The following is an 88,815-nucleotide window of genomic DNA, read 5'->3' as shown; positions in this document are numbered from 1 at the left end:
CGTGCTCGCCCGTATCGCCGAGATCCCGCAGACCCGGCTGCACGAGCTCCTGCCCTGGCACTGGAAAGCCAACAGCCCGGCCGCTCAAGCGGCCTGAGCCGCGGCGCTCACCGGAGGGTTACCGAACTGCGGGCGCTGCAAGGAAACCATCCGCGGGTTTCTTTCCGCGGAGCGTGAACCTGCAGCGAACCCCAGCCCTCTGGCACCTGCACTGGTCGCCGCAGAGTAGGCGCCTTGCATCGCTTCCTCTAATGCGCCCAATGCGCTGACGACGCAGTATCGCGACACGCCGCTTGTGGTCATCAGCATTTTTTTCATCTAACCTCTTGCTCGCGCTAGCGGACCCAGCGTTGCGCCTTGCCATGGCGCGCCGTTTGGCCGAATGGAGCGCAGCCACGGCAGGAGGGTGCGATGAAAGGCGATGTGCAGGTTATCGATTACCTGAACCGGGTGCTGAAAAACGAACTGACGGCCATCAATCAGTACTTTCTCCATGCCCGGATGCTGCAGAACTGGGGCATCTCCAAGCTTGGGGACAAGATCTACGAAGAGTCGATCGACGAGATGAAGCACGCCGATCAGCTCATCGAGCGTATCCTTTTCCTGGAGGGACTGCCCAACCTGCAGGACCTGGACAAGCTGCTGATCGGCGAGGACGTCAAGGAGATCCTCGAGTGCGACCTCAAGCTGGAGCACATGGGCGTGCCCTTGTTGCGTGATGCCGTGGCTCATTGCGAGAGCGTGCGCGACTATGTCAGCCGCGATCTCTTCGTCGAAATCCTGGATGCAGAGGAAGAGCATATCGACTGGATCGAAACCCAGATCGGGCTGATCGACCAGATGGGGCTGCAGAACTTCATCCAGTTGCAAACCGAGGCCAACTCAGGCGGCGAGTGAGGGCTCGTACGACGCCCACCCGAGCGGGTGTCACTCTGCCGCCATTATGGGTGTTTCCACGCCAAAACCCTGATCCGCTTCCGGCGATGTGCGACTTCCGGAGGCCTGTCCCTTTGCGGGCAAGCGCACCGCGCCGGGTCGCCTTTCCTCTGAAGCCGCGACAAGCAGGCGTGCGATGAGTTGCAGGTCCAGTGACTGCCATGCGGGCATTTGCGCCTCCCAACGATAATGCGAATGACTCGCAGTATCGTTGGGAGCATTGCCACGCGCAAGTGGGCAAATGGAGGCGGCTCGAATCGCTTTGCCTGTCAGTCGTTTCGCGCGGCGGCCCAACCGTCCGGGTCTTCGAGAAAGCCTCTCACCTCAGCGATGCCGCCGTCATCGAGGTAGCCCTTCGCCTCGGCGGCGGCGAGTGCGTCCCACCAGGTGCAAAGCGCATGCAACTTGACGCCGGCAGCCTCCAACTGAGCGATGCCTTGGGGGAAGATGCCGTAGTGGAACACGACGAAGCTATGTGCAATCTCTGCGCCGGCGTCACGCAGTGCTTCGACGAAGCTAAGTTTGCTGCCCCCGTCCGTCGCCAGGTCCTCGACCAGAAGCACGCGGGCACCTTCCGGAAAGGTTCCCTCGATCCGGGCATTGCGCCCGAAACCCTTGGGCTTCTTGCGCACGTAGACCATGGGCAGGCCAAGCCGTTCGGCAACCCAGGCTGCGAAGGGTATGCCTGCGGTTTCGCCCCCGGCGACGGCATCGAAGGCTTCAACCCCGGCTTTGCGCGCCAGGAGCCCGCAGCCCAGATCCATCATCAGCCCGCGTGCCCGCGGGAAGGAAATGATCCGCCGACAGTCCACATAGACGGGGCTCTTGCGCCCTGAGGTGAAGATGAAGGGCTCTTGCGGGCGGAACAGCACTGCCTGGATATCGAGCAGGGTTTCGGCGGTAAGCCGCGCCGTCTCTTGGTCGGACAGGATCATGGCAGTCACTCCGGCTGGAAGGTTTTCGTGAATAGGCGGCCCGGCCCCCAGAGGCAATGCCTTCTGTATCCCGCCTGCTTCGGGTGCTTTGACATGGAGCGCGGTGAAAGCCACAGTGCCGACTGGCCTGGGGTGTCCCGCCGGGGAAGCGGGGCTGAGATGACACCCATGGAACCTGATCTGGATCATGCCAGCGCAGGGAGCCGCCGACCGGCGAGGGGCTGTGCCTCGCGCCGCGACGTCTCCCGTAACCAGCAACGGGAGGAAGTATCCTCATGTCGAAACAGTCTTTCCTAGCCGACCAGGGACCGGGCGCCACGCTTGCGGCCATCCGGGACACCGGTCCTCTGGTGCAGAACATCACCAACTTCGTGGCCATGGACCTGGCTGCCAACCTGCTCCTGTCGGTGGGCGCTTCGCCGGCTATGGCCCATGCGGGTGAGGAGGTGGAGGAGTTCGTCACCCTCGCATCCGCTCTCACCATCAACACCGGTACCTTCACCAGCGATTGGCTCGAGGCCGCCGTGGCCGCAGCGGCACAGGCGGTCGCGACGGGCACTCCCTGGGTGCTGGACCCGGTGGGCTGCGGCGCCACCAAGTTCCGGCTGGCGAATGCCTCACGCCTGGCAAAGATGCGGCCGACCATCATCCGCGGCAACGCCTCGGAGATAGCGGCACTCTCCGGCGCGAGTGCGCAGGACTCCGGCGGAAAGGGCGTCGACTCGACCCTGGCCGCCGATGCCGTGCTGGAGCAGGCGCGTCGTCTGGCCCTGAACAGCGGCGCGGTGGTCGCGGTGACCGGTGAGGTGGATTTGGTCACGGATGGCGACGCTGTCCTGCGGGTTGCAAACGGACATATGCTGCTGACCCGCGTGACCGCGGCCGGCTGTGCACTCACCGCTTTGACCGGGGCTGCGGCTGCGGTGTGTAAGGATCCGATGCGTGCGGCGCGCGATGCGCTCGTCATCATGGGCGTGGCCGGAGAGCGTGCGGCAGCGGTGGCGCGCGGGCCGGGTTCCTTCCGCGTTGCGCTGCTGGATGCACTCTACAACCTCGAATCCGCGCAATTGGATGAGGAAGCCAGGCTCCCATGACTCGCCCCACTTTCGATCTTTCAGTTTATCTCGTCATTGGCCCCGGTGACTGTGCCGGGCGGCGTATGAGCGACGTGGTGGCGCGTGCGCTGGCCGGCGGTGCCACCCTGGTCCAACTCAGGGACAAGGAGGCCAGCGACCACGATATGCTGGCGCTGGGAGAGGCGCTCATACCGCTGTGCCGAGCCGCGCGGGTGCCTCTGATCGTCAACGATCGTCTGGATGTCGCCTTGGCGCTCGGGGCGGATGGTTTGCACCTGGGCCAGGATGATGATGAGGCCGCCGCGGCGCGGGCGCGCCTGGGGGAGGATCGGATCCTGGGCGTCTCCGCGGCCAATGCTGCGGAGCTGGCCAGAGTGCCGCTCTACGCTGTCGATTATATCGGCGTTGGGCCGGTATTTGCGACTTCCAGCAAACCCGATGCGGGGGAGGCGATCGGACTGGAAGGCGTGGCAGCGATGCGACGTCTAACCGACAAGCCATTGGTGGGCATCGGAGGAATCTCAACTGATCGCGCCACAGCGGTGATCGAAGCCGGCGCCAACGGGGTGGCCGTGGTGTCGGCCATCGGGGGAGCCGAGGATCCGGCGCAGGCGGCCCGCCGGTTGCGCGATGCCGTGAAGGACGCCAGCACAGGCCAAGTGTAGTCCGGAGTCTCGTAGGTTCAGTTAGAGTGCGATCCGGTCTATGGCGTCAGGTCTGAAAGACCAGCCGCAGCAGCCGTCGTTCCCTTTGCTCCTCGATGCTGACTTTGTCGGCGAAGTGGCGCATGAGCCGCAGTTCCAGGTCCGAGGCCTCTGGCGCGAAATCGTCGATTGCATCTGCCTCAGCTCCGCCTCCTGAAGCCTTGTGATCAGGCGTGAAGACCATTCGTGCAAGGATACGGTACTCATCGTAGTGCAATTCTATGTCCACCGTGCCCAGGGCATGGCCTTGAGAAACCGCCATTTCCCCCGCTTCGGTCATGGCGTTGATCACGCGATCGATAACGTCGCGCCGCGCACCCCAGTGGGCGCCGTGCAGACGGCAGAACGCAACGATTTCGTCGATGAGGTCACCCTTGATGGGGAGCTGGAGTTCCGCCTTGCGGCTGATGCCGATGCGGAACAGCCCGTTGAGAAGCAGTGCCGTCACCACCGCGACCACCAGTGACGAGCCGGTGATCGTCATCAGCCAGTGGGGCAGCGTCTCGTAGAATTGCGGAAAGATATCGTGGCTGATGCCAAGGATCAGCGCCACGCCGACGGCGATGATTCGTCGCTCGTCGAGCATGCGCGAGACGATGATGCTCAACCCGTTGGCCAGGATGAAGGCGGACGAGAAGATGAGAATGGCGCCGGTGAGTGAATCCGGCATGCCGATCGTCAACACGACCACATGAGGAAACAGCGAAAGCAGGATGAAAAGCCCGCCGATGGCATAGCCGATCCGGCGCTGCATCATGCCCGTGGCTTGCGACAGGCCCACGGAACCGGAAAAGGTGTTGAGGCCCACCGTGCCCATTGCGCCTGCGAGCAACGTAGCTATGCCGTCGGCACGCACACCCTTCTCCAGACTTGTCATGTCCGGGCGCACCCAGTTGGGATCGGTGATCCTCTGGCAGGTCGTGATGTCTCCGATGGCCCGTAGTGCGCAGGCCAGTGCCCCCACCATGAAGGGCACCGCCAAAGCGATATCGAAGGTTGGAACCAGCAGTGGGAAGGTGGGCAGCGCAAAGAGCGTGTCATGCCCTTCCAGCAGTTCATTGTTGAGGTCGGTGCGGTCGAGCATCCAGGCGAGGGGATAGATGAGCACGACGCCGATCAGCACGGAGAAGACCTTGAAGACGCCTCTGGCCCAAACGTTCAGTCCGATGATCACGGCAAGGGCGAGGAACCCAAGCCCCAATGACAAACCGTCCGGCCCTATGCCTCGATAGGCGCCGAGGCTATCGAGGCCAAAAAGCAGCCGGAACCCAATCAGCCCCAAAATGAAGCCGATCATGACCACCGCCAGACCGGCAATTTCCACCGGCAGATAAGGGCGCAGCCGTCTGAGAAAGAAGGAGAAGAGAACCTCGCAGCAGCCGGCGAATATTGTCATGCCGAACACGAGCGGCAGGCCGCCCGTCTGTGCCGCCATCAAGGAGGCGGGCAGATAGGCGGCGGTAAACACCGCAGGGGCCAGATAACCGCTCCCTAAAGCCCGGTGCCGGGCACACAACAGGATGCTGCCAAGCCCAAGCGCCACCAGCGAAGCGCTGATGACCGCTTCCTGCAATTGGGTATCTGCCCCGGCCGCTCGAAGCACCAGGAGCGGAAACACGAGGCCGATCGGCGCAATGATTGCGATGTGCTGAAGACCATTCAGCAGCAGTGCAGGAAGCGGCACTGCCCCTTCCTGCACAGGGTTACTCTTGGATGAGGTTTTCAACGGTGCTGCGTCCAAGCCGGCCTACAACGCGAGCCGGCGCTGCCGGGCAACCAGAAATGCTTCGGTGGAAATCTGACTCCAGGGTGCAGAAACCTCCAGAAAGGCAGCCAGTGACTCCCGAATGCGGCCGGTGAGGGGATCCTTGTCGGCGGTCTCCGCTATCACCTCGCGGGACACCTCTAGAAAGCGATCCAGCATAGCCTCCGGCCAGGCACGCACTTCCACGCCGTCCTCTTCGACCAGAGTCTTCAAGGTTTGCGCGTTGCGAATTTGATACTCGGCCAGGGTCTCCAGGGTTTCGGCCTGCGCCGCATTACGCAATATCGCCTGCTGCGCTTCGGTGAGGTCGTTCCAGACAGCAAGCGAGATGCCAAGATCCAGCAGGCCGCTGGGTTCCTGGTAGCCGGGGTAATAGTAGTAGGGGGCCACCCGGAAAAGACCCATGGCGCGGTCGGGCCAAGGCGAAACCCAGTCAGTGCCATCCAGCGAGCCGCTTGCCAGAGAGGTGACCACTTCGGTTGCAGGCAGGTTCACGACCACCGCGCCCAGCCGGGTCAAAACCTGACCGGCGAATCCGGGGAAGCGAATCTTGAGGCCTTTCAGATCGTCCACCGATTCCAGCGGATGGCGATACCAGCCGCTCATCTGCACGCCGGTGTCACCGGCGATGAGGTGCTTCAGCCCGAACTGTTCGCCCAGTTCGTCGAGCAGCTCTTGGCCGCCACCGAAGTTTAGCCAGGCCTGATATTCGATCGGGGTGGGACCGAAGGGTATGGAGGTAAAGAAGGAATAGGCAGGATGCTGTCCCTGCCAGTAGTAGGCCGCGCCGTGGTAGAGGTCGGCTGTGCCGGCCTCCACTGCGTCAAAGATCTCGAAGGCCGGCACGAGCTCGCCGGCAGCCAGAAGACGGATGTTCAGTTCGCCATTCGACATCGTGCTCACACGATTGGCGAATCGCTCGGCCGTCGTGCCCAGACCGGGAAAGCCGGGTGGCCAGGCTGTCACCATGGTCAAGGTGCGTGATGCACGAGCTATGTCTGGCATCATCGTAGTTCCGGCAGCCAAACCGGCCGCGCCAAGGGTCAAAGCAGAAGCATGACGAAGGGTATCGCGACGCGTAACTCTCATTGAAACCACCCGTTTAACTTTTTTAATTACCGTGACACTTGTAGGCGCCGGCGTTGTGCTTCGCGAGCAGGCGGCGGCGAGCGCGACCATACCTCGTATTGCTATGGCAAGGAAAGCAGCGCGGTTGCCGCTTGCGGCAATCTTTCTGCCAGGTCTCACAAACGCCACTTTCCTCGACTCCTGTGGCTGTCCTAGTCATGGTGCCAGCGGTCGCATGGACCGGTTTCCTTTGCCGGCCGCGCCGCGTGAGATTCGGAGCAATTGGAGTTCAATGGGTGGCGGCTGACCCGCAAAAAAGCGCAGACACAAGCGAGGGAAAGCCGTCGCGCCTGACGCCTATGCCACTGCGCGGGGCAAGCTATACCATGATGGTGCTGCGCCTGGCGGAGTTGGCGCAGCCGGATTTCTTTGGTCGGCTCCAGGTCAAGATCGCCCAGGCGCCAAGTTTCTTCGAGGGCGCACCCATGCTGCTTGATCTCGATGGAACGGCCGGTGGTTCGGCTGAGGATTTCGAGGAACTAAAGCGCCGACTCCGGGAGCTTCGCCTGGCCCTTGTCGGCGTACAAGGCGGGGATGAGCGCCAGCATGAGGCTGCGATGGGGGTAGGGCTGGCAATCTTCCCTTCCTGGCGCGCCAGCAACAAAACGACGAGAGCGGTCGATCCCGCCAATCAACGCGTCCGGCAGGAGGCGCCTCCCGAACCACGAAAGCCGCTGTTGATCGATCGACCAGTGCGTTCCGGCATGCAGATCTATGCGGAGGGCACCGATTTGGTGGTCACAGCGCCGGTCAGTGCTGGGGCGGAATTGCTGGCTGATGGCAGCATTCATGTTTATGCGCCCTTGCGTGGCCGGGCCCTGGCCGGCGTGTCAGGCGATACTTCCGCGCGCATTTTTTGTCGGCGGCTGGCGGCAGAGTTGCTTTCCATCGCCGGCCATCACCGGGTAAGTGAAGAGATTGCCGAAGCGGTGCAGGGGCGTTCCGTACAGGTTCGATTGCAGGGCGATAACCTGCGGATAGAGACCATCGACTGAGAGCGAAAGGTCGGAAGGACAGAAACGTGGCCAAAATTATCGTGATGACCTCGGGCAAGGGCGGCGTCGGAAAGACGACGTCGAGCGCGGCTTTTGCTGTCGGCCTGGCCGCGCGGGGCCATCGAACCGCCGTTGTCGATTTCGATGTCGGATTGCGCAACCTCGACATCGTCATGGGATGCGAGCGCCGGGTGGTCTACGACATCGTCAACGTGATCAACGGCGAGGCGACGCTGCGCCAGGCGCTGATTCGCGACAAGCGCATGGAAAACCTCTCGATCCTTGCCGCGTCGCAGACCAAGGACAAGGAAGCCCTTGAGCTCGATGCCGTCGGCAAGCTGCTCGACGAGCTGCGCAAGGATTTCGACTACATTGTCTGCGACAGCCCGGCGGGCATCGAGAAGGGTGCGCTCGCCGCGCTCTACTATGCCGACGAGGCGATCATCGTCACCAATCCCGAGGTCTCCTCGGTACGGGACAGCGACCGCATTCTCGGCATTCTTTCCAGCAAGTCCCACAGAGCCGAAAAGGGCGAGGATCCGGTCAAGGAACACCTTCTGGTTACACGCTATGACCCGGCCCGTGTCGAACAGGGGGAGATGCTCTCAGTTGAGGATGTTCAGGAAATCCTGGCGATCAAGCTGCTGGGGGTGATCCCTGAGAGCCAGGCCGTGCTTCGGGCATCCAACATCGGCCAGCCGGTTATCCTGGATCAGGGCACCACGCCGGCCCAGGCCTATGAGGATGCGGTGGGCCGCTTCCTGGGAGAGACAATCGAGCAGCGCTTTGTGAAGGCTGCTCGGCGGAGCTTCTTTGCTCGCTTGATGGGGAGGCCGGCATGAGCCTTTTCGGACTCTTTAAGCGCCGCGACAATGCGGCCTCCGCGGCAAAGGAACGCCTCAGCTTTGTGCTATCGCACGAGCGGGCGGGGCGAGACGCGCCGGACTACCTGCCGCGGCTGCAGAAGGACATCCTGGCCGCCATTTCCAAGTATGTGCCGATCCCGGAGGACCATGTATCGGTGCGTATGGCGCAGGAGGAGGGTTCCGCCCGGCTGGAGGTCAACATAGACCTGCCGCCGCGACCGCCGCTGGAGGGCCGCCGCGCCTGAGGACAGGCCAGGGGAGCACTGCGGTTTGCTCTCACTCAGCGCCGGGCGTTGACCAGCAGGCCGGTGATCGTGCTCTCCCCGAGCGCCCGGCAGGCTTCCAGTCTGTGCACACCTTCAACCAAGACAAAGCGCTCGCCGTCGCGCCGGACCAGAATCGGCGTTTTCTGGCCTTCTTCCAGGATGCTCGCCGCAATCTCCTCGACCTTCTCGGGATTCACCAGCGTGCGCAGTTTCGTTGGAACGTAGATGCGATCCATGGGCAGTTTCTGGTCGTGTAACATGCTGTATCGATCCCGGACTGTGCATCGCTTTCACCATCAGGCACGTGGTGGAACGCTATGGCAAGCCTGCATCGGGTCGCACGCTTACCCACGATCTTGCGCAGCGTTGTTTTCCCCCAGCACAGGCAATAGTGTCCCGCTGCCCAAGGGATAGAAGCAACCGTCCATGTCCAATCTCGTGTTCGAGCGCGTCAGTCATGCTTACGGCAATCTGCGTGCTGTCGATGATGTAAGCCTTTCGGTGGATGCCGGGGAACTGGTGTGTCTGCTCGGCCCATCGGGTTGTGGAAAGACGACCCTGTTGCGGCTCGCAGCGGGCCTGGAAGTGCTGCAGCAAGGGCGGGTGCTGATCGGTGACGAGGTCATGGCCGATGGTCAGCGCGATGTGCCTCCGGAAGACCGCTCCGTTGGGCTGGTGTTTCAAGATTTCGCGCTCTTCCCCCATCTCAGTGTGCAGGAGAACGTCGCCTTCGGCGTGCGCAAGGCGGGCCGCAGCGAGCGCGCCGCGCGGGCGCGCGCCGCATTGAAGCAGGTGGCCATGGAGGATTACGGGGAAGCCTATCCCCATACGCTTTCGGGCGGACAGCAGCAGCGCGTGGCTTTGGCGCGCGCGCTGGCGCCCCAGCCCAATCTGATGCTCCTTGATGAACCTTTTTCCGGGCTGGACGTGCAGTTGCGCCAGGAGGTGCGGGACGAAACCCTGCATGTGCTCAAGCGGTCCGGTGCCGCCACCCTCATGGTCACCCATGACCCGGAAGAGGCCATGTTCATGGCTGACCGGATCGCGTTGATGCACCAGGGTCGCATCCAACAAATCGGGCGCCCCGAAGAACTCTACTATAAACCGGTTAGCGCTTTCGTTGCCGCTTTCTTCGGCGAGATCAACCGGTTGGAAGCCAGCGTCCATGACAGTCAGGTGGAGACGCCTCTGGGCGTACTGGACGCTCAGGGCTTTGGAGAGGGTGCGGCGGTCGAAGTGCTCATCCGACCGGAGGCGATCAAGCTCCTGCCGCCGGGCGAGCATGCCGGGTCAGGACAGGTGCCGGGCACAGTGGTGACCGCAAAGCTGCTGGGCCGCACCAGCCTGGTACATCTCTCCGTCGCCGATCCTCGACAGGAGCTCGATCTTCATCTGCACGTGCGCGTGCCCGGTCGTTTTCTGCCCAAGGAAGGGCAGACCTTCTCCATCGATCTCGATCCACATCAAGCCTTCGTGTTTGAATCACGCAAGCGTGCATAGCGGGCATGGGCTGTCGTTGCGGTATGCACAGGATTTTGCCATAGTCCGCGAAGGCGGCCCCCATTGGGGCTGGGACAGCTGTTGAGGAGACCCTGTTGATGGGGAGCATTATGTTGACCGATATGGTCACGCTGGCGATGGTCGGTTCCTTTAGTATCTGGCATTGGCTGATTGTTCTGGCGGTCGTTCTGGTTCTGTTTGGTGGTGGCGGCAAGATTCCGCGCCTGATGAAGGACCTCGGTTCAGGCATCAAGCAGTTCAAGCACGGCATGAAGGAAGAAGAAGAAACCACTGCCGAGTCAAAATCGATCGAGGACGAGTCCGGCACCACCACGGCCCAGACCGACAAGGCCACCGCGTCGTCGAGCGAAGCAAACAAGAAGGCCGTCAACGGCTAATACAACTCGGTGGCCGGCGGGCGGTGTTGTGCTGCGACCTGCCCGCGGACGCCTTTGAGGTTCAGGCATGCTCGATTTCGGTTGGAGCGAAATGGCGATCATCGCCCTGCTGGCGTTGCTCGTCATCGGTCCGAAAGACTTGCCCCGGGTTTTGCGCACGATGGGGCAATTCATGCGCAAGGCGCGCTCGCTCAGCCGGGAGTTCCAGTCTGGCCTGAACGAAGTTATGCGCGAAGCGGAACTGGACGACGCGCGCAAGGCCATTGAGAAGACCGGTGGTCGCAATCTGGATCGAGAGATCCGCAAGGCCCTCGACCCTGAAGACGAGGTCGAGAAGGAACTGCGCGATGTCGACCGCACGGCGCGGGACGCAGCGGGCAGAACCGGCGGCCCATCGGTGAAAAAGCCATCCACCGGAACAAGCGGCACTGAGAACAAACCTGAGCGCTCGGACAGCAAGGTCGTCCGACACCCGGGCCGCGGCGAAGAGTCTGATGACGCGATCAAAAGTGCATCGACGTCAGGCGAGGAGACCGCCAAGAGCGGCTCCGATGACAAGACCCAGAAAGTAGGCTGATCAGCCGTGGCAGACGATACAGTCGACTCCCAGAAGATGCCGCTGCTCGATCATTTGATCGAGCTGCGCCAACGTTTGCTCTACTCGGTGATCGCCCTCTTCGTGGCGTTCTTCGTCAGTTTCTTTTTCGCCGAGTATTTGTACAATTTCCTCGTCCAGCCGCTGGCAGACATTCTGCTGCAGCGCGGCGACGACCGCATGGCCCGGATGATCTTTACCGATCTGACCGAGGTCTTCTTCACCTACATCAAGGTGGCTTTCTTTTTCGCTGCTTTCATCACCTGTCCGATCTTTCTGTCCCAGATCTGGAAGTTCGTGGCGCCAGGGCTGTACAAAGAGGAACGCAAGGCCTTTGGGCCCTTCCTGGTCGCCTCGCCGCTTCTTTTCTTCACCGGCGGTGCGCTGGTTTATTTCTTGATCCTGCCGCTCGCTTGGGAGTTCTTCCTGCATTTCGAGACCACCGGCGGCGACGGTACCCTGCCGATCCAGCTTGAGGCCAAGGTGGGCGAGTATCTCGCCCTCACCATGAAGCTGATCTTCGCTTTTGGCATCTGCTTTCAGCTTCCCGTGCTCATGACTCTGCTCGCGCGGGCCGGCATCGCGACTTCGGCAGGCATGGCAGCCAAGCGCAAGTATGCGATTGTGGGGGTGTTCGTGGTCGCGGCCGTTTTCACGCCTCCCGATCCCATCAGCCAGATCAGCCTCGCGATCCCGATCGTTCTGCTCTATGAGATTTCGATCTATCTGGCGAAGATGGTTGAGCGCAAGCGCGCACAGCGCGAAGAAGAGCTGAACCGCGAAGCCGGGATCGAAGAGTGATGCGGCGCGGGGCGGAGGCCCGCCCCGCGTTTACGCCTGCGCGTGCCTTGGTATCTCGCCGCTGGTTTCGTGGACCTCGGGCCTGTGAAGCTCTATAAGCGGGGGAGAGCAACCCGGGCGGCGAGTCGCTCCTCCGGCACGGAGGTCCAGAGCTCCGCCCCACGATAATTTGGGGGTACCAGCAAGGCATGACGACGGCTGCAGAGGCGCTGCGCGGAGAGCGAATTCTCGTTACCAATGATGACGGCATTCATGCGCCGGGTCTGCGTGCCCTGGAGGCGGTGGCCCGCAGCCTGTCCGACGATGTCTGGGTGGTGGCGCCGGAGGTTGAGCAGTCGGCCGCGAGCCACTCGCTGACACTGCGGCGGCCGCTGCGCATTCGACGCTTTGCCGAGCGGCGTCTTGCCGTCGACGGCACGCCCACCGACTGCGTGGTGGTGGCGGTCAATCACCTGTTGAAGGATCGCCGGCCGGGACTCGTGCTCTCGGGCGTAAACCACGGCGGCAACCTGGCTGAGGATGTCGGCTACTCCGGTACGGTGGCCGCGGCAATGGAGGCCACACTGCTGGGCATCCGTTCCATTGCCTTCAGCCAGTTGCGCAGCAGCGATGCCCCCACGAGCTTCGCCGTGGCGGAACAGCATGCACCGGACATTGTGCGCCGGCTCTATGAAATGCCGGAGATGCGCGACCGCCTGTTCAATGTAAACTTCCCTCCCGTAGACCCGGATGCAGTTACCGGTGTGCGGGTCGCCCGTCAGGGGCGCCGGGATGATATGGTGGGGATGGTGGAAGGCCGCGATCCCGGAGGCCATCCCTATGTCTGGATCGGCCACTGGGGCGGCGACGCCACGGAAGAGAAGGACACGGATCTGGCGGCGATCCAGGAGGGCGCAATCTCGGTGACGCCGCTGCACCTCGATCTCACGCACGAGAAGTCGCTTGCCTTGCTCAAGGAACGCTTCGCGTGACCCCGGAACCGCGCAAAATACGTCTGCTCATGCAGCTACGGCGCGCGGGCATTTCGGATACGGCCACGCTGGCAGCGATCGAACGGGTTCCGCGCGAGCTTTTCGTACCCCCAGCCTTTCAAGACCAAGCCTATGAGAACATCGCCCTGCCAATCGGTCAGGGACAGACGCTGAGCCAGCCAGAGGTCGTCGCGATGATGACCCAGGCCTTGCAGTCGTCCCGCCAGCATACCGTGCTGGAGATTGGTACTGGCTCGGGTTACCAGGCGGCGATTCTGGCGCGTGTGGCGCGGCGGGTCTACACGATCGAGCGGCATAGGGCGTTGCTGAACGAGGCCGAGAAGCGGTTCAATGAACTGCGCATCACCAACATCACCCCGCGTCTCGGCGACGGCTCGCGGGGCTGGCCGGAGCAGCGTCTGTTCGATCGCATCATCGTGACCTGCGCGGCGGCCCTGCCGCCCGAACCCCTGCTGCGTCAGCTGGTGGACGGGGGGATCATGATCCTGCCGGTGGGCGCGCAGGGTCGCACCCAGGAGCTCCTGCGCATCCAGCGCACGCCCGACGGCGTGGAACAGACCAGTCTCGGCATCGTGCGCTTCGTGCCCCTGGTTGCCGAGGACACCACCGCAAGACGCTCGACGGCATGAGGGCAGAGGTATGAGATCAGGCGGACTCGCGAAAATTTTGGCGTTGAGCTTGCTGGGCGCCGCGCTGCTGACGGCCTGCAGCAACCCTGAGCGCATCCGCAATGCCACTCTGCCGCAATCGAGCCCTCAGTCGCAGCCGGCGAGCAGTGGTCCCATTCTTCCGGAAGCGGCCACACCGGATGACAGGGACGTCGATGTCGCGCCGCTCTCGAGTGAACCGCTTTTCAGCGAACCACTCTCTAGTGAACCGTCTGCCCCGGAACCCTCTTCCAGCGAGCCGCCCTCGAGCGAAACAGCGAAGGCTGCGGCGACGCGCGTAGAACCGCAGGAATCGGCTCATCGCGTGGTGGCCGGAGACACGCTCTTTTCCATCGCGCAGCGCTACGACGTGCCCCTGGCAGCGATGATCGACGCCAATAATCTGACTCCGCCTTTCGATCTGCGGGTGGGCCAGCGTTTGGCCATACCATCGGTCCAGGTTCACGAGGTGCGGCGAGGCGAAACCCTCCAGGCCATCGCGGGCCAGTACGAAACGACCCCGGAGCAACTGGCCGAAGCCAACCGTCTCGAACCACCCTATAGTCTCTGGACAGGGCAGCGGCTGGTTCTGCTGGGCGGCGCCGCGTCCGAGTCCCGCGGGGAGGTCGATGTGACCTTGGCCGAAGCCGCGGCTGCAACCTCTCCGGCCGGTCAGGATCAAACACAGACGCCTGCCGAGGAAGCTCCCCCCGAGCAAAGTGCTGTCCAGGACGAGCAGGATGCGCCGCCGCCGGAGCCGGCAGAGTCCAGCGACACTGCGTCTCCACCTGCTGCTGCGGAGGAAGAAGAAGCAGCCGTCGCCAGCGCAACAGCGACTCCGGAGCAGGTGAGCGCACCGCCGCCGCGCTCGGGAGGGCGTTTCCTCTGGCCGCTGGAGGGCGAGATGATCGCGCGCTACGGGCCCCAGGGCGATGGCCGCCACAATGACGGCATCAACATCGCGGCCGAACGCGGTACCGAGGTTCGCGCTGCGGAAAACGGCGTTGTGGCCTATGCGGGTAACGAGCTGCGGGGCTTTGGCAATCTCCTGCTCATCAAACATTCTGATGAGTGGATCACTGCCTATGCGCACAATGACCGCCTGTTGGTTAGCGCCGGAGACACGGTCTCGCGCGGTCAGGTGATCTCGCAGGTTGGCAGCAGCGGCAGCGTTGGGCAGCCGCAGCTGCATTTCGAGATCCGCAAGGGCACGCGGGCCATCGACCCCCTGCCTCTGTTGGACGGGGCAGGGGGCTGACCATTCAGGTCGAGGCTACTCGAGCCTCTGTCCCAGCCGACCTGCCAGATCCTGGATGAACTGCCAGGCGACACGGCCGGAGCGCGAGCCGCGTGTCACAGCCCATTCGTTTGCCTCGCGTCGGAGTGCTTCCGGTTCAATCGCAAGGTTGAAGCGGCGCGCGTAGCCCTCGATCATCTCGAAGTAGGTCTGCTGATCGCAGTTGTGGAAGCCCAGCCAGAGGCCGAAGCGATCCGACAGGCTCACCTTTTCCTCGACCGCTTCGCCAGGATTGATCGCGGTGGACCGCTCATTGTCGATCATGTCGCGCGGCAGCAGGTGTCGGCGATTGGAGGTGGCATAGAAGACCACGTTGCCAGGCCGACCCTCGACGCCGCCCTCAAGCACGGCTTTGAGCGACTTGTAGCTCGCATCGTCCTGATCAAAGGAGAGGTCGTCGCAGAAAAGGATGAAACGCCGCTCTTCGTCGCGCAGCAGCGTCAAGAGTCGCGGCAGCGAAGGGATGTCCTCACGATGAATTTCCACCAGCGCCAGTGGCGCATAGTCGCCGGTCTTGGCCTCCTCGTTCACGGCAGCGTGCACCGCCTTCACCAGTGAGGACTTGCCGGTGCCGCGCGCGCCCCAGAGCAGAGCGTTGTTGGCCGGCAGCCCGCGGGCGAAGCGCTGAGTGTTGTCGTGCAATTGGTCGCTCTGCCGATCGATGCCGCGCAGCAGCTCCAGTTCCACGCGGTTGGGGCGACCCACTGGCGCCAGGCGGCCCTCCTCGGGGTGCCATACGAAGACATCGCTGCCCTCCAGCGTCATGGCTGGCGGCGGAGGAGGGGCCATGCGTTCAAGCGCGTCAGCGATACGGATGAGCAGGGCGTGGGTTTCCTGAGGGTCGGGACTGGTCATGGTTTCTCTGATGTCATGGCGTCGCGACGAGCGCCAGGGCAGGGCTCTAGCGTCATCGTCGCGCACAGGCAGGCGGGAACGAAGCGCTAAGCTAGCGAGGGCCCCGGAGCGTCGTCAATCGAGCGCTCGGGCTTTCATTGCATTTCATGGGCACGCGGCTATAGTCCCGCCTGAATTTGCGGCCGGCTGTCTGGCCGTTCAATGAAGGCTTTACCGAGGAGCGAGCATGCTGATTTCTCCGGCCTATGCGCAGGCGGCTGGCGGTGGTGGTGGCGACATTCTGGTGTCGCTGTTGCCGATCATTCTGATTTTTGTGGTGTTTTACTTCCTGCTGATTCGTCCGCAGCAGAAGAAGGTGAAGCAGCATCGCGCCATGGTCGAGGCCTTGCGCCGTGGTGACCGCGTTGTCACCTCCGGGGGCATCGTCGGCCAGGTCACCAAGGTCCTCAGTGACGGTGAGGTCGAGGTGGAGATTGCTCAGGGCACGCGGGTGCGTGTCATTCGGCATACCATCACCGATGTGCTGGACAAGACCGATCCGGCTACGCGGTCCAAGGCGGTGGAAACCTCGTCGGATGTTGCCGACGATGACGCCGAAGCCGATGAAAAGAGCGGCCGTCGCGGTTCGGGCAAGTAAGCGCGCGCTTCCAGTCGTGCAGTAGGGGTGGTACGCGCCGATGGTTCACATTTCCCGCGCGCAGTTGTTTGCCGTGATCGTGGTTATGTTGGCAGGGTTGCTCTTTGCCCTGCCAAATCTTCTGTCCCGCGCCACGCTTGATCAACTGCCCTCTTGGGTTCCCAATCAACAGGTCAATCTTGGCCTCGATCTTCGGGGAGGCTCGCACCTCCTTTTGGAGGTCGATGTCGATGGGGTCTTCGAGGAGCAACTCGCCGGATTCGTCGACTCCGTGCGCGTTGAATTGCGTCGGGCGAACATCGGCTACACTGGCCTTGGTCTCGAAGGGAACAGTGTCGTCTTCAGCCTGCGTGATACCGCCGACGTGGACCGGGCGCGCGACGTGCTGCGGGATTATATCGGGGATGCCACGTTGCGCATCTCAGACGATGGCAGCGGATCCATCACGCTGAGCGACCAGGCCATGGCTGAGCGTCGCATCAGCGTGGTCCAACAATCCATCGAGATCGTGCGTCGCCGTATCGACGAAACCGGCACGCGCGAGCCGACCATCGCCCGTCAGGGCGAGGACCGCATCCTGGTCCAGTTGCCGGGTGTGGACGATCCGCAGCGGGTGAAGGACCTGCTGGGCCAGACGGCGCGCTTGTCGTTTCACCTCGTGGATGAGGATGTGGTGCCGGGCGTCGACAGCGTGCCGCCCGGCTCACGCCTCCTTCCGGCTCAGGAAGCCGATCCGAGCGGTCAGGTGCGCGGGTATGTGGTGCGCAACCGCGTGATGGTCAGCGGCGACAACCTGGTCGACGCGCAGGCAACCTTCCAGGAAGGCCAGCCCGTGGTCTCCTTCCGCTTCGACTCGGTGGGGGCACAGCGCTTTGGCGATACCACGCGCAACAACGTGGGGCGCCTCTTCGCTATCGTGCTCGATGAAGAGGTCATCTCCGCTCCGGTGATCCGCGAGCCCATTTTGGGGGGGCGCGGCGTGATTTCCGGGAGTTTCGCCACCCAAGAGGTGCAGGATCTCGCATTGCTTCTTCGCGCCGGCGCTTTGCCCGCAGAGTTGACGGTGCTGGAAGAGCGCTCGGTCGGACCAGGCCTTGGTGCGGATTCCATCGCCGCAGGCGAAACCGCCTCGTTGCTGGGACTTGTCCTGGTGATGCTCTTCATGGCGGCGGCCTACGGGCTGTTCGGCCTTATGGCGGCCTGCGCCCTGCTGCTCAACCTGATCCTGATCCTTGCCGTGTTGTCGGGCCTGCAGGCCACGCTGACGCTGCCCGGCATTGCTGGAATCGTGCTGACCATCGGTATGGCGGTGGATGCCAACGTGCTGATCTTCGAGCGTATCCGAGAGGAGGTGCGCAACGGCCGTGGCCCCGTCTCGGCGATCGACATCGGTTATCGACAGGCGCTCTCGGCCATCATCGATGCCAATGTGACGACCCTGATCGCCGCCGTGCTGCTGTATAACTTCGGCACCGGACCGATCCGCGGCTTTGCCGTGACGCTGGCCATCGGTCTCGTCACCTCGATGTTCACAGCAATTATGATCACGCGCCTCATGGTGGTGGGTTGGCTGCGCGCCGGCCGCCCCAAGAAGGCCCTGCCGATCTAACGGAGGCGCGCCAATGCCACTGATTCGACTTTTTCCCGCTGAACCGCGCATTCCTTTTCTGGCGGTCCGCTATTGGTTCCTGGCGATCGCCATGGTGCTGATGACAGGCTCCATTGCCACCTTCTTTGTTCAGGGCCTGAACTTTGGGGTGGATTTCCGCGGCGGCATCCTCATGGAAGTCCGCACCGAGGCGCCGGCGGATCTGGAGGACATGCGCAGCCGGCTGGGTGCACTCGATATTGGGCCAGTTACGCTGCAGGAGTTCGGTGAACCGACGGATGTCCTGATCAACCTCCAGCGCCAGGAAGGGGCTGAGGATGCGCAGATGGAAGCCATCAACGCGGTCCGGGCGGAACTTGGGGACGAAGTGGCGGAGTATCGCCGGACCGAGTTCGTTGGTCCCCGTGTGGGCGAGGAGCTACGACGCGCCGGCATGATGGCCACGCTGCTCTCGCTGTTGGGAATTGGGCTCTACATCTGGTTCCGGTTCGAGTGGCACTTCGCCATGGCATCCCTGCTTGCGCTGGTGCACGACGTCATTGTTACAGTCGGCTTCTTTTCCTTCACGCAGATCGAGTTCAATCTGACCACCTTGGCAGCGGTACTCACCATCGCAGGCTACTCGATCAACGACACGGTTGTGGTCTTCGACCGCGTGCGCGAAACCATGCGTAAGTACAAGAAGAAGTCGGTGCCTGAGATGCTCAACGAGGCATTGAATCAGACACTGTCGCGGACAATCCTGACGTCTGTAACCACCTTGATCGCCCTGGGAAGTCTCTATGCCTTCGGTGGCGAGGTCATCCGTGGATTTACAGCAGGTTTGATCTGGGGCGTGGTTATCGGCACCTTCTCGACCATCGGAATTGCTGTGCCGCTGCTCTATTATCTGGGTCTGAAACGCGCGACGATGCAGACTGCCGGAGAGAGCGGCAAGGAACAGGCTGGCAATCCAAGCGCCGGCTAAGGTAAGGCGGCAAGCATGGACGTCACACCGCTGATCCCCGAAGGGCAACAGGTCATTGAGACCTATGGCGATGGCGGCTTTCGTGTGTCGGGCACGCACTGGACCGGCTCGGTCTTGATCATGCCGCAGCGCACGCTGTCCTGGGCGCCTGAGGCTTTTGCGCAGATCACTCTGGAAAGCCTTTCGCCACTCATCAATGCCGAGGATCGCGTGCAGGTGTTGTTGCTGGGTTGCGGCAAGGGCGCCCAACTGCCGTCAAAGGATTTCCGCACAAGCCTGCGAGAGCACGGCATCGTTCTTGAAGCCATGGACACCGGCGCGGCAGCACGCACCTACAATGTTCTGATGGCTGAGGAGCGAGCCGTCGCAGCGGCCTTGATTGCTGTGCAATAACCCGCATCCGCTCTGTACGTACGTCTCTGCCGGGAGTACCTTTTCCCCACAGAGGCCAGATGGAGCGGACGTTCTTTGTGCTCGGTAATCCTGAATGAACCCAATCAGTAATTGGTTTCGGCGGCATTTTAACAATCCCCAGGTGATCATCCTGGTGCTGTTGCTGACCGGTCTCACCCTGGCAGTGATGGCGTTTGCGGGAATTCTGCTGCCTTTCCTCGTTTCCCTGGTCATCACCTACCTGTTGCTCGGCCCCGTACGCCTGCTTGAGCGGCTGCACGTGCCTCGCCTGTTGGCGGTTTTACTGGTGTTCCTCGGATTTTTGGCGGCCGTTGCGTTTTTGATGCTGACTGTGGTGCCGGTCATGGTGCAGCAGGCGGTGGATCTTGCGCGCAATCTGCCATCGATCTTCGCTGCGATGCAAACGGCACTGATGGAGCTGCCACAGAAGTATCCAGCGCTGTTCGATCCGCAGCAGATGGAGCAGGTCATTGCCTCCTTGCGCAGTGAAGTCCTCATTCTGGGCCAGCGGGTCTTGGGCTGGTCGGTGACCTCCCTCTACACCCTCGCCGCCCTGGCGATCTACGCCGTCCTGGTGCCCTTGTTGGTCTTCTTCATGCTGAAGGACCGCGAGAGGATCGTGAACTGGATGGTGCAGTTCCTCCCGGAGGAGCGTCCCCTTGCCGATCGGGTGTGGCGCGATGTGGATCGACAGCTGGGCAACTACATCCGGGGTAAGGTCGTCGAGATCATCATCGTCGGCGTGGTGACCTACATCGGCTTCATGCTGGTGGGCCTGAACTTTTCGCTCTTGCTGGCGGTTCTGACCGGCCTGTCGGTGCTGGTGCCCTACATTGGCGCGACCGTCATCACCTTGCCGGTGGCGGTCATTGCCTATGTTCAGTTCGGATTGGGGCCGGGCTTTATCTGGGCGGTGGGGACCTACCTGGTGATTCAGGCGTTGGATGGCAACGTGTTGGTCCCGGTCCTCTTTTCGGAGGTCGTGGATCTCCATCCGGTGGCGATCATCGTGGCCATTCTCTTCTTCGGTGGAGTCTGGGGGTTCTGGGGCATTGTCTTCGCCATTCCCTTGGCTACCGTTGTGCAGGCCGTGCTCGCGGCTTGGCCGGAGTCGCCAAGACAACGTCTGCCGCGTCCGACAGCCGGCGAGTGATGGTATCGAAGCGGTATGAGGAAGAAGGGACGCAGTGATGTCGCAGGATCTCTGGTTTGAGGATTTCACCGTCGGTCGCCGCTTCGAGACCCGGGGCGTCACCTTGAGCGAGTCGCAGATCCTGGACTTTGCCTTGCAGTGGGATCCGCAGCCCTTTCACATCGATGTCGAGGCATCGGAAAGCTGGGGTTATGGCGGACTGATCGCCAGCGGCTTTCATACGCTCTGCGCGGCTTTTCGCATGGTGGTGCAGGCGCGCATTTTCACCGCTGCCAGTCTGGGTTCGCCCGGAATGGACAAGTTGCGCTGGATGCGGCCTGTGCGGCCCGGAGATACGATCAGAACCGAACTTGAAGTGCTGGACGCGCGCGCTTCTCAATCGAAGCCCGACCGGGGCATCGTGACCATGCTCTATCGCGTGTTCAACCAACGGCGCGAAGAAGTGATGCGGCTGGAAACGGTTCAGATACTGCGCCGCAAACCCGCCGAGGGTTCATCGGTCTCTTCCGTATAGAGCCTGTAGCAGTTGCGCCCGCTTTGCTTGGCCAGGTAAAGCGCCGTGTCCGCCCGCGCCAAGGCGCGCTCGATGGTGTCATCCTCAGGGTGACACTCCGCTATTCCCACCGAGGCCTGGTAGTGCAGGCTTGTTCCGTCGTCCAGGGGCACATGTGAGTCGCTGAGGTGGCGTAGAAAGCGCGCAGCGACAATTTCCGCGGCAGCGGCATTGGTGCGCGGCAGCAGGACGGCAAACTCTTCGCCGCCGAGCCGACCCACAGTGTCGATGTTGCGGAAGACCTCGTTGCAGACCTGACCGAAGTGCTTGAGCACCTCATCGCCGACTGCATGCCCGTGGCGGTCATTGATCTCCTTGAAGTGATCGAGATCGATCAGCAGCACGGCCAAGGTTTCGCTGAATCGCTGCGCGTTTCGCAGATCCCGCTCGGCCAGAGTGAAGAAGTGGCGTCGTGAGGCGGTGCCGGTGAGCATGTCGACCGTTGCCTGGCGTCGGAGTTCTTCAGTCAGTTCTTCGCCGCGTACGATCTCCTGCTGCAGCGCCGTGTTCAGCCGGGTCAGTTCCTTGGCCTGATCGGCCAAACTGCGGTTGGCCACCTGAAGTTCGAGCTGGCTGCGGTCGCTCAGGCGAATGAGCCGGCGTTGCTCGCGCAGACTCTGGCGCACGACCTTAGACATCCATTCCAGACGGTCAGCCGCCCGATGAAGCATCTCGACCATCTCTTCGGACTCAAGAATGAGTCGCTCTTCCGCGTCGAAGAGAGTAAAGCCGTCCGGCTTCTCGTCGGTCTGCTTCCGTTTGTTCGACATTGGCTAACTGTAAGGTTGAAGCGCAAAGGAGACGTGCTGGAAATCCTCGGCGAAGTCGTGCCCGAACTCCTCCATGGTGTCGTCGTCGGTATGGTAGTGCCAGTTGATCGAGACTTTGCGCCCTTGGGCAGCAGCGTCTTCAAGCATCTGGAAGATGTTCATCAGGGCTTTGGCGCTGCTGGAATTGAAGTAGGCCAGATTGAGGTCGAGGACGAGATCTGGTCCAGGCGTGCTCAATTGATCCTTGATTTCCTTCAAAAGCGGTCCGAAGAAGGCAGCCGCATCCTCAGGGTAAGATTCGCCACTGATCTTCATCAGACCATTGGTGAAATCAAAAGAAATATAGGGGGAGCGCTCTCCAGAAGGGATTTCGATGATTTTGGGATCGCTGGTCATACATGGACCTTCAGGCAAAAGAAGGAGCGTTGGTCATCAATGTCGACGAAATCAAACTCGATCGGTCGGCTTGAACGCCGCGCGATCTCGATGAGGCCAAGCGACGCGCCCAGGCTGCCTTCCTCGGGCGGTTCGCGCAGCTTCTCTCGATAAACGGTTCTCAGTTCGTCCTTATCGAGCGCCGACAGCCGCGTTAGCCGCTCGCGCAAAGCCTCCTTGCGAGAGCGTTCCAGCGTGTTGGCGCAGACAATGAAGAAGTTCTGCCCGTCCTTACCCACCGAAACAAGTCCGGAGCCGAGCATTCCGTCATCCGGATCCCGCTGCGGGAGCTTCTCCGAGGAATAACGGATGATGTTCTGGACCTGCTCGACGAAAACGGAGAACAGCCGCTTGGTCCGGTTGCTGTCGCTCTCCTCTTGTTCAACCCGCCGACGCAGTGTTTCGCCAAGCGCGAAGAGGATCGCTTCTGACACGAAGCCGCTGTAAGAGAGAATGGCACCGGTTTCGTCCTGGTCCCGTTTGAAAGCGAGATAGGTTTTGGCCAGCCCGCTCGATGCACCCCCGGTGTGTGTCATACAGTTTTGCCCTTCATACCTCTGATGGGGTTTATAGGGGACGGAAGGCGACAAGTGTATAGTCGTCGCGGGGTGGCTCGTTGCCGCGCCAGCTCGCGAGCGCTTCTTCCGATCGTGCCAGTTGTTCTTTCAGCGGGAGTTCAGCGTACTGCTGTAACACCCGCAGCATACGCCGGCGTCCGAACAGCCGCTGGCGGCTGTGCGGGTCCGGTGCGCCCATCTGGTCGGTCACACCGTCAGTGAAGAGGTAGAAGCTCATACCCGGTTCGATGCTGATGCGTGTTTCGGGCATTTCCCCGGGTGGCAGCAGGGACTGATACCCCAGGCTGCCGCGGGTGGCCGCTATGGTCTCCATCTTGCCGTTGCGCTGCAGCAGCAGAGGGATGCTGGCACCGGCATAGTGCAACTCGCCGCGCTCAGGGTCATAGACACAGCAGGCGGCATCTAGGCCATCGTCAGCTTCGTTGTTGGCGCTGTGCGAGAGGTGCTGTCGGACCAGGCGATCCACGCTGTAGAGCAAGCGGGACGGGGAGGGCGTGTGGCTCTGCCGCAGCGCCTGATCCAGGGCCGAGGCCGTGATCAGGGACATAAAGGCGCCAGGCACCCCATGTCCGGTGCAGTCGGCCAGGAAGATCACACAGCGGCCGCCTTGCTCCACCACCCAGCAGTGGTCGCCGCCCACCCGCTGCAGCGGGCGCCAGAGCAGTTCAGCTTCCACGAAATGGCGCTCCAGGTCCGCCGGATCGGCCATCAGCCCTTCCTGGATCTTCCGCGCGTAGTTCAGACTCTCTGTGATCTGCCGATGCGCCGATTCGATTTCCGCGTTCTTCTCTACGAGGGCGTTCTGGGTCTGCTGCAGTTCATCCAGCAGGCGCTTTGCTTCGTCACCGCTTTTCAGGCCGCTGACCATGCTGTCAAAGGCACGCCCTGCGCGTCCAAGCTCGTCTTTGCGTTTCCACCCCAGGTGCGGCCAGACCTTTCGTTCGACCAGACGCATGGCTTCCAGCATCTGTTCGAGCGGCGTGATCACGAGGTGCCGCACCGCGTAGTGGAAGGCGATGGAGGAGCCGAGCAGCAGAATGACAATGGCACTGAGTGCTATGAGGAGCTGCCGCTGCAAAGCCCGCCGCAATTCCTCCTGACTCATTACCAACTCGAAGCGTCCGATGACGGAGCCACGGGGGTCTAGAATATCGCTGGAGGCCGTGATCGTGCCCGCTGCAGTCGAGCGCTCACTGGTGATCGACAGCATCTCCTCTTCACTCTCGCCGAATATGCGCGCAGCAACGAAGGCCGGATCCTGTTCAATGGCGCTGACCTGTGCGGCATATGTGGGGCGGTCAAGCATCCACACCGGCCGGGCCAAGGCTTCGGCAGTTAGGTGAGCGACGACGGTGACTCGCTGCTCAAGTTGCTCGTAGCGATCGCGATAGTCCAGCCAGGCGATGGTGCCCTGGGTCAGCAGGACGATCAGCGCGATGAAGGGGAAGGTGCGGAACAGCAGCCGCGCGGCGAGCTCCGAATCGCGCAGCCTGCGGTGATCGGCCTTACCAGTGCCGGAGAAGCCGCTCATAGGCTGCCTTCGGTCCCCATCCAGCGATCGGCATAGCCCAGATCGTCAATCGCCCGGCTGATCCAGGTGAAAAGCTTCTTGACCTCTAGCGGTGACTCCGGGCGCAGCAGAGCGCGGTAGCGATAGATTTGATCAGGCGTATCTGACATCAAAAGGCCCGAGTCCCCTTCCCCCCGTTTGGCCGAGATAATAGTCCAGATAGGATCGGGCTACGATAGCCATGTCGGCCCGGTGCGCGAGAACAAGCTGAATCGCGGCACGATTGTCATTGACCAAGATCATGCCGTGCTCGCTTTCCAGTTTGTCCGGATCATGCTCGAAGCCGGTGAAGGCATAGTGATAGCCCAGTATTCCCGCGACGCGCTTATCACCCAAATCGTCGAAGAAGCTCTGGGTTCGTCCCTCGAGCTTGCGCGTAACGAAAATGTCGTAGTCGAGCAGGAACACCTCTGTCGCGTCGATCGGAATTTGCCTGTTCTTCCAGCCCCACTCGGGACTTTCAAAGAACATGGCATCGAAGTGCCCCGACTCGAAATCATCGAAGCGGCGAGCCGGGGAGGTCAGGAAGAACGAGAAGCGGTAGTCAGACTGCGATGCATTGAGCCATTCGATCACATTCAACGTGAGCCCCGCCGGGGAACCATCTGCCGCCACGTCCACGAAGGGCGGAAAAACATAGCCGCCCACCGTGATGGCAACAGGCTCAGCAGACAGGCAGGGGGAAACTGCGTGGCAAGCAAGGCCGAGCAGGCTAAGCCGAACCGACGTCTGCTGATACTCGCCCCCTGCCGCCCCCCGATTATCATTATTCCCCAGTATGAAGAGTCCTGAACGCAAGGTCTACTGAGAGGCCCGCCATGCCGGGCGGCGGCTGCGTTGACGCACTGCAGCATGGCTCCTACTATCCGCCACCATCGCAAAAGCTGTTCCCTGCACCGGCACTGAAGCACCGAGTTTCAGGCCCATTGCCGTCCGAACAGATTCAGAAGCGACCGTTTTGCGCCTAGGAGCGACGTCTCATGCCATCTTCTGCCGCCTCGCCGGCTCTTCCCCAAAAACCCGACAGCCGCCCGGCCAATCCCAATTTCTCTTCCGGTCCCTGCTCCAAGCGCCCTGGTTGGTCGCTGGGCGCCCTTGAGGGTGCCTTTCTCGGCCGCTCCCATCGCGCCAAGCCAGGGAAGGCCAAGCTGGCAGAAGTGATTGAGCGCTCGCACCGCCTTCTTGGCCTTCCGCAAGACTGGCGCTTGGGGATCGTGCCGGGGTCGGACACGGGCGCCATGGAAATGGCGCTCTGGTCGCTGCTGGGCCCGCGCGGCGTCGACATCCTCGCCTGGGAGTCCTTCGGTCAGGGCTGGGCCACCGACGTGGTCAAGCAGCTCAAACTGAGCGACACCCGCGTGCTGACGGCGGACTATGGCGATCTGCCGGATCTCGGCGCGGTGGCGAAGGACCGCGACGTGATCTTCACCTGGAACGGCACCACCTCGGGCGTGCGCGTGCCGCATGCCGACTGGATTGCCACCGACCGCGAAGGGCTGGCGATCTGCGATGCGACCTCGGCCGCCTTCGCCATGCCGCTCGACTATGACAAGCTCGATGTCGTCACTTGGTCCTGGCAGAAAGTGCTGGGCGGGGAGGCGGCGCACGGAATGCTCGCCCTTTCGCCGCGGGCGGTGGCGCGCCTGGAGAGCCACACGCCTGCCTGGCCGATGCCCAAGGTCTTTCGCATGACCAAGGGTGGTAAGCTGATTGAAGGGATATTCAAGGGCGAGACCATCAACACGCCATCGATGCTGGCGGTCGAGGATGCGCTGGACGGTCTGCGTTGGGCGGAGAGCATCGGCGGCCTGTCTGCCTTGATCGCGCGCAGTGAGGCAAACTACCGTTGTCTGGCTGATTGGGTTGCGAGCCGGGACTGGATCGATTTCCTGGCCAAGGCGCCGGAGACCCGTTCGCCCACCTCCATGTGCTTCAGCTTCGTCGATCCCTGGTTCGAGCAGCTTTCGTCCGAGCAGCAGGCCGCATTTGCCAAAAGCTTTGCTGCAACTCTCGATGCCGAAGGCGTCGCCTATGATGTGGGTGCATACCGCGATGCGCCGCCGGGGCTGCGCATCTGGGGCGGGGCGACGGTCGAAACCGCCGATCTGGAAGCTCTGCTGCCCTGGCTGGACTGGGCCTGGGCAAAACTGCGCCACGAGCAGGCCTGACGCCGCTATCGCGAACGACACGAACGAAAGAGTGTAGAAACCCATGCCCAAGGTACTTATCGCCGACAAGCTCAGCCCACGTGCCGCCAAACTCTTCGAAGAGCGCGGCGTCGAGGTCGATGTCGTCCACGGCCTCTCGGAAGAGGATCTGGTTGCCCGCATGGGCGATTATGACGGACTGGCTGTGCGTTCCGCCACCAAGGCCACGGCTGCCGTCCTGGAAGCGGGCGCGCGTGGGCGTCTGCGTGTTGTGGGCCGGGCCGGGATCGGCGTGGACAACATCGACGTGCCGGCCGCCACCGCTCATGGAGTGGTGGTGATGAACACCCCCTACGGTAACGCCGTGACGACGGCCGAGCATGCCATAGCCATGATGTTCGCTCTGGCCCGGCAGTTGCCGGCGGCGGACCGCTCAACCCAGGCCGGGAAGTGGGAGAAGTCCAAGTTCATGGGCGTCGAGCTTTCGGGCAAGACGCTGGGCGTCATCGGTTGCGGCAACATCGGCTCCATCGTCTGCGACCGGGCACACGGCCTGCGCATGAAGGTCGTTGCCTACGACCCCTTCCTCTCGCCCGATCGCGCCCAGGACTTGGGTGTCGAGAAGGTCGAACTGGAGGAGCTGCTGCGCCGGGCCGATATCATCACGCTCCACGTGCCGCTGACCGATCAGACCCGCGGAATTCTCGACGCCGAAGCGATGGCGAAGTGCCGCAAGGGCGTGCTCATCGTGAACTGCGCGCGTGGCGGTCTGGTGGTGGAGACGGATTTGAAGGCTGCACTGGAATCCGGTCAGGTGGGGGGCGCAGCCCTCGACGTGTTCGAGGTCGAGCCCGCTAAGGAGAACGCGCTTTTTGGCACGCCGAACCTGATCTGCACCCCGCACCTGGGTGCCTCGACCGCAGAGGCGCAGGAGAACGTGGCCCTGCAGGTGGCCGAGCAGATGAGCGACTATCTGCTGACCGGTGCCGTGACCAATGCGCTCAACATGCCCTCGCTCACAGCGGAAGATGCCAAGCATCTCGGCCCTTATATGGCGCTGGCGGATCAGCTTGGCTCCTTTGCCGGGCAGCTCACGCGCACGGGGCTCAAAGCCATCCGTATCGAGTACGAAGGCCATGTGGCCGGCCTCAACACCCGACCGTTGACGCAGGCGGTGCTGGTGGGTGTGCTTCGTCCGATGCTTGATTCCGTGAACATGGTGAACGCTCCCGTGCTGGCGCGGCAGCGAGACATTGCGGTGGCGGAAACCAAGTACGAGCGTGACTGCGACTACCAGACGCTGATCCGCGTGACCCTGGAAACGGAAAAGCAGGTGCGCTCGGTCGCCGGAACGCTCTTCGGCGGTTCGAAGCCGCGGCTCGTGGAAATCAAGGACATCCAGGTCGAAGCGCAGCTGGGGCAGCACATGCTCTATCTTACCAACCATGACACGCCCGGCGTGATCGGCAGTGTGGGGCGTATTCTGGCTGAGGCCGGCATGAACATCGCCACCTTCCATCTGGGCCGTGCCGAGGCAGGGGGCGATGCCATCTGTCTCATCGAGCTCGACGCCGAGATTCCCCCGGCCGCGCTCGCAGAGGTGCGGGCCCTCCCGCAGGTGCTGCGCGCCGAGCCCTTGCGTTTTTGACTTCTGGTCACCCGTAAGGGGAGGCTTTCGAGTCCGGACTTTCGAGGCCGGGGCAAACCCGCTACTAACGGCCTCGAAAGTCGGGAGCGAAGCGAGACCATGAGCATCACCCAGCTATCAGATGTGGCCGGGCTGGCACTGCTGCCTGCCGGTTTGCAGGACGGTCTGCCGCCGGACGCCGCGCACGAAGCGGCGCTGGTGGAGCAGATGATCGCCACGCTGGCCGGCTACGGCTATGAGCGGGTCAAGCCGCCACTGTTGGAATTCGAGGACTCGCTGCTGGCCGGCCCGGGCGAGCAGGTGGCACAGCAGACTTTCCGCCTGATGGACCCGATCAGCCAACGCATGATGGGTCTGCGCGCCGACATGACGCCCCAGGTGGCGCGCATTGCCGCCTCGCGCCTCGGCCGAGCGCCCCGGCCGCTGCGGCTCTGTTATGCGGGAGAGGTGCTGCGGGTGCGCGGCAATCAATTGCGCCCGGAGCGGCAGTTCGCACAGGTGGGCGCCGAGCTGCTGGGCAGCGATGCACCCGCCGCGGATGCGGAGGTGGTGCGGCTGGCGGCCGACGCGCTGCAGAGCCTGGGACTGAAGTCCCTCAGCATCGACCTGTCCTTGCCCACGCTGGTGGGCGGCCTGCTGGCGGATCTGCACATCACGGAGGACGCCGGAAGGGCGCTGCGTTCCGCCCTCGACCGCAAGGACGCCGCCGCTGTGCACGCGGCTGCTGGCGACTCTGCACCCCTGTTCGACGGCCTCTTGCGTGCTGTGGGCCCAGTGGGCAAGGCCCTGCCGGCGCTCCAGGCCTTGGACCTGCCCGAAGCGGCGCGGCGCGAGGTGGCCGGTCTGGCGCAAGTGGTCGAACAGGTGGCGCGGGAGGCGCCTGAACTGCGCCTGACCGTCGATCCCGTCGAGCACCGAGGCTACGAGTATCAAACCGGTCTGTCCTTCACGCTTTTCGCCACCGGCGTGCGCGGCGAGTTGGGCCGGGGAGGGCGCTATGCGGCAATCGGAGCGCAGGGCGTTGAGGATCGGGCGACGGGCTTTACACTCTTCATGGACACGCTGCTGCGTGCCTTGCCTGCTGTGCAGCGCCGAAAGCGCGTCTACCTGCCGATCGGAACGGATCCGGCGCAGGCCCGCGGCTTGAGGGCGACGGGATGGGTTACCGTGGCGGGGCTGGAACCTGTGGCAGATCCCCTGGCGGAAGCCCAGCGCCTGCAATGTGGCCATCTGCTGCAGGACGGGGTCCTGCACGAAGTGGAGAATGAGTGAGTCATGGCGAATGTAGCGGTCGTCGGTTCTCAGTGGGGCGACGAGGGTAAAGGCAAGATCGTCGATTGGCTGTCCGAGCGGGCCGACGTCGTGGTGCGCTTCCAGGGCGGGCACAATGCGGGCCACACTCTGGTGGTGGACGGCGTGACCTATAAGCTCTCGCTGCTGCCCTCCGGTGTGGTGCGGCCGCACAAGCTGTCCGTCATCGGCAACGGTGTGGTCGTCGACCCCTGGGCGCTGGCCGAGGAAATCGAACGTATTCGTGAACAGGGTGTGGCCATCACACCGGACAACTTGAAGATTGCCGAGAATGTCACTCTGATTCTGCCACCGCACGGCCGCCTGGACCGGGCGCGGGAGGCGGCGCAGGGCAAGAAGGCCATCGGCACGACGGGGCGCGGCATCGGGCCAGCCTACGAAGACAAGGTGGGACGGCGGGCCGTGCGCCTGTGCGATCTGGCCGATCCGGATCTGCTTTCCGACCGCCTAGATCAGTTGCTTGTGCATCACAATGCCCTGCTGCGTGGGCTGGGCGAGACCGAGATCGACAAGGCCGAGCTCATGGCGCAGCTACTGGAGATCGCCCCGAAGGTGCTGCCCTATGTGGACCGAGTCTGGCAGCGCTTGGAGGCCGCGCGGCGCAGTGGCAAGCGCATCCTCTTTGAAGGCGCTCAAGGGGCTTTGTTGGATGTCGACCACGGCACCTATCCCTATGTGACCTCCTCCAACACGGTTGCCGGGCAGGCGGCGGCCGGATCTGGCACCGGCCCAGCCGTGATCAATCAGGTGCTCGGCATCACCAAGGCCTACACCACCCGTGTCGGCTCCGGTCCCTTCCCAACAGAGTTGGATGACGAGATCGGCCAGCGGCTTGGCGAGCGCGGGCGTGAGTTCGGCACAGTTACCGGTCGGCGGCGGCGTTGCGGCTGGTTTGACGCTGTTCTGGTGCGCCAGGCGATCCAGACCGGCGGCATCACCGGCATCGCATTGACCAAGCTGGACGTGCTCGATGGCCTCTCCGAACTCAAGATCGGCGTGGGCTATGAGATCGATGGCCAGCGCTACGACTATCTGCCGGCCAGCCCAGCGCTGCAGGCCAAGGCAGTGCCGATCTATGAGACCTTGCCCGGGTGGGGCGAGAGCACCCAGGGCGCGCGCAGCTGGGGCGACCTGCCGGCGACCGCCGTCAAGTATGTCCGGCACATCGAGGAGTTGGTGGGCGCGCCGGTGACGCTGCTCTCCACCAGCCCGGACCGGGACGACACCATCCTGATGCGCGATCCCTTCGCCGGCTAACAGCGGGCAGGGATCAAAGCGGGCGGGCGAAGCTGATCTCGTGGCCGTCGGGGTCGCGGATGTGAAAGTAGCGCTCGCCCCACGGCGCGTCCTGCGGAGCGAAGTCGGGCGCAAGTCCCGCTTTGACGGCCTGGGCGTGGCAGTCGTCGACGTCTGTGACGTAGAAGATCGCGCGGCCCCACCAGTCGATCTCCTGCTCCGGGCCTACCTTGATGAGATTGAGGTGGCCAGGCCCCGCGTGAAAGCTGGTGAAATCGGCCTTCTCGCCACCATACTTGAGCAGAAATCCAAGCTTGCGATAGAAGGCCACGGCCGCTGCCATGTCGTGGGTGGCCAGTGTGACGGCGCTCAGGCTTTCGATCATCGCTGCGTCTCCTCTGCACAATGCGGTATATAGTTACCACAACACTAAAGATGCTGATTTATCGCCATTTTCCGGCGTTGACTTTGGTCTGAGCGGAGCGTAAAAGCCCTCGAACCGCGCGGCAGAAGCCATGCGTTTTTCTGTGCGCAGGCAGTTTTCAGCGACACCCGTCGACCAGCGAAGGCCAAACATGAAGACCTATTCCGCAAAGCCGACTGACGTCGAGAGAAAGTGGTACGTGATCGACGCCGAAGACGTCGTTCTCGGCCGTCTCGCCAGTCGGGTTGCCAACGTGCTGCGTGGCAAGCACAAGGCAATGTACACTCCGCATATCGATACCGGCGACCATGTCATCATCATCAACGCCGAGAAGGTAAAGCTGACCGGCAAGAAGCTGCAACAGAAGCGCTTCTACTGGCACACGGGCTATCCCGGTGGGATCAAGGATCGCACCATGGGACAGATCCTCGGCGGCCGCTTTCCGGAGCGGGCGATCGAGAAGGCCGTGCAGCGCATGATCCCGAGCGGCCCTCTGGGGCGCGCCCAGCTCAAGAAGCTGCGTGTCTATGCCGGTGCCGAACACCCGCATGAGGCCCAGCAGCCCGAGGTCCTGGACCTCGCCGCGATGAACCCGAAGAACAAGAGGGCCTGACCCCATGGCCGAACAGACCCTGACCTCCCTCGACCAACTCGGCGGTGCCGCGGTGGCTGAGCCCACCAGCGAAGCCGCACCGGTTACCGCGCAGCCGAAGCGCGATGAGTTCGGTCGCTCCTATGCCACCGGCCGCCGCAAGGAGTCGGTTGCCCGTGTGTGGATCAAGCCCGGCAGCGGCAACATCACCGTTAACGGCAAGGCGCTGGATGTCTACTTCGCGCGTCCGGTGCTGCGCATGCTGATCGCGCAGCCTTTCCTGGTGTCGAACCGGGACGGCCAGTTCGATGTGATCTGCACCGTCTCCGGCGGCGGACTCTCCGGCCAGGCCGGTGCCGTGCGCCACGGCATCTCTCGTGCCCTGACCCACTACGAGCCGGAACTGCGGCCGGTGCTGAAGCAGGTCGGCTTCCTCACCCGCGACAGCCGCGCGGTGGAGCGCAAGAAGTACGGCCGGGCCAAGGCACGCCGGAGCTTCCAGTTCTCCAAGCGCTGATCCCATCCGGATCGCACAAGCATCAAGGGCGGCCTATACAGGCCGCCCTTTTTGTTGGGACTGTTGCTTGGGTGATTGAACCGTCAGGAGCCGCCGGTCGGACGGCCCTGAAACAGTTTCCGCTTATGCGGTTGCCAAGCGTTCTTCGATGGCGGCGTTGCGGATGGCCTTCTGCAACTTCTCGAAGGCACGAACCTCGATCTGGCGCACGCGCTCGCGGCTGATGCCGTACTCCTGGCTCAACTCCTCCAGGGTGGTCGGCTCTTCCTTAAGGCGCCGCTCATTCAGGATGTGCTTTTCCCGATCGTTGAGGTTCTCCATCGCCCTGACCAGCAGTGCGCGCCGCTTGGTCAGTTCCTCGTCCTCCGCGTAGCGGGTTTCCTGATCCTCGCTATCGTCGGTGAGCCAGTCCTGCCACTCACCATCGCCATCGATACGCAGCGGCGCGTTGAGCGAGTGGTCCGGTCCGGCCAGACGGCGGTTCATGTTCACCACATCGACCTCAGGCACGCTGAGTTGCGTGGCGATGTGGCTGACTTGCTCAGGATGAAGGTCGCCGTCATCGATGGCCTGCATCTGGCCCTTGAGCTTGCGCAGGTTGAAGAAGAGCTTCTTCTGCGCTGCCGTGGTGCCCATTTTCACCAGTGACCAGGAATGCAGGATGTATTCCTGGATGGCCGCGCGGATCCACCACATGGCGTAGGTGGCGAGGCGGAAGCCCTTTTCAGGATCAAAGCGCTTCACGGCCTGCATCATGCCGACGTTGCCTTCGCTGATCAGTTCAGCCAAAGGCAGACCATAGCCGCGGTAACCCATGGCAATCTTGGCCACGAGCCGCAGATGGCTGGTTACAAGCTGATGCGCCGCCTCCAGATCCTCACGCTCCTGCCAGCGTCTGGCGAGCATGTACTCCTGATCGGCTTCCAACATGGGAAACTTGCGGATTTCCTGCAGGTAACGCGTCAGGTTGCTCTCGGCAGTAAGCACCGGAAGCTTGGGGGAAGCAGTTGCTGTACTCATGATCCATCACCCCTTTCGATCGGATTTCCCACTTGGCTGAACCGGCCCTTTGCCCAATCCATACCAATGCTATCCGAATTGCGTGATATTAGACTAATTCCAGAAGAGTGGTCAAGTTCCTCAGATCGGGTGGTAGATCTGATTGAAAGCTGAGGCGTTCTCCGCTGACCGGATGAGAGAAACCCAGGGTGCGCGCGTGTAGCGCCTGACGGCCAAGCTCCGCAATGGCGTCGCGCAGTTCCACGGGAAGGTCCTTCATCCTTCGTTGTACGCTGCCGCCATAGACCGGATCACCCAGTAGCGAATGACCTGCGTCAGTCAGATGAACCCGGATTTGGTGCGTACGCCCCGTGAGAAGACGACACTCGAGCCGGCTGATTGTTCCCCCGGCGTAGCGGGCAATCGTGCGATAGCGTGTGATCGCGGTCTTTCCGCCCCGGCGCAACACAGCCATCTTCTTACGATTGCGCGGGCTGCGGCCGATGTTGCCGCTTATCTCGCCGGCGGGCGGCGAGAGACTGCCCCAGACAAAAGCGTCGTAGGCGCGCTCGATGCTCCGCGCGGCAAACTGCTCGGTCAGCGAGTGCAGTGCTCTTTCCGTCTTGGCCGCGACCATGACCCCGCTGGTGTCCTTGTCGAGGCGATGGACGATCCCCGGTCGACGCTCACCGCCAATCCCGGTCAGTTCCGCGCCGCAGTGGGCGATCAGGGCGTTCACCAGAGTGTGGTCCGGGTTACCCGGTGCGGGATGCACAACAAGGCCGGCGGGCTTGTCGATCACGATCAGTTCGGCATCCTCATAAAGGACAGAAAGGTCCAGGGCCTGGGCCTCGGGCGGAGCCTCTCTAATCTCCGGTATGTCTATGGCGAAACTTTGACTGGATTTGACCCGTAATGAGGCCTCGACTATCGTCGCGCCGTCGCTGCTGACCCTCCCTTCGTCGATCAACTGCTTGACGCGGCTGCGTGACATTCCGACAAGACGTGCGGCGAGATAGCGATCGAGCCGCAGGCCGACTTCGGCCTCTTCCACGCTGAAGCAATAGCGACCGGGATCGATGGTTCCGCTCGGGGAGGGGGGAGGGGGAGTTCTTGGTGGCATGATGGAACAAGAGGACACGAAGCGATGGCGGCGCTCAAGGCCCTGGTGATCGGAATGGCGGTCCTGATCGTCGCGGGGATGGGGTTGGTGGTCTATGGAATGGTGCGCCAAGCTGACGGGCTGCGCGGTGCGCCCGAGGTCGTCGAGGCACAGCAGACAGTCCCGGAGGCCTGCACTCTGGCCGAAGTGACGGCCGACGGCCGCGGATTGCTGTTGCTGCGGCTGGCAGGGCCGGTGGAACAGGGCTGTCGGGCGGTGCTGCTGTTCGACGCGCGCCAGGGGGACTTCCGTGGCCGCATCGACCTCCCGGCGGAATGAATTGAGAGTGCTTCAAGAATGGTGAATTTCGCTTCCGACAATGTGACCGGCGCCTGTCCCGAAGTCTTGCAGGCTGTGATCGACGCCAACGAGAGCGGGCCGCGGATGCCCTATGGAAACGATGCCGCCACGCAGGCGATCGAGGCGCGCCTGGGTGATGTCTTCGACACTGAAGTGAAGGTGCTCCTGGTGGCGACCGGCACTGCTGCGAACTCCCTCGCCCTGGCAGCGCTGACGCCGCCCTGGGGCGCGGTCTACTGCCACGAAGAGGCGCACATCCAGAACTCCGAGTGCGGCGCACCTGAACTCTTCAGCGGCGGTGCCAAACTGATGCCGCTGGCCGGACCGCAGGGCAAGCTGGAGGCGGCAACGCTGGAGGCGGCAATCGACCGCAGCGGGTCCGTCCACCACAGCCAGCCAGCGGCCCTCTCGCTGACGCAAAGCACCGAAGCGGGCACCCTCTACCGACCGGCCGAGATCTCGGCGCTGACGCAGGTCGCCCGAGGCGCGGGGCTGCACGTCCACATGGACGGGGCGCGCTTTGCCAACGCCGTGGCAGCGCTGCAATGCCATCCGGCCGACATCACCTGGAAGGCCGGTGTCGATGCGCTGTCCTTCGGCGGCACCAAGAACGGCTGTCTGGCGGCGGAAGCCGTGGTCTTCTTCCGACCGGAACTGGCCGAGAATGCGGCCTTTCTGCGCAAGCGCACCGGGCATCTCTTCTCGAAGATGCGCCTGCTCACGGCGCAGTTTGAGGGTTACCTGACCGACGATGCCTGGCTACGCCATGCCCGGCATGCCAACGCCATGGCCACGCGCCTGGCCGAAGGGCTGGAGAAGGTGCCGGGCATCGCGTTGCACTATCCGGTGGAAAGCAATCAGGTCTTTGCGCGCTTTCCCAGGGCGGTCACGCAGAAGCTGCAGGCCCAGGGCTTCCAGTTCTATGCCGAAATGCACGAGGGTGCGTCGCGCCTGGTGACCGCATGGTCGACGCGCGATGAGGAAGTCGACGCTTTCCTCGACGCCACTCGAGCAGCAGCGGACGAGGCTGCCGCTTAGACCGGCTATTCGTCCAGGGCCCGCCGCAGGCGGCGTAGCAGCACGCCGCGACGCTTGGCATCGGCTGCCTGGTCGAGGGCGTGTTTGATGTCGAGCGTCAGCTGCGCGTAATCGTTGTGCCAGTCTTCCCGGCTGAGACTGGCCAGGCTTTCCCGAGGCAAACGCGAGTGCCTGGGCGCCTGCAAGGGGCGTGCACCATCTGAAAGGTCATAGACATCATCGAGCTGTGGCAAGAGAATCCTCTCGTTGTCGATGCCCTGGGCGAGCAATCGCTCTCTCAGGCCATCGCGACCCTCTTCTTCGCCGTGGACGAGGAAGACCCCGCCGCGCAAGGGCAGGCGCTGCGTGATCCACTGCGCCAGTTCCTCGGCGTCAGCGTGGCCGCTGTAACCCTCGAGGTTCCTGATCTTTGCCCGGACCGCCACTTCCTCCCCATGAATGCGCACAAAATCGCGGCCCTGGAGCAGCAGGCTGCCCATCGTGCCGGTTGCCTGATAGCCGGTGATCAGCACCGTGCTGTCGGGGCGCCAAAGATGCGCTTTCAGGTGATAGCGGATGCGGCCGGCGTCGCACATGCCGCTGCCGGCCATGATGATCGCACCACCGCGAAAGCGGTCGATGGCCTTGCTTTCCTCAACGCGCAGGGTGAAGCGGAAGTTGGGCAGTCGGAAGGGATCGATGCCCTTCGGCATGTTCTCCAACTCGCGGGCGTGATGCCGAAACACCTCGGTCGCGCGAATCGCAAGCGGCGAGTCGAGAAAGAGCGGCACCTTCGGCAGGGCACCGGACACGAAGAGCGTGCAGAGATCCGCCAGTAGCTCCTGAGTGCGTTCGATCGCGAAGGCCGGGATCAGCAGGTTGCCGCCGCGGTCCAGCGCGGCCGTCACCTCCTTGCGCAGCCGCTCGCGCCTTTCCTCGACTGTCAGCCGCGGGCGTGGGCGGTCGCCGTAGGTCGACTCGCAGATCAGGTAATCGAGATTGCTGGGCGCCTCCGGGTCGCTGTGAAACAGCTTGTGCTCCGGGCCGATGTCGCCGGAGAAGAGCAGCCGCAACAGCCGCGGTTCGCCGTCGTTGAGCATCTGCAGCTCAATGGACGCGGACCCCAGAATGTGACCGGCGTTCCAGAAGCGCGCCTCCACCCCGGGTGCCGGCTCGATCCGCTCACCGTAGGCGACGGGTTTCAGCAGCTTCAGCGTTTCGGCCGCGTCTTCCGCCGTGTAGATCGGCGTCACCTCCTCCTGGTCGCGCTGCCGGTTGCGACGGTTGAGCCGCTCCACCTCGCTTTCCTGCACCTGCGCCGAATCCGGGAGCGTATAGGTGAGGAGGTCTGCGGTGCCGGGGGTCGTGTAGATCGGTCCTCGGAATCCACGGGCCACCAGCTTGGGCAGGAGGCCGGAATGGTCCGCGTGCGCATGGGTGAGCAGCACGAAATCGAGCTTTGCCGGATCGAAGGGGAAGTCGCCGTAGTTCAGCGCCTTGATCGTCTTGGTGCCCTGGAACAGCCCGCAATCCACCAGGAAATTGCCGCTGTCGTACACCATGTGAAAGCAGGAGCCGGTCACGGCCCCGGCGGCTCCATGAAAGGCCAGAGTGATCGGCAAGCCCTGTCTCTCCCAACTCTGTTGCGCCCGGAACCTTAGATTGGAGCCTGGGCTTCCTATATGATCCGGATCAAGACCGGGATGAATGCAATGCGTGCCCTGACCCTAATCTGCCTGGCCGGCCTGACGCTGCTCGTTGCCGCTTGTGCCGGCGCCGGCCCCACACCCTACCAGCCTGCCAGTCGTCCTGGTGCACAGGGCTACAGCGAGCAGCAGGTTGCGGAGGATCGTTTCCGCATCGTGGTGACCGGCAACGCACTTACCTCGCGCGAACGGGTGGAGGACTACCTGCTCTACCGCGCCTCGGAACTGACGCTGGGCGAGGGTTACGATCACTTCCTGCTGCTGGAGCGGCAAACCGATTCCAACACCCTGCGTTACTACGAGAGCTGGCCGAGCCCTATGTGGGGGCCGGGCTGGGCCTGGCAGCCCTATTGGGGTGGCTATTACGGTGGGCGCTCGCACATGGGTGTCGGCATGGGCATGTCCATGGGTGGTGGGCAGGAAACGCGCTACAGCACCTCTGCCCTCGTGCGCATGTATCATGGGTCCCCGCCGGCTGATCTCGGGCCCATCTACGAGGCCCGCACGGTCATGGCCGATCTGGAACCCGTGGTGCACCCGCCACCACAGCGATAGCGTGACCACATCGACCGCGCTGCTCGGCAAGGGCTTGCGCCATCGGCCGACAAGCCCGACAAGCCGCGCATGACGCAGGAGAGAAAATCGCAGGTTTCGATCATCGGCGCCGGTCCAGCCGGTCTGATGGCGGCGGAGTACCTGGCAGCGCGTGGCTTCGCCGTCACGCTCTTCGAGCGCATGCCCTCGGCGGCCCGGCGATTGCTGATGGCCGGGCGCGGCGGCCTCAACCTGAGCCATAGCGAACCGCTCCCCACTTTCGTATCACGCTATGGCGACGCGCAAACGCAACTCAAGCCGGCGATCGAGGCCTTTCCGCCAGAGGCTTTGAGGCAGTGGGCCGAGGCGCTTGGCCAGGAGACCTTCGTCGGCTCCAGCGGCCGCGTCTTCCCTAAGGCCATGAAGGCATCACCGCTGCTGCGCGCCTGGCTCTCGCGCCTGCGCGATCAGGGGGTAGAGCTGCGCCTGCGCCAGGAGTGGCGAGGCTGGGACTCTGACGGTCGCGTGCTCTTTCGACAGGAAGACGGGAGCGAGGCGACATTTGCCACGGATGCCGTCCTCTTGGCCCTGGGCGGGGCCAGTTGGCCGCGCTTGGGAGCGCGAGGCGAGTGGGTTGAGCTCCTGCGCACCCGCAACATCGAGGTCCGGCCTTTTCGCCCGGCCAACTGCGGCTTTACCATGAATTGGCGCGATCACTTCCGCGATCGCTTTGCCGGCACTCCGGTCAAGAATGTGGTGCTCAGCTTCCAGGGACGGAGGCTGCGTGGAGAGTTTGTGGTGACCGGCTATGGCCTGGAGGGCGGAGCAATCTATGCCCTGTCGGCCGCCCTGCGCGATGCCATTGCGGCTGAAGGGAAGGCGGTTCTCCGCCTGGACCTGCGTCCCGATCTCTCCGAGGCCGTTCTGCGCGACCGGCTGTTGCGGGTAGGGGAGTCAGCCTCGCTCGCCAACCGTCTGCGCAAGGGCGCCGGGCTCACGGGCGTGGCAGCCGGCTTGCTGCGCGAGGGCACCGATGTGCCGCGTGAGGCAGATGCGCTGGCAGCCCGCATCAAAAACCTTCCCCTCACGCTTACCGCAACGCAGAGCTTGGAACGCGCGATCTCCAGCGCCGGCGGCATCGCCTGGGGCGAAATTGGGCCGGACTACATGCTCAAACGCTTGCCCGGCACATTCGTGGCGGGTGAGATGCTGGACTGGGAAGCGCCGACCGGCGGCTATTTGCTCCAGGCCTGCTTTGCCACCGGCCTGGCAGCCGCGAAGGGGGTGGCAAGCTGGCTGGAGCGCTGAGGCCTCGCACCTGCGATCAGATCAGCTCCGCTATTCGGGCCCGCAGCACTGGGAGCAGGTCGGTTTCGAACCAGGGATTGCGCTTGAGCCAGGCCGTGTTGCGCCAGCTTGGATGCGGCAGCGGCAGGAAGGCGGGCAGGTAGTCGCGCCAGGCGCGGACAGTTTCAGTCAGGCTGCCGCGCTTGTCCTTGCTCAGGTAGTAGGCCTGAGCGTAGCTGCCAACGAGAAGTGTCAGTTCCAAGCGGGGCAGGAGCGGGCGCAGCCTCGGGTGCCAAAGCGGCGCGCAGTGCTTCACCGGCGGCCGGTCCCCGCCGCGCGCATCGCGACCGGGATAGCACAGCCCCATGGGCACGATGGCAATGCGGTTCTCGTCATAGAAGGTGGCACGCTCCACCCCCAGCCAGTCACGCAGGCGGTCGCCGGACGGGTCGTTGAAGGGCACGCCGGTCTCGTGCACGCGCGTTCCCGGTGCCTGCCCGACGATGAGGATACGAGCACCCGACGCAGCCCGGATCACCGGCCGCGGGCCCAGAGGCAGGATATCGGCACAGCGCCGGCAGGCCCGCGCCTCGCAGAGCAGGGCGCCGAGGCTCACGGCGGCCCGTCTGCCAGGAGGCGTTCCACATAGCGCGGGACAAGCTCTGTGGCCCGACCCTGTTGCGCTTCATGGAACAGCCTGGAACCTTCGCTGGGTTCCATGTTGAGCTCGACCGTGTGGCCACGTCCCTGGTGGCGGACTTCCTCGACAAAGCCGGCCGCCGGATAGACCGCGCCCGAGGTGCCGATGGACAGGAAGAGGTCGCACTCCACCAGCGCAGCCAGAATGTCCGGCATGTGATAGGGCATCTCGCCAAACCAGACCACATCGACCCGCAGACTGCCGACGCTCTGGCATTGCGAACAGGCGCTGCTCAGGTCCATGTCTTGCAGCCAGTCCTGCACCCCGTCGCAGTCAAGACAGCGCGCTTTCAGCAGTTCGCCGTGCATGTGCAATAGATTCTGGCTGCCGGCGCGTTCATGGAGATTGTCGATGTTCTGGGTCACCAGCAGGACCTCGCCGGGCCATTCCCGCTCGAGACGCGCCAGGGCCGTGTGGGCAGCATTGGGGATGATCTCTCCGGACAGCAGGCCTGCCCGCCGCGCATTGTAGAATGCGTGCACGCGCGCCGGGTCGCGATCGAAGGCTTCGGGCGTCGCCACGTCCTCCAGACGCACTTGGCTCCAGATCCCATCGGCGTCCCGGAAGGTGGACAGGCCCGATTCCTGCGAGATTCCGGCGCCGGTCAGCACGACGATCCGACTGCCGGAAGACTTGTTGCGACGCGCATCATTCATGTTTCATCCCTCTCCATGCGGTTAAGCTAGGAAGCAGGAAGCTCGGGAGCCAGGGTGAATGCGCATTTTGTTCGTTTGCACCGGCAGATCTGCCGCGGAAGCTGCCTGGCGCCGCCAAGTGCAGCAGGCAGGCCGGAGCGGCTTCAGATGCATGCGCCTTCTGGCCGAGCAGCGTTGACGTTAGCCAACCCTGCCTTGCCAGACGGGCGGTGGTGGGCCAAGGATGCCGCTTCGCCATTAGGACCGTCGGCCATGCCTTCCGGCAACAGGGACAATCTGCTCCTTGGCATCGCGGCCATGCTGCTTGGCATGCTGCTGATGACCATGATGGATGCCACCGCGAAGTGGCTGGGAGAAGGCTATCCGATCAGCCAGATCGTTTTCTTCCGCAATCTCTTCGCCCTGCCGCCCATCCTGGTGGTCACCTGGGCGTCCGGCGGCCTGAGCAGTCTCAGGACGCGGCAGTGGAAGCTGCACCTGCTGCGCGGCTTTGCCATCCTGCTGGCGATCTACACCTTCTTCTGGGGCCTGCGCTTCCTGCCTCTGGCCGACGCCATTGCGCTGGCCTTTCTGGCGCCGCTCTTCGTTTCCCTCCTGTCCATTCCTCTGCTTGGGGAGAAGGTCGGACCACGCCGTTGGGCTGCGGTGGGCGTGGGCTTTGTCGGCATGCTGGTCATGCTGCGGCCCGGCGCCGAGGTCTTTCGCTGGGAGGCCCTGTTGCCCACCGCCACGGCCTTTGGTTACGCCCTGGCGATGATCCTCACCCGGCGCCTTTCGCGAGAGGATTCCAACGCCTCGATCATTTTCTGGGGCACCCTGGTGGGCTGCCTCTTCTCGGCGGCCTTCCTGCCCTTTGCCTGGCGGACGCCGCCGCTGATCGATTTCGCGCTTCTGGCGATGATGGGGATGGTGGGCAGCGTTTCCATGTACTGCATGACCGTGGCCTATCGCTCGGCGCCGGCGGCGGTGATCGCACCCTTCGAGTACACGGCATTGCTCTGGGGTCTGCTGATCGGCTGGCTGGTCTGGAGCGAACTGCCGGATGCCTGGGTCTGGACCGGTGCTGCGGTCATCGTCGGCTCCGGCATCTACATCCTGCACCGGGAACAGCGGATCGCGCGAAAGGGGCGGGCAGGCACATCCGGAGGGTGAAATCTCACAGAAAGGAATAGGGGTCGATGTCGACCTGAATGCGCAGCCCGCCGCGCAATGGCACGGGCCCGACCCAGTCCCTGAGCAGTGTCTGAAGCGGCAGGTCGCGGCGTGCCTTGATCAGGAAGCGCCGGCGGTGACGGCCGCGCAGCACGGCCAACGGGGCCGGGGCGGGGCCGAGCACCTGCAATCCTTCCGCGCGCGGCGCGCTGCGGGCCAGTGCAGTGGCCGCGGTATCAACGATGGTGGGATCAGGCGCAGACAGGATCAGGGCCGCCAGACGGGTGAAAGGCGGCAGGCTGCCTTGGCGGCGCGCGTCTGCCTCGCGTTCCAGGAAGGCATCGCGATCGCCGGCCACCAGCGCATGGATTACCGGATGCTCGGGCTCATAGGTCTGGAGCAGCACCTGACCCGGACGCTCGGCCCGCCCCGCCCGGCCGGAGACCTGGTGCAGCAGTTGAAAACTGCGCTCGCCCGCACGTAGGTCACCACCGGCAAGGCCGAGATCGGCGTCGACCACACCGACCAGCGTCAGCCAGGGAAAGTGGTGCCCCTTGGCGACGATCTGCGTCCCAACCACGAGATCCACCTCGCGCTCGCGAATGCGCCGCATCACCTCATCGGTGGCTGCCGGGCCGGTGAGCACGTCGCTGGAGAGCAATAGGCGCCGCGCTTCGGGAAAAAGCAGCGCCACCTCCTCATCGAGCCGCTCCACCCCGGGACCGCAGGCCGCCAGGCTGTCCTCGGCCTCGCAGGACGGGCAGTGGCTGGGCAAGCGGCTGGCGTGGCCGCAGTGATGGCACTGCAGGCGGCCGGTCAGGCGATGTTCGACCAGCCAGGTGGTGCAGTTCGGGCACTGCAGGCGATGCCCGCAGGCGCGGCACAGCGTAAGGGGGGCATAGCCGCGTCGGTTCAGGAAGAGCAGCGCCTGTTCGCCCGCCTCAAGCGTTGCCTGGACGCGGTCGCGTAAGGTCTGGGACAGCCATCCCCTGGCACCATTGGGCAGGCGCGGCGGCGGGTCGCGGCGCAAATCCACCGTCTCCACCTTAGGCAACTCGGCGCTGCCATGGCGCAACGACAGGTGTACCGCATCGTACTTGCCCACCTTCACGTTCAGCACGCTTTCAAGAGAGGGGGTGGCCGAGGCCAGCACGATTGGAATCTGTTCCAGGGAGGCGCGCAGAACGGCCATGTCACGCGCCTGATAGATCACGCCTTCTTCCTGCTTGTAGGCCGGGTCGTGCTCCTCATCGACCACGATCAGCCCCAGTTCGGTGAAGGGCAGGAAGAGCGCGGAGCGGGCGCCGACCACGACCCTGGCGCTGCCGTCGGCCACCGCGCGCCAGGTGAGGCGCCGCTGGGCCGGTGTCAGTTCGCTGTGCCATTCCGCCGGGCGCGTGCCGAAGCGGGCCTCGAAGCGCGCCAACCATTGGGAAGAGAGCGCGATCTCCGGCTGCAGCACGAGAACCTGCTGTCCAGCCCTCAGGGCCTCGGCAACCGCTTCGAAGTAAACCTCCGTCTTACCGGACCCGGTGACGCCGTCGAGGAGCGTGGCGCTGAAACCTTGGCCGATTCGGCTGCGCAGCTGATCCGCCGCTGTCTGCTGCGCCGGGCCCAAGGAGAAGCCGTCCTGTTCGGGATCGGGCGGCGCCAGCGCGAGATGCACCGGAAGTTCCACCCACTCCAAAACCCCGGCGTCGGCGAGGCCTTTGACCACGCTCGGTCCAACGCCTGCCTCGCGTGCCATATCGCTGGCCGTGCGCGCCAAGCCATCGGCCGCCACGGCAAGCACCCGATTGCGCGCCGGTGTTTCTCGCAAGCCTTCGGGCAGGTCACTGGTCCGTCGCAGTGCGCGTTGCGGCCGCTCTGGGCGCAGTGCGGCCGAGACGGGAATGGCCATGCGCAGGACGTTTCCAATTGGCGCCAGGGTATAGCGCGCCACCCACTCGATGAGTCGTCGCAGAGCTTGGGGAAGGGGGGCTGCGGGGAGTCGGGTGTGGACAGGCTTCAAACGCGAAATGGGCAGGCTTTCGCCGGCGGCTTCAGCGTCATCCCAGACGACCCCGATCAGGAGGCGGCTGCCCAGCGGCACCTCGACGATAGCACCCGGCTCCAATACCATGCCCTCTGGAACCGCGTAGTCATAGATGGCCTCCAGCGGCAGGGGCAGCAGTACCCTCACACGCTCGATATCGGCCTCCTTATTGGCGACCCCACTCTGGGCATGACTGCACATTGCTGCCTTTGACACTGTCCGGCTTTCCCCTACCCAGGGGATAGGCCGGTTCGCCGGCGCAGCCAAGGGGCGGCGAATCTGTTATGCTCTGGACGCGAGGGAGGGGAGGCTCTAAACCGCGCGCAATTCCTTCACTGAGCCAAGTCCGACCCGGGAGCACGATCAGCCATGAAGTTTTTTGTCGATACCGCCGATGTCGCCGAGATCAAGGATCTGGCGGCGACCGGCCTGGTGGACGGCATCACCACCAACCCCTCACTCGTGGCCAAGACCGGCCGTTCCTTCCTGGAGGTGGTCGAAGAGATTTGCGGCATTGTCTCGGGCCCGGTTTCGGCAGAGGTCACCGCAATCGACCATGAGACCATGCTGGCGGAAGGCCGGAAGCTGGCCGCGCTTGCAGACAATGTCTGCGTCAAGGTGCCTCTGACCCCCGATGGGCTGAAGACCTGCAAGGCGCTTTCAGACGACGGGGTGCAGGTCAATGTAACGCTGTGCTTCTCCGCCGCCCAGGCCCTGCTGGCAGCCAAGGCCGGGGCGACCTTCATCTCCCCCTTCGTGGGCCGGCTCGATGACATCGGCACCGACGGCATGGACCTGATCGCTGATATCGTTCAGATCTACGCCAACTATCCCGAGTACGACACCGAGGTGCTGGTCGCCTCCGTGCGCGGGCCGAACCACGTGGTCCAGGCCGCCAAGCTGGGCGCCGATGTGGCGACCCTGCCGCCGGCCGTGCTGCGCGCGCTCTTCAAGCATCCGCTGACCGACCGTGGGCTCGACGCCTTCCTGGCGGACTGGGCCAAGACCGGTCAGAGCATACTGTAGACGGCATGAGCAAACAGCGCGACGCAGCTCCAGACGCCAAGATCGAAGACGCGGTTGCCGAGGCAGCACGGCCGACCGCGCTCAATGCCGATCTGGTGGCCGGCTACCTGCGTCGCCACCCGGAGTTCCTGGCCGAGCATCCGGAACTGCTCGATGTGCTGGCTCCCCCGGCCCGTGGAGACCTCGTGGACGCGGGTCGCGGGGTGGTGGATCTGCAGCAGGCCATGGTGGTGCGCTGGCGGCAGGAGGCGGAGCGCTTGCGCAGCCTCTGCGATGAGTTGATTGCCAACGGCCGCATCAACGCCGCCATCCAAGGCCGCATCCACGACGCGGTCCAGGCGCTGCTGGCGGCACGCTCCTTCGAGCATCTCATGGAGACCATCGGCACCGACCTGCCACTGCTGCTCGATGTGGACGCGGTTTACCTCTGCGTTGAACGCAGCGACGACGGGGCGCCGCCGGTGCGCCTCCACGGGGTGCGCAGCCTGCAGCCAGGGAGTGTGGCCCAGTTGCTGGGGCCAAGCAGCCCCGCCGGCTTGCGCAGCCACATCGAGGGAGACCCCGCGATCTTCGGGCCGGCGGCTGGACTGGTCGCTTCGGATGCGCTGTTGCGCATCGAGGTCAGTGCGGCAACGCCGCCGGCGATCCTGGCGCTGGGCGCGCGCGACCCGGAGCACTTCGCGGAAGGGCAGGGCACCGAGCTGCTGCAGTTCATGGCGCGCTGCCTCGAACACCTGATCCGGGCATGGCTGGAACTGCCCGAGTAGTCGGCTTCCAGGCCGACGAGAACCTGCAGGCCGTCATTTCCGCCTGGCTGGCTTGGCTCGACAGCGAGAGGCGCCTTTCGCCCCATACCCTGGACGCCTACATCCGTGACCTTTCCGGTTTCCTGGCCTTTGTCGCCGAACACCAGGGTGACTTGCCCTCGGGAAAGCTGCTGCGCGATTTGAAGCTGGGCGATTTCCGGGCCTGGCTGGCGCAGCGCGCTGCCAAGGGGCTGAGCGCGAGTTCGACGGCGCGGGCGCTTTCCGCCATCCGCACTTTCTTTGCCTGGGCAGCGCGGCATCATCATTTCGAGAATGCCGCAATATCCCTGGTGCGCACGCCCAAGAAGCCTGCGGCACTTCCCCGCGCCCTCAGTCCCGAGGACGCCCGGATGGCCGTGGAAAGCGTGGGGGAACTCGACCACCGCCCGTGGATTGCGAAGCGTGACGGCGCGGTGCTGCTGCTGCTCTACGGCTGTGGCTTACGGATTGGTGAGGCCTTGTCGCTGTCAGCCGGCGAGGCGCCCGCGGCCGGCCAGGAGGTTCTTGTGGTCACCGGCAAGGGACGCAGGCAGCGGCAGGTACCACTGCTGCCTCTGGTGATCGAGGCCATCGATGATTACCGGGCGGCCTGTCCCTTCGAACTGCGCGGGCAGGATGCCCTGTTCCGCGCCGTGCGGGGCGGTCCCTTACGGCCGCGCGCCATTCAGACACGGGTCCAGCAGTTGCGCGGTCTGCTGGGGCTGCCCGAGGGCGCCACGCCTCATGCCCTGCGCCACTCCTTCGCCACGCACCTCTTGTCGGGTGGGGGAGACTTGCGTGCGGTGCAGGATCTGCTCGGACACGCCTCACTATCCACCACCCAGCGCTACACCGCAGTGGACATGTCGCGCCTATCCGCCGTCTACGCCCAGGCGCATCCGCGCGCCAAGTAGGGGCTCAGCCCGCCTTGGCGCGGGCGATGTTGTCTACGAAGCGCTGGAAGAGGTAGTGGCTGTCCTGAGGGCCGGGGGAGGCCTCCGGGTGGTACTGGACCGAAAACACCGGCCGGTTCTTGAGCCGGATTCCCTCATTGGTGCCATCGAACAGGCTGACATGGGTGACTTCCACGTCGGCAGGCAGCGAGTTGCCCTTGACCACAAAACCATGGTTCTGGCTCGTGATCTCCACTTTGCCGGTTTCCAGGTCCTTTACGGGATGGTTGGCGCCGCGATGGCCCAGGTGCATCTTTTCCGTCTCGGCGCCCAAGGCGCGAGCGAGAAGCTGGTGCCCGAGACAGATGCCGAAGATCGGCAGCGTCTCGTTCTCCAGGAGCTTCTGGATCGTGGGAATGGCGTAGCGCCCGGTGGCTGCTGGATCGCCGGGCCCGTTGGCGAGAAAAATGCCATCTGGCTCATGCTGAAGAATTTCTTCCGCGCTGGTCTCGGCAGGAACCACGGTCACGGCACAACCGAGATCAGCCAAGCAGCGCAGGATGTTGCGCTTCGCGCCAAAGTCGACGGCTACGACGCGGTACTTCGGGTTTTCCAGCCGGCCGTAGCCCTGTCCCAGGTGCCAGGGAGTCTCATCCCAGCGATAGCTCTGACCGCAGGTCACCTCCTTGGCCAAGTCCATACCTTCGAGGCCGGGCCAGGCCGCGGCTTCTGCGCGCAGCGCGGGAACGTCGAAGCGCCCGTCCGGTGCATGAATGAGGGTCGCCTGCGGGGCGCCCAACGTGCGGATGCGCCGGGTGAGAGCGCGGGTGTCGACGCCGACAATCCCAGGCAGCCCATGCCCGGCCAGCCAGGCGTCCAGATGCTGGGCCGCGCGCCAGTTCGCCGGATCGGTCACCGTCGCGCGCAGGACGACACCGCGCGCAGCCGGAGTGATCGTCTCGATGTCTTCGGGGTTGGTTCCGACAATCCCGATGTGCGGGAAGGTAAAGGTGATGATCTGGCCGGCATAGGAAGGGTCGGATAGGATCTCCTGATAGCCGGTCATGGAGGTGTTGAAACAGACCTCGCCAACGCTACGTCGCGCTGCACCCAAACCCTGACCCCAGAACAGACTGCCGTCGGCCAGCACCAGGGCCGCCGTGGCACCTTCAGGCGCGGAAAGGGGAGCCCCGGGCTCGCTGCTCGGGGACGCGGACTTGGCGAACTCGTTCATGTCACACCTTCTCGAGGGGAAAGCGCCGGCCGCTGGCCGGGAGGTTGCGCTGGCGGGCCAGCTTCCTATATAGGGCGGTCCCGTTACGGGTGGTCGGCCAGCCTCGAGCGTGATGTATGGTATGCAGGCAGGGTGGTCAAGCGAATGCCCGGACCCGGCAGTAACCAATTATGGCAGCGCCCGACAGGGACCGACCCCAATTCACGGGAGCCTGGCAGCGCGCTCCAGCGCTGTTCTATGCTTTGACAATAAGGAGAAGGCGCCGATGTTGCGCAGTGAGCTCAACGACGCCCTGAAGGGGGCGATGAAGGCGAAGGAACAGCAGGCGCTGGCCACCGTGCGCCTCATCTTGGCTGCCCTGAAAGACCGGGATATCCAGGCACGCAGCAGCGGTAACGCGGATGGGATCGACGACCAGGAGATCCTCGAATTGCTGCAAAAAATGGTTAAGCAGCGCCGGGAATCCATTGTTTTATATGAGAAAGGCGGTCGTGACGATCTCGTTGCCAGGGAAGAAGCGGAGATTGCCGTCATTGAGCGTTTCCTGCCTCAGGGATTGAGCGCCGAGCAAACTGAGGCGGCTGTTGACCAAGCCATTGCAGAGGTAGAGGCGCAGTCGATCAAGGATATGGGCCGTGTCATGGCCTTGCTGAAGGAGCGCTATGCCGGGCGCATGGAGTTCGCCAAGGCGAGCCAGATGGTCAAGCAGCGCCTGGCATGAGGTGAGGAGCGACAAAAGGCCGATGTCCACCGGCGACGGGTTCCCTGAGCGACTGCGCGATGCGATTGCCGTCTCTGAACTGGTGGGACGGCATGTGCGTTTGCAGCGCCGGGGCCGGGAGTTCACTGGCCTCTGTCCCTTCCATAGCGAAAAGTCGCCCTCCTTCACCGTGAATGACGACAAGCAGTTCTTTCACTGCTTCGGCTGCGGTGCACATGGCGACGTCATCGGCTGGGTCATGCGCTGGGAGAACCTCAGCTACCCGGAAGCGCTCGAGCGCCTGGCCGAGCAGGCTGGCATTCCCATGCCCGAGCGCACACCTCAGGCCCGTCAGGCCGCTGAGCGCCGCGCCACGCTTTATGAGGTGCTGGAAAAGGCCTGCCTCTGGTTCGAGCAGCAGTTGGCGGTTTCCAGCGGCAGCGAGGCGCGCCGCTATCTCGAAGGGCGGGGACTGACGCCGGAAACGATCGGGCGCTTTCGCCTGGGATACGCTCCTGGTCAGCGGGGGTTGCTTCGGGCTGCGCTAAAGGCCCAAGGAATCCATGATTCTCAGCTTGTGGAAGCCGGCCTGTTGAAGCAACCGGAAGAAGGTGGTGAGCTGCGCGACTACTTCTTCGGCCGGGTGATTTTTCCTATCACCGACCGCCAGGGCAGGGTGATTGCTTTCGGCGGCCGTGCGCTCTCCAGCGATGCCAGGGCGAAGTACCTCAACTCGCCCGACACACCGCTCTTCGACAAGGGTCGGGTGCTCTACAACCTGCATCATGCTCGCCGTGCCGCCGCCGACGGCGCGCCCCTGCTCGTGGTTGAGGGCTACATGGACGTGATTGCCCTTGCCCAGGCCGGATTTCCGGGCTGTGTCGCGCCGCTCGGCACGGCCGTTACGGAGGATCAGCTGCAGGAGCTCTGGCGCATGGCGCCTGAGCCCGTGATCTGCCTTGACGGCGATGCCGCCGGTCAGCGGGCGGCGCAGCGGGTGACAGAGCGCGCCCTGCCGTTGCTGCGGCCCGGTTGCAGCCTGCAGTTCATCACCCTGCCGCAGGGCGAGGATCCCGACTCGCTGGTGACCAATGCCGGACCGGCTGCATTGCAGGTGCTTTTGCAGGCTGCGCGCCCCTTGGAAACTGTCCTCTGGGAGGGGCTGGTGGGCGGCCGCTCCTTGGACACGCCGGAACGCCAGGCGGCCTTGCGTCAAGCAGTGATAGACCAGGTGCAGCAGATCGGAGACCGCAATGTGCAAACCGCTTATCGCACGGCGCTGCTCGATCGCTACTTCGGCCTTATGCGCGCCCGGCGCGGCGCAACCGGCGGCCGGAACGGGCTGGGCAGGCGCCCCGGGCGAGGTCAGCGTTCGGCGCAGCGCAGCGCTGTTGGAACCAAACCGCTTGTCGCCGGCTTGAAGCGTCGTCCAGTGCAGATTCTCCTGGCCCTGGCTGTCCGCCATCCCCATCTGGCGATAGGCAATCTGGAGGAGCTGGCCCGCCCGGCGCTCGATGATCGGGAACTGGAGGCACTGCGGCGGACTTTGGTAGACGCACTGGCAGAAGCCCCGGACCTTGACAGTGATACACTTGAATGCCACCTACGCGGCCAGGGCTTTTCTGAGTTGCTGGATCGCCTGTTCGGCACTGCATTGACGATGCACGAACCTACACTCCGCCTGGACTCTGTTCCACACGAAGCGGAAGCGCGGTTTGCCTACTGGCTGGATCGGGTCGTGACAGGCGCGGATGAAACAGAAGGTCGAGGAGCGACGCTGTAACAGGCTAGGACGTCTTCGAATACTGCGCGATCGAGATAGCTGTCGGCAGTTGGATGTCGCCCAGGCGAACTTTGGTAAAGCAGCACCTGCCGCAGCAGGCGCGCTTCGAAATCAGCGACGCAAATCTTGAGGGGCAATCGGGCAGGTCATGCGGCGGGCATGGCACGGTGCCCGATCTATGTGCGAGGACGGAATGGCGAGCAAGGCGAACGAGAGCACTGAAGAGACCGAGGGCCGCGAAGACGCGCCGGAAGGCGCGCTGGGCGACAAGACCCAGGCGGCCGTCAAGCGAATGATGGCCCGCGCCAAAGAGCGCGGCTATGTCACCTATGATGAGTTGAATCAGGTTCTCCCGACCGACCAGGTCTCTTCCGAGCAGATCGAAGACGTCATGGCCACGCTCTCGGAGATGGGCATCAGCGTCATCGAGAGCGAGGAAGCCGAGGAAGCCGCCTCTCCAGCCGAAGCAGAGGCGGAAGAGGACGAAGAGGGCGTTGCCGCCAGCGGCAACCTGAACGACGACGATGTGGGCCGCACCGACGATCCCGTGCGCATGTATCTGCGGGAGATGGGCTCGGTGGAGTTGCTGAGTCGTGAAGGCGAAATCGCCATCGCCAAGCGGATCGAAGCCGGTCGCGAGAAGATGATCGGTGGCCTCTGCGAAAGCCCGATGACCATCCGGGCGCTGCTTATGTGGCACGACGCGCTGCAGAACAGCGAGATGCTGCTGCGTGAGATCATCGACCTGGATGCCACTTACGGCGCCGGCCCTGACGGCGCTGCTGCGGCGACACCAGCGGCGGACACCGGCGCTGCGCCAGAGGGCGAGGCGGCGGCTGCGACGAATGGCGCTGCCGATCCTGCCACCGCAAAGGCACCGGCCGATGGCAAAGCCGAAGCCGCTGAGGGTGAGAGCGAAAGCGGCGACGACGAGGAGGAAGAAGAGGAAAGCAGCCTCTCTCTCTCGGCAATGGAGCAGCAGCTCCTGCCGCAGGTGCTCGAAACCTTCGAGCGGATCGACCAGACCTTCAAGAAGCTGGCCAAGGCACAGGAAAAGCGCCTGACCGCGCTCCAGAAGGGTGAGGAACTGCCCACCCGCCTGGAGAAGCAATATGAGTCCCTGCGCAAGGCTCTGGTGCGCGAGATGGAGGACGTCCATCTCAACAACGCGCGCATCGAGGAGCTGGTGGAGCAGCTCTACGCCCACAACAAGCAGCTCATGGGCTACGAGGGCCGCCTGCTGCGACTGGCCGAGCGGCACCGGGTGCCGCGTCAGAGCTTCCTGCAGAATTACTATGGGCAGGAACTCGACCCCAACTGGATGAGTAATGTCGCCGGCCTGAGCAAGGCCTGGGGCAACTTCGTCAATAAGGATGGGGAAGAGATCGCCCGCCTGCGCGCCGAGATTGCACGCATCGCGGAATTGACTGGCCTGCCAATCACCGAGTTCCGACGCATCGTCACCACGGTTAAGTCAGGTGAGCGCGAGGCGACCAAGGCTAAGACCGAAATGGTCGAGGCCAACCTGCGCCTCGTGATCTCCATCGCCAAGAAGTACACGAACCGCGGCCTGCAGTTCCTGGATCTGATCCAGGAAGGCAACATCGGCCTGATGAAGGCGGTCGACAAGTTCGAGTATCGGCGCGGCTACAAGTTCTCGACCTATGCCACCTGGTGGATCCGGCAGGCCATAACCCGATCCATCGCCGATCAGGCACGCACCATCCGCATCCCGGTGCACATGATCGAGACGATCAACAAGCTGGTGCGCACGAGCCGCCAGATGATGCACGAGATCGGCCGCGAGCCGACGCCGGAGGAACTGGCCGAGCGTTTGGTCATGCCGCTGGACAAGGTGCGCAAGGTTCTCAAGATCGCCAAGGAGCCGATCTCGCTCGAGACCCCGATCGGAGACGAGGAGGACAGCCACCTCGGCGATTTCATCGAGGACAAGAACGCGGTCATTCCGATCGATTCCGCGATCCAGTCCAACCTGCGCGAAACCACCACGCGGGTTCTGGCCAGCCTCACCGCGCGCGAGGAGCGCGTGCTGCGCATGCGCTTCGGCATCGGCATGAACACCGATCACACCCTGGAAGAGGTCGGCCAGCAGTTCTCGGTGACGCGCGAGCGCATCCGTCAGATCGAGGCCAAGGCGCTGCGCAAGCTCAAGCACCCCAGCCGCAGCCGGAAGCTCCGTTCCTTCCTCGACACCTGACCCAGATCCCTGAGTTACTTCGATCGGGCCGCTCCAAGGGGCGGCCCGATTCGTTCAGGGCACCCTAATTCGACCTTCAATCCGAGGGGCAATGCGCTCGGCCTGTTCCAGGTGACGCATGAGCACCGCGGTGTCGGAAAGGCCATCTGCCGGGTGTGAGAGCCGAGGCAGCTCCGTCAGCATCTCGTAGCCATCACCACCCTTCGCGTTGAAACCATTCACCGCAAGGCGATAGAGCGCGTCGCTCTCGAGCGGTTGGTCCTGGACGTGGAGTTCCAGAAGGCGCTCGCCCGGCAGTTTCTGGGGATCATAGACAATCGACAGCCCGGAGACCTGTGGGAAGCGGCCGGATCGCTGTTCCACAGCGGCAAGGCCGTGCTCGACGATTTGCCAAAGGGTTTCGCCATCCACTTCGAGCAGCACCATAGGATTCTGGAAGGGCAATTCCGCAATCACGTCGCCTTTGGTCAGTATGCTGCCTTTGGCGTAATGACGATGCCCGCGAATGCCTCCTGCGTTCTGAATGGCCACATCGGCTTCAGTTGCCACCCTGAATGCGTCGGCGATCAGATTGCCGAAAGCATTCTCTTCGCTGCGCAGACTGCTGCCGCGGGTGTCCAGCGCCACCTCAGTGATCGCGAGCGGGCGACCTAGCTCTTCTTCGAAGTCGGCCAGATAGCCCTGGACTGCTTGCTGCATGTCTGGGTCGGGGGTGATTTCCAGCGTGTCGAGAAAGCGGAACTGCGCTGACCAGTCGTTGTCGCTGTCCTCACCTTCTTGAAGCAGGATTTCAATGATGGCGACGTGGTTCGCCTGAGCGCCGGCCTCGACAAAGGCTGTGCCGTTGGTGGGCCAAAGCAGATGCTGCAGGTGATCGTGGGCCCCCAGCACCAGATCCACTGCACCTTGCCGCACCAGAGCCGTGTCGACATCGTAGCCACTGTGCACCAGCGCCACGACGAAGTCTGCGCCTTCGGCGCGCAAAGAGGCCGCTCGTTCGGCGGCTGCATCCACCTCGGAGGTAAACGCAATGTCACCGGGGCTGGAGCTGGTGAGCGTCTGCGGTGTGAGCAGACCCATCACACCGATATGCCAGCCGGCGATCTCAAGTATGATCTCATCCTCTACGCCAGGGAGCTTCGTCCCGTCACTGCGTCGCAAATTGCTGCCAAGTACTGGAAAATCCGCTTCCGCCACCCGTTCCAGTGTCACCTCTGGGCCGAAATCGAACTCGTGATTGCCCAGGACGAAGAGGTCGAGGTCCAGTCTGTTCAGCAAATCGATCATGTGCGCGCCCTGATCGAAGTTGCTCATGACCGAAGGAGAAACGGCGTCTCCTCCGTGCGTTACCAAAACATGTTCATGTTCTAAACGAAGGGTGCCGACAACACTGGCGAGCTTTGCCAGGCCGCCGCGGCCGCCTCGGGCTTCGATGCGGTCCAGGTCGCTGACATGCACAATCACCAGCCGCAGGGGATCGCGCTCGCCCGCGTGGTCCGCACGCAGTTGTGGCTGGGGCGAGAGCCCAATCAGAAAAACGGAAACTACGAGAAGCAGGCGCAGCATGGTCAGTTCATCCCCCTTGTGAGCAGGCCCTGAACGAGGTCTTGGGGGCCTCCGGCTACGCTGAGATTGCGCAGAACTTTGTCGCAGATCAAAGTGCTGCCCGCCGGCCCGCGCTTTAATACCCCCATGCAAAGCGCACGCCTACTCAAGCACAGCCGGCCGGTGCCCCGCTACACCAGCTACCCCACCGCGCCGCACTTTCACACCGGCATCACCGCCGATCATTACCGCAACTGGCTGCAGGCCCTGCCGGCGGAGGCGCCGCTGTCGCTTTACCTGCACATTCCCTTCTGCGACACGCTCTGTTGGTTTTGTGGCTGCCACACCCGAGTGGTCCAGAGCCTGCGGCCGGTCACAGCCTATGTGAACCTGCTGCTGCGCGAGTTCGAACTGCTGAGCAATGCGCTGGGCGGAGGCAAACGTCCACTGGCCCATCTCCACTTCGGCGGCGGGTCGCCAAGTCTGCTGCCACCTGCGGAGATTGATCGCATCGCGGCCGCAATACAGGGTTCCTTTCAGCCGACCTCGGATGCCGAGATCGCCGTGGAGATCGACCCGCGCGGCCTGGACGATTCCGTGATCGCTGCCTTTGCGCGACTCGGCCTAACCCGGGCCAGCGTCGGTGTGCAGGACCTCGATCCGCAGGTCCAACGCGCCATCAATCGCCTCCAGCCTTTCGCAGTGGTGCAGAGCGCCGTCGAACGGCTGCGCGCAGCGGGTGTGCGTGGCATCAACCTGGATCTGATGTACGGCCTGCCGCATCAGAGCGTGGCGAGCGTCCTGCAGACGGCTGAGACAATCTTGACCTTGCGGCCCGACCGACTTGCGCTTTTCGGCTATGCGCACGTACCGCACATGAAGCGCCACCAGCGGCTTTTGCCGGAGGATGCGCTGCCGAACGAGCCGGCGCGCTTGGCGCAGTCCGAGGCCGTGGCGGCGCGCTTGACGGAGGCCGGCTATTGCCGCATCGGGCTGGATCACTTTGCCCGACCGGAAGATCCACTGGCCCTGGCCCATTCCGGGGGCAGGCTGCATCGCAACTTCCAGGGCTATACCGTTGACGAAGCGCCTATACTGCTCGGGCTTGGTGCTTCCGCGATCGGAACCCTGCCGCAGGGCTACATCCAGAACACCACCGACATGCCGACGTATCGTCAGTCGATCGAGGAGGGCCGTCTGCCGGTGGCGCGCGGCGTGGAAGTCGACGAGGCGGATCGACGCGAGCGCGCGGTCATTGAAAGCCTGATGTGCCACTTCGAGGTGGATCTGAGCGAACACGGTGGTGTGCAGGCCTTCGCGCCGGCTCTGGCCCGTCTTACACCTCTGATCGCAGACGGGCTGGTCGAGGTACAGGGCGCCCAGGTGCGGGTTTTGCCGGAGGGTCGGCCGCTGGTGCGTGTGGCCGCGGCGGCCTTTGACCGCTATCTCCAGCCCGAGACCAGGGGGCACGCCCGCGCGCTATAGCAGCGGTTATGCGGCAGGGGTTTGCGCCCGTTCACTCGTGCCTTTCGGGACGGGGTGGGCGCTCCGGCAGGATTCCCTGAGGGCGCGCCAGCAGGATGACCTGCAGCAGGATGCCGATCAGCAGCACCCGCAGCGCACCGGCACGGGTCACCAGATCCTCCGGAAGGCGGGTGACGAAGATCTCCGTCGCCGACCAGACAATCCAGATAACGAAGGCGCCGAGAAGGGCGCCGCGGTTGTTGCCGCTGCCGCCGGCGATCAGCATCACCCAAATCAGGAAGGTGGCAAAGAGTGGGTTGAAGGCTTCCGGGCTGATGAAGCGCACGAAATGGGCATAGAGGGCGCCTGCCAGCCCCATGACGACGGCGCCCAGCACGAAAGCCTGAAGCCGGAAGAGCAGAGAATTCTTGCCCATGGCCCGTGCTGCAGCCTCGTTTTCACGGATCGCCCGCAGCACCCGGCCCCAGGGTGAGCGCCAGGCCCGCTCGTTGGCCCAGTAGACGGCCGCCACAAAGGCAAGCACCAGAAGCAGATAGAGCGTGGCATCGTAGCCGGGAATCAGACCCGCCAGCGGACGGGGGATGCCGGCCATGCCCCGCACACCGCCGGTCAGCCAGCCTTCGTTCTTCAATGTGAGGCGCACGATCTCGGCAATGCCGATCGAGGCAATGGCCAGGTAGTCCGAGCGCAGGCGCAGGGTGATCAATCCCACGCCCAGGGCGAGGATGCCCGATAGCGCCATGGCTGACGCCAAGCCGACGGGGAAGGGCAGGCCGAAACCGCCGAGGTGGCCGCTGCTCTCAGCGGTGGTGATGATCGCGCTGGTGTAGGCGCCGACCGTGAAGAAGGCGGCCACACCGATGTTCAGCATGCCGGCATAGCCCCACTGGACGTTGAGCCCCAGTGCCAGCAGGCCGTAGATCCCAACCAGGGTGAGGAAGAAGATACCGTAGGTGAGCAGTCCGGCCAGTTCCATCACACGGTGCTCCTGCCGGAAAAGAGGCCGGTCGGCCGCACGATCAGCATGACGACGAGAATGGCAAAAGCAATCGCCGGCTTGTAGGCCGCCGCGATAACCAGCGTCGACATTTCCTGTACTATTCCAATCACGAGCCCGCCCACGATGGCACCATAGGGCTTGCCAATTCCGCTCAGGATGGCTGCGGCAAAGATCGGCAGCAGCAGCGTCCAGCCCATCTCCGGGTGCAGCCGGGTGTCGAGGCCCAGGAAGACGCCGGCAGCACCGGCCAGGCCACCGCCGAGCACCCAGGTCCAAAGCACCACCCGTTCCGTATCGATGCCCGAGAGCCGCGCGAGGTTTGGGTTGTCGGCCATGGCCCGCATGGCCTTGCCCATCTTGGTGCGCTGCAGGAAGAGGTGGACGGCGAGCACGAGGAAGATGGTGCAAAGCAGAATGGTGATCTGGTCGGGCCGGATGCGCAGGCCGGCCACGCGGTAGGGCATTTGGATGCCGGTCTGGTAGGTGATGGTGTCCGGGCCCCAGATCATCTGCACCAGCGAGCGCAGGATGAGCGCCACACCGAAAGAGGAGATCAGCAGGATCACCGGTTGTCGCGTTCGAAACCAGCGATACAGCGACCGGTCGATGGCCAGCGCCAGCGCCGCCGTGGCGATCATGGCAATGGGCAGCGCAATCCAAAGCGGCCAGGCGAGCGTGGTGAAGAAGATCAGCGCGATATAGGCGCCAGTGCTCATCAGGTCGCCATGAGAGAAGTTGGCGAACCCGAGAATGCCGAAGGTCAGCGATACGCCGATGGCGCCAAGCGCGATCACACCACCCAGCACGATCCCGTAAATCAGCAGCTGCAGGATATCCATTGGTGTCTTTTCCTTCAGCCGCCCAGGAACATTTCGGCGACCTCGCGGTCAGCGAGCAGCTCCTGGCCCGTGCCTTCGTGGCGATTGGCGCCTTGGGCCATGACATAGCCGCGGTTGGCGATGGCGAGTGCCTGCTTGGCGTTCTGCTCCACCATCAGGATACCGATGCCGGTCGCGTTAACCTGTTTAACGATCTGGAAGATCTGATCGATGAAGATCGGCGACAGGCCGGCCGTGGGTTCGTCCAGGAGCAGCAGCTTGGGGTCGAGCATCAGCGCACGGCCCATGGCCACCATCTGGCGCTGACCGCCAGAGAGCGTGCCGGCCGCCTGGCGCCGTTTCTCGCGCAGCGGCGGGAAGAGCTCGAAGACCCGCTCCATGGCCGGGCGGATGTCGTCGTTGCGCACGAAGGCGCCCATTTCGAGGTTTTCCTGCACCGTCAGCGTGGGGAAAACGTTGTCGGTCTGCGGCACAAAGCAGATGCCCCGGCGCACCACACGGTCTGGCTTCCAGTTGGTGATGTCTTGGCCGTCGAAGCGGATCTGGCCGGAGCGAAGTTTCAGCAGGCCGAAGATGGCTTTCATGGCGGTGGACTTGCCCGCACCGTTGGGACCGACGATGACCACGATCTCTCCCGCTTCGACCCGCAGGGTCACGTCATGCAGGATGTCGGCTTCGCCGTAGCCCCCGGTCACCTTCTCCATCGACAAGAGGCTCACGCCGCGCCCTCCGTTTCGTGGGCGCCGCTGTGGCCGAGGTAGGCTTCCAGCACACGCTCATCGCGGCGGATGCTCTCCATGGAGCCCTGGGTCAGCACCCGGCCTTCCGCCAGCACGATCACCGGGTGGCAGAGCTCTGCGATCAGGTCCATGTCATGCTCGATGATGCAGAAGCTGTAGCCGCGCTCGCGATGGAGCTGCTGGATCATGCGGGCAAGCTTGCCCATGAGCGTGCGGTTTACCCCGGCCGCCGGCTCATCGAGCAGCACGAGCTTGGCGTCGGTCATCATGGTCCGTCCCAGTTCCAGCAGCTTCTTCTGCCCGCCTGAGAGATTTCCGGCCAGTTCATCACGGACGTGGGTAAGCTCCAGAAACTCGAGCACTTCTTCGCCCTTGCGGCGAACATCGCGCTCCTCCCGCCGCACCGCACCCCAGCGCAACCAGGAGGAAAAGAGGTTCTCCCCCGACTGGGCCGGCGGGACCAACATGAGGTTTTCGAGCACTGTCATGCGGGAGAATTCGTGGGGGATCTGGAAGGTGCGAACGATTCCGAGGCTGAACAGCCGCTCGGGAGAGAAGCCCGTCACATCCTGGCCTTCGAACAGGATCCGGCCACCGCTCGGCTTGATGAAGCCGGCGATCATGTTGAACACCGTGGTCTTACCCGCACCATTGGGCCCGATCAGCCCGGTGATGGCGCCTTCCTCCAGGGTGAAGGAACAGTCATTGACCGCCCGCAAGCCACCAAAGGACTTCGACAGGTGCTCCACCTGGATCAAGCCGCATCTCCCCCTGAAAGAACAAGGCCCGGCACGCCATCGCGCGCGCACTTAACCCCGCCGCACGATGGCGCAAGCCGGCTGGGCGTGGCGTTAGCACAGGGCCGGCGGTGGCTCAAGCCGGAGTCGCGCGGCCAGTCACGCCCGCAAGATCAGAGACGACCCTGCCGTACAAGTTCCTCGTCCAAGGCGTCGAGCAGCTGCCGGTCGACACCGCTGCCTCCCGCGATCCGCTGGTCTCTGCGGAAGGAGCTTATGGCCTCACGTGTTTGCGGACCGGAAATGCCATCGACACCTGCACGATAGTAGCCGAGGAGCTTGAGCATCTCCTGCGCGCGCCGCACCTCAGGATCACGTTGAACGGCCGCGGTGGTGCCACGGCGGAGGTCGGAGTTGATGAAGTGCAACTGGAGCTGCAGCTCCTTGTCGATGCGCTGGGACGTGGCGATCCCGGCCGCGCGTCGGTAGGCGTTGGCGGCTGAAAGCGTTCCCGAGCCTACGATCCCGTCGATGGCGCCGTGGTACCAGCCCAGGTTGGCCAAGCGTTCCTGCACATCGACGATGTCGGCCCTTTCGCGCAGTTCTATCGTTTCCTGCGCCACGGCTGGTGAAGCGGCGACGGCGGCAGTCAGAAGGCTTGCGGTGAGAAAGGCGCCTGCGAGCGCTCTGCGTAACATCGGCGGCAGTCCTCTTAATGATTGGTGCTTATCGTTCGAAAGGCCAAGCTGCTGCACCAGCATGGCGGCATCATGGCGCGGTGCCCGCTTCTTGCTTCGGGGCTCAACGCCGCCGGCGGAAATGCAACACCAGCGCGAGCAGCAGACAGGCAAGGAAGGCCCAGAGAAAACCCTCCTGATCCTTCGCGTTCCATTCCCAGGGTGCCCATCCCCGATACCAGACCTCGGCCATCGGCGCATCGAGCCGGTTCTCATGATCGCGCTTCTCCCGGCCCCAGTAGAAACCGACAGCCAGCGCGGCACCGATCCAGTGTGCGTTGGCGACGCGGAATGGCCGGGTCACGAGCAGTACGGCTGCCATGATCAGAAGGGCAAGCACGCCATGGGAAAGCGCCGGCCGGGCGAGAAAGAACTCGATCACTGCAACAAACATTGACACCGGATTGGTTATTCCTTCGCAACGAAGACCATTGCAGCAGACTGAGGTGCGGGGACGGCGTCAAGGAAGGCTTGTGAGCCAGAGGCAGTTATTTTAAGCTTAAAATAATCAAGACAAGGCGGTGTGCCGGCTGTCGCTGAGCACACTTTTGCGAGGGAGGCGTGAGGTGAGCGGGCTCGATGGGCGGCACGCATTGGTCACCGGGGCTGGGCGCGGCATCGGCGCTGCCATAGCGCGCAGTCTGGTGGAAGCCGGCGCGCGGGTGAGCCTGGTGGGGCGGGCGCACGTGCCGCTCGAAGCCTTGCGCGCGGAGCTGGGCGCAGCCTGCGCGGTACAGACCGCTGATGTGACCCGTGACAGTGATATCGGTGCGGCGATTGCAGGAGCGCAAGCGCAGTTCGGTCCGATCGACATCCTGGTCAACAATGCCGGAGCGGCGGCATCCGGCCCCTTCGAACGCCTGGAGCGCACAACCTGGGATTCGATGCTCGCCGTCAATCTGACCGCCGTCTACAGCTGCTGCCAGGCGGTCTTGCCCAGCATGCTGGCGCGCGACTGGGGACGGATCGTCACCATTGCCAGCACGGCGGGCCTGAAGGGCTATCCTTACGTGGCCGCCTATGTGGCCGCCAAACATGGCGCCATCGGTCTGACGCGGGCGCTGGCACTGGAGACGGCGCGCAGCGGTGTCACGATCAACGCGGTCTGTCCGGGCTACACCGACACCGATCTCATCGAGGAGGCGGCGGCGCGGATCGAGGCTGCAAGTGGGCGTTCCCGGGATTCCGTGCGGGCAAGCTTCGCCAAAGCCAATCCGCAGGGTCGTCTGGTCAAGCCGGAGGAGGTGGCCAACACCGTGCTTTGGCTCTGCCGTCCGGGCAGTGAGGCCATCACCGGACAGTCCATAGTCGTCGCAGGGGGAGAGGTGACATGAGCTTGGCATCGCAGTCGGATAGTGTGCCGGCGGCAGAGGCCACGCACGGCGACAGCAAGGCCGCTCTGCGACTGTGGCTGCGCCTGCTTGCCTGCAGCAATCTGATCAGCGGCGAGCTGCGCACGCGCCTGCGCTCTCACTTCGACGCCACCCTGCCGCGCTTCGACTTGCTGGCCCAGCTCGATCGCGCCCCGGATGGCTTGTCGATGGGCGAACTCAGCCGGCGCTTGATGGTGTCCAACGGCAATGTCACCGGGGTCACGGAGCGGCTGCTGACCGAAGGCTGGGTCACCCGTGTGGCGGCCGAGCACGACCGCCGCTCGCAGATCGTACGCCTGACGCTCAAGGGCCGGCACGCCTTTGCCGAGATGGCGGCCGAACACGAGGCCTGGCTGTCGGAGTGCTTCAGCGGTCTCAGCACGGAAGAGATGAACGAGCTGACCCGTCTGCTTGGTCGCCTGCGCGAAACGGTCTCGCAGACGGTTGAGAGCAGCGTCGAGGAAAGGAATGGCGGATGAGCCTGGCTGACTATCGCGCGGAGCATTTTCGCTGGGAGCTGGATGACGGCGTCGGGCAGATCACCCTGAACCGCCCGGATCGCAAGAACCCTCTGACCTTCGAATCCTACGCCGAACTGCGCGATCTCTTTCGACGCTTGGGTGAGGCGCCCGAGGTGCGCTGCGTCGTCGTTTCTGGCGCCGGCGGCAACTTCTGCTCCGGCGGTGACGTGCACGAGATCATCGGCCCGCTGGTCGAAAGCGACATGCCGGCCTTGCTTCGCTTCACGCGCATGACCGGCGATCTGGTCAAGGCCATGCGCGCCTGTCCGCAGCCCATCGTGGCCGCCGTAGACGGGGTCTGCGTTGGAGCTGGGGCGATCATCGCCCTGGCATCCGATCTGCGCTACGGCACCGCAGACGCAAAAGTGGCCTTCCTGTTCGTGCGGGTGGGGCTGGCCGGCTGTGATATGGGCGCCTGCGCCCTGCTACCGCGGGTCATCGGCCAGGGGCGCGCCTCGGAGCTGCTCTACAGTGGTCGTGCCATGTCGGGCGAGGAAGCAGAGCGTTGGGGTTTCTTCAACCGCCTCTGCAGCCCGGAGGCGCTTGTGGGTGAAGCGCTGGGGCAGGCCCGGCGCCTTGCCGACGGGCCCACCTTCGCCCACGCCATGACCAAGCGCATGCTGCATCAGGAGTGGGACATGGGCATCGACGCCGCCATCGAGGCGGAAGCCCAGGCCCAAGCGATCTGCATGCAGACCCAGGACTTCCGGCGCGCCTACGAGGCTTTCGTGCGCAAGGAAAAGCCGAAGTTCGAAGGCAACTGAGCATGATCGACCGCAGCTTTCTTGGCTGGCCCTTTTTCGAAGACCGCCATCGTGTGCTGGCGGAGCAGCTCAATGACTGGGCCGATGCGCATCTTCCGGCCTTGCTCTCGGAAGCCGAGAGTGACCTGGACGGCACCTGCCGGCGCCTGGCGGCAGCGCTGGGGGAGGCCGGCTGGCTGACCTGGTGCGTTCCTGAGGCGGAGGGGACCGGGCAGGGAAGACTCGATGTCCGCAGCCTTTGCCTGATGCGGGAGATCTTGGCCCGGCACCACGGTCTTGCCGACTTCGCTTTCGCCATGCAGGGGCTGGGCAGTGGTCCAATTCTGCTCTTCGGCACGGCCGAGCAGCAGCAACGCTGGCTGCCCGCCGTGCGGAGCGGCAGGAGCCTTGCGGCCTTCGCGCTATCGGAGCCGGACGCCGGGTCCGACGTGGCGGCTACGGCCACCCGGGCGCGCCGCGAGGGCGGCGGTTGGGTGCTGGACGGCTGCAAGACCTGGATATCCAACGGCGGTATTGCCGGCCACTACGTGGTCTTCGCTCGGAGCGAAGAGGCGCCGGGTGCCAAGGGCTTGTCCGCCTTCATCGTGCCGGCCGATGTGCCGGGACTGAACATTGCCGAGCGCATCGCAGTCACGGCGCCCCATCCCCTGGCGCGGCTCGAGTTCGATGGCTGTCGGGTGGGGGAGGACGGCCTGCTGGGACAGCCGGGGCAGGGCTTTCGCATCGCCATGGCGACCCTGGATATCTTCCGCTCCACGGTGGGTGCAGCCGCTCTCGGACTCGCCCGCAGGGCCTTTCATGAGGCGCTGGAGCATGCACGTGGGCGCAGCCTTTTCGGCCAGCCCCTGGCGGAACTTCAGCTTACTCAGGGTCGGCTGGCGGAGATGGCAACCGCAATCGACGCCGCTGCTCTCCTGGTCTATCGCGCAGCTTGGGCCAAGGACGCCGGCGCGGAGCGCGTCACCCGCGAAGCCGCCATGGCAAAGCTGTTTGCCACTGAGGAGGCGCAGAAGGTCGTCGATGGGGCGGTGCAACTGCTCGGCGGGCGGGGGCTGGTGGCCGGAAGCAAGGCCGAGGAGCTGTATCGCGAGGTTCGGGCCCTGCGCATTTACGAGGGGGCCAGCGAGGTCCAGAAGATCATCATTGCCCGGCAGCTTCTGACTGAGGCAAGCGGGCGCTAAAGCTGCCAGTGCTACGCCCGCATGGTCCTCACGCCCCCTGCGGCTTTGTGAAGGGAGGAGTTCATTCGATGCCGACAGCCTCCGCTCATGTCGACAGCTTCGCTCGCGACAACCTTCCGCCGCGTGACACCTGGCCTGATCTCATCACATCCTTGCCGGAGCTGTCCTATCCAGACCGCTTGAACTGTGGCGCAGAACTCCTTGATCGGATGGTTCAAGACGGGTTTTCCGAGCGCCCCTGTTTGATCGGTAGTGCAGACGTTTGGACCTATGCCGAAACGCTCGAGCAGGTGCAGCGCATCGCTCGGGTGCTGGCGGAGGATTTCGGCCTGATCCCCGGCAACCGCGTGCTGCTGCGCGCGCCCAATTCCCCCATGCTGGCTGCTTGCTGGCTGGCCGTTATGCGCATCGGCGCCATCGCCGTGACCACCATGCCGCTGCTGCGTGCCGGAGAGCTGGCGAAGGTGATCGACAAGGCGCAAGTGAGCTTTGCGCTCTGTGACGCCGCTCTGCTCGAGGAGTTGGAGCGGGCGCAGGCGATGCAGCCGGTGCTGCGGCATATCCTGGCGATGAACACGGATGCGCAAGAGAGCTTGGACTCGCGCATGCAGCAGCAGCCGGCAAACTTTCCTGCTGTTGAAACGGCAGCAGAGGAGGTGGCCCTGATCGCTTTCACCTCGGGCACCACCGGCCAGCCCAAGGGAACTATGCATTTCCATCGCGATGTGCTGGCGATCTGCGACACCTTCTCCCGGCACATCCTCCAGCCCCAACCAGATGATATCTTTTGCGGTTCGCCGCCCCTGGCCTTCACCTTCGGACTGGGTGGGCTGCTGACCTTTCCGCTGCGCGTCGGCGCGGCAACAGTTCTGCTGGAGAAGCCCGGGGCGGAAGCCTTGCTTGCCGAGGCGATTGCCAAGCGGAAGGCCAGCATCTGCTTCACCGCACCCACGGCCTGGCGCGCCATGGTCAATGCCATGGAGGGCTACGATGTGACGAGCCTGCGTGCCGGGGTGTCAGCCGGGGAACCCTTGCCGCGGCCCACCTGGGAAGCGGTGCGCGAGCGCATGGGCGTGCGCTTGATCGATGGCATTGGCGCCACCGAGATGCTGCACATCTTCATCTCCGCCTCCGGCGACGCCATTCGGCCTGGCGCCACCGGCCGGCCCGTACCGGGATACGAGGCCAAGGTCATAGACGACGAGGGGCAGGAAGTGCCCACGGGCGAGGTGGGGCGGCTGGCGGTGCGCGGCCCCACTGGCTGTCGTTATCTCGCCGATCATCGCCAGCGCGACTATGTGCAGCGAGGATGGAACATCACCGGAGACAGCTACCGCGCGGACGAAGACGGCTACTTCTGGTTCCAGGCGCGCAATGACGACATGATCATCTCCTCAGGCTACAACATTGCCGGGCCGGAAGTAGAGGAAGCCCTGATGGCACATCCCGCAGTTCAGGAATGCGCGGTGGTCGGCGCGCCGGATGAGGATCGAGGCGCAATTGTGAAGGCGTTCATCGTCTTACAGGATGACGTGAACGCTGGTAGTGAACTCGTTAAACAACTGCAGGAGTTCGTCAAGCAGCGCATTGCGCCTTACAAGTACCCACGCGCCATTGAGTTCATCGACGATCTCCCGCGCACGGAGACCGGCAAGGTGCAGCGCTTCCGTTTGCGCCAGTTGGAGCAAGAACGTGCTCAGGCCATGGGCGTCGAACAGTGAGCGCCCAAGCCCTGCGGCTTGAGATCCCGCCGGTGCCAGCCGCTGCTTTCCGGAGGCACCGACGTGTGCGTTTCAGCCACTGCGATCCTGCGGGTATCGTCTACTATCCCCGCTATCTCGACCTCTGCAACTCCTTGGTCGAGGATTGGTTCACCGAGGGCCTGGCCCTGGACTATGCCAGCATCATCATGCAACGGCGCTTGGGCCTCCCGACGGTTCATCTGCAATGTGATTTCCGTAAACCCAGTGTGTTGGGTGAAACGCTTGAGATGACGCTTCAAGTAGAGGCAGTCGGCAGCAGTTCGGTCACACTCTTTATCCTGACCCAGGGAGCGGACAATGATCCGCGCTTTGCGGCCCGGATTGTCCTGGTCTGCACCTCCCTGGAAAGCCACCGCGCGATTTCCCTGCCTGCGGACATCCGCGAGGTCATTGATCACTATCGGAGTCTTTGCCATGTCGGCTGATGCCGCCACCCCGCATAACGTTCTGCATCCCGCCGACTGGCCGCAGCCGCGCGGCTATGCTAACGGGATCGAAGCACAAGGCCGCCTGGTGTTCGTGGGCGGCCAGATTGGGTGGAACAGACAGCAGGAACTTGCGCCGGATTTCCTGGGGCAGGCCCGGCTGGCAATGGAGAATGTGGTCGCCGTGCTTGCCGAGGCGCAAGCGACGCCGGAGCATCTGGTGCGCCTCACCTGGTACGTGACTGACATCGCGGCCTACGAAGCCCATCAGCGCGATCTGGGGGCCCTCTATCGCGAAATCCTGGGCCGCCACTTTCCGGCCATGACACTGGTGCAGGTGGTCCGGCTGGCGGAGCCCGACGCCTTGATCGAGATCGAGGCAACCGCCGTCGTGCCGTAGACCGGATAAAGCTGTACGCAGATCGGCGTGCTATTCCGCGGCCTTGGCCTGACCGCGGCCGCGCTCCCGCTCCCATTCGAAGATGTAGTCGCGCGTGAGCGGCAGGGTTTCCAGGCGCTTGGTGAGCTGGATCTGGAAGACCACCAAGCCCTGGTGACGGAAACCCATTTCGCAACCGGCCAGATACATCTCCCACATGCGGCAGAAGCGCTCGTCATAGAGTTCCGCCACTTGCGCGCGGGTCTCCTGGAAGCGCTCGTACCAATGACGCAGGGTCTCCGCGTAGTGCAGGCGCAGCACTTCGACGTCGGTGGTGAAGAGGCCACTGCGCTCAATGGAGGCCATTGCCTCGGAGAGCGTGGGCACATCGGCGCCCGGGAAGATGTACTTGCGGATGAAGGGATTGATCGGCGAGGGCTCGTCCATACGGCCGATGGAGTGCAAGACGCACACGCCGTCGTCGGCCAGGAGGTCTCTCACTTTTGAGAAGAACTCATCATAGTTCTGCTTACCGACATGCTCGAACATACCGACGGACACGATGCGGTCGTAGGGCCCGGTTTCGTTGCGGTAGTCTTCAAGCTTGAAGCGGCAGTGGTTCTGTACGCCCTGCTTTTCCGCGCGCTCCTGGCTCATTTTGTGCTGTTCTACCGAGAGCGTGACGCCAGTGACATCGCAGTCCAGCTCATTGGCGAGAAACAGTCCGAGACCACCCCAGCCTGAGCCGATATCGAGCGTCTTGAGACCGGGCTGAGTGAGATAGAGCTTCGCGGCCAGATGCTGCTTTTTGTCGTACTGCGCTTGCTCCAGGGAATTGTCCGGATGGGTGAAGTAGGCGCAGGAGTACTGCCTGTCACTGTCGAGGAAATGGTCGTAGAGCACACCCGAGAGGTCGTAGTGGTGGGCGACGTTCTGCTGGGCCTTGCCGATCGGATTGAACTGCTTCAGGCGGCGCCCCTGACGAAGCAGGCGATTGCCCCACTGGTAGAAGGGCTGGGACTCCAGGCTCGCCCAGTTGCGGGCGATGATGTCCAACAGGGTGCGGAGGTTCGAGCCCTCCTCCAGGGTAACCGTCCCGTCCATATAGGCTTCCGGTACGCGCAGTGCCGGATTGAAGGCGAGGTAGCGCTCCAGACCCTTCTTCTGAAGCCTGATGGTGGCTGAGGGCTCGCCGCCATCACCAAAGCTTTCCTGGCGGCCATCTGCATGCACCAAAGTGAGGGTGCCCTGCTTGATCATCCGCTGGAGGAGGCTTGAAAGTAGCATCGTATGGCTCCGATACTGCTTGAGGGGTTGGCTCAGGATCGCTTTCGGAAAAGTGGTCCAGCTTCATAAAGCGATCCCCGCCAGTGGCGAAGCAGGCACCGCCATACTGCGCTGAAGTCGCGTTTCCCTGCCCCGATAAATCCAGGCCGACCACGAACGCTCCCCAGCAAGTCGGGAAGAATCTTTCCCCATCCTGCGGGACAGTTCAACCCCCGGGACCACAACCGGTTGCGCCTGCTCAGGTTCCGGCAACTCGCGTAGTAAAAATGACAGCAAAAAGGGCGGCACCTTTCGGCACCGCCCTTTTTCTTTCGACCAGTCCTGTGCACGTTCACTTCATGTGAAGGCAACGCGCCAGTCTTGGCTCAGCAAATGCAGCCGTCAGGCCGTTTCCTCGTCGGATTCGCCACCAGCCTCAGCTTCCGCCTCGGCTGCCTCAGCCGCTTCGGCGGCAGCCAGGGCTTCCGCCTCGGCTGCTTCCTCGGCATCGATCATTTCGTCGGCGCTGATGTAACGGCCGCTTTCGGCCTGCATCTCGGCTTCAGCCTCCGAGCGCGCGACGTTGATGCTGATGGGTACGGAGACTTCCGGATGCAGACGCAAGCGGAGGTCATGCAGACCCAGCATTTTGATCGGACGATCGAGCACAACCTGATTGCGGTTGACGCTCGTGCCGGCTGCGGTCACCGCCTCGGCGATGTCGCGAGAGGCGACGGAGCCATAGAGCTGACCCGAGTCGCCAGCCTGGCGGATGATGACGACGCTCATGCCGTCGATCTTCTTGGCAACCGCTTCGGCTTCCTGACGACGCTTGAGGTTCTCGGCCTCAAGCTGTGCCCGACGCTGTTCGAAAATCGCGAGATTTTCCTTGTTGGAGCGCAGGGCCTTGTGCTGCGGCAGCAGATAGTTGCGCGCGAAGCCGGGCTTGACCCGCACCACATCGCCCATCTGGCCGAGGTTTTCGATCCGCTCGAGCAGGATCACTTCCATGGTTCGATCCTTCCCGTGGATTACTTGATGACGTAGGGCAAGAGACCGAGGTAGCGCGCGCGCTTGATGGCGCGGGCCAACTCACGCTGCTTCTTGGCGGATACCGCCGTAATCCGACTCGGCACGATCTTGCCGCGCTCGGAAACGAAGCGGCCAAGCAGCTTCACGTCCTTGTAGTCGATCTTCGGCGCGTTCGGGCCGGAGAAGGGGCAGGACTTGCGGCGACGGAAGAACGGCCGACGCGGCGTACCACCCTTGCTGACGATTTCGACACTCATGCTTTAACCCTCCCTGCGCGGACCACGATCGCGGCGCGGACCGTCACCGCGGCCGCCACGGCCACCGCGATCATCGCGGCCGTGCTTGCTCTGCATCATGGCGGACGGCTCGGGGTCCAGTTCCGGAACCCGGACCGTCAGATAGCGCAGTACATCTTCGTTGTAGCGCATCACGCGCTCGAACTCGGCGATCGCCGGTGCCGGGGCTTCAACGCTGAAGAGGACGTAGTGCCCCTTGCGGTTCTTCTTCATGCGATAGGCGAGGTTTTTCAGGCCCCAGTACTCGCGCTTGGCGATGGCGCCACCCTGATCCTGAAGGACCTGGGCGAGTTCGTCGCCGAGCTGCTCGACCTGGGACGCAGAAATGTCCTGGCGTGCGATGAACACGCTCTCGTAATAGGCCATCTTTTGCTCCTTATGGCTCGTAATGGGCCGGAGCCCCAGCAGACGCCGGAGGCCGATCGGCCCCAGCCGACCCCATCATCCGCAAACACGGCACGAGCGGGAGCCGGCAAGGAGTTTCGCTGCCGCGAGCGGAGGCCCGGGGCAGTGAAGCGCGGACTATAGCGCCGACGGTCGAAGGCGCAAGGTCTTCTGCAGGCGCTGATGATTGCGCCCGCTGAGCGTATCAAGAGCCTTGACGTTCCAGCAGGCGCAGCCGGCTTTCGACCATCGATCTGGGCAGGTAACAGCCCTGCAAGTGGCGTCGGCCGTTTGCGGTGAACGCGGTGCGCCCATGCAGGACACGCCGATTATCGAAGGCCAGGATGTCCCCCGCAGCCAGCCGCAGGCCCAACTGATTATCAGGGTGGCACAAGGCGCGCCACAGCTGCTGGTAGGCCGAATAGTAGCGCTCAACCTCGTCCTCGGGCAGATCGAGACTGTCGCGGATCCAGTTATTGAAGCGCAGGCCCGTCACAGCCCCCTGGCTGTCCAGTTCGATGAGCGGCACGCGGTGACAGATGTCGACTTTCGCGTCCTGAAAGCGAAAGTCGATGGCCTGCGTGGTGAGGACATGGAAGCTCTCGGGGTGATCCTTGCGCAGGCTTTCGGCCACCTGGAGGCCGTCCACCAGTGTGGAGTCTCCACCGTCTGCTTCGTTGGCGATGCAGAAAAGCAGTTGGATATCCGGCGGGTGAGGATGGTTTGGCAAGTCGACGTGCGGCTCAAGCGCTAGTGAGGTGTAGGCTGCATTGTTGGGATCGGGTTTCGTCTGGACATCGAAAATCCGCCCGAAATGGGTCTCATGAATTGGCGCCACGGCGCTTGCGAAACGTTCCAGTTCTCCTGCCTGTGCCGGCGCCCCGCGCAGCAAAACCGCACCGTATTGCTGCAAGCTTTCGATCCAGGCGCGTTGTATCTCTGCAGCCTCCTTGAAGCGCTCGTAACTGTATTCCGGCACCTGTCCCAAGGTTTTAACCGACCAGGGTTGCCGCGGGCGGACGCGTTCGCTGCGGCTTGCCGAATCGTAGGCGCGCCACCGCAGCCAGCCAGGATCAAATCGAGATTGATGGGCCGAAGCGGAGTCTCTGGCCGGCCAGTTCAGGCACAGGGTCCCGTTCTCCTCCAACTCAGCGCTTGCCGGGCCGATGGGCAGGGGCAGGTCACGCAGTTCGAACAGCCGCTCGCGGGTTTGAGGATGCCGGCACTCGGGGCAGGCACAGTGGTCGCGCAGCCAGGTCCAATGAAACCGACTCTCACGACCATCGTCCCAGATCACGCGCAGGGCGCGTTCCTCTGGGTGAAGGGCGGCGATCCGATCCGGACCGGCGTAAGGGGCGAGTTCTCCCATATCAACCAATGGCCTGGCCGTCATCGCCTTTCCTCCTCCATTCAGCTCCGAAGGGAACCTTTACGCAGAGTTTCCTGTCCCAAGCTGGAACGCAAGGCAGCCGTAGGGTGCGGCAAGTGAGAGGGAGTGCGAACGGCTTGCCGCGGCGCCTTGCTTTGCTTGACACCCGGAAGTGCTGCGGTAACTGTGCCGCCCACGTCGGGACAGCGCTTTCGACAATCATCTACAGGACAGCTGAGCAGGAGACCTTTCGTCGATGCAGCGCGCATTCGTCTTCCCAGGACAAGGCAGTCAGGCGGTTGGTATGGGCCGAGGCTTGGCAGAGGCCTTTCCGGCCGCTCGTCTGGTCTTCGAGGAAGTGGATGATGCGCTGGGTCAGCATTTGTCCAAGCTCATGTTCGAAGGTCCCGAAAGCGAACTGACGCTCACTGAGAACGCGCAGCCGGCCCTTATGGCCACCAGTCTCGCCGTCGCGCGCACCCTGGAAAGCGAAGGCAATTTTACGCTTGCCGAAAAGGCGCAGTGCGTGGCCGGCCACTCGCTTGGAGAATACTCTGCATTGGCAGCGGCCGGCAGTCTCGCCCTGGCGGATTCCGCCCGGCTCCTCAAGCGCCGCGGTCAGGCAATGCAGACCGCCGTGCCGGTGGGCGAGGGCGCCATGGCCGCGCTCCTGGGCCTCGACCTCGATGCGGCCAAAGAGGTGGCGCAGGCGGCAAGCCTGGGTCTGGAAGGCCAAAGCGAGGTCTGTGCTGCTGCCAATGACAATGCGCCGGGCCAGGTCGTCGTCAGCGGGCACCGTACGGCGGTTGAGCGTGCGGTCACGCTCGCCGGGGAGCGCGGCGCGAAGCGGGCCGTGATGCTTCCGGTCTCTGCCCCTTTCCATTGTTTGCTCATGGCGCCGGCAGCCGATGCGATGGCCGAAGCCCTGGCCGAGACCACTCTGGCGCCGCCCTCGATTCCCCTCATCGCCAACGTCACTGCAGCAGCGGTGCAGGAGCCGGAACGCATCCGTCGCCTGCTGGTGGAGCAGGTAACGGCGATGGTGCGCTGGCGTGAAAGCGTGGAGGCCATGAAGGCGCAAGGTGTCGAGCAGTTGGTCGAACTGGGAGCGGGCAAGGTCCTCTCCGGCTTGACCCGGCGCATCGATCGGGACCTAAAGGGCACGGCCCTCAATGAACCCGCCGATATCGAGAGTTTCTTGCAGTCCCTGTGAAGCCGAAAGGCTGCGGGACGCCCAGGGAGAAGAGCAATGTTCGATCTTTCCGGTAAATCGGCCTTGGTCACCGGCGCGTCCGGCGGAATCGGTGGCGCCATCGCGCGTGCCCTGCACACTGCCGGGGCGCAGGTAGCGCTCTCCGGCACGCGCGTGGAGCCCCTGGAGGCACTGGCTGGCGAGTTGGGGGAGCGGGCCTTCGTGGTTCCCTGCAGCCTGGCCGACGCCGAAGCCACTGCCGCCCTCCCGGGGCAAGCCGAAGAGGCCATGGGCGGCCTCGACATCTTGGTTAACAACGCGGGCCTGACTCGTGACCAGCTGGCGATGCGGATGAAGGACGAGGACTGGCAGCAGGTTCTGGACATCAACCTGACGGCCTCTTTCCGCCTGTCTCGCGCCGTCCTGCGCGGCATGATGAAGCGCCGTTGGGGGCGGATCATCGGCATCACCTCGATTGTGGGTGTGACGGGCAATCCAGGCCAGACGAACTATGCTGCTTCCAAGGCCGGTATGATCGGCTACTCGAAATCGCTTGCTGGCGAGGTTGCAGCGCGCGGGATCACCGTGAACTGTATCGCCCCCGGCTTCATCGAAACGGCGATGACCGATGTGTTGCCTGAAGCACAGCGCGAAAAACTACTGACCTCCATCCCGGCACAGCGCCTGGGCCGACCAGAAGACATCGGCACTGCCTGTGTCTATCTTGCCAGTGAGGAAGCTGCGTATGTGACCGGGCAGACCTTGCATGTTAACGGCGGGATGGCGATGATCTGACCGACTGGTTTCCTGCGGGTGTCTTTACATTGGAAAAGGCTTTTCCACTGTGATAAGCAGCCCGCGCCTGTGAGTGACCGAGAAGGTCATGGTCCGTTCGGACGGGCTCCGACCCAAATGAGGGGCAGCGGTTTCCCGAGAACGACAGATAATAAGTATTCAGCTTGAGGAATGAATGACGATGAGCGATGTGGCGGAGCGCGTGAAGAAGATCGTGGTGGAGCACCTCGGCGTCGAGGAAGCGAAAGTCACGGAAGACGCAAGCTTCATTGACGATCTCGGTGCCGACAGCCTCGACACAGTCGAGCTCGTCATGGCTTTCGAGGAAGAGTTCGGCTGCGAGATTCCCGACGATGCGGCTGAGAAGATCGTGACCGTCAAGGACGCGATCGCCTTCATCCAAGAGAACGCCTGATCCGCTAGGCGGTGGCGACGTCGCACAGCGAAGTCGCGGCCGCCGGCATCAGGGCACCGTTTCCCGAAGAGTGAAGATGAGACGCGTAGTCGTCACCGGTCTGGGGTTGGTCACGCCGCTGGGTACCGGCGTGGATCATGTTTGGCAGCAGTTGCTGGCGGGGCGATCCGGTATTCGTCCTATCCAGAACTTTGACATATCAGACCTTCCCTCCAAGATTGGCGGCCAGCCGCCGTTGGGCGATCTGGCCGACGGGGGCTTCAACCCCACGGACTGGATGGAAGCCAAGGATCAGCGGAAGAATGACCGCTTCATCCTCTATGGCATGGCCGCAGCCCAGCAGGCGATCGAGGATGCGGGTTGGCAGCCCAAGGATACTGAGTCGCTTGAGCGCACCGGCGTGATGATCGGCTCGGGCATCGGTGGGCTCGAGACGATCTACGACGGTGCGATCACGGTGGCCACTCGTGGACCGCGGAAGCTGTCCCCCTTCTTCATCCCGGCTGTCTTGATCAATCTCGTCTCGGGACAGGTATCGATCCGATATGGCTTCAAGGGGCCGAATCATGCGGTGGTGACGGCCTGTTCCACTGGTGCTCACGCCATCGGTGATGCAGCCCGCATGATCATGCTCGACGACGCGGATGTGATGATTGCCGGCGGGGCCGAGGCTGCGGTGTCGCGGATCGGACTGGCCGGCTTCTGCGCCAGCCGGGCGCTCAGCACCAGCTACAACGACGATCCTCAATCCGCCTCCCGCCCCTGGGACAAGGGCCGCGACGGCTTCGTCATGGGGGAGGGTGCAGGGGTCGTGGTGCTCGAGGAGTATGAGCACGCGCTCCAACGTGGCGCCCCGATCTACGCCGAAGTCACGGGCTACGGCATGTCAGGGGACGCCCATCACGTCACCGCTCCGCCGGAAGACGGCAATGGTGGCTATCGGGCCATGCAGGCGGCCTTGAAGCGCGCCGGTCTGCAGCCCGGCGACATCGATTACATCAACGCCCATGGCACTTCGACCCCTCTCGGCGATGCCATTGAGTTGGGCGCTGTGAAACGTCTGTTCGGGGACGAGGTGAAGGACCTCGCCATGTCCTCGACCAAGTCGGCCATCGGTCACCTTCTGGGCGCAGCCGGCGCCGTGGAAGCCATCTTCTGCGTCTTGGCGATCCGCGACGGTGTTGTGCCGCCGACCCTAAACCTGAACGAACCGGACCCGGTTGCCGAGGGCGTTGACCTGGTGCCGCACGAGGCCAAGGAAAAGAAGGTGCGTTGTGCCCTTTCCAATTCCTTTGGTTTTGGCGGAACCAATGCCAGCCTTATTCTCTCGGCCCTGGACTGAGGCGGAGACGGAGGCGCCATGAGACGCGTTCTTCGCGTCGGCCTTAGTCTCCTCGTCGGTCTTGCACTGGCCGCTGGCATCGCCTTGCTGGTGGCTCAGAGCTTCTATGAGGGCGCCGGTCCCCTGGATGAGCCGCGCCAGGTCGTCATTCCGCGCGGCAGCAGCACCGGCGCTGTTGCCGAGCGGCTGGCCGATGCTGGCGTCATCTCCGATCCACGCGTCTTTCATGCTGCTGCCGTGGCCACCGGCAAGAACCGGAGGCTGCGTGCGGGCGAATACGCCTTCGAACCGGGCATCTCCCTGCGGGGCGTGCTCGAGTTGCTGGAAAGCGGCAAGACGGTCATTCGCCGCTTCACTGTGCCGGAAGGCCTGACCTCTACCGAGATCGTGGCACTGCTGGACGCGACGGAAGGCTTGGCGGGGGAGATCGAGGAGGTGCCTCCCGAAGGCGCGCTCCTGCCTGAAACCTATCACTACTCCTGGGGCGACGATCGGGCGCAGCTGTTGCGCCGGATGCAGAGCGCAATGAGCGAGACCCTGGAACGGCTCTGGGAAGTGCGGGTGGAGGGGCTGCCGGTGGCGAGCCCGGAAGAAGCGGTCACTCTGGCGTCGATTGTGGAGAAGGAGACGGGCATTGCCGACGAGCGCCCGCTCGTTGCGAGTGTCTTCGTCAATCGCTTGAACCGCGGCATGCGCCTGCAGTCGGACCCTACGGTCATCTATGCGCTGACCAAGGGTGAGGAGCCCCTGGGGCGTGCCTTGACCCGCGCCGACTGGCAGGTGGAGGATCCCTACAACACCTATCAGATCGACGGCCTGCCGCCCGGTCCCATCGCGAACCCGGGCCGCGCGGCGATCGCCGCCGTGCTCGATCCGCTGGACAGCGACTATTTCTACTTCGTTGCGGATGGCAGCGGCGGCCATGCCTTTGCCCGCACCCTCGACGAGCATAACCGCAACGTGGCCAACTGGCGGCGCATCCGTGACGGGGAAGGCGACTGACGGTCGCCGGTGAGTAACGCGTCGCCTGCTTGACGCCGAGTCGCGATTTGTTATCGCTTATGGGCCTGTATCACATCGAGTCGTGGAGGAGCCGTTCGTGCGCCGTAGAGACCTGTTGGGAGGAATGGTCTCCGGGCTGCTGCTTGGCAGCCTGACCGGCCGGGCCATGGCTGATCTGCCACCCTTGGTGCCACGCAAGCCCGGTGGCGGAATCATCGTCCTCGATGCGGGCCATGGCGGGCGTGATCCCGGCGCGATCGGACGCAGTGGCACCCGCGAAAAGGATGTCACTCTGGCTGTATGCCATGCCATCCGCGACCACTTGGCGGGCACACCCCATGCCGTAATCCTCACCCGGGAGCGTGACACCTCCATGTCGCTGGCTGAGCGCGTCGAGATTGCCCAACGCCATCACGCCGACCTTTTCGTCTCCATTCACGCCGACGCTGCACCTAATACGCGCGCCCGCGGCCTCTCGGCCTACACCCTGTCCGAAGAGGCCTCCGATTCCCTGGCCAAGGCGGTGGCAGAGCAGGAGAATGCTGTGGACGACCTCTACGGCATGGACTTCAGCGACACGGATGCAAGCACCGCCGCCATTCTGCTCGATCTGGCGCTGCGCATCGCACGCGAAGACAGTCACCGGGCGCAAAGAAAGATCGTGGAAGGCGTGGCAGGGGACTGGCATCTGCTGGACAACCCCCGGCGCTCCGCAAACTTTGCTGTGCTGCGATCAGGTGAAGTGCCCTCCGTCCTGGTGGAAACCGGCTTCCTGACCAACCCGGATGACGAGCGGCTGCTGGCCGACCCCAGCGCCCGGCGAAGAGTCGCGGCGGCTCTGGCCCGAGAGATCGAGCTCGTTTCCCGCACCTTCTGGCGCGAGCGCAGCGGTCCGAGCTGAGCTTGCGCCCTGGGTTATGCCCGGCGCCCGCATCGGTCTTTTCCATCACAGGCGCTCACCCCAGTGGTTCCATCGGGCAGCGGTGGGCTATAGTGTCCCGCAATGCAACGACGGCTCGAACGCACGGGCCGGCAGAGAAGGGGACAGCCCATGAAGAAGACTCTTTTTGCGAGCGCCGCGTTGGCGCTGGGCGTTGGTGCGGCACTGGTGGGTGCAGCCAACACAGCCGAGGCGCAGACCCGGCTGACGCTCAAATCCGCAGCCTCCACCTCATCCTACTACGTGATGATGGTGCAATTGGCGGAGTTGCTGCGCGAGGTCAGTGACGGCGCCATCCAGCCGACGGTGGAGGAAAGCCAAGGCTCGGTGCAGAACGTTAAGGAAGCCGGTCGCCGGCCTGGCGCCTTCCTCTTCACCACACCGCCCAGCCTGATCGCATCGGCCCGCGATTCCGCCGGCCCATTCGAAGGCGATGAGGGCGCCATGTATGATCCGATTCGCACCCTCTTCGTGATGCCCTTCGTCACGGTGCATCTTGTGGTCGATGCGGAAAGCGACATCCAGGATGCAACGGATCTTGCGGGCGAATCCTTCATCGCCGGTGGGACGGGCACTTTCTGCGAAGGGCGCACACGCGCGATCTTCGAGGCACTGGGCATTCTCGACGAGGTCGAGATCGTCGATGTGGAACTGAACAACGCGCCGAACGCCATGCGTAACAAGCGTGTCGCCGGCTATGCCACCTGTTCGTCGCATCCCGTGCCAGGCCTGGTGGAGCTGGCAACCACGGTGCCGGTGCGCGTGCTCAGCTTCACCGATGAGCAGCGCGCCATCCTTGCCGAGGAAGATCCGGCAACCGGCCCGGTGGTGATTGCCGCCGGTACCTACTCCGGACAGGAGGAAGACGTTCACACCGTCGGACTGCCGGTCGGTGCTTATGGCACCACGGAGATGGACGAGGAGACGGCCTACACCATCGTGAAGGCCTTCTGGGAACAGCGGGAAGCACTGGCGGAAGAAAATCCCTGGTGGGCTGGCGTTGGACCGGAACTGCTCGACCAGATGGCCGTCCAGCTGCACCCGGGGGCACTGCGCTATTACGAAGAGGAAGGCATCGCCGTTCCCGACTCGATGAAGTGAATGATTGCTCCGGCGGGGCGCTTGCGTTGCGAGTCGTGAACCTCCGTCGATCAGAGTGAGCCTTGAGGCATCCCGGCGCTTGCGCCGGGATGCTGCTGTTTTGGGGGAGAGGGTGCCATGCGCGATACGGCGACAACGGGGCGGTTGTTAGCTCTGGCAGCGGCCGCGGCGCTCGGGGGGACCACACCCTTTGCCCGACTCGCCTATGACGCCGGCACCACGCCCAAGACGCTGCTGGCAGTGCGCTTCATCGTCGCCATCCTGGTTTTCGGTGTGGCGCTGCGGCTGCTCGGGCGGCCTCTTTGGCCCACCCGCAGCGACGTTCCGGCTTTTATAGCGGCGGGGCTGGCCCTTAGCGGGCTCACGATCGGCTACCTGCTGTCGATCGCCTACATACCCGTGGGGCTCGCGGCCCTGCTGCTGTACACCTTTCCCCTGCTCGTGGCGGCAGCGACGCCGTTTATCGACGGGGTGCGCCTAACGGGGGCCCAGTGGCTCGCCTTCCTCTTGGCATTTGTCGGCCTGGCCGGGGCGCTTGGGCCGGACCTGGGCGCGCTGGACCCGCGAGGCGTGGCACTGGCGCTGATGGCAGCCTGCTCCATGGCCACACTGCTCTTCCTGGTGCGGCATCTGACCCGCAGGCACGACCCGCTGACCGTGCTGTTCAACGGCAACCTCATGGGCCTGCTCTTCATGAGCTTGCTGCTCGTGACCGAGGGGCCGGTGATCAGCGACACGACCTTCGGCCTCAGCATGCTGACCGTGGCCGCGCTGCTCTATCTGGCCGGAATCGGCTTGAGCTTCCTCGCGGTCAAGGCGGGTGGGCCAGCGGAAACGGCGATGTTTCTCAACCTCGAACCGGTCATGGCGATCCTTTTGGCCATGCTTTTGCTGGGCGAGCGTCTGACCGCATTGCAGGCGACCGGCGTGTTTCTGGTCGTCCTGGCGATCTATCTTGCCGGCCGCAAGCAGCGGGCGCTGTGAGCGACTCTGTCGGGGCATGCGTCAAGGCGCTAAATTTCGCTTCGGGTCCCAAATCTGGGTGACCCACACCGCATTGTGTGGTTCACTAAAGCTTCGTCACAATATGTAGGCGGATACGCTCGGGAGCGCACGCTGGTGCTGCTGCGGAGCCCGTGAGTGGCGACTGTTTCTTAGCTTGCAGGGGGCTTGGTTATGAGGATTTCGCGGCTGTTCACCGACGAAGGGCGGGATGTCTACGAGGACATTCCCTTCCGCACCACAAGCAGCGAGATTCGCAACCCGGACGGTTCGACGGTGTTTGCGGCGGACCACATCGAGGTGCCGGCCGATTGGAGCCAGGTCGCCTGCGATATCCTTGCGCAGAAGTATTTCCGCAAGCGCGGCCTCCCCGGTGCGCTCAAGCGTGTTGAGGAGACGAGCGTTCCCTCTTTCCTGTGGCGCTCCGTGGCTGACGAGACGGCCCTGGCCACCCTGCCGGCCGAGCGGCGCAATGTCGGCGAGACCAGTGCCAAGCAGGTTTTCGATCGCCTCGCCGGGACCTGGACTTACTGGGGCTGGAAGGGTGGTTACTTCGACTCGGAGAACGACGCACAGGTCTTCTTTGACGAAGTGCGTTTCATGCTCGCAACTCAGATGGCGGCCCCCAACTCCCCGCAGTGGTTCAACACCGGCCTGCACTGGGCCTATGGCATCGATGGCCCCAGCCAGGGTCACCATTACGTCGATCACCAGACAGGTGAGCTGAAGCGCTCCGAGTCGGCCTACGAGCATCCGCAGCCGCATGCTTGCTTCATCCAGTCCGTCGATGACGACCTGGTGAACGACAACGGCATCATGGACCTCTGGGTCCGCGAGGCCCGCCTCTTCAAGTACGGCTCGGGCACCGGCACCAACTTCTCGCGCATTCGCGGCGAAAAGGAGCCGCTGTCCGGTGGCGGCAAGTCCTCCGGCCTCATGTCCTTCCTGAAGATCGGCGACCGGGCAGCCGGTGCGATCAAGTCGGGGGGCACGACTCGCCGCGCCGCCAAGATGGTGACCGTCGATCTCGATCACCCGGACATCGAGGACTACATCGACTGGAAGGTGCGCGAAGAGCAGAAGGTGGCCGCGCTGGTCTCCGGCTCCAAGCTCTGCAACCTGCACCTTAACGCCGTCATGGAAGCCTGCCACGCGGCCGAGGGGGAAGAGCGCCTCGATCCCAAGCAGAACCCTGCGCTCAAGGCCGCCATCAAGGCGGCGCGCAAAGCGATGATCCCCGAGAATTACGTGCAGCGGGTAATCCAGCTCGCCGGGCAGGGCTACAAGGGGATCGAGTTCAAGATCTACGACACCGACTGGGACTCCGAAGCCTACCTGACCGTCAGCGGCCAGAACTCCAACAACTCGGTGCGCATTTCGCGCGACTTCATCGATGCGGTTCTGCGCGACGGCGACTGGCACCTGACTGCCCGCACCGACGGCACGGTGGTGCGCACGCTCAAGGCCAGGGACCTCTGGGAGAAGATTGGCCATGCGGCCTGGTCATCGGCGGATCCGGGCGTGCAGTACGACACCACGATCAACGAGTGGCACACCTGCCCGGCCTCGGGGCGCATCAATGCGTCGAACCCCTGTTCGGAGTATATGTTCCTCGATGACACGGCCTGTAATCTGGCCTCACTCAACCTCATGACCTTCCGGCCGGAGGGTGGCACCTTCGATGTGGAGGCCTTCCGCCACGCCGTGCGGCTTTGGACCATCGTGCTCGAGATCTCGGTCATGATGGCGCAGTACCCCTCGCCGAAGATCGCGCAGCTCTCCTACGATTTCCGCACCCTCGGACTGGGCTATGCCAACCTCGGCGGCCTGCTCATGTCCATGGGGCTGCCCTATGACAGCGTCGAGGCCCGCGCGCTCAGTGGCGCCTTGACGGCTCTCATGACCGGCACGGCCTATGCGACCTCGGCCGAAATGGCCGCGGCGCTCGGGCCCTTCCCGAGCTATGATGTCAATCGCGATGCCATGCTGCGGGTCATCCGAAATCACCGCCGTGCCGCTCTTGGCGAGAACCGCGGCTATGAAGGCCTCTCAGTCCAGCCTGTGGCGCTCGATCACGCCCGCTGCCCGGACGCCGATGTGGCTGAGGCAGCCAAGGCAAGCTGGGACGCGGCACTGAAGCTCGGTGAAGCCAATGGCTTCCGCAACGCTCAGGTCTCAGTGATCGCGCCGACGGGGACCATCGGCCTGGTCATGGATTGCGACACCACGGGCATCGAGCCGGACTTCGCGCTGGTCAAGTTCAAGAAGCTGGCCGGCGGCGGCTACTTCAAGATCATCAACCGCACCGTTCCGGCTGCGCTGTCGGAGTTGGGCTACAGCGATGCCGAAGTGCAGGACATCGTGCACTATGCGGTCGGTCACGGCACCCTGGCCGGTGCGCCGGCCATCAATTCCGAGCGACTGCGTGCACTGGGCTTTACCGACGAAGTTCTGCAGACCCTCGAGCAATCGCTGGCGAGCGCCTTCGATATTAAGTTCGTCTTCAACAAGTGGACGCTGGGTGACGCCTTCTGCCGCGATACCCTGGGCTTCACCGAAGCGCAGTTGAATGATCTCAGCTTCGACATGCTTGCGGCCTTGGGTTTCGACAAAGCGGAGATCGAGGCGGCCAACACCTACGTCTGCGGCGCCATGACTCTGGAAGGCGCGCCACATCTCAAGGACGAGCACCTGCCGGTCTTCGACTGCGCCAATCCCTGCGGACGCATCGGCAAGCGCTTCCTGTCGGTGGAGAGCCACATCCGCATGATGGCGGCGGCGCAGCCCTTCATCTCAGGCGCGATTTCCAAGACCATCAACATGCCGAACAGCGCGTCGGTGGATGACTGCAAGGATGCCTACCTGCTGTCCTGGAAGCTGGGGCTGAAAGCCAATGCCCTCTACCGCGATGGCTCCAAGCTCTCGCAGCCCTTGTCGGCCTCGCTGCTCGAGGATGATGTGGAGTCCGACGAGGCGGAGAGCTTGGTCGAGCAGATCGCGGAGGCGCCCCAAAACGCGAAGGCGGCAATGGTGGCGGAACGCGTGGTCGAGCGTGTCGTCGAGCGGGTGGTTCAACGCGAGCGCCTGCCGCAGCGCCGCAAGGGCTATACCCAGAAGGCGGTGGTCGGCGGGCACAAGGTCTATCTGCGCACCGGCGAGTATGAGGATGGCCGGCTCGGCGAGATTTTCGTCGACATGCACAAGGAAGGCGCGGCCTTCCGCAGTCTGATGAACAACTTCGCCATCGCCATTTCCATCGGTCTGCAGTACGGCGTGCCGCTGGAGGAGTATGTGGAGGCCTTCACCTTCACCCGCTTCGAGCCCTCGGGCTTGGTGGAAGGCAACGACACCATCAAGATGGCCACTTCGGTCATCGACTACATGTTCCGCGAACTGGCGATTTCCTACCTCGGCCGGACCGATCTCGCCCATGTGTCGCCGGACGATCTGGCTCCGGATACTACGGGCAAGGGCGAGGGCCAGTCACAGGTTGACCAAACCGCTATGGCAGGACAGGCTGCCGATGCAGTGCGCAAGACGGTGGAGCGGGTGACCTCGCGCGGCTTCGTGCGCAACCGCCTGACCGTGCTCGCCGGCGGCGCAGCCACCGCTGCGGTCGAGGAGCCTCAGGCTGAGAGCCGGGTAACGGCCTTTGCCAGCGGCGAAAGCCAGACCGTCGTGGCGCAGAGCGTGACCCGTGACATCGAGACCCGCGTCCAGCAATCCCGCCTGGCCCGCATGAAGGGCTACGAGGGTGACCCCTGCGGCGAGTGCGGCAACTTCACGCTGGTGCGCAACGGCACCTGCATGAAGTGCGACACCTGCGGCAGCACCAGCGGCTGCAGCTAAAGGGAGGGGCCCAAGTCCCCTCCCTGAGGCTCAGCGGGGCGCGGCGGCGCGGCGCAGGCGGTCATTGATCGCCTGGCCTAGGCCGTGATCCGGGATCGGCATCACGGCGATGGCACGCACGTTTGCCCGATCGAGCGCGCGCAGGCTGGCGAAGAGGCGGGCCGCCGCCTCCTGGAGGTCACCGCTTTCGCTCAGGTTGATCTCCAGGGCCGCGCCAGGGAGCGGTTGGGGGCCGAAGGACAGCAGGGCCTCATCCGTCTCAACGGACTGCGCAGACAGTCGTAGGGGCCGCTCCGGCGCATAGTGGCTTGCCAGCATGCCGGGGGAGGCCAGGGGGGCTTCGGCCTCAGGTAACCGCAGTGGCTCGCCCAGGGCTTCGGCAATCGCTTCCGCGGCAATGCCACCGGGGCGCAGCAGCAGGGGAGTGTCTCCGAGCAGGGACACGACAGTGGACTCCACCCCGACGGGGCAGGGGCCGCCATCGACGATCAACTCGATGCGACCCTTGAGTTCTTCTGCCACATGCGCGGCGGACGTGGGGCTAACCCGACCGGAGCGATTGGCGCTGGGAGCTGCCACCGGCCGCCCCACAGCTTCCAGAATTGCGCACGCCAGCGGCGGCGCCGGAACCCGCACCGCAAGGCTGTCCAGGCCTGCCGAGCAGAGCAGCGATACCGAGCAGCCGTCGCGTCGCGGCAGCACCAGGGTCAGCGCACCGGGCCAGAAACGTTCGGCCAGGCGCTCCGCCCGCGCGTCAAAATGCACATATTCTTTCGCGCTCGCAGCGTCGGGGTAGTGGCAGATCAGCGGATTGAAGCGAGGACGTCCCTTGGCCTCGAAGATGCGCGCTACGGCCTTGTCGTCCGTCGCATCGGCTCCCAGCCCATAGACAGTCTCGGTTGGGAAGGCGACGAGGGCGCCCTGGCGCAGCAGTTCGGCGGCGCGCGCGATGGCTGCCTGGCCGGCAGGCAGGAACTCAGTTGCGATCTCGTTGATCATGAATGCTGCTTGGCTTACGTCAGGGATGCCGCAGGGGGAGATTAGCTGAGCAGACATAGCAACGAAGCCCTCCCGCTAAAAGGAGGGCTTCGTCGATTGCCGTCTCGATGCTCCCGCTTGATCCCATCCCGGGAATGAGAGCTCGGGGCGCGTCGCCGCACGGGCATTGCGGCGGCGAAAGCGTCACCGGAGAACCGGCCACGTGAGGCGCATCGTGACTCGCCATAACGCGCAGGTCAATTCGAATCGAACAGGCGGGTTGCGGGGGCCTACTGCCGTTCCAACAGCAGGTAGCGCGCCTTCTGATAGATCCGCTGGAAGTAGCCGGCGGGTGGGACGTCCACCCCGGCGACGAGGGGCACCTCGTGCCCGGCGATGCCCGGCCCCTCGATGCGCAGCGTCGCGATCTGCTGCCCGGCCTGCAGCGGCGCCGCTATCGGGCCGTCGTAGACGACCTTTGCCGTCATCTCCTCGCGGGCTGCATGACGCATGGTGACCAGCACATCGTTCTGCGCCACCAGCGGCACGGTAGAGGATGCACCCAGCCAAACATCGGCCTCCTCGATCATTGCCCCGGCTTCGAACAGTTCGAAGTTCTCGAATTCTCGAAAGCCCCAGCGCATCAGCCGCTCGGCTTCTTCGGCGCGCTGGCGCTGGCTTTCCAGCCCCGTGACCACCAGGATCAGCCGGCGGTCGTTCTGCACCGCCGAGGCTGTCAGCCCGTAACCGGCCTCCTCAGTGTGGCCGGTCTTGAGCCCATCGGCGCCGACGTTGCGGTAGAGCAGGGGATTGCGGTTGGACTGGCGAATGTCGTTCCAGGTGAACTCGAGCTCAGAATAATAGTGATAGTGATCGGGGAAGTCGGTGATCAGGCGATGGGCGAGATGCGCCAGATCGCGTGCCGACATCACATGGCCCTCCGCTGGCCAGCCCGTTGCATTGCGAAAGGCGCTGTCGCGCAGGCCGATGTCGTCAGCCAGGCGGTTGAGTTCGTTGGCGAAAGCCTCTTCACTTCCGGACAGGCCCTCCGCCAGCACCACACAGGCATCATTGCCGGACTGGACGATGACGCCGCGCAGCAAGTCTTCGACGCGGATATCGTCACCAATCTCAACGAACATTTTGGAGCCGCCCATGCGCCAGGCCCGCTCACTGACCGGCAGGGTGTACTCCAACGACAGACGGCCCTGGCGGATGCGATCGAGCACAGCATAGACCGTCATGATCTTGCTCATCGAGGCCGGTGGCATTGCCCGTTCGCCGTCCTTGTCCAACAAGACGGTCCCGGTTGTCGCATCGACCAGGTAGGCCTCTCGGGCTGCTGTGTCGATCTGGGCGTAGGCCGGGCCGGCAAGGAACAGGATCAGCAATGCCATGCCGAGCCGACGGAGGATCACATTCATGGTCGGAACAACTCCCGATTCATCGCTGGGTCGATGCCTGCTCACGGCGGTCAGCCACCCGCCAGTGCGAGGCCCTCTATCGTGCAAATGGGCGGAATCTGTGGCTTCATCACTGCACAATGACACGGGACTCGGTATAGCCGTCTGAGATCAGCCGCGCCAGCAAACCATCGGCTTCGTCGACACTCTCCACGGGGCCGATGCGCACGCGATAGAAACTCTGGCCCGATACGGCGGCGGGTTCGATCTGCACATAGCCGAGCGGCTCAAGCCGTGCCGCAAGCTGGGTGGCGTTCGAGTAGTCGGTAAAGGCGCCAGCCTGAATGAAAAGGTTGCTTGGCTCCGTCTCCTCGAAATGAATCAGCCCGTCGGGCATCTCCACGGTCTGGGCAGGTGCCGGATCCGGCTGTGACTGCTCGGCGACTTGCACCGGTTGCGGTTCGGCTGGGGCTGCCGGCGGCGGCTTGCTTTCCTGCAGCGGCGGCACCGCTTCGCCGCGGGCCAATGCGGCCAGTTGCTGGCTTTCCTCCGGAACCACTCTCACTCGGACTTTTGCTGTGCCCTGCCGCTCGAATCCCAGCAGCTGTGCGGCGCGGTGGGAAACGTCGATGATGCGGCTGTTGGAGAAGGGGCCGCGGTCGTTGATCCGCAACTTGATGGAGCGGCCGTTGTCGAGGTTGGTCACCTGGACCATGCTCGGCATTGGAAGGGTGGGGTGTGCAGCGGTCAGGTCATTCTGATTGTAGCGCTCGCCATTGGCGGTGCGTCGGCCGTGAAAGCCCGGCCCATACCAGGAGGCAACGCCGGTCTGGTCGTAGGCCGGATCCTCGGCCGGATGATACCAGACGCCGTTGATGCGGTAGGGGCGACCCACCTTGTAGCTGCCGACCTGCGCCGGGCTGCCTCCTTTGGAGGCACCCGGTGTCGATGCGGTCTGTGTCGAACCGCAGCCAGCCAGCGCCAGGGCCATGGTTGCCAAAGCGGCCAATGCGGTGCCCCTCCACCAACATTCCCCTGCCATGATCACTCTCCCCCTACGCTTCCTACCAGGCTCACGTTACTGCCCTGCAGCGTTTCGCAGCAGCGCGAGCAGCTTTGGATCGGCAAATGCATCCTGCGGCAACCCCTGGCCGCGTTGGAAACTTCGGATGGCGGTCCTAGTGCGCGGACCAAGCCGGCCGTCAACGCCACCGGCATCATAACCCAGATTCATCAAGAGGCGCTGCACCTCGCGCACCTGATCGTTGGTCAGGCGCTGATCACCTTGCGGGGGTTGGGCCGATAGTGCCGCGCCTCCGGCCAGCCGATCCGCCAGATGCCCGACGGCGATCGCATAAAAGATGGAGCGGTTCCACCGCAAGATGCGCTCATAGTTGTGATGGACCAGAAAAGCGGGGCCACTGTGGCCAGCCGGAAGAATGAGAGCGGCCGATTGTTCGCTGTTCGGCAACTCGTAGCCGCTGGCCGCGCGCAAGCCCAGGGCTGCCCATTCGCGCAAAGTCCTCCAGTTCTCCGGCCGCGTGTCGATCGAGGCGAGGCTATGATCGAAGCCTTGGGGCAGACTTACCTCCCGACCCCAATCCTCATCGCCGCGCCAGCCGACCTGCGAGAGGAAATTGGCGGCCGAGGCGAAAACGTCCGGCAGGCTGCCCCAGATATCCCGACGCCCGTCGCCGGTGGCGTCTACGGCATAGGCCGCGAAAGTCGAGGGCATGAACTGCAGGTGTCCCATTGCGCCAGCCCAGGAGCCTTCCATGCGTTCAGGCGCGATATCGCCGGATTCAATGATCTTCAGCGCAGTGATCAACTCCTCGCGGAAAAAGGCGCTGCGCCGGGTGTCATGCGCCAAGGTTGCCAGGGCGCCGACCACCGGGAAGTTTCCGAAGGTATCGCCGAAATTTGTCTCGAGACCCCAGAAAGCCACGAGATAGCGCGGCTGAACACCATAGCGCGCCTCGACATCGGCCAGGAGGTCACGATGCTCGCGCAGCAACGCCCGCCCGCGCTGCACGCGCTCCTCGGAAATGGCGTTGCCGAAATAGCGCCAGAAGGTGAGCGTGAATTCCGGCTGGCGGCGGTCCAACTCGATCACCCGGGGGATGGGACGAATCCCTGAAAAGGCGCGGTCAAGGGTGGTCGAAGAGACACCTTGTGCCATTGCATCGCTGCGCAGATCCCGAAGCCATGTATCGAAATCCGCCTGCGACGCCTGCGCAAACTGGTTGTCACCGGGTGCGGATTGCTCGGGCGCATTCTGCTCTGCCTCGATGGCGTTTACGGAACGCCCCTCGGCGTGCCCTGTTGCGCAGCCGGCAAGAACGAAGGTGGCAATGGCTGCAGCCGCCAGTCGGCCCGTAAGGCGAAGGTGCGGTGCGTGTGGCGCCTGTGGCGCCCTTCCCGAAGATGTGGCCCTCATGGCGCTCTTCATGCCACGAGCGTCGGAGTCAACACAACGGCGAGCGTGTGCCGTAAGGCGGGCAAAAGACCGTCAGAAAGCAGATTGCAAGGTCATGGGGAGGTGCTGAGGTCCGCGACAACGGCTGTAACGGGGCAGGCGCAGACCTGCCCCGTTCTCTATAATTAAGCGGCCGGGCGTACCTCAATGCCGCGGGTGCTCAGAAGATCCGTCAGTTCGCCGGACTGGTACATCTCGCGGATGATGTCGCAGCCACCCACGAACTCACCCTTCACATAAAGCTGTGGGATGGTGGGCCAGTTCGAGAAGTCCTTGATCCCCTGGCGCAGGCCGGGGTCTTCCAGGACATTGATGCCCTTGAACTTCACGCCCAGGTGACTCATCACCTGAACCACCACTGCGGAAAAGCCGCACTGCGGGAACACCGGGGTGCCTTTCATGAAGACCACCACGTCGTTCTCGGTGATATCCTGGCGAATGCGGTCAAAAACCGGATTGTCAGTCATAGCCTCTTTCCTTTAACGCCGTACCGACTCAATCGGCCGGTGCTGATGTCTGCAGCGCCAGGGCGTGCAGTTCGTTACCCATTCGACCTTGCAACGCAGCATACACCATCTGGTGCTGCTGCACCCGGGTCTTTCCCTTGAAAGCAGGGGACACGACGTAGGCGGCATAGTGGTCGCCGTCGCCACGCAGATCCTCTATCGTCACCTGCGCGTGGGGCACGCCCTCCTTGATCAAGCTTTCTATCTCCCGCGGGTCCATTGCCATATGCCGGCCACTCCTGTCCGCTGTCTCGTCAGTGTTCCCCGGGCGTGGCTGTCGTTCAGTCAGGCCACGCCCGCGCTCATGTAGTCCGGCAACCAGCCTTCGTGCGTTGCCCGCAAGTCCTCCAGTGAGATGCGGCCGATGGCCTCCAGCGTCAAGGCATCGCCGCCGCTCTCACCAATGTGTGCCGCCGGCACGCCAGCAGCCCGGGCACTGGCCAGCAGCGTCTCGGCATCCTGCGTGGCGACAAGATAGCGTGCCTGATCTTCGCCAAACAACCATTGCGTCATCTTGTCTCGGGCAATGTCCGGCACGCGCAGGGTCGCACCGCAACCGCCGGCCAATGCCATTTCCGCCAGAGCCACGATCAGGCCGCCGTCGGAAAGATCGTGGCATGCGGCGAGAGCACCCTGCTTGATCTGCTCCCGCAGGAAATCGCCGTTGCGCTTCTCCGCCTCAAGATTGACCGGAGGCGGGGAACCCTCTTCGCGGCCCTCGATGTCCCTGAGGTAGAGCGACTGACCGAGGTGGCCCTCGGTCTCTCCGATGAGGACGAGTGCCAGACCCGCCTGTTCCAGGCCTGCGGCCGGAAGGTGGGCAATGTCATCAATCAGGCCGACACCACCAATCACCGGGGTTGGAAGAATGGCCTGGCCTTCCGTTTCATTGTAGAGCGAGACATTGCCGGAGACGACGGGGTAGTCGAAGGCGCGGCAGGCCTCGCCCATGCCCTGGACGCAGCCCACGAGCTGCCCCATCACGCGCGGGCGCTCGGGATTGCCGAAGTTGAGGTTGTTGGTCACCGCCAGCGGCCTGGCGCCGACAGCGGTCAGGTTGCGCCAGGACTCGGCCACGGCCTGCCGGCCGCCCTCGACCGGATCGGCGTAGCAGTAGCGCGGGGTGCAGTCGGTGGTCGCTGCCAGTGCCCTCTTACCATCCGCCAGGCGCACCACCGCAGCATCGGCACCGGGGCGGCGGATGGTATCGCCGCCGATCAGATGATCGTACTGCTCCCAGATCCAGCGACGCGACGCCAGGTCAGGACTGCCGATCAGTGTCCGCAGCGCCTCCAACGGGTCGCCCTGGGATGTCACCGCGACGGCCTCTGCGGCCGGCGTGGGTTCCCAGGGGCGATCGTACTCGGGCGAGGCAAGGGCCAGCGGGTCGATCGGCAGGTCGCCCACCGTCTCGCCGTGCCAGCGCAGAACCATGCGGCCGCTCTCGGTCAGGCGACCGATGATGGCGAAGTCC

90 protein-coding genes and 1 riboswitch (1 of these 91 only partly in view) are annotated in these 88,815 nt (G+C 63.9%); of the genes, 53 read left to right on the top strand and 37 right to left on the bottom strand.

Features of this window, described 5'->3' with window-relative positions:
- The first annotated feature begins 411 nt into the window (after positions 1 to 411).
- Positions 412 to 897, top strand: coding sequence for a bacterioferritin (gene bfr / locus P2G67_RS10435; protein ID WP_275822753.1), 486 nt, complete (start codon positions 412 to 414; stop codon positions 895 to 897).
- 308 nt (positions 898 to 1,205) lie between these two features.
- Here bfr and P2G67_RS10430 read toward each other — a convergent pair whose 3' ends face one another.
- Entirely contained in the window at positions 1,206 to 1,871 is a 666-nt protein-coding gene (locus P2G67_RS10430) for an orotate phosphoribosyltransferase (RefSeq protein ID WP_275822751.1), read from the bottom strand.
- A 118-nt stretch (positions 1,872 to 1,989) separates the two neighbouring features.
- Positions 1,990 to 2,090: riboswitch (TPP riboswitch) on the top strand.
- A gap of 56 nt (positions 2,091 to 2,146) precedes the next feature.
- On the opposite strand from P2G67_RS10430, the gene thiM reads away from it, so the two are divergent.
- Both thiM and thiE read left to right on the top strand, forming a co-directional pair.
- The gene (gene thiM / locus P2G67_RS10425) at positions 2,147 to 2,965 is read left to right on the top strand and encodes a hydroxyethylthiazole kinase (protein ID WP_275822749.1); all 819 of its coding nucleotides are present in this window, start codon (positions 2,147 to 2,149) and stop codon (positions 2,963 to 2,965) included.
- On the top strand, positions 2,962 to 3,612 hold the full coding sequence (thiE, locus tag P2G67_RS10420) for a thiamine phosphate synthase (RefSeq protein ID WP_275822747.1): 651 nt from the start codon (positions 2,962 to 2,964) through the stop codon (positions 3,610 to 3,612). The genes thiM and thiE overlap by 4 nt, the downstream gene beginning before the upstream one ends.
- 46 nt (positions 3,613 to 3,658) lie before the next feature.
- On the opposite strand, the gene P2G67_RS10415 is transcribed toward thiE, so the two are convergent.
- Together P2G67_RS10415 and P2G67_RS10410 are read right to left on the bottom strand one after the other, a co-directional pair.
- Positions 3,659 to 5,335 (bottom strand): solute carrier family 23 protein, encoded by a 1,677-nt coding sequence (locus tag P2G67_RS10415; protein WP_275822745.1) that lies wholly within the window; start codon positions 5,333 to 5,335, stop codon positions 3,659 to 3,661.
- Positions 5,336 to 5,398: 63 nt separating this feature from the next.
- Positions 5,399 to 6,421, bottom strand: coding sequence for a TRAP transporter substrate-binding protein (locus tag P2G67_RS10410; protein ID WP_275822743.1), 1,023 nt, complete (start codon positions 6,419 to 6,421; stop codon positions 5,399 to 5,401).
- Positions 6,422 to 6,843: 422 nt separating this feature from the next.
- Between P2G67_RS10410 and minC the strand changes: the two genes are divergently transcribed.
- Genes minC through minE form a run of 3 tightly spaced genes read left to right on the top strand, consistent with a single transcriptional unit; the run spans position 6,844 to position 8,650 of the window.
- Positions 6,844 to 7,539 carry a septum site-determining protein MinC gene (gene minC / locus P2G67_RS10405; protein WP_275822791.1) on the top strand — a complete coding sequence of 232 codons (696 nt, stop codon included), beginning with the start codon at positions 6,844 to 6,846 and terminating at the stop codon, positions 7,537 to 7,539.
- A gap of 26 nt (positions 7,540 to 7,565) precedes the next feature.
- A complete protein-coding gene (gene minD, locus P2G67_RS10400) occupies positions 7,566 to 8,381 on the top strand; it encodes a septum site-determining protein MinD (RefSeq protein WP_275822741.1) in 816 nt (271 codons plus the stop codon).
- Positions 8,378 to 8,650, top strand: a complete 273-nt coding sequence (minE, locus tag P2G67_RS10395; protein ID WP_275822739.1) for a cell division topological specificity factor MinE — start codon at positions 8,378 to 8,380, stop codon at positions 8,648 to 8,650. Before minD ends, minE begins: the two co-directional genes overlap by 4 nt.
- Before the next feature lie 35 nt (positions 8,651 to 8,685).
- Here minE and P2G67_RS10390 read toward each other — a convergent pair whose 3' ends face one another.
- A complete protein-coding gene (locus P2G67_RS10390; RefSeq protein ID WP_275822737.1) occupies positions 8,686 to 8,931 on the bottom strand; it encodes a ParB N-terminal domain-containing protein in 246 nt (81 codons plus the stop codon).
- Between the two features lie 166 nt (positions 8,932 to 9,097).
- Here P2G67_RS10390 and P2G67_RS10385 point away from each other — a divergent pair, with 166 nt between their 5' ends.
- From P2G67_RS10385 to P2G67_RS10355, 7 genes are all read left to right on the top strand, one after another.
- Positions 9,098 to 10,171, top strand: coding sequence for an ABC transporter ATP-binding protein (locus tag P2G67_RS10385; RefSeq protein ID WP_275822735.1), 1,074 nt, complete (start codon positions 9,098 to 9,100; stop codon positions 10,169 to 10,171).
- Positions 10,172 to 10,293: 122 nt separating this feature from the next.
- Positions 10,294 to 10,569 (top strand): twin-arginine translocase TatA/TatE family subunit, encoded by a 276-nt coding sequence (locus P2G67_RS10380; protein WP_275822789.1) that lies wholly within the window; start codon positions 10,294 to 10,296, stop codon positions 10,567 to 10,569.
- Between the two features lie 67 nt (positions 10,570 to 10,636).
- Positions 10,637 to 11,146: a Sec-independent protein translocase protein TatB gene (gene tatB, locus P2G67_RS10375; RefSeq protein WP_275822732.1), complete on the top strand. Its 510-nt coding sequence runs from the start codon at positions 10,637 to 10,639 to the stop codon at positions 11,144 to 11,146.
- A gap of 6 nt (positions 11,147 to 11,152) precedes the next feature.
- Positions 11,153 to 11,965 carry a twin-arginine translocase subunit TatC gene (gene tatC / locus P2G67_RS10370; protein WP_322099682.1) on the top strand — a complete coding sequence of 271 codons (813 nt, stop codon included), beginning with the start codon at positions 11,153 to 11,155 and terminating at the stop codon, positions 11,963 to 11,965.
- Between the two features lie 188 nt (positions 11,966 to 12,153).
- Complete coding sequence (gene surE / locus P2G67_RS10365; RefSeq protein WP_275822730.1) at positions 12,154 to 12,936, top strand: 5'/3'-nucleotidase SurE; 783 nt, start codon at positions 12,154 to 12,156, stop codon at positions 12,934 to 12,936.
- Positions 12,933 to 13,586 carry a protein-L-isoaspartate(D-aspartate) O-methyltransferase gene (locus P2G67_RS10360; RefSeq protein ID WP_275822728.1) on the top strand — a complete coding sequence of 218 codons (654 nt, stop codon included), beginning with the start codon at positions 12,933 to 12,935 and terminating at the stop codon, positions 13,584 to 13,586. Before surE ends, P2G67_RS10360 begins: the two co-directional genes overlap by 4 nt.
- A 37-nt stretch (positions 13,587 to 13,623) precedes the next feature.
- On the top strand, positions 13,624 to 14,862 hold the full coding sequence (locus tag P2G67_RS10355; RefSeq protein WP_275822726.1) for a LysM peptidoglycan-binding domain-containing M23 family metallopeptidase: 1,239 nt from the start codon (positions 13,624 to 13,626) through the stop codon (positions 14,860 to 14,862).
- Positions 14,863 to 14,877: 15 nt separating this feature from the next.
- Here P2G67_RS10355 and P2G67_RS10350 read toward each other — a convergent pair whose 3' ends face one another.
- Positions 14,878 to 15,756, bottom strand: coding sequence for an ATP-binding protein (locus P2G67_RS10350; protein ID WP_275822724.1), 879 nt, complete (start codon positions 15,754 to 15,756; stop codon positions 14,878 to 14,880).
- A gap of 226 nt (positions 15,757 to 15,982) precedes the next feature.
- On the opposite strand from P2G67_RS10350, the gene yajC reads away from it, so the two are divergent.
- The 6 genes from yajC (at position 15,983) to P2G67_RS10320 (ending at position 21,050) form a co-directional block, all read left to right on the top strand.
- Positions 15,983 to 16,393: a preprotein translocase subunit YajC gene (yajC, locus tag P2G67_RS10345; RefSeq protein WP_275822722.1), complete on the top strand. Its 411-nt coding sequence runs from the start codon at positions 15,983 to 15,985 to the stop codon at positions 16,391 to 16,393.
- A 40-nt stretch (positions 16,394 to 16,433) separates the two neighbouring features.
- A complete protein-coding gene (gene secD / locus P2G67_RS10340) occupies positions 16,434 to 18,002 on the top strand; it encodes a protein translocase subunit SecD (RefSeq protein ID WP_275822720.1) in 1,569 nt (522 codons plus the stop codon).
- Positions 18,003 to 18,015: 13 nt separating this feature from the next.
- The gene (gene secF, locus P2G67_RS10335) at positions 18,016 to 18,969 is read left to right on the top strand and encodes a protein translocase subunit SecF (RefSeq protein WP_275822718.1); all 954 of its coding nucleotides are present in this window, start codon (positions 18,016 to 18,018) and stop codon (positions 18,967 to 18,969) included.
- Between the two features lie 15 nt (positions 18,970 to 18,984).
- Positions 18,985 to 19,362: an Mth938-like domain-containing protein gene (locus tag P2G67_RS10330; protein ID WP_275822716.1), complete on the top strand. Its 378-nt coding sequence runs from the start codon at positions 18,985 to 18,987 to the stop codon at positions 19,360 to 19,362.
- Between the two features lie 94 nt (positions 19,363 to 19,456).
- Positions 19,457 to 20,536, top strand: a complete 1,080-nt coding sequence (locus tag P2G67_RS10325; RefSeq protein ID WP_275822714.1) for an AI-2E family transporter — start codon at positions 19,457 to 19,459, stop codon at positions 20,534 to 20,536.
- A 37-nt stretch (positions 20,537 to 20,573) separates the two neighbouring features.
- The gene (locus P2G67_RS10320; protein WP_275822711.1) at positions 20,574 to 21,050 is read left to right on the top strand and encodes a MaoC family dehydratase; all 477 of its coding nucleotides are present in this window, start codon (positions 20,574 to 20,576) and stop codon (positions 21,048 to 21,050) included.
- Here the strand turns inward: P2G67_RS10320 and P2G67_RS10315 are convergent.
- Genes P2G67_RS10315 through P2G67_RS10290 form a run of 6 tightly spaced genes read right to left on the bottom strand, consistent with a single transcriptional unit; the run spans position 20,999 to position 25,240 of the window.
- Positions 20,999 to 21,859: a GGDEF domain-containing protein gene (locus P2G67_RS10315; RefSeq protein WP_275822709.1), complete on the bottom strand. Its 861-nt coding sequence runs from the start codon at positions 21,857 to 21,859 to the stop codon at positions 20,999 to 21,001. The two genes, P2G67_RS10320 and P2G67_RS10315, sit on opposite strands and share 52 nt — an antisense overlap.
- Before the next feature lie 3 nt (positions 21,860 to 21,862).
- Positions 21,863 to 22,255: a DUF1987 domain-containing protein gene (locus P2G67_RS10310; RefSeq protein ID WP_275822707.1), complete on the bottom strand. Its 393-nt coding sequence runs from the start codon at positions 22,253 to 22,255 to the stop codon at positions 21,863 to 21,865.
- The gene (locus tag P2G67_RS10305) at positions 22,252 to 22,830 is read right to left on the bottom strand and encodes a SiaB family protein kinase (RefSeq protein WP_275822705.1); all 579 of its coding nucleotides are present in this window, start codon (positions 22,828 to 22,830) and stop codon (positions 22,252 to 22,254) included. Before P2G67_RS10305 ends, P2G67_RS10310 begins: the two co-directional genes overlap by 4 nt.
- Positions 22,831 to 22,861: 31 nt before the next feature.
- A complete protein-coding gene (locus P2G67_RS10300; protein ID WP_275822703.1) occupies positions 22,862 to 24,403 on the bottom strand; it encodes a SpoIIE family protein phosphatase in 1,542 nt (513 codons plus the stop codon).
- The gene (locus P2G67_RS10295; RefSeq protein WP_275822701.1) at positions 24,400 to 24,552 is read right to left on the bottom strand and encodes a hypothetical protein; all 153 of its coding nucleotides are present in this window, start codon (positions 24,550 to 24,552) and stop codon (positions 24,400 to 24,402) included. The genes P2G67_RS10300 and P2G67_RS10295 overlap by 4 nt, the downstream gene beginning before the upstream one ends.
- Positions 24,536 to 25,240, bottom strand: coding sequence for a substrate-binding periplasmic protein (locus P2G67_RS10290; RefSeq protein ID WP_275822699.1), 705 nt, complete (start codon positions 25,238 to 25,240; stop codon positions 24,536 to 24,538). Before P2G67_RS10290 ends, P2G67_RS10295 begins: the two co-directional genes overlap by 17 nt.
- 182 nt (positions 25,241 to 25,422) lie before the next feature.
- Between P2G67_RS10290 and P2G67_RS10285 the strand changes: the two genes are divergently transcribed.
- The 4 genes from P2G67_RS10285 to P2G67_RS10270 all read left to right on the top strand — a co-directional run bounded on the left by P2G67_RS10285 (position 25,423) and on the right by P2G67_RS10270 (position 30,805).
- Entirely contained in the window at positions 25,423 to 26,610 is a 1,188-nt protein-coding gene (locus tag P2G67_RS10285; protein WP_275822697.1) for a phosphoserine transaminase, read from the top strand.
- A gap of 43 nt (positions 26,611 to 26,653) precedes the next feature.
- Positions 26,654 to 28,237 carry a phosphoglycerate dehydrogenase gene (serA, locus tag P2G67_RS10280; protein WP_275822695.1) on the top strand — a complete coding sequence of 528 codons (1,584 nt, stop codon included), beginning with the start codon at positions 26,654 to 26,656 and terminating at the stop codon, positions 28,235 to 28,237.
- Positions 28,238 to 28,342: 105 nt separating this feature from the next.
- The gene (locus P2G67_RS10275; RefSeq protein ID WP_437124256.1) at positions 28,343 to 29,509 is read left to right on the top strand and encodes an ATP phosphoribosyltransferase regulatory subunit; all 1,167 of its coding nucleotides are present in this window, start codon (positions 28,343 to 28,345) and stop codon (positions 29,507 to 29,509) included.
- Between the two features lie 3 nt (positions 29,510 to 29,512).
- Entirely contained in the window at positions 29,513 to 30,805 is a 1,293-nt protein-coding gene (locus P2G67_RS10270; RefSeq protein WP_275822691.1) for an adenylosuccinate synthase, read from the top strand.
- A 13-nt stretch (positions 30,806 to 30,818) separates the two neighbouring features.
- Here the strand turns inward: P2G67_RS10270 and P2G67_RS10265 are convergent, their stop codons facing one another.
- The gene (locus P2G67_RS10265; RefSeq protein ID WP_275822689.1) at positions 30,819 to 31,169 is read right to left on the bottom strand and encodes a VOC family protein; all 351 of its coding nucleotides are present in this window, start codon (positions 31,167 to 31,169) and stop codon (positions 30,819 to 30,821) included.
- 190 nt (positions 31,170 to 31,359) lie between these two features.
- Between P2G67_RS10265 and rplM the strand changes: the two genes are divergently transcribed.
- Both rplM and rpsI read left to right on the top strand, forming a co-directional pair.
- On the top strand, positions 31,360 to 31,821 hold the full coding sequence (gene rplM, locus P2G67_RS10260; RefSeq protein ID WP_275822687.1) for a 50S ribosomal protein L13: 462 nt from the start codon (positions 31,360 to 31,362) through the stop codon (positions 31,819 to 31,821).
- Positions 31,822 to 31,825: 4 nt separating this feature from the next.
- Positions 31,826 to 32,317: a 30S ribosomal protein S9 gene (rpsI, locus tag P2G67_RS10255; RefSeq protein WP_275822685.1), complete on the top strand. Its 492-nt coding sequence runs from the start codon at positions 31,826 to 31,828 to the stop codon at positions 32,315 to 32,317.
- A 123-nt stretch (positions 32,318 to 32,440) separates the two neighbouring features.
- Here rpsI and rpoH read toward each other — a convergent pair whose 3' ends face one another.
- Positions 32,441 to 33,337 (bottom strand): RNA polymerase sigma factor RpoH, encoded by an 897-nt coding sequence (gene rpoH, locus P2G67_RS10250; RefSeq protein WP_275822683.1) that lies wholly within the window; start codon positions 33,335 to 33,337, stop codon positions 32,441 to 32,443.
- Between the two features lie 88 nt (positions 33,338 to 33,425).
- Positions 33,426 to 34,370 carry an RluA family pseudouridine synthase gene (locus P2G67_RS10245; RefSeq protein WP_275822681.1) on the bottom strand — a complete coding sequence of 315 codons (945 nt, stop codon included), beginning with the start codon at positions 34,368 to 34,370 and terminating at the stop codon, positions 33,426 to 33,428.
- Between the two features lie 93 nt (positions 34,371 to 34,463).
- On the opposite strand from P2G67_RS10245, the gene P2G67_RS10240 reads away from it, so the two are divergent.
- Positions 34,464 to 34,757, top strand: a complete 294-nt coding sequence (locus P2G67_RS10240) for a hypothetical protein (RefSeq protein ID WP_275822678.1) — start codon at positions 34,464 to 34,466, stop codon at positions 34,755 to 34,757.
- An 18-nt stretch (positions 34,758 to 34,775) separates the two neighbouring features.
- A complete protein-coding gene (locus P2G67_RS10235) occupies positions 34,776 to 35,816 on the top strand; it encodes a threonine aldolase family protein (RefSeq protein WP_322099681.1) in 1,041 nt (346 codons plus the stop codon).
- Between the two features lie 5 nt (positions 35,817 to 35,821).
- Here the strand turns inward: P2G67_RS10235 and P2G67_RS10230 are convergent, their stop codons facing one another.
- Positions 35,822 to 37,417, bottom strand: a complete 1,596-nt coding sequence (locus tag P2G67_RS10230) for an MBL fold metallo-hydrolase RNA specificity domain-containing protein (protein ID WP_275822676.1) — start codon at positions 37,415 to 37,417, stop codon at positions 35,822 to 35,824.
- Positions 37,418 to 37,507: 90 nt separating this feature from the next.
- Between P2G67_RS10230 and P2G67_RS10225 the strand changes: the two genes are divergently transcribed.
- Complete coding sequence (locus P2G67_RS10225; protein WP_275822674.1) at positions 37,508 to 38,056, top strand: CC0125/CC1285 family lipoprotein; 549 nt, start codon at positions 37,508 to 37,510, stop codon at positions 38,054 to 38,056.
- A gap of 69 nt (positions 38,057 to 38,125) precedes the next feature.
- A complete protein-coding gene (locus P2G67_RS10220; RefSeq protein WP_275822672.1) occupies positions 38,126 to 39,343 on the top strand; it encodes a BaiN/RdsA family NAD(P)/FAD-dependent oxidoreductase in 1,218 nt (405 codons plus the stop codon).
- A 16-nt stretch (positions 39,344 to 39,359) separates the two neighbouring features.
- Here the strand turns inward: P2G67_RS10220 and P2G67_RS10215 are convergent, their stop codons facing one another.
- Together P2G67_RS10215 and P2G67_RS10210 are read right to left on the bottom strand one after the other, a co-directional pair.
- Positions 39,360 to 39,938, bottom strand: coding sequence for a uracil-DNA glycosylase family protein (locus tag P2G67_RS10215; protein ID WP_275822670.1), 579 nt, complete (start codon positions 39,936 to 39,938; stop codon positions 39,360 to 39,362).
- A complete protein-coding gene (locus P2G67_RS10210) occupies positions 39,935 to 40,678 on the bottom strand; it encodes an NAD-dependent deacylase (protein WP_275822668.1) in 744 nt (247 codons plus the stop codon). Before P2G67_RS10210 ends, P2G67_RS10215 begins: the two co-directional genes overlap by 4 nt.
- A 252-nt stretch (positions 40,679 to 40,930) precedes the next feature.
- On the opposite strand from P2G67_RS10210, the gene P2G67_RS10205 reads away from it, so the two are divergent.
- Positions 40,931 to 41,830, top strand: a complete 900-nt coding sequence (locus P2G67_RS10205; RefSeq protein WP_275822666.1) for a DMT family transporter — start codon at positions 40,931 to 40,933, stop codon at positions 41,828 to 41,830.
- A gap of 4 nt (positions 41,831 to 41,834) precedes the next feature.
- Here the strand turns inward: P2G67_RS10205 and P2G67_RS10200 are convergent, their stop codons facing one another.
- Positions 41,835 to 44,081 (bottom strand): primosomal protein N', encoded by a 2,247-nt coding sequence (locus tag P2G67_RS10200; protein ID WP_496196321.1) that lies wholly within the window; start codon positions 44,079 to 44,081, stop codon positions 41,835 to 41,837.
- Between the two features lie 153 nt (positions 44,082 to 44,234).
- Here P2G67_RS10200 and fsa point away from each other — a divergent pair, with 153 nt between their 5' ends.
- The 3 genes from fsa to P2G67_RS10185 are packed head-to-tail and all read left to right on the top strand — an operon-like array spanning position 44,235 to position 46,590.
- Positions 44,235 to 44,891 carry a fructose-6-phosphate aldolase gene (gene fsa / locus P2G67_RS10195; RefSeq protein WP_275822665.1) on the top strand — a complete coding sequence of 219 codons (657 nt, stop codon included), beginning with the start codon at positions 44,235 to 44,237 and terminating at the stop codon, positions 44,889 to 44,891.
- Positions 44,892 to 44,896: 5 nt separating this feature from the next.
- Entirely contained in the window at positions 44,897 to 45,658 is a 762-nt protein-coding gene (locus tag P2G67_RS10190) for a DUF484 family protein (protein WP_275822663.1), read from the top strand.
- The gene (locus P2G67_RS10185) at positions 45,637 to 46,590 is read left to right on the top strand and encodes a tyrosine recombinase XerC (RefSeq protein ID WP_275822661.1); all 954 of its coding nucleotides are present in this window, start codon (positions 45,637 to 45,639) and stop codon (positions 46,588 to 46,590) included. Before P2G67_RS10190 ends, P2G67_RS10185 begins: the two co-directional genes overlap by 22 nt.
- A 4-nt stretch (positions 46,591 to 46,594) precedes the next feature.
- Here P2G67_RS10185 and carA read toward each other — a convergent pair whose 3' ends face one another.
- Entirely contained in the window at positions 46,595 to 47,803 is a 1,209-nt protein-coding gene (gene carA, locus P2G67_RS10180) for a glutamine-hydrolyzing carbamoyl-phosphate synthase small subunit (RefSeq protein ID WP_275822660.1), read from the bottom strand.
- 265 nt (positions 47,804 to 48,068) lie between these two features.
- On the opposite strand from carA, the gene P2G67_RS10175 reads away from it, so the two are divergent.
- The 3 genes from P2G67_RS10175 (at position 48,069) to rpoD (ending at position 52,504) form a co-directional block, all read left to right on the top strand.
- Complete coding sequence (locus tag P2G67_RS10175; RefSeq protein ID WP_275822658.1) at positions 48,069 to 48,524, top strand: GatB/YqeY domain-containing protein; 456 nt, start codon at positions 48,069 to 48,071, stop codon at positions 48,522 to 48,524.
- A gap of 22 nt (positions 48,525 to 48,546) precedes the next feature.
- Positions 48,547 to 50,286 (top strand): DNA primase, encoded by a 1,740-nt coding sequence (gene dnaG / locus P2G67_RS10170; RefSeq protein WP_275822656.1) that lies wholly within the window; start codon positions 48,547 to 48,549, stop codon positions 50,284 to 50,286.
- A gap of 193 nt (positions 50,287 to 50,479) precedes the next feature.
- Positions 50,480 to 52,504, top strand: coding sequence for an RNA polymerase sigma factor RpoD (gene rpoD / locus P2G67_RS10165; protein WP_275822654.1), 2,025 nt, complete (start codon positions 50,480 to 50,482; stop codon positions 52,502 to 52,504).
- Positions 52,505 to 52,558: 54 nt separating this feature from the next.
- Here rpoD and P2G67_RS10160 read toward each other — a convergent pair whose 3' ends face one another.
- Positions 52,559 to 54,070 (bottom strand): bifunctional metallophosphatase/5'-nucleotidase, encoded by a 1,512-nt coding sequence (locus P2G67_RS10160; RefSeq protein WP_275822652.1) that lies wholly within the window; start codon positions 54,068 to 54,070, stop codon positions 52,559 to 52,561.
- Between the two features lie 78 nt (positions 54,071 to 54,148).
- On the opposite strand from P2G67_RS10160, the gene hemN reads away from it, so the two are divergent.
- Entirely contained in the window at positions 54,149 to 55,534 is a 1,386-nt protein-coding gene (gene hemN, locus P2G67_RS10155; protein WP_275822650.1) for an oxygen-independent coproporphyrinogen III oxidase, read from the top strand.
- Between the two features lie 31 nt (positions 55,535 to 55,565).
- Here hemN and P2G67_RS10150 read toward each other — a convergent pair whose 3' ends face one another.
- From P2G67_RS10150 to P2G67_RS10125, 5 genes are all read right to left on the bottom strand, one after another.
- Positions 55,566 to 56,510 carry a branched-chain amino acid ABC transporter permease gene (locus P2G67_RS10150; RefSeq protein ID WP_275822648.1) on the bottom strand — a complete coding sequence of 315 codons (945 nt, stop codon included), beginning with the start codon at positions 56,508 to 56,510 and terminating at the stop codon, positions 55,566 to 55,568.
- Complete coding sequence (locus P2G67_RS10145) at positions 56,510 to 57,373, bottom strand: branched-chain amino acid ABC transporter permease (protein ID WP_275822646.1); 864 nt, start codon at positions 57,371 to 57,373, stop codon at positions 56,510 to 56,512. The genes P2G67_RS10150 and P2G67_RS10145 overlap by 1 nt, the downstream gene beginning before the upstream one ends.
- 14 nt (positions 57,374 to 57,387) lie before the next feature.
- Complete coding sequence (locus tag P2G67_RS10140) at positions 57,388 to 58,092, bottom strand: ABC transporter ATP-binding protein (protein WP_275822644.1); 705 nt, start codon at positions 58,090 to 58,092, stop codon at positions 57,388 to 57,390.
- Positions 58,089 to 58,862, bottom strand: a complete 774-nt coding sequence (locus P2G67_RS10135) for an ABC transporter ATP-binding protein (RefSeq protein ID WP_322099687.1) — start codon at positions 58,860 to 58,862, stop codon at positions 58,089 to 58,091. Before P2G67_RS10135 ends, P2G67_RS10140 begins: the two co-directional genes overlap by 4 nt.
- 789 nt (positions 58,863 to 59,651) lie before the next feature.
- Positions 59,652 to 59,987: a hypothetical protein gene (locus P2G67_RS10125; protein WP_275822638.1), complete on the bottom strand. Its 336-nt coding sequence runs from the start codon at positions 59,985 to 59,987 to the stop codon at positions 59,652 to 59,654.
- Positions 59,988 to 60,153: 166 nt separating this feature from the next.
- On the opposite strand from P2G67_RS10125, the gene P2G67_RS10120 reads away from it, so the two are divergent.
- From P2G67_RS10120 to P2G67_RS10090, 7 genes are all read left to right on the top strand, one after another.
- Positions 60,154 to 60,921 (top strand): SDR family NAD(P)-dependent oxidoreductase, encoded by a 768-nt coding sequence (locus P2G67_RS10120; protein ID WP_275822636.1) that lies wholly within the window; start codon positions 60,154 to 60,156, stop codon positions 60,919 to 60,921.
- A complete protein-coding gene (locus P2G67_RS10115; RefSeq protein ID WP_275822634.1) occupies positions 60,918 to 61,439 on the top strand; it encodes a MarR family winged helix-turn-helix transcriptional regulator in 522 nt (173 codons plus the stop codon). Before P2G67_RS10120 ends, P2G67_RS10115 begins: the two co-directional genes overlap by 4 nt.
- Entirely contained in the window at positions 61,436 to 62,245 is an 810-nt protein-coding gene (locus P2G67_RS10110; RefSeq protein WP_275822632.1) for an enoyl-CoA hydratase family protein, read from the top strand. The genes P2G67_RS10115 and P2G67_RS10110 overlap by 4 nt, the downstream gene beginning before the upstream one ends.
- Positions 62,246 to 62,247: 2 nt before the next feature.
- Positions 62,248 to 63,426, top strand: a complete 1,179-nt coding sequence (locus P2G67_RS10105) for an acyl-CoA dehydrogenase family protein (protein WP_275822630.1) — start codon at positions 62,248 to 62,250, stop codon at positions 63,424 to 63,426.
- A gap of 68 nt (positions 63,427 to 63,494) precedes the next feature.
- Positions 63,495 to 65,147 carry an AMP-binding protein gene (locus P2G67_RS10100; RefSeq protein ID WP_275822628.1) on the top strand — a complete coding sequence of 551 codons (1,653 nt, stop codon included), beginning with the start codon at positions 63,495 to 63,497 and terminating at the stop codon, positions 65,145 to 65,147.
- Between the two features lie 65 nt (positions 65,148 to 65,212).
- Positions 65,213 to 65,614 (top strand): acyl-CoA thioesterase, encoded by a 402-nt coding sequence (locus P2G67_RS10095; protein ID WP_275822626.1) that lies wholly within the window; start codon positions 65,213 to 65,215, stop codon positions 65,612 to 65,614.
- A complete protein-coding gene (locus P2G67_RS10090) occupies positions 65,604 to 66,014 on the top strand; it encodes a RidA family protein (RefSeq protein WP_275822625.1) in 411 nt (136 codons plus the stop codon). Before P2G67_RS10095 ends, P2G67_RS10090 begins: the two co-directional genes overlap by 11 nt.
- 30 nt (positions 66,015 to 66,044) lie before the next feature.
- On the opposite strand, the gene P2G67_RS10085 is transcribed toward P2G67_RS10090, so the two are convergent.
- From P2G67_RS10085 to P2G67_RS10065, 5 genes are all read right to left on the bottom strand, one after another.
- Positions 66,045 to 67,280 carry an SAM-dependent methyltransferase gene (locus P2G67_RS10085; protein WP_275822623.1) on the bottom strand — a complete coding sequence of 412 codons (1,236 nt, stop codon included), beginning with the start codon at positions 67,278 to 67,280 and terminating at the stop codon, positions 66,045 to 66,047.
- A gap of 381 nt (positions 67,281 to 67,661) precedes the next feature.
- A complete protein-coding gene (rplI, locus tag P2G67_RS10080) occupies positions 67,662 to 68,270 on the bottom strand; it encodes a 50S ribosomal protein L9 (RefSeq protein WP_275822621.1) in 609 nt (202 codons plus the stop codon).
- Between the two features lie 20 nt (positions 68,271 to 68,290).
- Positions 68,291 to 68,548, bottom strand: a complete 258-nt coding sequence (rpsR, locus tag P2G67_RS10075; protein ID WP_275822619.1) for a 30S ribosomal protein S18 — start codon at positions 68,546 to 68,548, stop codon at positions 68,291 to 68,293.
- A 3-nt stretch (positions 68,549 to 68,551) separates the two neighbouring features.
- Complete coding sequence (gene rpsF, locus P2G67_RS10070; RefSeq protein ID WP_275822616.1) at positions 68,552 to 68,953, bottom strand: 30S ribosomal protein S6; 402 nt, start codon at positions 68,951 to 68,953, stop codon at positions 68,552 to 68,554.
- Between the two features lie 223 nt (positions 68,954 to 69,176).
- Complete coding sequence (locus P2G67_RS10065; RefSeq protein WP_275822614.1) at positions 69,177 to 70,364, bottom strand: TauD/TfdA family dioxygenase; 1,188 nt, start codon at positions 70,362 to 70,364, stop codon at positions 69,177 to 69,179.
- Between the two features lie 232 nt (positions 70,365 to 70,596).
- Between P2G67_RS10065 and fabD the strand changes: the two genes are divergently transcribed.
- The 9 genes from fabD to P2G67_RS10020 all read left to right on the top strand — a co-directional run bounded on the left by fabD (position 70,597) and on the right by P2G67_RS10020 (position 81,978).
- Positions 70,597 to 71,553, top strand: coding sequence for an ACP S-malonyltransferase (fabD, locus tag P2G67_RS10060; protein WP_275822612.1), 957 nt, complete (start codon positions 70,597 to 70,599; stop codon positions 71,551 to 71,553).
- A gap of 36 nt (positions 71,554 to 71,589) precedes the next feature.
- A complete protein-coding gene (fabG, locus tag P2G67_RS10055) occupies positions 71,590 to 72,327 on the top strand; it encodes a 3-oxoacyl-[acyl-carrier-protein] reductase (RefSeq protein WP_275822611.1) in 738 nt (245 codons plus the stop codon).
- A gap of 181 nt (positions 72,328 to 72,508) precedes the next feature.
- A complete protein-coding gene (locus P2G67_RS10050; protein ID WP_275822781.1) occupies positions 72,509 to 72,742 on the top strand; it encodes an acyl carrier protein in 234 nt (77 codons plus the stop codon).
- A 76-nt stretch (positions 72,743 to 72,818) separates the two neighbouring features.
- Entirely contained in the window at positions 72,819 to 74,084 is a 1,266-nt protein-coding gene (gene fabF, locus P2G67_RS10045; protein WP_275822609.1) for a beta-ketoacyl-ACP synthase II, read from the top strand.
- Positions 74,085 to 74,102: 18 nt separating this feature from the next.
- Positions 74,103 to 75,086, top strand: coding sequence for an endolytic transglycosylase MltG (gene mltG / locus P2G67_RS10040; RefSeq protein WP_275822606.1), 984 nt, complete (start codon positions 74,103 to 74,105; stop codon positions 75,084 to 75,086).
- Between the two features lie 97 nt (positions 75,087 to 75,183).
- Entirely contained in the window at positions 75,184 to 75,987 is an 804-nt protein-coding gene (locus tag P2G67_RS10035) for an N-acetylmuramoyl-L-alanine amidase family protein (RefSeq protein ID WP_275822604.1), read from the top strand.
- Positions 75,988 to 76,137: 150 nt separating this feature from the next.
- Complete coding sequence (locus P2G67_RS10030; protein WP_275822602.1) at positions 76,138 to 77,127, top strand: TAXI family TRAP transporter solute-binding subunit; 990 nt, start codon at positions 76,138 to 76,140, stop codon at positions 77,125 to 77,127.
- Positions 77,128 to 77,244: 117 nt separating this feature from the next.
- Positions 77,245 to 78,111 carry a DMT family transporter gene (locus P2G67_RS10025; RefSeq protein ID WP_275822600.1) on the top strand — a complete coding sequence of 289 codons (867 nt, stop codon included), beginning with the start codon at positions 77,245 to 77,247 and terminating at the stop codon, positions 78,109 to 78,111.
- Positions 78,112 to 78,303: 192 nt separating this feature from the next.
- Complete coding sequence (locus P2G67_RS10020; protein WP_275822598.1) at positions 78,304 to 81,978, top strand: vitamin B12-dependent ribonucleotide reductase; 3,675 nt, start codon at positions 78,304 to 78,306, stop codon at positions 81,976 to 81,978.
- 30 nt (positions 81,979 to 82,008) lie between these two features.
- Here P2G67_RS10020 and P2G67_RS10015 read toward each other — a convergent pair whose 3' ends face one another.
- From P2G67_RS10015 to purL, 7 genes are all read right to left on the bottom strand, one after another.
- On the bottom strand, positions 82,009 to 82,977 hold the full coding sequence (locus P2G67_RS10015) for an L-threonylcarbamoyladenylate synthase (RefSeq protein WP_275822596.1): 969 nt from the start codon (positions 82,975 to 82,977) through the stop codon (positions 82,009 to 82,011).
- 269 nt (positions 82,978 to 83,246) lie between these two features.
- Entirely contained in the window at positions 83,247 to 84,380 is a 1,134-nt protein-coding gene (locus tag P2G67_RS10010; RefSeq protein ID WP_275822594.1) for a D-alanyl-D-alanine carboxypeptidase family protein, read from the bottom strand.
- A 109-nt stretch (positions 84,381 to 84,489) separates the two neighbouring features.
- On the bottom strand, positions 84,490 to 85,368 hold the full coding sequence (locus tag P2G67_RS10005) for a septal ring lytic transglycosylase RlpA family protein (RefSeq protein ID WP_275822592.1): 879 nt from the start codon (positions 85,366 to 85,368) through the stop codon (positions 84,490 to 84,492).
- A 69-nt stretch (positions 85,369 to 85,437) separates the two neighbouring features.
- Entirely contained in the window at positions 85,438 to 86,796 is a 1,359-nt protein-coding gene (locus P2G67_RS10000) for a lytic murein transglycosylase (RefSeq protein ID WP_275822590.1), read from the bottom strand.
- A 164-nt stretch (positions 86,797 to 86,960) separates the two neighbouring features.
- On the bottom strand, positions 86,961 to 87,302 hold the full coding sequence (gene grxD / locus P2G67_RS09995) for a Grx4 family monothiol glutaredoxin (protein WP_275822588.1): 342 nt from the start codon (positions 87,300 to 87,302) through the stop codon (positions 86,961 to 86,963).
- 28 nt (positions 87,303 to 87,330) lie between these two features.
- On the bottom strand, positions 87,331 to 87,567 hold the full coding sequence (locus P2G67_RS09990) for a BolA family protein (RefSeq protein ID WP_275822586.1): 237 nt from the start codon (positions 87,565 to 87,567) through the stop codon (positions 87,331 to 87,333).
- A gap of 59 nt (positions 87,568 to 87,626) precedes the next feature.
- On the bottom strand, positions 87,627 to 88,815 hold the 3' portion of the coding sequence (purL, locus tag P2G67_RS09985; RefSeq protein WP_275822584.1) for a phosphoribosylformylglycinamidine synthase subunit PurL. 1,001 nt of this gene lie beyond the right edge of the window; only the last 1,189 of its 2,190 coding nucleotides appear in the window; its start codon lies off the right edge, out of view; its stop codon occupies positions 87,627 to 87,629.

Source organism: Aquibaculum arenosum, from assembly GCF_029222965.1.
Taxonomy (GTDB): Bacteria; Pseudomonadota; Alphaproteobacteria; order Kiloniellales; family DSM-21159; genus Aquibaculum; species Aquibaculum arenosum.
The sequence above is the reverse complement of the archived record's forward strand: the minus strand, read 5'-3'. Positions and strand labels throughout refer to the sequence as shown.

Bases quoted from the DNA above. Each gene is read 5' to 3' on its own strand.
- P2G67_RS10030 (WP_275822602.1), top strand. From the start codon at position 76,138: ATGAAGAAGACTCTTTTTGCGAGCGCCGCGTTGGCGCTGGGCGTTGGT.
- rpsR (WP_275822619.1), bottom strand. From the start codon at position 68,548: ATGAGTGTCGAAATCGTCAGCAAGGGTGGTACGCCGCGTCGGCCGTTC.
- bfr (WP_275822753.1), top strand. From the start codon at position 412: ATGAAAGGCGATGTGCAGGTTATCGATTACCTGAACCGGGTGCTGAAA.
- fabG (WP_275822611.1), top strand. From the start codon at position 71,590: ATGTTCGATCTTTCCGGTAAATCGGCCTTGGTCACCGGCGCGTCCGGC.
- rpsI (WP_275822685.1), top strand. From the start codon at position 31,826: ATGGCCGAACAGACCCTGACCTCCCTCGACCAACTCGGCGGTGCCGCG.
- P2G67_RS10175 (WP_275822658.1), top strand. From the start codon at position 48,069: ATGTTGCGCAGTGAGCTCAACGACGCCCTGAAGGGGGCGATGAAGGCG.
- P2G67_RS10430 (WP_275822751.1), bottom strand. From the start codon at position 1,871: ATGATCCTGTCCGACCAAGAGACGGCGCGGCTTACCGCCGAAACCCTG.
- grxD (WP_275822588.1), bottom strand. From the start codon at position 87,302: ATGACTGACAATCCGGTTTTTGACCGCATTCGCCAGGATATCACCGAG.
- minE (WP_275822739.1), top strand. From the start codon at position 8,378: ATGAGCCTTTTCGGACTCTTTAAGCGCCGCGACAATGCGGCCTCCGCG.
- P2G67_RS10240 (WP_275822678.1), top strand. From the start codon at position 34,464: ATGGCGGCGCTCAAGGCCCTGGTGATCGGAATGGCGGTCCTGATCGTC.
- P2G67_RS10410 (WP_275822743.1), bottom strand. From the start codon at position 6,421: ATGCCAGACATAGCTCGTGCATCACGCACCTTGACCATGGTGACAGCC.
- P2G67_RS10115 (WP_275822634.1), top strand. From the start codon at position 60,918: ATGAGCTTGGCATCGCAGTCGGATAGTGTGCCGGCGGCAGAGGCCACG.
- rpoD (WP_275822654.1), top strand. From the start codon at position 50,480: ATGGCGAGCAAGGCGAACGAGAGCACTGAAGAGACCGAGGGCCGCGAA.
- fabD (WP_275822612.1), top strand. From the start codon at position 70,597: ATGCAGCGCGCATTCGTCTTCCCAGGACAAGGCAGTCAGGCGGTTGGT.
- minC (WP_275822791.1), top strand. From the start codon at position 6,844: ATGCCACTGCGCGGGGCAAGCTATACCATGATGGTGCTGCGCCTGGCG.
- tatB (WP_275822732.1), top strand. From the start codon at position 10,637: ATGCTCGATTTCGGTTGGAGCGAAATGGCGATCATCGCCCTGCTGGCG.
- P2G67_RS10085 (WP_275822623.1), bottom strand. From the start codon at position 67,280: ATGCTACTTTCAAGCCTCCTCCAGCGGATGATCAAGCAGGGCACCCTC.
- thiM (WP_275822749.1), top strand. From the start codon at position 2,147: ATGTCGAAACAGTCTTTCCTAGCCGACCAGGGACCGGGCGCCACGCTT.
- P2G67_RS10265 (WP_275822689.1), bottom strand. From the start codon at position 31,169: ATGATCGAAAGCCTGAGCGCCGTCACACTGGCCACCCACGACATGGCA.
- P2G67_RS10190 (WP_275822663.1), top strand. From the start codon at position 44,897: ATGAGCAAACAGCGCGACGCAGCTCCAGACGCCAAGATCGAAGACGCG.
- mltG (WP_275822606.1), top strand. From the start codon at position 74,103: ATGAGACGCGTTCTTCGCGTCGGCCTTAGTCTCCTCGTCGGTCTTGCA.
- rplM (WP_275822687.1), top strand. From the start codon at position 31,360: ATGAAGACCTATTCCGCAAAGCCGACTGACGTCGAGAGAAAGTGGTAC.
- P2G67_RS10185 (WP_275822661.1), top strand. From the start codon at position 45,637: ATGGCTGGAACTGCCCGAGTAGTCGGCTTCCAGGCCGACGAGAACCTG.
- rpoH (WP_275822683.1), bottom strand. From the start codon at position 33,337: ATGAGTACAGCAACTGCTTCCCCCAAGCTTCCGGTGCTTACTGCCGAG.
- P2G67_RS10100 (WP_275822628.1), top strand. From the start codon at position 63,495: ATGCCGACAGCCTCCGCTCATGTCGACAGCTTCGCTCGCGACAACCTT.
- P2G67_RS10105 (WP_275822630.1), top strand. From the start codon at position 62,248: ATGATCGACCGCAGCTTTCTTGGCTGGCCCTTTTTCGAAGACCGCCAT.
- P2G67_RS09990 (WP_275822586.1), bottom strand. From the start codon at position 87,567: ATGGCAATGGACCCGCGGGAGATAGAAAGCTTGATCAAGGAGGGCGTG.
- P2G67_RS10300 (WP_275822703.1), bottom strand. From the start codon at position 24,403: ATGAGCGGCTTCTCCGGCACTGGTAAGGCCGATCACCGCAGGCTGCGC.
- rpsF (WP_275822616.1), bottom strand. From the start codon at position 68,953: ATGGCCTATTACGAGAGCGTGTTCATCGCACGCCAGGACATTTCTGCG.
- fabF (WP_275822609.1), top strand. From the start codon at position 72,819: ATGAGACGCGTAGTCGTCACCGGTCTGGGGTTGGTCACGCCGCTGGGT.
- P2G67_RS10050 (WP_275822781.1), top strand. From the start codon at position 72,509: ATGAGCGATGTGGCGGAGCGCGTGAAGAAGATCGTGGTGGAGCACCTC.
- P2G67_RS10160 (WP_275822652.1), bottom strand. From the start codon at position 54,070: ATGCTGCGCCTGCTTCTCGTAGTTTCCGTTTTTCTGATTGGGCTCTCG.
- P2G67_RS10235 (WP_322099681.1), top strand. From the start codon at position 34,776: ATGGTGAATTTCGCTTCCGACAATGTGACCGGCGCCTGTCCCGAAGTC.
- P2G67_RS10220 (WP_275822672.1), top strand. From the start codon at position 38,126: ATGACGCAGGAGAGAAAATCGCAGGTTTCGATCATCGGCGCCGGTCCA.
- thiE (WP_275822747.1), top strand. From the start codon at position 2,962: ATGACTCGCCCCACTTTCGATCTTTCAGTTTATCTCGTCATTGGCCCC.
- P2G67_RS10065 (WP_275822614.1), bottom strand. From the start codon at position 70,364: ATGACGGCCAGGCCATTGGTTGATATGGGAGAACTCGCCCCTTACGCC.
- P2G67_RS10385 (WP_275822735.1), top strand. From the start codon at position 9,098: ATGTCCAATCTCGTGTTCGAGCGCGTCAGTCATGCTTACGGCAATCTG.
- P2G67_RS10310 (WP_275822707.1), bottom strand. From the start codon at position 22,255: ATGACCAGCGATCCCAAAATCATCGAAATCCCTTCTGGAGAGCGCTCC.
- P2G67_RS10145 (WP_275822646.1), bottom strand. From the start codon at position 57,373: ATGGATATCCTGCAGCTGCTGATTTACGGGATCGTGCTGGGTGGTGTG.
- secD (WP_275822720.1), top strand. From the start codon at position 16,434: ATGGTTCACATTTCCCGCGCGCAGTTGTTTGCCGTGATCGTGGTTATG.
- P2G67_RS10015 (WP_275822596.1), bottom strand. From the start codon at position 82,977: ATGATCAACGAGATCGCAACTGAGTTCCTGCCTGCCGGCCAGGCAGCC.
- P2G67_RS10210 (WP_275822668.1), bottom strand. From the start codon at position 40,678: ATGAATGATGCGCGTCGCAACAAGTCTTCCGGCAGTCGGATCGTCGTG.
- yajC (WP_275822722.1), top strand. From the start codon at position 15,983: ATGCTGATTTCTCCGGCCTATGCGCAGGCGGCTGGCGGTGGTGGTGGC.
- dnaG (WP_275822656.1), top strand. From the start codon at position 48,547: ATGTCCACCGGCGACGGGTTCCCTGAGCGACTGCGCGATGCGATTGCC.
- P2G67_RS10110 (WP_275822632.1), top strand. From the start codon at position 61,436: ATGAGCCTGGCTGACTATCGCGCGGAGCATTTTCGCTGGGAGCTGGAT.
- P2G67_RS10285 (WP_275822697.1), top strand. From the start codon at position 25,423: ATGCCATCTTCTGCCGCCTCGCCGGCTCTTCCCCAAAAACCCGACAGC.
- secF (WP_275822718.1), top strand. From the start codon at position 18,016: ATGCCACTGATTCGACTTTTTCCCGCTGAACCGCGCATTCCTTTTCTG.
- P2G67_RS10330 (WP_275822716.1), top strand. From the start codon at position 18,985: ATGGACGTCACACCGCTGATCCCCGAAGGGCAACAGGTCATTGAGACC.
- P2G67_RS10225 (WP_275822674.1), top strand. From the start codon at position 37,508: ATGCGTGCCCTGACCCTAATCTGCCTGGCCGGCCTGACGCTGCTCGTT.
- P2G67_RS10305 (WP_275822705.1), bottom strand. From the start codon at position 22,830: ATGACACACACCGGGGGTGCATCGAGCGGGCTGGCCAAAACCTATCTC.
- P2G67_RS10320 (WP_275822711.1), top strand. From the start codon at position 20,574: ATGTCGCAGGATCTCTGGTTTGAGGATTTCACCGTCGGTCGCCGCTTC.
- P2G67_RS10205 (WP_275822666.1), top strand. From the start codon at position 40,931: ATGCCTTCCGGCAACAGGGACAATCTGCTCCTTGGCATCGCGGCCATG.
- P2G67_RS10270 (WP_275822691.1), top strand. From the start codon at position 29,513: ATGGCGAATGTAGCGGTCGTCGGTTCTCAGTGGGGCGACGAGGGTAAA.
- carA (WP_275822660.1), bottom strand. From the start codon at position 47,803: ATGAACGAGTTCGCCAAGTCCGCGTCCCCGAGCAGCGAGCCCGGGGCT.
- surE (WP_275822730.1), top strand. From the start codon at position 12,154: ATGACGACGGCTGCAGAGGCGCTGCGCGGAGAGCGAATTCTCGTTACC.
- fsa (WP_275822665.1), top strand. From the start codon at position 44,235: ATGAAGTTTTTTGTCGATACCGCCGATGTCGCCGAGATCAAGGATCTG.
- P2G67_RS10350 (WP_275822724.1), bottom strand. From the start codon at position 15,756: ATGACCAGTCCCGACCCTCAGGAAACCCACGCCCTGCTCATCCGTATC.
- P2G67_RS10315 (WP_275822709.1), bottom strand. From the start codon at position 21,859: ATGTCGAACAAACGGAAGCAGACCGACGAGAAGCCGGACGGCTTTACT.
- P2G67_RS10020 (WP_275822598.1), top strand. From the start codon at position 78,304: ATGAGGATTTCGCGGCTGTTCACCGACGAAGGGCGGGATGTCTACGAG.
- P2G67_RS10150 (WP_275822648.1), bottom strand. From the start codon at position 56,510: ATGGAACTGGCCGGACTGCTCACCTACGGTATCTTCTTCCTCACCCTG.
- P2G67_RS10010 (WP_275822594.1), bottom strand. From the start codon at position 84,380: ATGAATGTGATCCTCCGTCGGCTCGGCATGGCATTGCTGATCCTGTTC.
- P2G67_RS10390 (WP_275822737.1), bottom strand. From the start codon at position 8,931: ATGTTACACGACCAGAAACTGCCCATGGATCGCATCTACGTTCCAACG.
- P2G67_RS10025 (WP_275822600.1), top strand. From the start codon at position 77,245: ATGCGCGATACGGCGACAACGGGGCGGTTGTTAGCTCTGGCAGCGGCC.
- P2G67_RS10000 (WP_275822590.1), bottom strand. From the start codon at position 86,796: ATGAGGGCCACATCTTCGGGAAGGGCGCCACAGGCGCCACACGCACCG.
- serA (WP_275822695.1), top strand. From the start codon at position 26,654: ATGCCCAAGGTACTTATCGCCGACAAGCTCAGCCCACGTGCCGCCAAA.
- P2G67_RS10295 (WP_275822701.1), bottom strand. From the start codon at position 24,552: ATGTCAGATACGCCTGATCAAATCTATCGCTACCGCGCTCTGCTGCGC.
- P2G67_RS10090 (WP_275822625.1), top strand. From the start codon at position 65,604: ATGTCGGCTGATGCCGCCACCCCGCATAACGTTCTGCATCCCGCCGAC.
- P2G67_RS10380 (WP_275822789.1), top strand. From the start codon at position 10,294: ATGGTCACGCTGGCGATGGTCGGTTCCTTTAGTATCTGGCATTGGCTG.
- rplI (WP_275822621.1), bottom strand. From the start codon at position 68,270: ATGGAAGTGATCCTGCTCGAGCGGATCGAAAACCTCGGCCAGATGGGC.
- P2G67_RS10325 (WP_275822714.1), top strand. From the start codon at position 19,457: ATGAACCCAATCAGTAATTGGTTTCGGCGGCATTTTAACAATCCCCAG.